The organism is Maribellus maritimus, assembly GCF_022267315.1.
Classification (GTDB): domain Bacteria; phylum Bacteroidota; class Bacteroidia; order Bacteroidales; family Prolixibacteraceae; genus Draconibacterium; species Draconibacterium maritimum.
The window spans coordinates 1-115,343 of sequence record NZ_JAIKLE010000024.1 but is presented as its reverse complement, the minus strand read 5'-3'; the positions used below and the strand labels follow the sequence as shown (position 1 = coordinate 115,343).

The window sequence follows — 115,343 nt, the reverse complement described above, 5'->3', positions numbered from 1 at the left end:
ATACAAAGACGATAAAGCATTAAGTGAGAATTGAAAAATATTCTTCTTCTTCACCTGTAGCTCCCCAAAATTCAACTGAAAGTAACTCCCCACAAGAGCCATCATATCGCTTTTTGAATAAGATTCCAAATCACTCATCGGTTCAACCTGGAGATATCCGTTATCTTCTTTAAATCTGAACTTACCGAGAGAGTCGTTTACAAACATCGAGAATTTGCGGGGAGCCTCCGTTGAAAATTCGTAAATATTCTTCTGCAAATTATTTCCCCAAATGACCTGGCTTATCTGTATCTCTTTTGCCGGCGCTATAAATATCAACTTCTCTCCATCTAATTTAAACGAACAATTCACAAAAACTTCAACTCCTGTTTTGTGGAGGTATTTTAACACTTCGATATAAAACCGTGATATATTAACTGTATATTCCTGAAAATAAATCCCCCTGCTTGCTGTCATTCTTAAATTGGAAAAAATACTCCGGGTTCCTTTTGAAATTGTCTGCGACTTAAACTGATAAGTATTCTCAAAAAAGTAGTCGGCAATTATTGCATAGTATTTACTATTCAAGGAATAATCAGGATAAAAAACCTTTTGCGAACGAACAAGATGTGGAGCCAACTTAACCAGATTTTTCATCTTGTTATACTGTTTTATCCTATTTTTAAAAACAAAAGCAGAAAAAGGATAAAACTGTGTTGTATAAAAATTATCTTCTCGTTGTAAATCATTCTCAATAATGATTACTACATTAAATCCTTCTTTTATTTTCCGTTCAATAGAAACAAAATTGTCAAACCCCGGATTAATATATGCAAAATCAAATCTAGCTGTCAAGTGGTCCATTTTTTATTCATTCTTGCGAATTAAGGAAAATTTCGGGAGTTCTAAGTTAATTTAACAACACATAACATTCTTTGTTTGCAGGAATTTGTATGTTTGTGATCCATTTTTAGGCAGATGAAATTTTTTGGGAAAATACCGCTTTTTTTTGTTGTTACATTGGCGTGGATTGTAATTATTTCGTCGTGTGCCAACCAGGGAATGCCAACCGGCGGCCCAAAGGATACTGTGCCCCCTGTTTTGTTAAGTACACAACCAAAATATAAGGCACTAAGTTTCGACGATGACGAAATTCGTTTTACTTTCAATGAATATGTGATAACCGATCAGATTTCAGAAATATTGGTCGTTTCGCCACCGCTGAAAAAAAGACCTTCAATCAGGACAAAATCGAAAACGGTAATTATTAAATTTAATGAAGACCTAAAAGACAGCACCACCTACTCGCTCGATTTTAAAAATTCGATAGTTGATAACAATGAACGAAACCCTTTAAATAATATGAGGTTTTCGTTTAGCACCGGAGATGTTTATGACTCACTTCGTGTAGCCGGAAGTGTGGTTAACAGTTTCAACATGGAGCCTGTTGAAAATGCCTTGGTTCTGCTCCACAATAATCTCCACGACTCGGCAGTATATACTGAGCTACCCGATTTTATTGCCAAAACCGATGAATATGGGGTTTTTATGATCGATAATATTCCTCCTGGAAGCTATCATTTGTTTTCATTAAATGATGCCAACTCCGATTTAAAATACAATGAAGGTGCAGAAGAAATTGCTTTTTTCGATTCGATTATCGTGCCGTCAGCCACATTTGAAGCAGAAAGGGACACACTGGTCCGCGGTGTAGATTCGTTGTTGATTACGGGCCATACTCATTTTTTGCCAGAGCCCATATATTTGAGACAATTTACCGAAGATTTGTTTGAACAGTATATTGATTCCTATACGCGATCAACCCGTTACAAATGCAACTTCGTGTTTAACGAATCTGTTGACGACACATTTAATATTCAGTTGGTAGATTCCAATGTTGAAGACTGGTATATATTGGAACCAAACTCAAAAATGGACTCGATTACTTTTTGGATTACAGATACTTTGCTGGCCCAAAAGGATACTCTTTTAATGGACGTATCCTATTTTCAGCTTGATTCGACTCAACAAGTGTATGTCCACCACGACACTCTGCAAATGAATTTCTCCGAACCGGAGAAAAAAGAAACTCCCAGAGGAAGAAGAAGGGGCAGAGATGACGAAGATGAGCAGGAAGATGCTCAGGCTGAGATTCCGCAATTTGTATGGGAAACATCGTTTGGTTCTACCGTTGAACTAAACGAAGACCTGAAATTTACTGCTCCGGAACCGTTAAAAAATTTAGATAAAAACGATTTTACGCTATATTTAACTGACGATACACTAAAAACTCCTCTAGAATATAAATTTACAAAAGATAGCGTAGCTTATCGTACATACAACATTTCAGCTAACTGGGAACCGGAAACCGGCTATACGATTGAAGTTGATTCTGCTGCAGCGGAAAATATTTATGGAATTACCAGCAAGGGAATTTCAAAAAAATTTAAAAGCCGTGAAGATGATTACTATGGTCAGATTTTGGCAAATTGCACAAACGTAGACACACCAACCATTGTTCAACTTCTGGATAATAATGAAGAGGTCCTGTCTCAAAAAAGAATAGACAAAGACCAAACAGTTACATTTGAATACCTGGAGCCTGCCAAATATATCATAAAAGTTATTCTCGATCGGAACAACAACGGCAAATGGGACACCGGTAGTTACCAGGATAAATACCAACCGGAAGAAATATATTACCTGAATAGCATTATTAAGGTTCGCTCCAACTGGGACAGTTCAATAGCACTGGATTTAACTGCAAATGAAAGTTTTGTCAAGAAGATTATAGATCACGAGCTTGAAGAACAAAAAAGAAAAGAAGCGGAAGAAAAGGCAAAAAAAGAGGCAGAAAACGAACGCAGACAACAAAACAATCTTCTTAATCAAGGCTCAGGAGGCGGACTTTTGCGTAGATAATTAGTTTCCTCATCACATTTTTTATACTTTTAAATTAAAATCACAGGTAAAAATGGCAAGCGTAAAAAATCTAAAAAAAGACATCGACTTGATTATGTCTCTGGTAATAAGCGACTGTTTTCTGGTTCTTGAAGAAAATTCAAAAGTAGATAATGAAAAAATTCTTGATATCGTTCGTGAGGTGATTGTCAAACATCGCGAATTTAAAATCAGGGTAAATCATCCGGATGGGAAAGACAATCCGAAGATGGTGAAACAGTATTACAAAAAAATTGTTGAAGATCTGTTAAGTGAAGCCGACAAAGCTCTGGAAAAACTTTCGGCAGAGGTAAAAAAAGTAGCCTGAGAATTAGATTTATGGTGATAAGCATTTTTACTTTCTCACAAGATGAAATGTTTTTTGGGCTACAATTTTTGTTTCCAGGTAAGTGGTAATCTCCCATTCCCCAAGTTTATCTTCCAAAGGTGCCCAAACACAATCGCCTAAATAAAACTCAAAGTCATTGGTTCTGATGTATTGTTCGCCGGTAAAAGGTGGTCTTACATTACCTTCATCATCGGTAAAAGGTGGATGGTCAATTTTAAAAGACAACAGTTTACCCTTCCCGTTTTTAATACGCAGAACATAGCCAAACTCGGTTCCAATTTCAGCCTCTATTTCGGTGGCAAATTTTAAAATTCTGGGGATTGATTTGCTTTCTCTGTCCCATTTTGAGTATTCACCGTAACTGAAAATTTCAACTACTGCTTTACGTTTAGCCATTGTTAAAAATAGATTAATTGTAATATTTTTACCATTTTAATTTAGAAACATTCTTAATTTTGCTTTCCTGAAATCTTAAAGTGGAGTATATCCGAAAAAATATCAAATTTATTTTTCTACTGGTTATTCCGGTATATTTTTCTATTATCCAGAATTCCATTCTGAATAAACATACTCACTTTTGTTCCAACGGAATTGTAGTTACTCACTCTCATCCGATTAATAAAGAAGATGGGAAGCCTATTAACAATCACAAACATACAAAAACAGAAATTTGTTTCTTCCACTGCTTTCATTTTGATTCGTTTACTATTCCGGAAGAAATTAGTTTTCAAAATAATGAATGTTTTAAACCTTACCGATATTTTATTTCCAACGACAAGGTAGAAAATTTCATAATCTATCTGGACTCATCGCCACGTGCACCTCCTTATCTGATTGTATAAAAATCCTCAAACAAAAATTTTAGAAATCGGAGAAACATAATCCACATAGAAATACGAATCAATCCTCCCTTAAAAGGATTCTTAAGTATTAATATGTGACCAAAACAAACCACAAATGAAAGTGATTTATGCACTTTGTGCTTTTCTGTTTATTTTGGTGAAATTCAGTGTTGCAGACGATCCTGAAAAAAAACCAAAAACAGATGCCATGCTATTTGGCGACGTAAAATCAGAAGGTGAGCACATACCTTTTGCGACGATAACCATAAAAGGAACTACGATTGGCGCTGCCGCCGACGCTACCGGGCATTTTAAAATGACAAACCTTCCTGTTGGAGAACAAACCGTGATTATTTCTGCTATCGGCTATAAAACACTTGAAAAAAGAATAAAGCTTGAGGCAAAAAAAAGTGTAACAATTCTTGCTGAATTAACTTCTGATGTTATTGGCCTGGATCAGGTTGTTGTATCGGCTGACAGAAACGAAAAAAGCAGGAGAGAATCACCAACCATTGTAAACAGTATTAATCCCAAATTATTTGAGCGGACATCAAATGTAACACTGAGCGAAGGTTTAAATTTTGCGCCCGGGTTGAGAATGGAAAATAACTGCCAGAACTGTGGATTTTCTCAAGTTAGAATGAATGGGCTGGAAGGCCCTTATTCTCAGATACTGATTAACTCGCGCCCGGTTTTTAGTGGCCTTGCAGGAGTTTACGGACTGGAACTAATCCCGGCAAATATGATCGAACGTGTTGAAGTAATTCGTGGTGGTGGTTCTGCAATGTATGGAAGTAATGCGATTGCCGGAACGATCAATCTAATTACCAAAGACCCGGTCGTAAATAACTTTTCGGTATCAGGAAACTATTCACTTACAGGAGCAGGTACCGATGGAGAGATTGCCGGCGATGCCAACCTTAACTTAAATGGTTCATTTATCAGCGATGACTATAAATCAGGAATGAGTTTATTTGGATTTACACGAAAAAGAAATCCCTACGATGCAAATGGTGATGGATTTTCGGAAATTGCTTTGATTGAAAATCTCACCCTGGGAACCCGGATTTTTCACCGTATTTCCGACCGTGGAAAACTAACTGTTGATTATTTTAAAATTAACGAGTACCGGAGAGGTGGAAATAAATTTGATCTCCCGCTGCATGAGTCAGACATTTCAGAAAGTGTAACTCATGATATTAACACTGGTGCAATTAATTTTGATTTACTTATGCGTGAGACCGACAAGTTCTCCGCATTCTTTTCTGCACAAAGCGTAAACCGCGGGTCATATTACGGAGCCAATCAGGACTTATCGGCTTACGGAGAAACAGAAGACTTTACATTTTCTTCAGGCTTACAATATAACCGGAAGATAGACTACCTGATTTTTGCATCGGCGTCACTCACTTCGGGATTGGAATATAATGGAAGTTTTCTGGAAGACAAAAAGCTGGGATATTATGCTCCCGAAGAAGATACTCACTATGGAAACACGCTCGTTGCCGACCAGAAAGTAGTTACACAGGCAGGCTTTCTGCAATCGGAATGGACGCTTCTGAAATGGGTAATTACTGCCGGAATACGTTATGACCACTACACCGTTTCTGATGTTACAAAAGAAAGCGACGACATTACTGGCGATGTTTTAAGCCCCAGAGTGAGCCTTTTGTACAATATTGCTGATAATCTCCAATTCAGGACAGGCTTTGCTAAAGGATTTAGGGCGCCGCAGATTTTTGATGAAGATTTGCACATCGAAACTTCCGGGTCGCGCAAGGTTTTACACGAAAACGCCACGGATTTAAAGCAGGAATCCTCTAACAGTTTTACGGCATCGTTTGATTATACAAATATGTTTGGCAACTGGCAGGTACAGTTTTTAGCTGAGGGATTTTTCACTCGTCTAAACGATCCGTTTTCCAACGAATACGGTACACCGGATGAAGACGGAGTAGTTGTATACACCCGCGTAAATGCGGAAGATGGAGCCACCGTGAAGGGATTTAATTTGGAATTAAATGCAACTCCTTCAGAAAAATTACAGATTCAGTCGGGATTCACCATTCAGAGGAGCTCATTTGATGAGCCTCAGGAATTCGACGAAACCCGGTTTTTCCGTTCTCCCGATAGTTACGGGTATTTAAGTTTAAATTATAACCCACTTCACGAATTTAGCCTTGCTTTTACAGGTAATTATTCAGGATCCATGCTGGTTCCCTATTTTGGCCCGCTGGCGGCGAATCCGGAAATTGGCCAGCTAAACACTTCTGATTCCTTTTTTGACGCAGGTATAAAACTTACTTATGAAATTCACTTGTCCGATGTTATGAGTCTGGAAATTATTGGAGGTGCAAAAAACATCTTCAACAGTTATCAGAAAGATTTTGATACAGGTGTTGATCGCGACCCTGCTTATATTTACGGGCCCATGTCGCCACGTACGATATATTTCGGAGTAAATATTGGAAATTTCCTGTAACAAAATATCATAAAAAAGTAAATAAAAGCTGTCTGAATTTACAGGCAGCTTTTATTTATTTGTAACAGCATAAAAGATTATTAATTTTGCAGCGTTTATAGCTTATAATCTTATCGTTTCGTTTATGGAAAATTTGAATGAATCAAAAAAACAATCTGCTAAAGAGAAGCGGAACAATATAATCGTAATCGTATTATCTGTTATTTTGGTTGTTGTTGTTGTGCTCTTTTTCTTTCAAAACAGGGAGCACAGAACCATTGTAAATGAAATTAAGACAGAAAAAGATTCGATACAAAACGAACTTACCCGTATTGCAACAAGTTACGATTCTTTAAGTACAGAAAATGATACAATTAACGAACAATTACTTGTAGCCCAAACAAAAGTGAAAGATTTGCTGCTGGAAGTAGAGCAAACCAAAAAAATCAGTTATCAGAAAATTAACGATTACCAGAAGCAGGTAACCACTTTACGAGGAATCATGCGTGATTTTGCGGCGCAGATCGATTCATTGAATACACGAAACAAAGAGTTGATGGCCGAAAACCTTGAAGTAAAGGAACAGTACAAAGAAGTAGAATCGCGGAATCAGCAATTGAACCGGGAAAAGGAACGGTTGCAACAAACCGTGCAGCGTGCAGCGATGCTGGAAGCCCGCGAATTGGTAGCTGAACCACTAAACGACAGGAGCAAGGAGACACGCTTTGCACGACGTACCGAAACAATAAGAATCTATCTTGTTCTTAGCAAAAACGCAACGGCAAAACGCGGAGATAAAAATATTTATGTCCGAATAACCCGACCCGACCAACTTTTAATGACCAAATCGTCAGACGATTTATTTCAGTTTGAAGACGTAAAAATTCCGTATTCAGTAATGCGAACAGTTGTTTATGAGGGGCAGGAGTTACCGGTTCATATTTTCTGGGACAACACAAATGAACCGGAACTGATGCCGGGTACATACAAAGTTGATCTGTTCGCCGATGGAAATGTAATTGGCGAAACTACTTTTGAAATCAGGTAGTTTTATATTTCAGCTTTTTACTCCATTTTTCAAAGTCAGGAAATGCTTTTTCAATTTTAAACTTTTTACCATGACCAGGGTAAATAAGCTTAATTTCCATGTCAAATAATTGCTGCCAGGTTTCCAGCAAAATCTGAGGCTCGTCAGCAAAAGGCGGGAAAATCTGACCATTACGCATATTTACGAATGTATCGCCCGAAATTAGGATATCATCAACTAAAACCGATTGAGAACCCGCTGAATGTCCGGGTGTAGTAAAAACCTTTCCTTCTATTCCAAAAGTGTTCAGCTTAAATTCATTTTCATTAACCCAATCAGCTACAAATGGTTTTGGAGAAGCAAAGGCAGGCATAAACTTTCTCCCCAATGCGGAAATAAACCGGGGATATTTCCCCTGTCCTTTGGGAATAGGTGTATCTCCGTTTTTTAGATGTTCAAATTCATTTTTATGAACCAGAACCTTGGCCCCCGTTAATTTTTTTAACTCAATCAGATTCCCGGTATGATCGTAATGCGTATGCGTTAAAATAATCAGCTTAATATCGGAAAATTTAAGATTATGCTGCCGGAACCATACTTTAAAGGCACTCAAATTCCCTTTCACTCCGGTGTCGACCAGAACAGAGTTTTCTCCGTTAAGAATAAGAGTGGAGTTGGAATATCCGATTCTTTTTTGAAAAATCAGAGGAGATGTCATTTCAGGGAATCATAAACCAGTTGAAGAAAATTACCAAGTTGAGATGGTTCTAACCAACGGGTGACAATTACCATTTGATTTTTTTGATCAACCACAATATAATTACCTCCAAACCCGGCAGCATAAAATATATTTTCCGGCACTCCTTCCATCTTCCGGTCTCCTTTATTCAGCCACCACATTAATCCATAGCTTTCGTTTGCTGGCGAAGGTTCAGCGACCGTTTTTATCCAATTCGCGGAAACAAGCTGTTTCCCATTCCAGTTTCCATTGTTCATAAAAAGCAACCCAAAGCGGGCATGATCAAGTGTATTAATAAATAGACCGCCCCCCGAGTGACCGCCTCCGCTAACCGATTGTATTTTTATACCGTCAAGCGTTACCCACGAATTTTCATATCCAAACCACCGCCATGCAGCACTTGCTCCGATGGGATCCATTATTTTTTCTTTTAAAACCTGCGGAAGTGGTTTTCGCCAAAGCTGCAAAAGCGAATATGCAAGTACATTTACCCGCACATCGTTATATTTAAAAAACGTTCCGGGCTCGTGCATGTCACGGTTTTTCCAGTCGTCGATGCCACCTTCTGCCGGAGGCCTGTCTGCCCAGTCGTGCATTCCAAACAACTCTCCGCTCCAATCCGACGACTGGTTTAGCAAATGCTCCCAGGTAATTTTTGAGTTGTGTTCGCCTTCAAAAGTAGAATCCCAAATATAATTTCCGACTTTATCGTTTATACTTTCAACCCAACTTTCGTCGAGTGCAACACCAAATACGGTTGACAGGTAACTTTTTGTTACACTAAAAGTCATATCAACACGCTCAATATCTCCCCACTGTGCAACAATATATCCATTTTTTAAAATTAGCCCGGCAGGTCCGCCTCGTTTTTTTGTAGGCCCTGCGATAGAATGAAAAGGTTCTTTTTTAAAACCATCCAGAATTGCTATTCGTAAATCGCGTGAACCAGAGTACTCGTTTCCCTCTGCAAACTGAACAGCTTCACCCAGTTTTGTCCCATCAATATTAAATTCGGAAGGTTGCCTTGTTTTCCAGTTTGTCCCTCTTTCGGGGAAGTAAACATTCTGCGCTCCAACACTAAAAACTACAAACAAAAAGAGATAAAAGAACAGCGTAAAATTTTTCATTGGTATAAAAGTTACTTATGCAATAAAACTATAAAAATAGAAAGACATTAAAGTATTTATATTTGGCTTTATTTAATAATTTTGATTTACAATCTGTAGTAATAAATATTTTGTTGAAAATCTTAACTTCGTTTGTATTGCGTTTACAGAAAAGTTTGAATGAAAAAATTTTTTAAATACGTATCACGGGTATTCTTTTTTCTGATATTAATGATAGCCATTTATCTTACAACTGTAATTCTGATAGGCTTTTTCACGGATTACCATCCTGATGAAATTTCAGAACTGGAAGTTTACGGAACACAGAAACAAACTGATCTCGCGGACACTACATTTACTTTTCTTTCATGGAATATTGGTTATGCCGGTTTGGGTGCAGAAATGGATTTCTTTTACGACGGAGGAAAAATGATACGACCAACTTCTGACCTGGTAGAAAAATATACACTTGGGATTCTCGATTTTTTAGAAGCAAACGATAGTATCAATTTTGTATTATTACAGGAAGTTGACCGAAATTCTTCGCGTACAGATCTTCAGGATGAACTCCGTTTGATTCAAGACTTGTTAACAAGCCATTTCTCATCATTCGGATACAATTACAAGGTCCGTTTTGTTCCCATACCGTTGGCGAATCCGTTGGCAAAAGTTGAAATGGGACAGGCGATTTTTTCTAAATACCTCCCGGTTTCATCACTGCGCTACTCATTTTATTCTGCTTATGCCTGGCCCAAGCGCCTTTTTATGCTCGACCGTTGTTTCATCGTGTCACGGTTTCAATTATCGAACGGGAAAGAACTGGTTGTTATAAATACACATAATTCGGCTTACGATAGCGGTGGAAAATTGAGAAATATTGAAATGCCACTAATTCGCAATTTAATGTTGGATGAATACCACAAAGGGAATTATGTTGTAGCTGGCGGCGACTGGAATCAAAATCCTCCAAATTATGAACCGGAGAAATTTGAAAGTAAATATGCGACCTTCAGAGAAGAAACTCTGGACCGGGAACTATTCCCTGATGACTGGAAAATTGCTTTCGATCCCCAAAAACCAACCAATAGAAAAATCAACACACCTTTTATTCCGGGGGAAACAGAGGTTACCGTCATCGATTATTTTATTCTTTCTCCAAATATCGAACTGAAAAAAATAAAAGCACTTCCTCTGAATTTTCAGTACTCCGATCATGAGCCTGTCTTTTTAACAGTAAAAATCAAAGACTAAATACATTTCCCTGAAAACAAGATAATTACCTCCAAAATATTGTCTCATATAAAAATATCTCCCTAAAAGCGACCGATAAGTCGCTTTTATTTTTTATATTTGCGACCAGGTAGTCGCTTAAAATTTAAATATGCCGTTACAAACATTTTATAATCTTATAGAAGACCGGAAAAGAGAGATTTTAAAAATAGCTTACGAAGAATTTGCTTTTAATAGTTACTTAAGCGCTTCACTCTCAACCATCATAAAAAAACTGGGAGTAGCAAAAGGGAGTTTTTACCGATACTTTGAAAACAAGTTTGATTTATACTCCTATCTCATTCAAAATGCCTACGAAATGAGAATGAACCAATTGGGAAATTTATTAAATGATAAAGACCTGAGTTTTTTTGAAATCATCCGTGAAAACTTTCGCGATAAAATCATTTTTGATTTACAAAATCCGCTGGAAAGTATGTTTCTGTATAGTGCTCTTCAGGAAAGCAACGAGGAAGAGACGGGAACAGTAGTAAAAGATATGATAAAAAGCGTACTGAAATTTGTTACGCAGCTCATTCAAAAATACCAGCAAAAAGGAGAACTCAGCGACTCTGTTTCGCCGGAGGTAGCTGCCCACTTTATTTTTCAAACGCAACTGGGAATATACGAGTACCTGGCCGCATTTAAAGGAATTGACTTTAAAGAAAGTATCAAAAACGGTCGTCTTTTTTCACTTTCTGAAAAAGAAATAATGAAAGTGGTAGATGAAATGCTAACCATAATAAAATCAGGATTAAAAGCTAAATAACAAAAAAATGATTGAAGTTAAAAATCTGGTTTACAGGTATCCTAAAAACAAGGGAGCCACTGTAAAAGACATTTCTTTCTCAATCGATAAAGGTGAAATCTTTGGGTTTCTGGGGCCCAGTGGCGCAGGGAAAAGTACAACACAAAAAATCCTGATTAAGTTGCTTACCAACTATTTGGGAGAAATTACAATTTTAGGGCACAACCACAAAAAATCAGACAGTGGTTATTTTAACCAAATTGGTGTTTGTTTTGAGTTGCCCAACCACTATTTAAAACTTACAGCGCTTGAAAACTTAAAGTACTTTGCAGAGTTTTACAGACAAAAACCTGTTGATTTTATTCCCTTACTGGAAAGAGTGGGCTTAGCAAAAGATGCCGATACAAAAGTGGAAAAATTCTCGAAAGGGATGAAAATGCGGCTCAATTTTGTGCGCTCTGTTATGCACAACCCTGATATTCTTTTTTTGGATGAACCCACATCGGGGATGGACCCGGTGAATGCCCGAAAAATAAAAGATATTATCCTGGAACAAAAACAGTTAGGCAAAACTGTTTTTATTACAACTCATAACATGCACGATGCTGATGAACTTTGTGATCGCATTGCTTTTATCGTTGAAGGAGAGCTGAAGATTATCGACTCCCCAAAAAATATAAAACAAATGGGAGGAAAAAGAGTGGTTCAGGTAGAATACGAAAACGGGATTATAGAATCGCAGGAATTTTTGATGGAAGGATTAGCCGATAATTTAGATTTTCTGGACATTTTACGAAAGAATCACATTCGTTCCATCCATTCAAAAGAAGCAAGCCTTGAGGATATTTTTATTCAGGTAACCGGGAAAAATCTGTTATCACATGAAAACATTGTTTAAAATGGTCATCTGGGATTTGAAAATCCAGGCCAGAAATCAAATTATTACAGTAGCGTTGATAATTGCCGCAGTATACACAGCCATCTTTTTTCTGCTTGGGTTACGCGGGAATGATAAGATTCTTATCGCGCTTATTTTCTCGGACCCCACTTTTATGGGATTCATCTTTACCGGCGTTTTAGTTTTATTCGAAAAAAGTTCAAACACATTACAAGCCCTCGTGGTAACTCCGGTAAAAAGCTGGCAATACTTTTATTCAAAAGCCATTTCACTGACCATAATTTCGTTGATTGTTTGCTTTGCGATGATTTTTGCCAGCCATGGTTTTCGCTTTAACTATTTCTATTTTTTGTCTGCCACTTTTTTATCATCCCTGCTTTTTATTTTTCTGGGATTTATCGGGGTTGCCAAAATCAAAACATTCAACCAGTATATTATCGTAATTCCTTTATTTATTGCACCGTTCTCACTGCCTTATCTCAATTTTTTCGGGTTGACAAACTCTCCCTGGCTATACCTATTTCCCACTCAGGCTTCATTTTTTCTTTTTGAGGGAAGTTTTTGTAAAATAACATCATTTGAAATTATATATTCTTTTGGATATATAATTCTTGCTATTGGAGTTACGCACTATTTTGCCAACCGGCTTTTTAAAAAATACATTATCAGGGGAGAATAAGCATGAAACTGCTTCTTAAAATATTACATAACGACCTAAAACTCATATTAAGAGATAAAAGCTTGTTAATCATGTTCTTTCTTCCTGTAGTTATTATATTGGTTTGCAGGGTTGGAATCGCAGAATTGTCACAATACATCCCGTTTTTAACCGATTATTATTGGCTCATTGTTGCCGGTTTTACGTCAGTAACTGCTTCTACTCCGGCTTTTTTAATCGGTTTTATTTTGCTTGATGAACGTGATGAAAACATTCATACCGTTTTAAGAATTTTGCCACTGCCTGAAAATTTTATTCTAAAAATCCGCATTATTTTTATGATGGTACTTGGCTTTGCTTTTTCTTTTTTAATTCTCGCATTTAATGGTCTGGTTTATTTCACATTCCTGAATTTGTTAACCATCTCCATTCTTTTTGCACTGATTCCTCCCGTTCTGACTTTTTCAATACTGGCCTTTGCAAAAAACAAAATTGAAGCGGCAACTATTTACAAAGCGCTGAGTGTTGTTATCTTCCTTCCGGTAGTTGCATTCTTTACTCCGGACAACTGCGAATATTTTTTTGGAGTTATTCCATTCTTCTGGACATACAAAGCCATACAAAGTGCAGAAATATTTTCCCTTTTCTCTGTAAGTTTTTTAGCAGGAATTACAACTCATACAGCACTCGCTTTTTTCCTTTATCGTTTATTTCAAAAAAAATGGTTTAGTTAATTCATCGTTTCATTCGCTCCCATAAAACAAAATATTTTTATTTGAATGATTATCTTTGTTCCTTAAATTTTTAGTTAAGTAAGAATGTTAGATAAAATCAAGGCTTTACAGGAAGAAATTAAATCTGCAGTTGTTTCAAATCCGGAGGAAGTTGATGAGCTTCGTATTCGATATATCAGTAAAAAAGGAAGCATCAACAAACTGTTTGCAGACTTTAAAAATGTTCCGGCAGAACAGAAAAAAGAAGTTGGGAAAGCCATTAACGATTTAAAAGACTTTGCGCTTGATAAGATAAACTCGCTAAAGGAATCATTTGAATCCAACAGAAGCAGTGATGTTGGGTCAGATCTAACCAGGCCAGGAGAACCAATGAAGTTGGGTACCAGGCATCCGCTAGCAATTGTCAAAAATGAGATTATAAGCATTTTTGGGAGGTTGGGTTTTACGGTAGCGGAAGGACCCGAAATTGAGGACGACTGGCATGTTTTTTCAGCGTTGAATTTCCCACCGGAACACCCGGCCCGAGATATGCAGGATACCTTTTTTATTGAAAAAGATCCCGACGTTTTATTGCGTACCCATACATCAAGTGTTCAAATTCGGGTAATGGAAAGAACACAGCCACCAATTCGGGCCATTTTCCCCGGACGGGTTTTTAGAAATGAAGCCATTTCTGCACGTTCACATTGTATCTTTCACCAAATTGAAGGTTTATATGTAGATGAAAATGTTTCTTTTGCCGACCTGAAACAGACTTTGTTATATTTTGCCAAAGAGCTGTTTGGAGAAGATACACAAATAAGGTTACGTCCATCCTATTTCCCTTTTACAGAACCCAGCGCCGAAATGGATGTAAGCTGCTCGATTTGTGGCGGCGAAGGTTGCAATGTTTGCAAATACACCGGTTGGCTCGAAATTCTGGGCTGTGGAATGGTTGACCCTAATGTTTTGGAAGCTTGTAATATCGATAGTAAAAAATATACCGGATTTGCATTTGGAATGGGCATCGAAAGAATTACGATGCTTAAATACGGAATAAAAGATATCCGCCATTTCTTTGAAAATGATGTTCGTTTTCTCAAACAATTTGAATCTGCAACTTAATTTTCAGACAATATCATATTTTGAACGGAAAACAAAAAAGACGCTGAAAATCAGCGTCTTTTTTTATATAATTTTATTACTAACTCTAATAATGCGAATACGCTGTATTAGGCGATTCGTACCATTTCTTATTTTTTACTCCACCTGATTCCGCCCATGCTTCAAACTCGGGATAAGCGTTCAAAAACAATTCCTTCTCATTCGGAATAGCAAATTCATCCGTTTCCACTTCAAGTCCCCACGGAAGATTTCTGTCAGTTAAAAAATCAGAAACAGGTACCTCAAAATTGGTCGTACCGGTTTTAGCAAAACCTCCCGTTAATATCTCCTCATCCGTATAAATAAAATAACTAACCCAAATATTATTACTGTTATTAGTGAAAGAGAAATCAATTTGCCATGAGTCATCAAGTTCGCTCAAATCTCTCATCCACGGACTTCCTCCGGCTGTCAGCTGTTCTCCGTTAACAATGATGTTTTCATTTGCAATTCGCGTATATGCTTTGCCTGAAACTTCATAAAACATTAATCCAACCTTCACCGATAATGAGCCCCCTTTATTATACAATTCAGACGAAACATAACCGGTAATTGTATTCCCCTTCTTAGACAAGCCAAGTTTAGATTTAATCATTACATCGTTAAAATCGTAGTCTCCTTCTGAAGGATACAAATCCTCAAACAGGGCAAAATAATATTTGTTGTTTTTAGGATATTCCTGCATTGCCGCAGCAGATTTTACAAGAGCGGTAGTTTCTTCAAGTTCACTCAAATTGATTGATTGCTCTGTTAAAGTATTCCAAATTGAAGGATCATTGATCTCGAGAAGTCTCATTCTGTCTTTATTTGACAAACTATCTTCATCAATTTCGCTGTCGTCTTTTAAACAAGCTGAAAAAAGAAGTGCTAATCCTAAAGTCAATAGTAAAGATTTGTAACGCATAGTAGAATAAATTTGCCACAAAGTTAAAAACATATTCTTCTTTATGTTCGAATAATATAAATATTATAAGCCTTTTACCCTGTTTTCCTCTAGAAATCCTATTTTTATTTTGTATGCAGGCAACCTTTTTTAAGCCTGCAATACCTGAGGAAAAGGACGTTCTTTTTTTTACAGAAAAATACTATTTCATTTATTAAACCGTTATTACTCCACAACAATCAGATTAACAATAAATTAACAGAAAAACAAGATTGGCCCGTTTTTTTGGTATATTGACTTAAAATGACATAATTTTGCAAAAAGATATTTGAGTCTTTTTTTAACAAGAAAGAAAATGATGGAAACAAAAGCAAATCAGAACCAGATTGTTATCAAAACAAAACCTGAGCATGAAAAGCAGAAGTTGCCAATGAATTTGATTGTATCTTTGGCGGCAGGAACAATTGCCGGAATGGCAATCATTTTTGGCCTCTTTTGGGGTGCGGAAATGTTGTTCAGCCTCTAACCTTCAAAATTGAGGAATCTTTTAAAAGAAATATTCCATTAAAAAAGCTCGCGATACGCGAGCTTTTGTTTTTTTATAAACTCGCTCTTCTTATCTAATAATCTTATCGATTGCATTTAATTCATCTCCTGTAAAGTCGAGATTTTTTAATGTAGCCACATTATCATCAATTTGTTTAACTGAACTTGCTCCTATCAAAACCGAAGTAATTCGTTTGTCCTTGAGAATCCATGCCAGAGCCATTTGAGCTAAGGATTGTCCGCGGTTTTGCGCAATTTCATTTAACATCACAATCTTATCGTGAGCAGATTCAACATCTTCTTTTTTCAGGAAAACTTCGCGCGTCGCCCTTGAACCTTCAGGAATTCCTTTCAAATATTTATCGGTAAGTAAACCCTGAGCCAAGGGAGAAAATGGAATACAACCAATTCCTTCTTCTTCCAAAACATCGAGTAAACCATCTTCAACCCAACGTTCAAACATCGAATATTTAGGCTGATGAATTAAACAAGGTGTACCCAATTCTTTTAATATTTGCGAAGCTTCTTTTGCCATGTTGGCCGGATAATTTGATATCCCAACATACAACGCTTTTCCTGAACGTACAGCCCTGTCAAGCGCCATCATGGTTTCTTCAAGTGGAGTATTTGGATCCGGACGGTGTGAATAAAAAATATCCACATATTCCAATCCCATTCTTTTCAAACTTTGCTCAAGACTTGCCAAAACATATTTTCGGGTGCCCCACTCGCCATACGGTCCCGGCCACATCAAATAACCAGCTTTTGACGAAATTATCAGCTCGTCGCGGTAAGCAGAGAAATCCTGCTTCAGGATTTTCCCAAAATTCTCTTCTGCCGATCCGGGAGGAGGGCCGTAATTATTGGCTAAATCGAAATGAGTTATTCCCAAATCAAATGCACGGTGTAAGATGGCACGGCCATTCTCAAAATTGTCGATTCCACCGAAATTGTGCCATAATCCGAGTGAGATTGCCGGAAGCTTTAAACCCCATTTCCCGCAACGCTTGTAAATCATCGTATCGTAACGATTTTCTTGTGGTAGGTACCTCATAATTTCAAATGTTATGTATAATTCTGAAGAATAAACCTTAAAATTAAAGTATTTTTTTTACCAACGGAAGTTTTCTAAACAAGAAGGCAACACAAAAAACCAATACCAGAGCCAGCGGTGCCAGCATTACAAACTTTACTATCGGAAATGTTTCCCATGATAAAAATATGGCACTTACAGAAACAATCACCGGTGTATGAAAGACAAACACACCGTATGCGCTTCCTGAAAGTTGTTTGGCCACTTTCCCCTGTCTGTTAAAATATTTCTTTGCAAGACCAAGTAATCCTAAAGTTAAGGAGAACCCAACCAATTGTTCCCAAACAGCATAACTAAAACATTGCCAGGTAAAACCGCCGGTAAATACATCAACACCTTTTTCAATTCCTCCAAAATAAATAATGGGAGGAAAAACAATTAAAATCAGTATCTGGGCAAAAATAAACCATCGTTTTCCTGATTTGAGCGAAACAGATTCGAGCCAGTTATTTTGATACGCTATAATACCCAAAACAAAAAGAACGATATATTGAACAAAAAACGGGATTTGGAAACCAGTGAAGGGCAGACTCCAGCCAACCGGAAGCCAAATCCGGATAATAAATTGGAGAAGCCCTGTAAGAAAGGCCACAAGTAAAATAACTAGTGTTCCCGGAAAATCAATAGTTATTTTTACTGAGGATATTTTTCTGAACAACAAATAAAAAGCGGTAAAAACAAGAAGAGCCTCCACAAACCACAACGGGCCAAATCCTGTGCCGCATCCGTGAAGCAAGTAATCTGCCAGAGATACATCCTCGCCTCTGATAAAGCGATTCCGAGTAAATATAGTAAGTGGTGACAATACAAAGAAAAAAACCACCAAAGGAACTCCTAATCGTATTAACCTGTCTTTGATATACTTTTTGTTTCCTTTTTTATTTAGCGATGGCAAAATAAAAAGAGCGGAAATAAAGAAAAACATTCCCATAAAAAACGACTGGTTTGTCGCGACAAACCATGTCATTGGGACTATTGCGGGAAAATCTAACTGGGTTTCGTTATAATACCAGTCTCCCGGGGCGCCATAAGTTATCGCCAAATGATGCAAGACGACCAAACTAATAAGAAAGATGCGAAGATTGTCAATGTACCATAGTCTCGGTTTTTGTTCTGTTTTCATTTTAGTTGGATTGATTTTTTAGCTTTTCCCCTACTGAAAAGGTCTGTTTTATAGTTTTTTAAAAGATATACAAAAGAGACGAAACTGTTCTTCAATTGTCACATAAAAATTCAATATTCACAAAGCAATTACAAAAAAATGTTGCAAAATATACAAATGTCCAAACCAATAATGATGATGTGGATATCATATTCGCTGCCAAAATAATAACCTTCATAAAAATGCAATCGAACACAGTAGACATTTTCGTCCATGAGACACTACTAAAAAAGGATTCAGATAAAAGAATTTATAAAGTTTCATTGGAAGAGTAAATTAGGGGTGACATCAATGGTGGCAAACCTGAAATAACCTTTACGAATATCCAGGGAGATATTATTATCAGGAGTAAATAAAAGCCTCCACGTCACTCCTTCTTCGGAGGAGAATCAAAGAAAATTATCCGATACGTTGATATATCAATTTTACATCAGAACAGTGGACACAATCAACTGATTATATAAAAAATCCGGCAAAAACTACCGGATTTTTTATATGGTTTTACTACTAAAAATTACACTTTAGGTAATTCCCATGGCGCACGGTATGTAGGAACCAGGTACGAATTCGCGTCATCGTCTCCGATAAATGTACTTTTTTCATTGTCCCAGTACAGACGTTTGCCCGTTCGATGGGCAATGTTTCCCAAATGGGCAACACGCGCAGTGTTAGCCGCAACTGTTATATTGGCATTTAAATCGCGGTTACGTTCTTTAACTCCTTCAATAAAATTAGCCATGTGCAATTCAAGTCCTTTTCCTGTCCCTTTGATCAAATCCACACGTTCAATTACATCTTTGTTTTGTTTTCTTTCGGGAATCACTTCCCAACCGCTACGATCAACCACCAAAGTGCCATTATTTCCAACAAAACCAACACCGTGATTTCTTCCAAAATATCCTCCGTCTATACCAACGCCATGATCCCACAACATGGTATGTCCGTCAAATTCATATAATGCCTGCAGGGTATCCGGTGTTTCTGCAGCATCGTCCGGGTAGGCAAATTTACCCCCCATTGCCATTATCGATTTTGGTGAAGGGTCACCCATTCCGAATAAACCATAATCAATAATATGAACTCCCCAGTCCGTCATCAATCCTCCGGCATAATCATAATACCATCTGAAATTAAAGTGAAAACGATTGGGATTGAAAGGTCTCTTTTGGGCGGGTCCCAACCAAAAATCATAATCAACCCCAGCCGGCGGCTCACTATCAGGTTTTACAGGAATATTGCCCATCCACCCCTGATAAGCCCATGTACGAACGGTACGGATTTTTCCCAGTTTACCCGAGTTGACATACTCAACTGCATCGCGCCAGTGTGGATCGCTACGTTGCCACATTCCTACCTGGACAACCGTGTTGTATTTTTCTGCCGCCCGTTCCATTATATTGATTTCCTCAATCGTATTTCCAAGCGGTTTTTCGCAATACACATCTTTGCCTGCCTGGCAAGCTTCAACCATTGGCAAACAATGCCAGTGATCGGGTGTCCCAATGATTACCACATCAATTCCGGGTTCTTCCAATAACTTTCGGTAATCGGTAAAACCTTTCGGTTTTGTTCCCTGAATCTTTTCAGTGTCGGCAATTCGTCTGTTTAATACATTCTCATCAACGTCGCAAATGGCAGCACACTCTGTGTTTTTTTGCCCCAAAAAAGCCTTTAGATCACTAAAACCCATTCCATTTGCACCGATAAGACCACATACCAGTTTTTCATTAGCCCCTGCACATGAATCCATTGCCAGCGGCATAGTAGCAGTTAATCCGACCGCAGCTGTAGCCATTGCCGAATTTTTGATAAAAGTTCTTCTGTTTGTCATTTTTAAAAAATGTTGGTTAGTTTTAAAAATTATTATATCAATTACTTATTTATCTTTCTGCATTGCATCATCAAAAGCAACATCCGATGGAGCGAAGTCTACTTTTTTAACAAAAGCGCATGCTTCGGCTGCGCCAGCTTCGCGGTTCATTCCGCTGTCTTCCCATTCAACAGAGAGAGGTCCGTTATACCCAATGTCGTTTAAGGCCCTGATGATATTTTCAAAATTTACTTTTCCTCTTCCCAGACTTCTGAAATTCCAATACCTGCGGTTATCGCCAAATTCCATATGACCGCCAAAAACTCCAACTCCCATTGGGACGTCGCTCCAGTACGCATCTTTCATATGAACATGAAAAATACGATCTGAAAATTCGTAAATGAAACGGACATAATCCACATGTTGGTATCCAAAATGACTTGGGTCGAAGTTAAATCCGAAGGCGGGGTGATTATCCAATGCTTTTAACGCAAGATGAGCTGTATGAATATCGAAGGCTATTTCCGTGGGATGCGCTTCCAATGCAAACTTAACTCCTAATTTTTGATATTCATCAAGAATTGGAATCCAACGGCTGGCAAATTCTTCATATCCCTTCTCGATCATTTCCTGTGGAACTGCCGGAAATGAATACAACAAATGCCAAATCGGACTTCCTGTAAATCCGTTAACAACATCAAGTCCAAGCATTTTAGCCACTTTTGCTGTTTTTATCATTTCCTCGGCTGCCCGTTGCCGGACACCTTCCTGATCGCCGTCGCCCCAAACATGCGGGCTTGCAATACTCTTGTGTCTTTGATCAATGGGGTCACAAACACATTGTCCGTCGAGATGGGTGGATATTGCAAATAACTTTAAATCATATTTTTCAAGCAATGCTTTTCTTTCGTCGCAGTAAGCCTGATCTGCTTTGTCCACTTCCATATGATCACCCCAGCAACAAAGCTCAAGCCCGTCGTATCCAAATTCTTTGGCTTTCTGACATATCGTCTCAATGGGTAAATCGGCCCATTGTCCTGTAAAAAGTGTAACTGGTCTAGACATTTTAATTCATTTAAATTATTCCCCAAATTTTACCCACTTAATTTCATTATCGTAACCTGCTTTCACAACAGTATCAATAAACTGCATTCCGCGGATTCCGTCTTCAACATTTGGAAAATCCAACATCTCAGCAGTTGGTTCATTTCCATCTTTTTTTGCCATAACAGTCCACGCAAAATTTCGGTAAATATTAGCAAAGGCTTCGAGGTAACCTTCCGGATGCCCACCGGGTGTTCTTGTATTATGCGTAGCAACAGCGCTATTCATGCTTGTTCCAACCCGCAAAATCTGTGTTGGTTTATCAAGCCATTTTGCGATAAGCGAATTTGGTTCATGCTGAAACCACTCCAATCCACCTTTTTCACCGTAAACCCGAATTCTAATTGCATTCTCTTCACCGGCTGCAATCTGTGTGGCCATTAGTACTCCTTTCGCGCCATTTTCAAATCGCATTAAGGCAGCGCCGTCATCGTCCAATAAACGGTTCGGGACAAATACGTTAAGCTCTGCACAAAGTTCGGTCACTTTTAAACCTGTAATATATTCTGCCAACTGGTGAGCATGTGTACCAATGTCTCCCATACATCCTGCTTTTCCCGATTTCTTAGGGTCAGTTCTCCAGGAAGCTTGTGCGTTCCCCTGTTCTTCTACTCTTGCAGAAAGCCAGCCCTGAGGATATTCAACGAATACTTTTCTTATTTCACCAAGTTCCCCGTCGGCAACCATTTGCCGCGCATGTTTCACTGCAGGGTATCCTGAATAAGTATGGGTAAGTGCCAAAGTTAAACCTGTTTCCTCAACTTTTGCCTTCAATTGTAAAGCTTCATCAAGTGTGAAAGTAATTGGCTTATCCAGAACGACATTAAACCCATTTTCCAACGCCATCATTGCAGGAGCAAAATGGACAAAATTTGGAGTAACGATGGAAACAAAATCCATACGCTCACCGTCAGGAAGCTTCGCCTCTTTTTCAAACATTTCCTGATAAGTTTCGTAAACACGGTCTTCCGGCAAATAATATAATTTTCCTGATGATTTTGAGATTTCAGGGTTAACACTAAAACAACCACAAACCAGCTCTATCTGATTGTCCATAAAAGCCGCCAAACGATGAATTGCTCCAATAAAAGCATCGGTTCCTCCACCGACCATACCCATTCTAAGTTTTCTATTCATAATATTACGTTTTTGTTGATTTAGAAATAAGTTGATAAAATTAACAACTCTTTAGGAGGAAACAAAGATGAAAATATGGATTAACTCGTTTCAATGACATATTTAACAAAATCCGGATTAAAAAAACAGCGGATTGTTCAAAAACCTACTCCTTTAAAAAAGAAAATATCTCCGGCAATCAATAATAAAGAATTAATTATTAAAGCGAGGTTTTAAACATCATTTCATTATTTTTACCTCCAATATTGAATTTTATAAAATAAACCAATAAACCATGAAAAGAAGAAATTTTATTAAAAACACCGCAGCCAGTGGAATGGCACTAACGGGGTTAACCGCGATGACGGCAGCTGCAACTACTGAGACCGTTTCATCCAATTCAGCAAAATTTAAACTAAAATATGCGCCCGGACTGGGAACATTTCGCGAAAATGCCGGTCAGGACCCGATTGACAATATAAAATTTATTGCAGACCAGGGCTTTACAGCAGTCTTTGATAACGGATTAATGGGAAGAAGCCCGGAAATGCAGGAAAAAATTGGAAACGAACTTGCACGACTTGGAATGGACCTGGGACCTTTTATTGTTTATGCCGACCACGGAAAGAAATATATGGTTACCAATGATACTGAAGTAAAAGAATTATTAAAAGCAAAAACTACGGAGGCGCTCGAAGTTCAAAAAAGAACAGGAGCAAAGACCGGGTTGATTACTCCGGGATTGTATGATGAAAGGATGGACTGGGATTACCAAACCATAAATGTTGTCGAAAACATGCGAATCTGTTGCGACATAGCAGGGAAAACCGGTTTGGAATTGGTTCTGGAACCATTAAATCATCAGGTAAACCACCCGGGATTATTTTTAACTAAAATGCCTCAGGCAAAGCTGATTTGTGTTGCAGTAAATCATCCAAGCTGTAAAATAGTTGACGATTTGTACCACCAGCAGATAACTGAAGGAAACCTTATAATGAATATCGATTTGTGCTGGGATTACATCGGAGCTTTCCATATTGGAGACAATCCGGGAAGGAAAGAACCGACCACAGGCGAAATAAATTACAAAAATATATTCAAACATATTTACGACAAAGGCTACAACGGTACGCTTTGTTGTGAACACGGGAAAAGCAAACAAGGGAAAGAAGGAGAAATGGCGCTGATTAAGGCTTATCGCCAGGTAGATTCATTTGATGCTTAATAAAACTATATAAGATTTCAGGAGGCTGTTCATTTTTGATACAGCCTTTTTTGTAGAATTAATTTTGAACTTTTTCAAACACCTTTTGTAATAATTAGTGAAAATTTGAGTATGACTTCTGTGCTCAGCGTATTTTTGAGATGTCATTCAGAATAAAAAACGCCGACATTTCACTATTTTTACTTTAAATACAATATTTAACAAACCAATGTAAACCATGAAAAGAAGAAATTTTATAAAAAACACCGCAGCCGGTGGAATGGCTTTAACCGGGCTGGCCTCAGTAGCAGGAGTTACAGCCTCAGAAACGGTCTCATCTGCTCCAGTTTCATTTAAATTAAATTATGCTCCACACCTTGGTATGTTTAAAAATAGCGCGGGAGACGACCCGATTGACCAGATTAAATTTATGGCCGATCAGGGTTTTACGGCTTTTGAGGATAATGGTATGATGGGACGGGAGCCTGCAATGCAAACAAAAATGGGCGAAACCCTTGCCAAGCTGAATATGACAATGGGTGTTTTTGTCGTCGACAAAGGAGGAAACCTCGCCAATCCTTTTGCTGCCGGGAAAAAGGAATATCTGGATATTTTCCTTGATGGTTGTAAAAGAGCAGTAGATGTTGCCAAACGTGTTAATGCCAAATGGATGACAGTTGTTCCGGGAAGTTTCGAGAGAAGGCTTCCGACTGGAATACAAGATGCCAATGTTATTGACGCTCTTCGAAGAGGAGCTGAAATTCTTGAACCTCACGGACTGGTAATGGTACTTGAACCCTTGTCGGATTCTCCCGATCTTTATTTGCAAACTTCAGATCAAACCTACATGATTTGTAAAGCAGTAAATAGTCCTTCCTGCAAAATTTTATATGATATCTACCACATGCAAAAAAATGAGGGCAATGTTATTACAAACATGGAACGTACCTGGGATGAAATTGCCTACATCCAAATCGGTGATAATCCCGGACGTAAAGAACCGACGACCGGAGAAATAAACTATAAAAATGTGTTTAAATTCATCTACGAAAAAGGATATACAGGTGTTATGGGAATGGAGCATGGCATTTCGAAACAAGGCATTGAAGGAGAAAAGCGGTTGATAGAAGCCTACAAAGAAGTGGACTCGTTTGAAGTATAAGCATAAAATATGAAACAATAAAACCCGGATTAAAAAGTCCGGGTTTTATTGTTTATTGCGATTTTTTTATCCACAATGTTAAGTCCATCGGATACATCCCTGAATTTTCGCCATATACCGAAAGCCCACCCCTGTTTTCGGTCGATTCGTCAACAAATAAACGAATAGTAACTTTCCCTGTTTCAAGTGCTGATTTTTTTGAAGTTTCATCCAGATCGGCTTTAACAAGAAAACCATACGAACCTGCTTCATCAAGTAACCACGGTCTGCTGTGGTCATCGCTTCCCCATTCCCAGCCTGGTTCCTGATTCATCCAGGAAAGAATTCCCCGATGGTCAGCAGGGTCATCCGGCAACTCAACAGTCGCGATTAACTGATCATTTGCATTTATTTTTACAATAGCACCGTGTAATTTTTCATCCGTTTGCAGGTAACTGTTTTTTCCGTATCCTGCATCAATTCCTTTTTCAGTCACTACAGTCATTCCTATTTTCTCGGCTTCACCTTCTTCTAAATATTTGCTCTGTGGATAGCGGGAAGCAAGTTCGGCTCTGAATTCTATACTTTCAACTTTGTCAACATCCAAATCTTTTGGCAGCTCAAATTCATATCCGAAATATCCGGAGCCCATCCCCCAGACTTTATTTCCGTTTTGTGGCGATAAATGTTTAATATTCCACGATGCTTCGGTAAAATCTTCCGGAGACTGCGTGACAGTAAGATATCCAGAATCATCACCTTCGACTTTAAAAGGGACAAAATTTCGCTGAAGTACATTTCCTTTTGAATCTTCTAGTGCTACAGAAAAAATTACAACTCCGGTCTTATCCGGTAGGTTTACTTTTACCGCCTGCAACTCAGTATAACTAAAAGGCTGTGCAGAAATATCTGTTTCACCTGAAGTAATGTTGTATTTTTCACCAATTTCATCCCAGCCATAAACGGAATATCTCAATTTCAGTTCACCGGGAATATCTGAAGTAACAGCACTGATTCCGACAGGAATTTCAATGTCACTCCCGCCCTTGTATGTTTGAAAAAAATCTTCTCCGACAACCACATATAAATCGGAATGGAAATCTTTCATTGTCATATCGGGGCAAAGCTCATCAAGACCAAATTTCTTTTCCGAACGGTCAAAACGATAATATCCGTTCCATTCATTAATTACGTCATGAAATTCTGTAAATAAAAATCCGGCAATTTCAGGTCGTTTCCTAAATTCGTTCATCATAATATGGTATTCCCACGTGATATCAATATCACCAGTGCTGCCACTGTACCCCCAAACGGCACCACATTCCGAATTAAACATCGGCACATTGGTTTGTTCGTTTTTCCCAATATAATTAAAAGAAGATCCCGGAAATGTACTATCTACAACCATATCGAGAAATCCGGCCCAGTGACGTGCAGGCGAATATCTGTGCCAGGTGTTAATATCGGTAATTACGTGATCCCAATTACATGGTGAATTATCTTCAATTAATCGCGTTGGATCATATTCTTTTGTTTTATGGTACCAGCTTCTCACCCATTCCTGCGTTTCGGTTGTATACGAACGCTTCCCGTCTTCATCGTTACTAAACAGCCCCCAGGTTTCGTTAAAAAGAACCCATGAAAAAATACTCGGGTGATTGTAATCGCGCTCAATTTCCTTTTCCGCAATATATTCCCAGTTTGCTTTGGCGGTGCTGTCGGGTTCTCCCCAAAAATTGGGAATATCTTCCATGATTAATAAACCCAGTTTATCGGCCCAATACAATTTCCGGGGCATCTCGGCTTTTATATGAATCCGAAGTCCGTTTAAACCAAAATTCTTTGCTCGTTGAATCTCTTCTTTCATAAATTCATCAGATGGGAAAGTATAAAAACCCTGGGGATGATAACTTTGGTCAAGGGTGAGTTTCATATAAACAGGCTTATTGTTCAAAGCCACATATTGAAAGTCCTTGCCCGGAACTTCTACCGCAGAAATTTTCCTCATTCCAAAATAAGTTGAGACTTCGTCTGTAAAACTTTCACTTGAAACGGTTGCGCTTACTTCATATAAAAATGGATTATCCAAATCCCAAAGTTTCATATTTGTTATGGGTACAATAAATTTTCCGGAATTTCTGTTCGCCGGAATTTCTGTTACAAAATCAATGTTATTATTTTTTCCTGCTAAATGAAAAGTGTATGCTGAAGCAGATCTTTCCTTAAAAAATACTTCAACCACCAGCTGACTTTTATCGATATCCGGGGTAAATTTTATGTTTTTAATGTAATTATCGGGGCGCCCTTCCAAATAAACCGTATTCCAGATTCCTTTTGCATTCCCGTAATATTGTTTTCCCGACGGGCGATTGTCGAGTTCCTCATCTTCTACCCGCACAACCATCTGATTCTCTCCTGATTTTAGAAATTCAGAAATGTTAAAATCGAAAGGAATGTAACCTCCCGAATGCTCTCCTACTTTCTGCCCGTTTACCCACAATGTGGTATTAAAATCGCAGGCCGAAAAAACAAGATAAACATTTTGCTGTTCCCAGTTTTTGTTTTCATCCAAAACAAAAGTTCTGTAATACCAACCCACATTTACATCCGGTCGCTCTACACCACTCATAGAACTGGCCCAGGAGAAAGGAACCAGAATCTCTTCATCAAAAAATTCAGCTTCACTTTGCCATTCTTCTTTTAGTCCGACATTTAATGAGTCGGATCTAAAATTCCATTTCCCGTTCAAATTTTGCCAGAGAGACCGCTCAAAACCGGGACGCGGATGTTCAGCCAAAGGGATTTGTTCTTCCTCCCTGTTGCAGGAAAATATCAAACCCGCTAAAAATAAAAATACGTAAAGCTTTAACTTCATAATCGATTAGTTGAAAATTTCTGTGCAAATAAAATTAAGCGAAATTTCGGAAAAATCAGAAAAGATATGTTCCGCATACTTGTGCTCATCTGCTTTTAACGAAGTGGTAATTGCCACCACCCTGGCGCCGGCATCCAAAGCAGCTTTTGTTCCGGAAAGACTATCTTCAAAAACAATACAGTTCTCCGGGGCCTTCTTCAATAGTTGGGTTGCTTTCAGATAAATTTCGGGATCGGGTTTGCCTTTTATTACCATTGAATCATCGACAATTACATCAAAATAACATTTTATGTTTAGACCATTCAAAACAAAATCAACATTCTCCGGTGATGCGGAAGTAGCTACTGCAACAGGAATATTATTCTTTTTTAACTCATTGAGAAATGAAACCAACCCGGGGACCGGCTTTAGCTCGGGTTTATATATCTCACGGTAAATTTTTTCTTTTTCGTTACCCAATTTTTGAATCTCGTCTTTGGTCAGTTCTTTATTAAAAAGAATGGGTAAAACCTGTTCGTTAACCCGCCCAAAAAATGTTTTTCTAAAATTCTCTTTGGAAAAAGGAACTTGATGCTTGTAACAAAATTTCTTCCAGGCCAGATAATGGAATTCGCCATTGTCAACTATAACTCCATCCATATCAAAAACAACTGCAAACATTGTAGTCTTTTTTGGGTTAGAATGGAAAATTAAGATAATAATCGCAAACAAAAAAAGCCACCTTATACAAAGTGGCTTTTGTTATATAAATCTCAATTTTTATTTGGTTTGCTGAAGCTCCAGTTCCAACATATTTGTACGAGAGCTTATTTCCAGATTTTCAAGCTTTTCACTTTCATAAGAAATATAATTAGCTGAAACATTATAATTCCCGGGAGCAATATTATCAAAACTAAAATTACCGTCGAAATCAGTGTAGGTTTTTAATTCCGTTCCCTCTATCTCAACTTCTGCACCAACAAGGTATTCACCTGTCTCTTTATCTTTTACTGTTCCTGTAAAATATACATAGTTGTTTTCCGTGGAAGCTGATTCAACTTTATTCCCATCATCAGCAAATACTGAAAGGGCCAAAAAACTGCTTAAAATAAAAACGACCAGTGACCTCATCTTCGTTTCTGAAATATGGATCAAAAGTAAGTTGAGCGAATTAGAGGATGGTTACAAAAATATTACAAAACGATTAATTTTATTTATAAAAAATCCCACCTACCAATTGCAGACGGGATCTTATTCCGATATACCTAATTCTGATGTTAAAATTCCGAATAACTCCTTTCCATTACCACAAGGCCCATCTCATCATATTTTTTCCAGGTACCTGATTTTTCGCCATCGTCGTATGCCATTTCATAGACCAGTTTTCCTTCATCATTCCATACATACCAGCTCCCGTCTTTTACTCCTTCAACGTAACTTGCCTGGGCAACCTTTGTGCCTTCCATGTTGTAGGTAAACCAAATGCCATCCATTTCATTATTTTTGTATGAACGCACCTCTTTTAACTGGCCATTTTCAAAATAAACTAAATGTTTTCCATCTTTTAATCCATCGGTAAAATGAGCTTCCATTTTTACTTTACCATTGTCAAAATGTGTAGTGTAATCGCCTGAGTAAAGCTCCGAGCCTGAATAATAAAGTCCGTTTATCTCTTTTAAATCCTGTGCTGTAACCGAAATTGTAAATAATACTCCTAAAACTGCTACCATTAGTTTCATTGTAGCCTCCTTTCTTTTTTAATATTTAACTTTGGGTTTGTTAACACAAAATTAACATTAAAATTCAAAAGTGTAATTGTTTTGTAATATTTTTTTAATGGCTTTGAAATATTTAACATTGAAAAATTGAACGGCAGATCTCGCATAAAAGAAAAAAGAGTTGCTAATTCATATGACAAACCCTGACATAAAAAAATGCCAGGGTTCCAATCATAGCGGGTAATTTGCATTACCGGGTAAAGTTTGAATATTTTCTTTAGTTACTCTCTAACAAACTAAAAGGAATATCCCAATTTAAATTGGAAAGTAGTTCCGGGGCTTAAGCGTTCAAAATATTGGTTGCCCGCGTTGTATGACTTAAATACTGATTCCTTTTTGTCACTTAGTATGTTGTCAATTTTGAAGCCAACCTGAAAGTGATCTTTTTCGCCAAAACTTTTACTTGCATTCAGATTCAAACTGTGAAAGGGAACGGTATAAATGTCAGGACGGTCAACAATACCAACATATTGAAGCGTTTGTCCCTGAACGTTGTAATATAAACCGGCCTCAAATCCATTCCAGAATCCTTGTTCTCCACCATCATATGCGAGGCCTGCATTAATTATAAAGGGTGCCTGGCCAGCCATATCACGATATTTCCCTACCGATTGTCCTGTTCTTGCATTATCAAGTCTTGACTGATATTCGGTACTGCTTAATTCAATTTGCGAATAGGTATAAGTATAGTTAAAATTAAAATTGAAATTCTTGAGCTTTTCACTTAATGGCTGCAAACTTTGCCTCAATTCAATTTCGGCACCAACAACTTCACCATCTCCTACATTACGTGGCTGGAACGAGCCAACAAGCGTAAAATATTGTACCATTTCGATGGGATTTCTAAATTTCTTATAAAAAACTCCTGCTGATACCGTTTGCCCCATCCCGTAAAACAACTCCCATCTAAAATCAAAATTATGTATGTCGGTACTGGTCAGGTTACCATCCCAATATTCTACTCCGGCTATATCATCAGCGTCCCGAAATAATCCTCCTACAAAAGTACGACCGCTCACCGGATCGTATATTTCTGCATAAGAAAGTTCTTTGAAAGACGGACGAGCTATCGTTTTTGAATAAGAAAATCTAAGATTTTGATTTTCTGAAAGACTGTAAATAAAATTCAATGCCGGGAAAAAATCCAAATCGTTAAGCACTTCTTCATTATCCAACACAATGGTTCCCAACTGGTTTTGACCAGTATAATTCTGAGTATAATTTTCTACCCTTAACCCAACTATCGCTTTTAACTTCTTTACCGGATTTAATTCTATAGAGGCATATCCGGCAGCGTTATTCACATTCGAGTTGTATTGGTTTGGATTGTTGGGAACAAAAGAAGCATCGTAAGTAACCCCCCGGGAATAATCTCCGTTATAGGGCCACAAATTATCCTGCTTGAAAAGTTCATCCGGATCACCTGTTAATGAAAGGTCCCGAACGTTAATCATATATTTGCGAATAATAAAATCTCTCTCTTTATAGGTGTAGGCACCGCCAAATTTTAGTTTGGCGTCCTCATCGTTAAACTTAAAATCCTTTGTTACATGAATAACTCCGGCATAATTAACTTCTTCCAGCTCTCTCCAAATTCGTTCGGGAAAACCAACCTCTGTTCCAATGGAATAATTTCCGTTTCGGTCCAGATATCTTGTAAATCGAATATCAGGATCCTCGATGCTTGAAAAGGTAGGAGAAAATTTCCATTCCAATTCCCAGCCTTTTTCATAAAACGAATATTTGCCATCAAGTAGCACATTGGAAAGTGCTCTTTGGCTATATTGGAGGTTGTGTTGAAAACCAGAAAATTCAGTTCCCTGATTTGATTTGGCGTAATTAAAAATACCGGCCTGCGACTCCCCATTTTGCAAATGCAATACGTAAAGTCTGTATTTTGCTCTTTTGGTCTTTAAGGCAAGTCCGGCAAGTCCGCTCAAAAGTACATTGTTAACACCATAATTTCCGGTTTGGTGTTCCCTTACCTCCATCTCCGTTACATCTGCATCACTTAAAAGTCCATATCTTCCATACTCTGCATTTTCATAAAAATCAGTATTGTTTTTATATGACGCTGAAAGTGTATATCCCAGAGTATATTTACCTATTTCGAATTGATTACCAAGAGATGCCCCAATGCTATAATCCATAAAACTCTTTTCTTTTACAGCGGCCATATTTGGATTAAAATTCTGCAGGATTTCTCTGTATCTCTGCCCATCTGCCCCCTCAGGATGACTAATAGCATCCGTAAAAAAAGGAATATTCTCGGTTGCAGGAATATCTCTTGTTCCATCATCAAAACCAAGCCAATCTGTATCTCCCCCCTCATAGGTAAGGTAATTGCCATTAAAATGAGAGCTGGAATTATAACCTGCACTCATTGAAATGTTTGCTTTTTTTGATTCGGGGAAATCTTTTATACTAATATTTATTACACCTCCTGTAAAATCAGCTGGTAATTCAGCACTAAATGATTTATTCACTACCAGGTTATCAATAATACTTGTAGGGAAAATATCCATTTGTATTGTATTTCTGTCCGGATCAAGTCCCGGGATGTCCAAGCCATTAAGCATGGTTTTTGTGTAGCGGTCTCCTAAACCACGAACAAATACATATTTACCTCCTTCAACAGAAACACCTGTTACCCTTTTCATTGATGATGCTGCATCTGAGTCACCAATTTTTTTAAGTCCTGCAGAGGAAATACCATCCAAAACAGTTACTGATTTCTTTTTCATCGTAAGCATCGCTGTCTCAGTATTCCTCAAATAACTTGCTGTTACTACGGCTTCATCAAGCTGAATAGTAGCTTCTTCCAGTTTAAGATTATCGAGGACTGTTGCTTCGTTCGACTCAACAACAACGTCGTCAATGTGCAACGTTTCGTAAGAAATAAAAGAAATTCTTAACTGATAGGTACCAGGATCAATACTCAGATTAAATTTCCCATCCAAATCAGTAATAGTTCCAAAAGTTGTACCTTCTACAAAAATGGTCACACCGGGCAAAAATTCGCCAGTCTTTCCATCAAAAACAGATCCCCGGACAAAACCTTTTTGCCCGAAAATGAGTGTAGTAAAAAATAGGGTTAATACTGTAAAAATTAATTTTAATCCCCGCATAATTTTGATTGATTTTTGAAGCTCACTAAATTAATTTACCCGATAATGTTACTGAGCTTCCTTGTAAATGATAATTAAAAACTCACAGGTGATACAAAATACCTGTGAGTTTCTTTATTTTTAATTTCTAAAACTGATAGCTGTTAAAATTCATCCAAAGCTCCAGCAACAGATGTCCATGACCAAGTTGCAAATGCTGAAACATCTGCTCCTACAGTATTTTCACCTGCAGCAACCGGAGTTACATTGGTATCAGAACCATCTAAAAAGAAATCAGTTACAGCTTTGCCTTCAGGCAAAGTAACTTCGAGGTTAGTGAAAGAACAAGTATATTCCGTAGGTACCTGATCAAATACCTGTCCGTCGATAAGGTTGAAAAAATAAATATTACTCATATCGACATTGGTATTTGCATCATTATCAACCAACAAGTTAGCATGTCTTTTTACAACCACTTCATCATCTTCATTAACACCGTAAGTTGTTGCTTTTACAGTTCCGTTTGTGAATAAATAATTTCCTGATACAGCAGCACCTTCCGGGCCATCCAACTCAAAACACATATCTCCGGGAGCAATAATTGCAAAATTATCAACTGAACCTAACCATCCCTGATCTCCGTCGAGGGCATCATCTCCGGTATTCCAAATAACGACATTTTTCACATCAACAGTACCACCAAAGAATTCAACGCCATCATCCTGGTTTGCAACAATTTCAATATTCTCAATTATTGTTCCAGAGCCTACGCCTCCTAAAGAAAGACCGTTAATTTCGTTCCCTTCTCCAATGTTTGTTCCACCATGACGGATGGAAACATATTTAATAATACCAGAGTTATCTTCAGGCTCTGTGCCTCCGTATAAACCGTTCGAATCAGAAGGTGGTATCCCTTCAATTTGTGCAGTTTCAGCATCAGCAGAAATAGGCGCTTTCCCAAGTATTAATAAACCTCCCCACAGGCCATTCATTGTACTACCAAGGTTTGGACTGGCTATTTCTCCCGGCATAATCTCATCAGCTACTGAAGTAAAAATAATAGGTGATTCTGCTGTTCCTTCTGCCATTAATTTAGCTCCACGTGTAATCATCAAAGCAGTAGCATTAGCTTCGGCCCCGGCTTCTCCTTTAACGATGACACCCGGCTCAATGGTAAGAGTAACACCTTCCAGAACGGATATACGACTTTGGAGGATGTAAACTTTCCCTGTTTCCCAAGTGGTGTTTTCCGATATATTTGAACTTACATATACCGTTGTTTGCTCTTCACTTACTGATAAAACGGCAGTTGCATTATCTGACTTTTGATTTGCATCAGTAACAGTTAAAGTAACTGATGCAGCACCCCCTGCAGCATCCGCAGTAAACGAAACCACTACAGTCCCAGAAGTGGCTCCTGCAGCAGGCTCACTTGTAATATTTGCTGATCCTCCTTGTGGAGAAGCAGATGAAGATCCGTATCCTCCTGGAATAGATATCGTGAACGAAACATCTACTGATTGCCCTGCATCAACTGTTGTAGTAGATGAAGGAGCGTTTACTGAAGGCGCATCAGGAATTGCCGGGTCATCGTCATCATCACATGAGTTAAACAAAACAGCTCCAAAAATTAGAGACATCAACAAAAGCAAATTAATCTTTTTCATAGTTTTTAATATTAAATCGTATTAAATCATTTCAATTTTGGGGAGATAAAAACTTTCACTATCTCCTCTGAAACAAGCTTTTTCGGAGGCGAAGCAATACCAATAAAATTACACCATGATTAATATTGGTTTAAGCAATTATTACATTTCATTAACAGAATTGTAATATTTTTCAAAAGGGTTATCTGACACCGTTTTTGCGGTATTAAGAGAGATGTAAAAAGGTGTTCTGCTTTTGCCGAAATAATATTTAGTTAAGGTAAACTATTGAAAATTAACAATAAATTTCCTTTGCCTACAATATAAAACTCAAGAAGCACTATAAAAAAAGTTACTTTTTTGCCAGTGAGAATAAAAACTCGATTCCGCCCTTAGATCGGTTTTTTACAGAAACTTCTCCTTTATGCAACTGAATGGCATTTTTTATAATTGATAAGCCCAAACCAGTACCGCCGGTTTCACGGGATCTGCCTCTGTCAATTCGGTAAAAACGTTCAAAAATACGTGTAAGATGTTCTTCGGGAATGCCCGGACCTGTGTCGGAATAAACAAAGTAAAAATAGCTTTCATCTTCGTGGTAGTTCCGAATTAATATTTTTATTCGTCTGCCTCCGTATTTTATCGAATTTTCAATAAAATTCTGGAAAATTGAAAACAAAAGCGATTCGTTTCCATTTATGATTATCCCTTCTTCGACTCCATTAATAAAATCAATTTTATTATCGGAAATACGACTTGCAAAATTTTCATAAACTTCATCGATAATCCTTTTTATGTCGTTTTGTTTAAATTCAAATAATTCACCGGCATCTTCAATATTATTAAGCAGTGAAACATCGTTAATAAGATTTGTTAATCTTTCTGACTGGAGATAAGCTTTTTCCAAAAAATATCTTCTTTTCTCCTCAACAACGGGCCAGTTACCAATAATAGTTTCCAGATAGCCCTTAATCGAGGCCAGCGGTGTTTTCAACTCGTGAGCAATGTTTGAAGTAAGTTGTTGTTTTAACAAACGTCTTTTTTCCAACCGTGTAATATCGGTAATCATCACCTCAAAACTTTTATCCTGAAAAACAATACTCTGCACCCCAAAATATTTTTCGTTTTTCGAAATAGTGAATTCCACGTGCGGCAAATTATCGGCTTCAAACTTTGTACCGGGCTTCAAATTATCTTTTAAAAATTTATTCAGCCGTTTAAACTCCTGAATCTTAAAAATCTCATTGGGAAGTCGCACCGATTTTCTTGCGATTGTATTTGTAAACTGGATAAAATGGCTATTTGAAAGCGTATTCTCCTTTTTCTTTGTAAAAAAAGCTATTCCTTCGTTGAGTGCATTTAAATGACCAAAAAGCTTTTCCCGTTCTGTCGAAAGTTCATCTTTGGTTCTTTTGAGTTTATTATAAATCTCAATTATCTGGCTGCTAATCATGCCAAGTTCATTGTCGGGAAACCGGATATCCTGTGTGAATAATTCATTTCTGCCTGCCTTAATTGAAAAATCTTCCAATTGTTTTATGGCTTGAGCAAGCCGGCCGGTAACCAAATATAACACGAGCCCGATTATCGCAAAAATGGTGACGATAAAGAAGATAAACGCCCTTTCAGCCTTTAGAAAGTTTTTGACTTCTACATTGTATACTACTGCTGTGCGGATAAAATAATCGGGATAACTTTTGGCGTAATAATAATATTCCTGCAAGGTAGTTGCCGACTTTCTAATATTTGACCCAAAACTCCCACGCATAGCCTTCAGGATCTCAGGTCGTTGAAGATGATTCTCCATTTCTTCGTAATCGGCAACTGAACTGTCATATAAAACAATCCCATTTTTGTCAATCACAGTAATCCTGGTTTTAAAATGCGGAATGATACTTTTTATTTCATCAATTCTACTGATTTTGTTTGCCTGTATCAGTTGGTTTTGTTCAATAAAAAGCTGTGTAATTTCTGTTATATTGTCAAGGGTATTTTCGAGCTGGGCGATGCGGTAATTTTTTTCCCTCTGGTATTGAAAAGTAAGAATTGCAATGGTAAAAAAAACAAATACAATTATAAAATAAAGGAATATTTCGCCACGAAAAGATTTTCTAATCACAATACCAGCTTAAAAGTTCTTAAACCTAACTTCGGAAGCAATATCCGTATCCCGACTTGCCTTTAATTTTTGAACCATAATCTCCAATTTTCTTGCGCAAGCGGGCAATATTAACATCCACATTTCTCTCAGTGACAATAACATCGTCCTGCCAAATTCGTTTCAAAATTTCTTCGCGGTTAATATACTGGTCTCTGTTTTTTAACAACAACGATAAAATTTCAAATTCCTTTCTTGTTAAATTAACATTTATTCCATCAATTGAAGTTGTTTTTTTCTTCAAGTCAATTTTTAAGCTATCATAGAGAATTTGATTCCCTGAATTTTGATTTGAAGTACCACGTTTTAATATTGCTTTTATTCGGGCAACAACTTCTTTAATGGAAAATGGCTTAGGGATATAATCGTCGCCACCTACATTAAATCCGGTTAAAACATCGTTCTCCTCGCCCTTCGCTGTCAGAAAAATAATCGGAACCTCCAGGTTTCTTTCTTTACGTATAACATTTGCTGTTTTAAAGCCTGATATTCCGCCCATCATTACATCCAGTAAAATTAAATCAAACTCTTCCAACGGCTTTTTTAATGCGTCTTCGCCTGAATTGGCAATCTCTATAAGAAATCCTTCGCTTTCAAGATTAAACTGCAGTATTTCACATAAATCTTTTTCGTCGTCAACAATCAGAATTTTTTGCTCGTTTTCCATGATATAATTTGTCCGGTTATCCCGTTACAAAGGTAAATTAAAAAACAAAAGATTTCCAGGTATCAAAGACCAGTTGATAATATCTCAAAACAGCCTGGTTTAGCTAACATTAAGACAATATCAAGTTAACCTTCTCTTAATCTTTGTTTAATCGGGTGTGATATTAGCTGAAGTTTATTACAATTTGATTAATAAAATATTAAAACTGAATCATATATATTTGTGCCCAAAATAAAAACTACATCTGGATGAAGACAAAATTGATAAGCTGTCTGTTCGTATTATTTTCTATCCCCTTGTTTTCGCAGGAAGATTATACTCCCTCAGGGAAAGCCTTTGCAACCATTTTTGCCAACTTTCATCAGGGGATATCCGGCACCAACGAAGCTGCCTTTGAACTGGTAAGGGGATACATTGGTTACGAATACAACTTCAGCCCGGAGTTTTATGCAAAAATAAACGTTGATGTAGGCAGCCCCAACGATCTCTCGCCATATTCAAAACTTCGCCGTTACGCCTATTTTAAAAATGCCTATTTAAGGTATAGCCAGAATAAATTACAAATTGAATTTGGATTAATAAGCCTTAAACAATTTAAGTTGCAGGAAAAAATATGGGAAAGAAGATACCTGATGAAAACCCTCGCTGATGAATACAAACTGGGATCATCCGCTGATTTGGGTGTTAATTTTCATTATAAATTCAACGATTATGTTGATGCTGATTTTACCATAATGAACGGAGAGGGCTACAACAGCGTTCAAATGGATGATGTATTTAAATATGGAGTTGGTTCAACCTTTACTTTTCCAAAAAATTTTACTTCAAGAGTATTTTATGATTTTACATATAACGAAATAAATGAATCGACTTTGCTTCTTTTTACATCGTATGATTATAAAAAAAAGTGGAATATTGCCGGTGAATTTATATTCAGAAAAAATGACGGTTGGGAAGAAAATCGCGACATTTTTGGCCTGTCAGTTTTTGGGAAATACAATATAACCAGCCAATACCAGCTTTTTGCCCGATTTGATAAAATAAGTTCAAACAGAATAAATGGAGAAACCAATCCCTGGAATCTGGCAGATGACGGGACTGCACTTGTCGCAGGAATTCAGTTCAATCCTATAAAAAATATTAAAATGGCCCTGAACTACCATGACTGGTACCCCCGGGCAGCAAATATGGAAGGCCAGGCTTTTATTTTTTTAGATCTGGAAGTTAAAATGTAAAAACCAAAAAATGAAGTATAGGATCATAAGCATATTGTTAATTTTTGTTGCTTTTACAGGCTGCCGAAAAAGCGATTACCTGGTGGAAGGAAGCCAACAGGTTTTAAGCGACGACGGAAGCGGAACAGGAACCGTGACCTGGACAAAAGACAAAGATTACATTCTTGAAGGATTTGTTTTTGTTAATGATGGGCAAACATTAACCATTGAAGCAGGAACTATAATCCGATTTAAACCCGGGCAGGGAGAAAATGCAAGTGCACTGATAATTTCCCGAGGGGGCAAAATTATTGCGAATGGTACAGCCGACGAACCCATCATATTTACATCAGAAGATGATGATTCGGAGGGCGCTGTTGAAAAGAGTGAAACCGGATTGTGGGGAGGTTTAATTATTCTCGGAAACGCTCCTGTAAATATTGAAGGCGGAGAGGCTTCTATTGAAGGAATTCCTTTTGCAGAGCCCCGCGGAATTTATGGTGGCGTAGATGAAACGGATAACTCGGGCGTTTTAAAATATGTTTCAATCCGGCACGGTGGAACAAATATTGGCGACGGGAATGAAATAAACGGATTAACACTGGGTGGCGTAGGAAGTGAAACCGAAATCGATTATGTTGAAGTTATTTCGAATGAGGATGATGGTGTTGAAATTTTTGGGGGAACGGTAAATTTGAAACATGTTGTGGTCTCAGGTTGTGGCGACGATGCTTTTGATTATGACCTGGGATGGTCAGGAAACGGGCAATTCTGGCTTGCACAGCAATCAAACTACATGGGTGACAACCTGATTGAAGCAGGGGGTGGTGTTTCTCCTGTTAATGGCTTGCCTTTTTCTTTACCCACTATTTTTAACGTTACATTAATCGGAAATGGAAATACAAGTGATGGTGCATGTGTTAACTTCAGAAACTATGCAGGCGGCACAATAGCCAATTCTGTGTTTTTAAATAAAAACCAGGGAGTTTTACTCGAAGTTACCGATTCTCAGCACGACTGTTTTTATCAGTGGCAACAAGGAAATCTGGACGTAAAAAATAATCTCTTTTATGATGTTGCTTCCTCAACCTCATCTTCTGTTTTTAAACTCACCGGAATTTATTCTTCAGAACAACAAACAGAATGGGAAAATTATTTTAATATAGCCAAAAACGGAATCTCCAATCCCCAAATCGATTGGTCAAACGGAATTTATATTCCTGAAGAAAAAATCCAGGGCGATATACTAGAAACACCGGTTTCGTGGTTTCAGATTGTGAACTTTAAAGGCGCCTTTGGTGAAAGCAACTGGATAGAAGGTTGGACTTTGCTTACAACAGAGTAAAAGCTAAGAAACCTCCAGATGCAAATTTTGTATACGATTTTGCGTCGTAACATTTAAGAATCCGGATATACATTAGTAAATCCCGGTTGACAGACAATTACTTTCAATAACAAAAGACTTACTCTTCATCATCACGCTCCCAATTCTTTAACAAGCGACATATAAATCTGCTGTGGCTCCGGAAAATCCTGCTCGTCGGATTGAGATTCATCGTCAAAACCATTGTAGTGAAACAAATGCCACTTATCGTGATAAAATTCAGCAGCGGTAAAATTTTCTACCCAATCGCCACAATTTATATATTGCAGTCGTTTACCATTCAAAACTATATGTTTTTCTATTGGAACATGAGTATGACCACAGATTACTGTTTGATATCCTTTTAGCAAGGCAAGATGTGCTACCTGCTGCTCAAACCCCGACAGATGATCATCTTTTATCCATCGTTTCTTGATTCCGTTGTAAAACTGAACTTCCTGTTTCCCAAAAAGCTTTAACAATTTATTGATTTCATTATTTACGATCGAAACAAAACCATAAACTGCCGCCCCCAATTTGGCAAGCCACTTTGTTTTATGAATAATTTTATCAAAAATATCACCATGAAAAATCCAGGTTTTTGTATCTCCTGATTCAAAAATATACTGATTTACAATTTTGAGATTTCCGATTTGAGTAGGAACCATTTTACGCAAAAACTCATCGTGGTTTCCGGAAACATAAATAATCTGAACTCCTTTTTCCATCATCTTAATTAAGTAACGGACAACCTTTAGATGGGGTTTTGGAAAATAATTCCGGCTAAAACGCCAGGAATCGATAATGTCTCCATTCAGCACCAGCAACTTTGGCTGAATTGACTTAAGGTATTTTAGCACTTTTTTGGGCTTGCTACCGTGTGTAGCCAGATGTAAATCTGAAATGACCGAAACCTCTAATTTTCTAGTTTCCAAAACAATACAACTGATTATCTTAATCAAAATTGCAAAATTGGTGTTAACTAACGATTACATAAGTGTTACGTTAAAAATAATTACATTACTGATACTGGTTCAACTACTGTCAAACATTTCCCTGGGAAAAGGGAAAACTAAAAATCATGAATTACCTGTTCAACCATTTCCCAGGAAACAATCTTAAAATTCTGACTCTTCTTTTTACGCCCGTCAAAATTAAAACCGTCCTGAACCACCAGAATTCCTTTGGGAAAATGAGGACCGAGCGGAGCCGATGTAATTTCAATTCCATCGGTTTCTTCTACTCCATCTATACTTCCTTCTGTAATCCGAAAGCTACCAAGATATTTATTGTTCGCCTGTCGTTCAAAAACAGCAAACGAATAATTACCCTGAGATGAAGCAAGCAAATAACCACCTCCGTTTCCGTTATCGAAAATAGCAAGTCCTTCAATGTCGTATTTTATATTGGTATTTTTCTCCGAACTGTTTTCAATAAATGTTCCCTCTGAACCTCCTTCGGGTTCAGCATTATATTTCCAAATTCCGGCTTCTTCCTTTCCAATGTAAAGAATTCCGGTTTTATCATCTGCAATCATCCCCTCGGTTTGGGCACCCAATAAAAAAGAACGAACCAGTTTTGCGTCAATTCTTTTATGATCATCAAACAGTTCCCACTGTTCGACCTCTCCGGCTTTGCTGTTTACAAAAACATAAAATTTGCCTGTTTTTTTACTCTTGTACATTGCCAAACCATACACTTCGTCCGCCATCTTCGAACGGATAACCTTTGAATGCAAAGTATCCAACATTCCGTTGTCATGAATTCTAAATAACGAAATCGAATGGTACGATTGGTTGCTGGCGGCTATGATGTCTACAGTATCGCCATTTATTTTAAAGCCATATCGTAAATCACAGTTGTTCATATTACCGGTAAAATAATAATGCAATTCTTCGCCATTCAGATTATAGGTTACCATTCCCCCTTTTTTATCAGTGCCAATAATTATTGATTTTTCAGGGTATTTTGAATTAACCCAAATAGCCGGATCGTCGGCTGAATCTTCATTCTTTTTTTGGGGAACCGGAAATGTTTCAACTGATGCCGATACAAGCGAAGTGATATGTTTGCCCGCTTTTCGTGACCCCTCGCTCGGACGGCCACATGAAAAAAGTACCATAATCAGGATAACGAGTTCAATAAGAGCAATAAAAAAAATAGCTTCTTTAATCTTCATTCTGAATTTCATTTATAAAATTATCAATAAACTCTTTTACATTTTAAAACACCTCGCAAACCGGGCAGTAATTTTCACGTACACTAATTATTCTACGATACTAAAAGTTCAGTTTTAGTCCGATTTTCCCCCACCAGGAATAGTATTCCTGTTTCACGAGTTTATCCGGAGCACCCATATCAAACTTCTTTGGAACATTCGTAAAATTAATTACATCAACCGATAATTGTAAATTTTCCGCGACAGAAACATTTGTCGTAAAATCAAAATGCCAGGCCTTATTGTAATATTCGTCCAAATCACTGTCGGCACCCAATTCCTGCAAAAAAGCATCATGATAATTTGCGGTTATTTTTGCATAAAAATCAGGCGTTTCGTAAAATAAGGCTATGTTAGCGGTATGCTTTGCCTGGCCGGGAAGTGTAATCTTTTCCTTCTCACCGTTGACATCAAAAAAAGCACTCAGATTATCTTCTCCAAAAATAACCAGTGCATCGCTGTAATTGGCAGGATAGCGTGTATAAATATAAGCTTCCGAAAACGTATAAGTACAATTTGCAAAAACACCAAAATCAGATAGAAAATTATCCCAAAAATACAATTTTGACTGCAATTGTAATTCAGCCCCGTAAACATGGGCATCCAGACCATTCGCCGCGATTGTGATTTTATCAAGCAATGTGCCGGTACTGGCGTCGCTTTGATGGGCAAATCGTGTAAAACAAAATACAAAATCGTCAATCTGCTTATAAAAGAGGCCACCGGAAAACAGGCCCTGTTCGCCGAAGTAAGCTTCGCCCAACAAGTCAAAATTTGTTACTCCGGGATATTTTAAATCCGGATTTCCAAAGCTAAACTCATCATTGTCTTTCTCCTCTCTATACGGTAATACATCCTTAAAATTTGGTCTGGAATAAGTTCGGGTTACCACTGCCCTGAAATTTGTATTTTTGTTCATACTGTACTTTACCAAAAACTGTGGCAGCCAGAATTCGTGTGTACGTTGATCATTTAAAATATCTAAACGTACAAATTTACTGCCGTCGGTTACCACGTTACGCCCTGCGTAATCGATATCTGTTTTTTCGAAACGCACCCCTCCAAACAACATCAGTTTACCAAAATTATGTTTGAACATTCCATAAAATGCGTAAATATTTTTGGAAGCCGTAAAGAAAGTAGAAATCTTTTCATAGAATAAAATTGATATTGTTATTCAAACGAAAATATGCCAAAGCCAATGAACGCTGGTTAAAGAAGAATTAATTAAAAATTAAAAAGTTTTAATTATATCATTACGTTACAGGCGAATAAGCTCGCGTACGGGAACAACAGTATTCCTGCAGCAAGATTTTTTGAGAATAATAGATTGAGGCAAATGTTGACAAAACCATCATTCTTCCTTCTTATCAACATCTCTCTCAAATTGTATTTTTAAATCAGATTAGCTCTGAAAATCCGCCGGACATAATCCACACATTTGCAAAAATCACCATTTACCTCAGTTCTTTATCTTAAAAAAAGTGTTAACTATTTCGTTTGCTTTTTTCTCAAGGAATTTCTGAGCTTCAACAAAAGACTTAATATTTCTATAGCATTTGACAATTCTTAACTGAGGCTCTTTGTATTCAACCTCTTTTCTGAACAAAGACAAAGCAGTATCAACACCTTTTAGTGTAGCTATCTTTTCTGTTTCAAATTCGTAGTAGTAGTTTTTGAGTACTGCAAAAACAAATTCCAATCCCGACTTATTAAAATTTATCTCATAAAATCGGGCATAAATCAGATAAATATTACTATCGGGTAATCCATAAAAATACACAGGCAAGGATGTTCGCAAATGGGTATTGTTCGATTTATACAATAATCTGCAGTTTGATTCCATTTTGTGTATATTTCGAATGAAAAGATACAATTGAAATCAATCGGAAGAAAATACAAGCGATTAAATTTTGATTAATAGTTAATTAATAATCAATAGAATACAGTTTCAAAAAGGCTGTTTTATCCGGAGAAAGTTCACTTGAATCTCAATCAATCGCCGTGAGCATTTTGTTTCACACATCGAAAAAGGCAGGTTGAATTGTTTCCTTCCTCTGTTGCAAAACAACTAACCTAAAATATAAAAGCCATTCTAAATCGAATGGCTTTTATATTCCTATTTGCTTTGTTTATTTGTTACCGTTATAAAATCCCGATATGCTTTTATCAAATTAATATAATGTAAAAGCATATTTTTGGTTTCTGTTAACGTATTAAAATACAATATTGAGTTTCTTGAATTAACGAGTTTACCTTTAATTCTTTTAATTTGTAATTTTTCATAATCTGCAAGTAAATCAACAATTTGATCTCTTTTTTTAATAAGATCAGCAATCAAATCAAATTTGTTTTCTTTTACAATATGCAACATGAAGTTCATAAACTCATCAATTTCTACAACGAGATTTTTCAATTCTTTAGACTGATTTTCTGTAAATGGCTTATGATTATTGTCAAGATGCTCAAATAAGGGCTCAACAGTAAAATTCAACGAGTGTGCAACTTCACGCTGATAGTCTACTATCTGGACGTAGAAATGACCGGAATCAACATTCCCTTCTATCTTCGACAATGTAGTTAAAACTTTATTTTTTTGTTTTTTGGATTTCCGGTTGAGCTCATCCTTTAATTCAAGTCCTTCCCTCAGACCTCCTCTTTTCTCTTTTAGAAAACTTTCAAGGCTAACAGAATAAATTTTACTTGCTGAAAGAATTGAATTTACCACCTGTTTGTTACATTTTGCTAAAACTTTTTCAACTTCGTCTTTTTCCGTAAAAACATCTTCATCTTCAACCTTAGCTTTATCCGAACGCTTTTTAAACATCAGGTGAGTGCGAACAATCATAAAAATGGCTACAGCAACAAAAACAAAAATCATAAATTTTCCACCCAGCGAAATAAATAATGCAATAAGCCCTGAGACAGAAAACGCAATAAGTGCGGTTAAAAACCAACCACCTATTACTGCAAAAACACCTGATATCCTGTAAACTGCACTTTCCCGGTCCCATGCCCTATCGGCCAAAGAAGTTCCCATCGCCACCATAAAAGTTACATAGGTGGTTGACAATGGCAATTTCAGAGATGTACCTATTGCAATTAAGATACTGGCAACCACTAGATTTACAGATGCTCTAACCTTATCAAATGCGGGTGGATCAGGTTCATTTGAAGTGTACGAGAATGGCGCAAACCGGGACCGCACAACACCCGTTAACGAATCCGGAAAAGCTTTAACCAGTTTTTTGTTAAAATTGGTGGTTCCACGTACAATAACTCTCGCGGCAAGAGATGAACCAAATCTTTCGTCACCTTCGTTTTGCCGCGACAGATCAACAGTTGTAGAAACTACAGACTTAGCTTTTCTTGATAAAATTAATGTTGTGATCATCACAAGCCCGGCTATTAATAACATGTAAGTTGGCGTGCCAACCTTCCCTGCGAGCATCTCCATTGTAAACGACTCAGGTGCTGCTGCACCTGCACCGACCCATGCTTTAAACGAGTTATAGCCAGCTAAAGGAACACCAATAAAGTTTACCAAATCATTACCGGCAAAAGCCATTGCCAAAGCAAAGGTTCCTACTAAAACAACTATTTTTAAAATTTTAATGTTAAAAATCCATTTTAGCAACTGAATAAAAGCTACCCAAAAAATAAATCCGTACAAAAGAATTAATCCTGAGTGATGGGATAACCATTCCTGAAGTGTTTCGGTTTCATTAATTTTATAATCAGCATAAGAAGAACCTTTCATTCCTTTAATCAAAATAAAATAAGTAATTGCGGTTATGGCGAGACCACCAAAGATTGCCCCAAAATACTTCATTGATTTCCGGTACTGGAAAGAAAAAACTAACCTTGCAATATATTGCACAATAGCTCCTATAGTGAATGCGATAAAAACAGATAATAAAATTCCGGTAATAATAGCCAAAGCCTTGCCCGAATTTATATAGTTAGCCAATTCTATCGCAACAGAACCACCCATGGTCTTAATTTTAACAATAGACACTGCAACAGCAGCTCCTAATAGTTCAAATACAATTGAAACCGTTGTGGAAGTAGGCATACCGAAAGTGTTGAACATGTCAAGCAGGATTACATCGGTAATCATTACTGCAAGAAAAATGATCATAATCTCGGAAAAGAAAAACATGTCAGGATGAAAGATTCCTTTACGGGCAACCTCCATCATTCCGTTTGAGAAAGTGGCCCCCACAAGAACACCCAAGCTGGCTAAAAGAAATATTACCCATTTTGGCGCGGCTTTTGAGCCTAGAGCAGAATTCAAAAAATTAACAGCATCATTACTCACACCAACAATTAAATCGGAAATTGCTAATGCAAAGAGGATAACAACAAGAATTAGGTAAAAATTTTCCATTATTTAGTTTTTATTATCGGCGGGCAAATATAGAAGCTAAGTAATAATTTAAACACCATCAAAATATTAAATTAACATTAACTAACCATGAAATTACTATTAATCAACGTGTAACAATATTTTTCTAATTTTGTATCCCTAAAAATATCAAAAATGAATAAATTCTCTTCAAGACAAGTAGCTCTGATCATTTCCTTAATTTTAACAATATTTGTTTTTATTATCGGAATTTTCACTTCTAAAACTAACTCATTTTTTTTATTTCTGGCAATCGCGTCTTCTATTTTTTTTCTCATCACTTATTTTTTGATTCAGTTTATTTTAAATAAGTTCATTTCAGATAAAATAAAGCCTATCTACAAAATTATCAATTACTTTCCCGAGAAAGGGAAAGCAGCCAAAAGAAAAAAACTTGGATTTGTTGAAATTGCAGAGGTTGAACACGATGTTGAAGAATGGGCACAAAATCAGTTGCAGGAAATCGAAAGACTTCGTGATTTGGAACGTTATCGCAAAGAATTTGTTGGAAATGTTTCGCACGAACTAAAAACTCCCATTTTCAATATCCAGGGATATATTTTAACGCTTCTTGAAGGAGGTCTGGAAGATCCGAAAATTAATAAGCTGTATTTAACACGGTCAGAAAAAAGCATTGACAGGATGGTTTCGATTGTTGAGGATTTAGAATCGATTACCAAACTTGAAACGGGCGAGTTAAAACCCCAGTATTCTGTTTTTGACATTGTAAAAACAACCGAAGAAGTATTTGAGATGGAACACATGCTTGCCAAAGAGCGAAAAATGGTTCTTGAATTTGCAAAAAAACCGGATAAGCCAATCATGGTTTCGGCAGATAAAAAAAGAATCATCGAGGTGTTGTCAAACCTCGTTACCAACGCAATAAAATATGGAAAAAGAAAAGGAAATGTAAAAGTTGGCTTTTACGATTTTGATGAAAAAATTGTTGTTGAAGTCTCGGACAATGGTATTGGAATAGACAAAAAAGACCTTCCTCGTATATTTGAACGATTTTACCGGGTCGACAAATCGAGATCCCGTGAACAGGGAGGCACTGGTCTGGGGTTGTCAATTGTAAAACATATCATTGAAGCGCACAACCAAACGATTAATGTTCAGAGTGTACTGGACGAAGGAACTACTTTTACTTTTACACTTGAAAAAGCCAAATAATAACCTAACTTTGCCGTAATTCTATTTTATTGTATTTTTAACAGCGCTTTAACAATAAGCAACTACTTTTGCAAATTTAAATAAAACAATCTCTGTTATGAGTGACAATACATTCAAAATCCTTCTCGTTGACGACGAAGTTGATATTCTAGAATTTATAAGTTACAACCTTGAAAAAGAAGGCTATAAAGTTTACACAGCTAAAAACGGTGTGGAAGCGATAAAAGTTGCAGAGAAAACAACTCCTCATTTGATTATTCTCGATGTAATGATGCCTGAAATGGATGGCATTGCAGCATGTGAAGAAATCAGAAAAATACCTGCGTTAAAAAATACTGTAATTGCATTTTTAACAGCCCGTGGTGAAGACTATTCACAAATTGCTGGATTTGAAGCAGGGGCTGACGATTACATAACCAAACCTGTGCGCCCCAAAGTATTGGTAAGCAGGGTAAAAGCGTTATTAAAAAGAACCGGAGAAACAAAAGAACAACCTGCTGCTGTGCAGGATTCAAATACAATTACAATTGGCAATTTGTTAATTGATAAGGAAAGATATCTTATTCGTATGGATGATGAAGAGATGATTCTCCCCAGAAAAGAATTTGAATTGCTCTCATTGCTTGTTTCAAAACCCGGAAAGGTATTTACCCGGGAAGAAATCTATTATTCGGTTTGGGGCGATAATGTTGTAGTCGGCGATCGCACCATAGATGTCCACATCCGTAAGTTGCGCGAGAAAATCGGTAACGACCATATTAAAACTTTAAAAGGGATAGGTTACAAATTTGTGGAATAAGCTTGCTTTACACAAAGTAAATCGAGAGATACAAAATAACAAATCCGACAGCATAACCGGCTATAACCTGCCACAAATCGTGCTTTTTCAACAACATTCTTGCGGTGCCTACTGCTCCGGCAACAAATACTACTGCCATAACGGGCAAAACAGGGTTAATTCCTGAACGAAATGAAAGTGCAAACAAGGCTCCGCTTATTCCGCCTATTGCTGCCATATGACTGCTTATTTTCCATTTAAATGAAATAACCAGCAATAAAATTATCACCAAAACTGATGCCATCAAAAATACCTTGAAAACAGGAAACGCTTTCATCCTGTTCATTATAAGGTATCCTAAATAATAAAATACCGAAGAAAATAAAAACAATACGATTCTGTCCCTCACATTATCCATCGACAAATCAAACTTAGGGTTCAACGCCATAATTGCTACTGTCAACAGCGGTAAAACACCTGTCGTAAAAATCAGAACAAGCAGGATAAATCTTTTTGCTTCCCAGGAAATCATGGAAAAATAGAAGCCCGAATTTAATAAAAGCAGAAAGCCCATCGTTGGAACCAAAACAGGATGAAAAACTACAGATAAAATTTTTGCTATTTTTTCGGTCATTCTAAAGTTCTTTTCGGAGTCGTGCGACAGGAATATCCAGTTGCTCCCGGTATTTGGCAACTGTCCGTCTGGCAATATTGTAGGATTTCTCTTTTAAAATCTGAGCCAGTTTTTCGTCTGTAAGAGGCTTACGTTTATCCTCATTTTCAATACAATCCTGTAATATCTTTTTAATTTCCCGGGTCGATACTTCTTCTCCGTCATCTTTCTGAAGTCCTTCCGAAAAAAAGTATTTCAAAGGGAAAATACCAAAATTGGTCTGAATGTATTTGCTGTTTGAAACTCTTGAGATAGTCGAGATATCTAAGCCCGTACGCTCGGCAATATCTTTCAGAATCATTGGTTTTAATTTTGTCTCCTCTCCTTCCTGAAAATATTCCTTCTGCAAATTTATAATTTCGGACATTGTTAAAAGCAAAGTGTGGTGCCTTTGCCTAATTGCATCAATAAACCATTTGGCTGAATCAACCTTCTGCTTTACAAACATCAAAGCATCTTTCTGGTTTTTGTTGTTTTTGCCTTTTTCACTCAACGAACGCAACATCCCCATATAGGTATCATTAATTTTTAACTCGGGCACATTCCTCTGATTTAACGAAAGGCTCAACTCTCCATCGGTATTTTCAAGAATAAAATCAGGAATAATGTGCTGATTTGTCCTGTTTAGCGGATTGCTATATGAACTTCCCGGCTTTGGATTCAGTTTTAAAACCTGATCTATTCCTTGTTTCAATTCCTCGTCGCTTAGCTCAAGCTTTTTTTGGATTTTATCGTAATGCTTTTTTGTAAATTCAGTAAAAAAATCTTTAACAATGGTTTTTGCCAAATCCAGCTCTTTCCCTTTTTTTCGGTTTAACTGAATCAACAAACATTCTTTTAAATCGCGCGCGCCCACACCTGCAGGATCCAGTTCATGAATTACTTTCAGAATCGCGAGCAACTCCTCCTCCGACACTTCCATGTTCATATTAAAAGCCAAATCGTCGCTAATAGCAAGCAAATCGCGTCTTAAATAACCATCATCATCAATATTCCCAATAATGTATTCTGCCAATTGCTGTTGCTCTTCAGAAAGATTAACAAGTCGTAACTGGTCGTATAAATTTTCATGAAACGTAGTGCCCACCGAAAAGGGTATGTCTACGTACTTTTCATCTTTTGAATAATTATTGGCGGAAAGTTTATATGAAGGAATTTCGTCTTCGTCATTCAAATAATCGTCAAATGAAAACTCTTCATCGTCCGCATCTTTTTCCGACTTCAACTCCTGCGCTTCACCATCGTCTTCAAATTCAGGATTATCCGACTCAAGCTCCAATACCGGATTTTCTTCCAATTCCTTTTTTATACGTTGCTCGAGTTGCATAGTAGGGATTTCCAAAAGCTTAATCACCTGAATTTGCTGGGGAGAAAGCTTCTGGAGCAGCTTTTGTTGTAATGACAGTCTTTGCTCCATATCCCAAATATTAACCCTGTAAATTTAGCATTTTTTTTTATGCTGCGATTTATAAATCACATCAGAACTCGGCATTTTTTGGCGTTCGCGGGAAAGCGATTACATCACGTATATTGCCCATGCCGGTAACAAATTGTATAAACCTTTCAAACCCAAGGCCAAAGCCACTGTGAATTACCGACCCAAACCTTCGGATATCAAGATACCACCACATTTCTTCCGCAGGTATATTCATTTCCTTCATTCGTTTTTCAAGTTTCTCGAGGCTTTCTTCCCGCTGAGAGCCGCCAATTATTTCACCAATTTGCGGGAACAAAACGTCCATGGCCCCTACGGTTTTACCATCGGCATTTTGTTTCATATAAAAGGCTTTAATTTCCTTTGGATAGTCGGTTAAAATTACCGGACATTTAAAGTGTTTTTCTACCAGGTAACGCTCGTGTTCACTTTGTAAGTCAACTCCCCAATCAACAGGGAACTGAAATTTCTTCTTTTTATAAGGCTTTGAATTTTTCAGGATTTCAATGGCCTCAGTATAGGTAATTCTAACAAAATCGTTGTTCAGAACAAACTCCAGCTTTTCGATTAAATCCATCGATCGTTGTTCCTGAGGTTTATTTTTTTCCTCTTCCTTTAAACGATTACCCAAAAACTGCAGGTCGTCCATACAATTTTCAAGTGCATATTTAATTAAAGATTTCAGAAATTCTTCTGCCAAATCCATGTTATCTTTTAAGTCGTAGAACGCCATTTCCGGTTCAATCATCCAAAATTCGGCAAGGTGGCGGGTTGTGTTTGAATTTTCCGCCCTAAATGTTGGTCCGAATGTATAAATTTCGCCCAAAGCCGTAGCACCTAGCTCACCTTCCAGCTGACCGGAAACGGTAAGGTTGGTTGGCCGTCCAAAAAAATCCTGCGAATAGTCAACACTTCCTTTATCTGTTAGTGGCGGGTTTTTCGCATCAAGAGTTGATACCCGAAACATCTGACCGGCTCCTTCAGCGTCACTGGCTGTAACGATCGGAGTGTGCAGATAATAAAATCCTTTTTCATTAAAATATTTATGAATAGCAAATGCCATCGCATGTCGAACACGAAAAACGGCTCCAAAAGTGTTTGTACGAAACCGCAGGTGTGCATTTTCGCGTAAAAATTCAAGTGAATGTTTTTTGGGTTGAATTGGGAATTTTTCGGGATCTGCTTTTCCCAGAAGCTCGATCGTTTCCGCTATTAATTCCACCTTTTGTCCACTCCCGGTTGATTCCTCCAATTTCCCCATTACGGAAAGCGACGCTCCTGTATTAATTTCACGCAGGATTTCATCATCAAAATTATTAACATCAGCTACTATTTGCAGGTTATGAATTGTAGAGCCATCGTTTAAAGCAATAAAATTTACATTTTTACTACCTCTTTTGGTTCGTACCCAACCTTTCACAAGTACTTGTTTGCTTGTTTCCCCATTTAGCAGGATGTTCTTAATTTTTTGTCTTTCCATAATCTTTAATATTCTTAAAACATGTCTTCAGAAATAATAAAGCACAAAAGTACATTTTATATGCAACATAGCTTAACGGGAAAATTAATTAATCCGTTTTTCTTGACGAATTGATAAAATAAAAGAGCCCTCTGCCAAGTAACAGAAGGCTCAACTCCCGAATTGATTAATTATACCTTCAACCAGAGAAGGAATAAAAATCCCCAGTAGAACTTTCATTCACCGGGGAATATTTTATGTACTACAGTCTGTTTATCAAATTTAAACTTTAACCTCTTTCCAGCGTTCCGGGAACAGGAACTTCGGCGTCTTTCATGTAACCAATGTCACCCATTACATACGTATCCGGACCAAGTTTCATATCTGAATTCATCATTTCGTCAAATGTAACTTCTTTTCCGGTGTAAGCCGAAACACGTCCCATGATAGCAACCATTACTGAAGTAGCAACATTTTCTGCTTCGTTAAACGGAATACTTTGACGAATACAGGTAATCAGGTTTTTATGTTCCTGTACATATGGACTAGTTTCTGATCCTTCAGCAACAAATAATTCAGCGCCGGTTGCATCAACAATTTTTGGATTATGTCCATCAGTTGTTGCAATCGCTTTTGTACCGTGGAAAATTTCGTAAACTCCGTTTGAACAGCCATTAATCTGGCGGCAGGTACTAAGAATGTGCATACCATCATCGTAAATATAATCAACAGCAAAGTTGTCGTACTGGTCTCCTGTCACCCTGCGCTGACGCGAACCAAAACCAAGTGCTTTTACCGGATGTTTACCAATGTACCAGTTGGCAACATCAATATTGTGAACATGCTGTTCTACGATATGGTCACCTGAAAGCCAGCACCAGTTAACCCAGTCGCGAATCATCCATTCCATTTCGCTCCAATCCGGATTATTATCACGATGCCATAATTTACCACCATTCCAGTAAACTTCACCTCCGGTTATTTTACCAATCGCATTATTGGTTAATTCTTTATAAAGATTGATGTATGAGTGTTCATGACGACGCTGTGTCCCTGCAACAACTACCAAACCCTGGCTCTCGGCCATCTTTGCAGCGGCCAAAACCTGACGAATCCCAACAGGATCAACAGCCACTGGTTTTTCCATAAATACGTGTTTGCGTGCTTTTACAGCAGCTTCAAACTGCTCAGGACGAAATTTTGGAGGAGTTGCTAAAATAACGATGTCAACACCTGAATCAATTACTTTTTCGTAAGCATCGAATCCAATAAAACAGTTTTCTTCAGGAACTGCGTCTCTTCCGGCATTTTTAATTTTTTCGTTACAGCTGTCAAGTCTGTCTTTAAAAACATCACCCAAAGCTGTTACTTCAACAGTTGTACCACCAGCTTCCAAAAAGTTTACGGCTGCACCTGAACCACGTCCGCCACAACCAATAACTCCTGCTTTAAGTACTTTTCCTTCCGGAACCTGATCCAGCATCGGTGGGAAATTATAATCTCTTGGAACCCAGTCGTAACTACCTCCGGCAGCTGCTGCACCACCACCAGTAGCACATGATGTAAAAGTTCCGACTCCCATTGCACCGGCTGCACCCACAGCTGCTGCTCCGGTTAAAAATTTTCTTCTTGAAAAATTATTGTTACTCATAATAAAATGTTTTAGTTGAATTTAGGATTCTAAAATTATTAATTTTTTCCGGTTTTTTCATCAAATTCGCAAACAACTCTAAAACTTATGTAATTGCAGTCGGACAACCACCAAATACTTTTTGGCATTTGAGGATCGGTTTTCAACCACGCTTCAGATTTTGTATAATCCCGGGCTGCACTCCTGACATCACCAATTTCGCTGTTAAAATATCCGCCTCTTATGACATGTTCCTCTCCTGACGCCGGTCCTCTTGGATCCAAAGCACCATCCTGTAGCTTTTCGTAAGCATCTTCTGCGTACCAATCCAAACAATACTCAGCTGCATTGCCCAGCATATTTTTCAATCCAAACGGATTTGTTTCCACTGAACCGGGTTCCTCAGTTTTAGCCTGGCTGTTACCATCAAAAACTACATAATTATTGATTACGTCACTGGTTTTACCGAAAAGGCTACCGATAAATCCTTTTTCTGCAAAATCTTTTGGCTCTCCTTCAAAGAAGAATGGAGTTTCGGTACCGCCACGGGCTGCATATTCCCACTCTGCTTCGGTTGGTAAGCGGTAAGTTTTACCGGTTACCTGAGACAACCATTTACAATAGGTTTCGGCAGAATGATAACTCATTGTTATTGCCGGTCGATCTCCTAAACCCCAATTCTGGTCGGGTTGTCCGTACGGAGGAGTTGGTCCTGAAATTGCGTCAACATCCTGTTGGGTGCGTGTTCCTTCGGTATCTGTCGATCTGCCTTCTGCAGCTGTAGCACTATAGAAAGTCAAATACTCATCCCAACTCACCTCTATTTCTGCCATAAAGAAAGGACTAATTTTAACTTCCTTTTGTGGTCCTTCATCTGCCTCACGAAGCTCTTCTCCCTCGGGACTACCAATCTTAAATGTTCCACCCGGAATCGCCTTCATATTAAATGAAAGAGTTGTTCCCGGAACAGTTTCAGTATAATCTTCGTGTGTGGTAACATTTGCAGCTTCTGCAAAAATTTCCAGATTTTCATTCCCCGTACTTCCAAACTCAACATTTTTTGCATGTAACGCATTGGGATCGTAATGTCCAACATGTAAATGGCAGTTAATACACCGTAGCTCCTCTTCGTTCTGTGAGTAATATAAATGTGCATCCTGTCCTTCCTTGGTTAATGTAAGCGGGAACAAATTTTCGTGACAATGAACACATGATTCTTTGAAGACATGCTTTTTTGCATATTCCAAAGTTGATTTTTCTTCCCAGTTAAAATCTGCGCTATCTTTAAAAACATAACCATAAGCATCTCTGGCGAAGGCTTTTACCTTTTCAGGTAAATATCCTTCTCCTTTGGGAGGAAGGTGGCAATCGACACATCCAATATGAATTCCAACGCGTGTATCATAATGAACTGATAATTTCCATGAATCAAAAACATGTGGATGAACGTGACAAACTTCACATGATTCATTTGTAGATGTTTCCTCTATAACTTTCAGAGATAACAAACTTATTATTATCCCTAACACAAATCCTATAAAAATTATCAGAAGGATTTTCTTTCGTAAATATGAACCTAATTTTTTGAGCATTTTTTAATTGGTTTAGTAACTCTGGTTTCCCGGTTATTGCAAGCCGCAAATTTAATAAATTAACACAGGCAATATTACAATTCCCATTGAATATTTAATATTTTGAAGCATAAAATTCCTTTCCAACCGGGTTAAAAAGAAACTTCACTAAAATAAAGACGACAAATATGCAAAAATCACCTACAAAAAAATGAAATGAACGCATAGAAGTTTGTAAAAATTAAACAAAACTTCTTCCGGATATAAAAAGAAAAAAGGTTGTCTTGTGATAAGACAACCCGGGAACAATTTCAAGAAAGAATTAGAGAGGTGGGAAAATATTTTCAATAATTTAATCTATTGAAGTATTTAAAAACGATTGCAAATTAGGGCTTTTAATTTTATTTTAGTTTACAATACAATTAATTGACTGTTAAAGATTTGTTAAACAACAAAAATACTTTTTAGAGAAAGTACCAGCTGAGCGAGTAAAATTCTTTGTATCTTTTCAGGATGAAACAGTTAGCCCAAAATATTGACGATCTACTTGAGTTATTTTTCCCATCGCTTTGTATAACCTGTGAAAACCGGCTGGCCAGCGGCGAAAGATTTTTATGCTTTGATTGCTGGCAGGATTTACCGGTAACAAACTTTCACCTCAACGTTGAAAACAAAGTGGCCCAGCTTTTTTGGGGAAGAGTACAAATCCATTCAGCTACTTCCTATTTTTCCTATAAGAAAGGCAGCAGATATCAAAAACTCATTCATTTTATAAAATATAAGGGAATGAAGGAACTGGGATTTGAAACAGGCCAGCGGTTCGGATTTATTTTAAAGGAGTCGGAAAACTTTTGTAATGTTGATTCTGTTGTTCCGGTTCCCTTGCACCCTAAAAAATATAAATCGCGTGGCTATAACCAAAGCGAATGGATAGCCCGGGGGATTTCAAAATCAATGGGAATTCCTGTTTCAACACAAAACTTATACAGAAAAATATTTACTTCGACACAAACAAGGAAAAACCGTTTTGAACGCTGGCGAAATGTAGAGGGTATTTTTGGAATAAAAAACCCTCAGCAATTTGAAGGGAAACAAGTTTTATTGATTGACGATGTGGTAACAACCGGTTCAACACTCGAAGCTTGTGCTTTCCAATTACTCAAAATTAAAGATGTAAAGGTTGCCATTGCCACGCTCGCTTTTGCCGATATCTGATTTTTAATTATTAGCAAGAATGGAAAACGCTGTTTTGTGATATTGCTCTATTTTTGAACCGTAACAAGCAGAGCAATGAATGTAAAAGCCAAAACCCAGGTTTATTATTTTGAACGAATTAACAAAGTTATTCATCACATAAATAATCATTTAGACGAAACCCTGGATGTTTCCAAATTAGCTGAAATAGGAAATTATTCTCCGTATCATTTCCACCGGATTATGAAAGCTTATCTTGGAGAGCCGCTTGGAGCATACATTCAGCGCCTTCGGCTGGAAACCGCAATTAGTCTTCTGTTGTATTCCAACGAACCCGTAAACAACATTGCCTACAACGTGGGGTACGAAACACCGTCGTCGTTTAACAAAGCTTTTAAAAAAAGATACGGCATTTCCCCTGTCGAGTACCGGAAAAACAATGAACTCACTTTGAAGTCGGAACATTCAAAAATAAAGTTTAACGCCATGGAAAATTTAAAAAGCTTACAACCAAAAATTAAAACGGTAAAACCCAAAACAGTCATTTATGCCCGGGCAATTGGAAATTATAACTTAAGCGCAGAAAAAGCCTGGAAAACTGTTTGTGAATTTGCCAAAATAAAAAAACTGTTTGGTTTTAAAACTGAATTTATTGGCATCAGTCATGATGATCCTAAAATTACAGAAGCAGAAAAACTCAGATACGATGCCTGCGTTGCGATTTCCAAAAACATTGCTCCGGAAGGAGAAATAGGAGTGCAGGAAATTCCGGGAGGTAAATATGCCGTATTTACTCACAAAGGTCCCTATGAAAAACTGGAAAACACCTACGCCTATATTTTTGGAAAATGGCTATCAGAAAGCGGAAAAGAATTAAGAAATGTTCACAGTTTTGAAAAATATTTAAACGCACCCGAAGATACAAAACCTGAAAAGTTACGTACCGAAATTTACATCCCAGTTCAGTAAACACTGTAAAAACAATCTTAAAATATTCAACATGAAAAAAATAGATTTCAAAAAAGAATACAAAAAATTGTTCCGTCAATCAGATAAAAAAATATCGTATATTGTTTCGCCTAAGTTAAATTACCTAACAATTGAAGGGAAAGGACATCCGGAAAAAAACACCGGATTTGAACAAAAAATCGGCGCACTTTACGGCGTTGCCTACACGTTAAAATTCATGTTTAAAAATCCGGACTTTCAGCCGCCCGAATATTTTGACTTTGTAATTCCCCCAATGGAGACCTTCTGGTATATGAATAACTGTGATGGTTTTGATGTCAATCGCCCGAATGACTGGCGCTGGACATTGTTGCTGATGCAGGCCGGTTACATAACTCCCCAACACATTGAACACGCCAAAAATGAATTGATAAAAAAGGGAAAAACAAATGATTTTACAGAAGATTTACAACTCAAAAAAATAAAAAAAGAAAAGGCTGTTCAGCTTTTACATATCGGGCCATATAACCAGGTGAGCGAAACAGTGGAAAAACTGATGAAAGAGCTGGAATCAAAAGGGCTGGAACCTTATGGAAAATATCGGGAAATTTATTTAAATGATTCCCGCAGGGTTCCGCCCGAAAAGCTAAAGACCATTTGCCGATTACCTTTCCGGGGGAGCCTTTGAAGATCATAAAAACACACTTTCCTAAAATCACTCCAACACAAAGTAAATAAACAACTTACACTTCAATAAAAAAGCCATAAGTTTACATTTATTCAGAATCGTTCAACCTCTTAGCTTTCCATTTGTTTTAAAAGTGAAATTTTAAGACAAATGGAATTTATCATTTCAAAATATACTCCGGGTAACCGCCCCGATGTTCAACTGCCTTCTTCAAAAATGTTTTCCATTTTAGGCGAGGAAGGAATTCGCGAATTGATATTCGAGCACTATGACCTCCTTGCAAAAAGTTCGATAAAAGACCTTTTCCCGCAGGATAAAGCCGGCCTTGAAAAAGCCAAAAAAAATTCATCCGATTTTTTTATTCAGGTATGTGGCGGGCCGATGTATTTTACAAAACACAGGGGAAAACCCATGCTTTACAAACGGCACCTGCCCCACAAAATTACAGCTGAAGCACGGGAAGTTTGGCTCAATTGTTATAAAACAGCACTCGAAAAACGTGATTTACCGGAAGATGTTTTACAATCATTCTGGCATTATCTGGACATTTTTTCCATTTGGATGGTAAACTCATAAAAGTAATTTTCGCTGTATTTTCTGTAATCCTGAAAACATAAACAATTAATCGCTTGTATGTGTTAAATGACTGTAAATAATGCGATTCATCAATTAAAACTTACAATAATGAAATTTACACATCTGATTTTGATTATGGTTGCTGTTATCGGTTTGAGTTCATGCAACCAAAAGCCTTCTCAGCAAAGTGAGGAGGCAAATGTAAAATATTACAGGCATCTCCAGTTTAGTGAAACTCCTTGGGACCTGGAGCAGGGGACACATCCAATTTCTGCCGACGAGGCAGAAAAAATAAACAATTACAAATTTACCTGGAATGAAAATGACCAACTGGTTTCGATTGAATACAACAGAGGCGGTGTTTTGCTCGGGTATTCCAGCCTGAGAGTTGCTAAAGTCACCTATACCTACGAAGGCAATAAACAAATAAAACATTTTTTTGACGAGAACGGGGAGCCAACCCAAAACGGCGGAGCATCCGTTTTTGAATATACTCTTGATGAAAATGGAACAAGGATTGCCATGCGTTTTTTAGATGAAAACGGAGAACCGGTGGAGAACCGAAATAATATCCATAATTATAAATGGGCAAAACTCGGTAACGGAATGATTCAGGAGTTGCGTTACAATTTAGCAGGCGAAGAGGTTATTATGAATCCGTTTTGTCCGTTCTACGAACTTCGTTTCACCTACGACAGTGAAGGCTATGTAACACGAATGGCAAATTACGAGGCCGATACCCTATACGATTGTACTGCAGAGAACTGCGGTGATGTTGGTGTTTCTTATTTTCTGTTTGAAAACAACGAAAATGGCGACTTGCTTACTTTTTCGGTTCACAACACTGTAGGGCAACTGTCAAATTTATACTGGGGCTGGGCAAAACGTAAAAATGTTGTCGACGAAAACGGATATGTTGTGGAAGTAAATATGTACGATCAGGATGACGAATATTTAGGCGGAAAAAGTGTTCCGGTAACCCAAAACGAATACAACGAACACGGAGCCCTGATTAAAAGTGTTTCGTTGAATGAAAATAAAAACATTGTAAACAACCCAAATAATGGTGTCGCCATCGTTGAATACAAATACGACGATAATGGACGAAGAATTGAAACACTTCGTTACGACAAAGACATGAATCCGGTCGAAAGCAACAGCTAATCATTTCTTACCCAAAAAATTATGATTCAACTGAAATTTATTTCAAAGATTTTCCTGCTTTTGTTAACGCTGAGTATGTTTTCATGCTCCGGCAACCAACAAAAAAAGACAGGTGAACAGACAAACCTTCAGGCTGCTCCCGAAGCAAAAGTCGAAATAAATCCGGAAGCAAAAAAGTTGCTTGATCAACTTGTTGAAATGGGGGATTATGCAAACAGTCGTGATATTCCTTCGTTAATAAATCCTTCTTCGGTTTATGAGGAATTGGATAGTAATATTCTGATTGTAGATATTCGCCTACCTGAGATTTTTGTAAACGGACACATAAAAAACGCTGTAAATGTTGAATTTGAGAATCTGCAGGAGTATTTCAAAAAGAATATTGATCCTTCAGCGTTTGATAAAATTGTTTTGGTTTGTTATGCCGGTCAGGGTTCAAGTTATGCAACATCGCTTTTAAGGCTTGCGGGGTATAACAACGTTTATGCTATGCGCTGGGGAATGAGTGGCTGGAACAAAGACTTTGCAGAAGGTTCCTGGCTTGATGCAATTTCTTCTGAATATGAAGATAAACTGGAAACTGCAACAAACGAAAAAGCACAAACAGGCGATTTCCCGAAATTGAATACGGGAAAAACAACGGGTGAGGAAATACTGCATTCCAGACTGGATTCTTTGTTTGCACAAGGATTATCCATCGCGCTTGCTCATGCTGATGAACTATTTGAACAGCCCGAAAATTACTATACTATAAATTACGATCGACGCGACAAATATGAGTCGGGGCATGTCCCGGGAGCAATCCGTTACAAACCGGGCGGGACACTTGGAATTGTCGATGAAATGCAAACCATCCCCACAGATAAGCAAGTAGTGATTTACTGTAATACCGGACACAACTCCGGATTTGCAACAGCCTACCTTCGTTTGTTTGGGTTCGATGCCAAAACATTAACTTACGGAAACAATGCATTTATGCACGACAAAATGGTAAACGAAGAAAGTACACTTTCGTGGCTGCCGTTTACTGAGGCTGATATTGAAAATTATCCTTATGTAGAAGAATAAATACTCAGGATTAATCATACAAAAATACCGGATTGAAAATAAGTTTAATCCGGTATTTTTGATATCGTTTATCTTTTTGAAAGCTTTATCTGGTTCCTTTCCAAACAAAGTATCTATGGCGTTTAGGAAGTCTTTGAAAAAATCCGGCCAACAATACGTAATAATAATCCCTGCGGTAAAACAGAACCAAGCAGATAATAAAATTTTGTTGCCCCCCCCGGGACAACAAACTTCTTCCCGTTAAGCATGTTTCTCACTGCCGTTTGAGCAACTTCTTCGGGAGTCAAGGTTGTTATACGTGTTAATGCCGACAGTTTCCGAATATTTTTCTTCGTATGCTCTGACGTCACTCCGCTTGGATGAACAGATGTAAGCAAAACACTGGTGTTTTTCAGTTCGCGGTTGAGTGCACGGGTTAAAAACAAAATATATGTTTTTGTAGCAGCATAAACACTCTTGTTTGGCAAGGCAACAAACGACGCAAAACTACTGATATTCAAAATATGCGCGCGTTCGATCTTTTTCATTTCAGGGAGAAACAACAAAGTCAGTAATGTTGTACTTCTAATATTTAGCAGGAGCATTTTATCCACAAGCTCCGGAGCACTATTTTCAAACTCTCCCTCAAAACCAACTCCGGCATTATTCACCAGATTATTGATTATTATTTCATTTTCCTGTGAAAAATCAAAAACCTTTTGCGGCGAAGCAGTCTGAGTTAAATCAATACCCAGTGATTTTACGTCAACAGCAAAATGCGCTTTTATTTCAGCTATTGTCTCATCAAGTTTGCTATCGGGGAGTGAGACCAAAAACAAATTAAACCCTTTTTTTGCGCATTCCGTGGCAATTGCCCTGCCAATTCCGGAACTGGCACCTGTAATTAATGTATAATATTTCGGCTGTTCTTCACTCATACAAACCCGTTTTTAACCAAGCAATTGTTTTTAACATTCCTTCTCTAAGGGGCGTAATCTGGTAATCCAGTTCGCGAATTGCCTTTTTACTGTTTAAAGGCCGGTGTTGCAAATAACGTTTCACCCAGGGTGGAGTAATCAGTGGCGGTTTCCCAAAGGTTTCAGCCATAAAAAGCTCAAACTTTGAAATACCGAGCATAAACGAAAACGGGATATGAAACATCACCCTTTTTTTTCCTGTCAATTCAGAAAGTATTTTGAAAAAATCGTTGTAAGAAACATTCTCTCCTCCCAAAATATATTTCTTGCCGGGAATTCCTTTTTTCATTGCCTGAATATGACCTCTTATCACGTCTTCAACAAATACATAACTTCCCAACTGGAACCCATCGCCCGGAATAAAACGCCAACTTCCTTCTATATATTTTTTTATCATGATAGTAACGGAATTGCTTTTATTCAGAAACCCCGGACCATACAAACGCGGTGGATTCACAACGACCACATCAAGACCTTTTTTAAAATATTCCACACATAAATTTTCGGCTTGTCGTTTTGTTGTTTCATAGTCGGTCAGATAGGTATCCGGCAACGGTGCGGTCTCGTCCACTTCTTCCATTTCTTTTGATGGTGGAAGTGTAGCCGCACTGGAAGTAAAAACAACCTTTTTAATATTATTTCTGAACGCCGCCTCCAAAACGTTTTTTGTTCCCGTATAATTGGTTTTGTAAGCGAGGGTCTTGTCCTTCGACCAGAGATTGGCATAAGCAGCCAAATGATAGACTACATCGCAGCCTGTTATTGCTTTTTCTAAAACGTCTGTTGAAAACAAATCGCCTTTGAAAACAGTGACTCTTTTTTCAGGAATATTCAGCTTTTCAGGCGAACGGGCCAGAATATGCACTTCATTCTCATTTCTCAGAAGTTCCTCAAGCAATCGGTTTCCTATAAATCCGGTGGCCCCGGTGATAAAACATTTCACATTTAATCGAATTACGGTTGATATATTTTTAGTTTGAAATTTAAATCCTGAATTTTATCTCGAAGGGATATCAATTGTTTCCGATTTTACAAACCTGAGATTAGGATTAAGCCGGATTGAAAAATAGTCGGAAAAAACACTCAACGAGATATGCATAAAAACAGGAATTAACAGCGTCCCTTTAGTCAACGTAAAGTAGCAGGCAATCGTTCCAAACACCAAAGCTCCAATGGCCTGGTCTTTTCCGTTCACCATATGAATTGCAGAATAAATCACAACATTAATTGCAATAGCCGGCCAGAATCCAAAATCATTAAAACATGCATTTAAAAAAATTCCCCGGAACAGAAATTCATAACCAACTAAATACAATGTCCAGCCCAGAGCATTAAAAACAAACATCGAAATTGTCCATTCTTTCCATTTGATTTGAAGCGAATTTCTTTCGGGTTTGACTTTTTGCGTTAAAAACAAAATTGAACCAATTATCCCGGACAATAGCAGAATTGTACTAATGTTCGACCGTAGCAATGACAAGCTGAATCCATATTTATCCATGGAATGATCAACAAAAAAATAATACAGAATTCCGGGTAGTAATCCCAGAAAAACAAAACCTGTAAGTTTTTGCATAAAAAAACGATAAAGTTCCTTTTGCGACTGATTTTTATATCTTCTCTCCGCAAAACGGACAAAAAAAACGGAGTGTGCTGTATAGTAGTACAAATAAAAAAACAGAATAACTCCCACAATAAGAATTGATATTCTGGTTTCAGAGGAACTTAATTGAAAATTCATGGCGTAGCTTTAAATTTACCTGACAAGTTACAAAAATTGTAAGGTATTTCAACCCATGAAATTTAAGAATTCATTATGAAATCACTGCTTTAAAAAAATTTGTTTATAAACAACAACAAGCAGCATCTTAAAACAAGAGATGTTATTTATTGCTTTTATCTATCCAGTCGATAATAAAATGCCAACGAGATAACATTGTTAAACTGATTGTTCAGCCAATAATAATTTGTAGCGTCCTCACCCGGCAATCCGCGGATAGGCAACACTGAATAAGCGATGCGTAAATCCAGCTTTAGGCGATCAAGCATATCAAACTGAAAACCCACAAAAGGTTGTAAATCGAAGTCATTGAATGCATTTTGGTCTTCCCGCACAAACTCACCGTATTCATCAAATTCTTTGGCGTGAACAAGGTATCCTGCTGAAATGCCTCCCACTACAGCGCTTTTATCGCTGGCCCTAAACCCGACAAAGACGGGAATATCGATATAGCCCAGACGCATGATATATTTATCCGGGTCTTCATCTTTGGGTTTTATTCTGTTGCGGGCCCCTTTTTGCGAATATTTTATTTCCAATCCGGCAAAAACAGCAGGAGCAATATCAGTTTGAACAAAAGCTCCGGCCAGAATGCCCGGTTTATGATATCCTTTGTATGAATCTCCTTCAACCTGAGTTGCGTTGTATCCAGCCAGAATTCCTCCCTGAAAACGTTGCGCCAAAGCTAGATTTACGATTAAAATAAAAAGTGCCGGTAATAAAAGTCTTCTTGTCATTTCATTTCCATTTTTCAAGTTCTGATTTCAAAATCTCCACTCCTTTGCCCGCTTTTTCCTGAATATAAGTTACATTTTTGGAAAACAACTGCGGTCGGCCCGGATCAATAACAAATATAGGAATTTCCGGTTTAGCATAATTTACCAGCCCGGCTGCAGGATAAACCACCAGCGATGTACCGATAACAACCAGAATATCGGCGCATTGAACCACTGAAAGAGCATCAGTTAATGCGGGAACTGCCTCGCCAAACCAAACAATGTGAGGCCGGAGTTGACTTCCCTTTTCGCATGTATCGCCTGGTTTTAATTCCCATTTATCAAGCGTATAAACCAAATCAGGATCGATAGTGCTGCGCGCTTTCCGAAGTTCACCGTGTAAATGCAAAACTTTTGTACTTCCGGCCTGTTCATGCAAATCATCTACATTCTGAGTGACAACCTCAACATCAAATTCATTTTCCAAATCAGCAATTCCGATGTGCCCGCCATTGGGTTTTGCCTCCCAAAGTTGTTTCCGGCGCTCATTATAAAACCGTAATACCAATTCCGGTGTTCGCAACCAGGCTTCAGGACTTGCCACTTCCGTTACGTCGTATTGTTCCCACAAACCACCCATATCGCGAAAAGTTTTTAATCCGCTTTCCTGACTCATGCCGGCTCCCGAAAGTACAACCAGTTTCTTTTTCATAAAGGAAAAATTGGTTTTGAATCAAAAAAATATTCAGCTTATTTTAATCGAATCAGAATACCGATAGTAATTATTCAACAGATACCTTAACATCTTTAAACATGAACAAATTATCACTAACCCTTAACTCCCTGCCGCTTATAGTAGTTACATTTTTAAGGATAACTTCTTTCGTTTTCACGTAAGGAAACTTCTCCACATAAGAATCATCAATCATATCCGGGTTAAAGTTTGCAAAAACCGCCGGCCCCTGATAATCCTCCGGATGATTCGAATCATCAATTCGAAGGTTTTCAATAACAATTTTTTCCGGCATGTAACAGGTGTAACCAAAATCATGCTGCCCGGAATAGGAGCCGCTGATTAAACTTGCAATAGTCGGTTTTCCGTTTGCAGGGATAAAAACACAATTACGAATAATAAATTCTCCCCGCCAGGTACTGCCGTAATCTGAGCGCAGGTTGATAAGCCGGCTTCCACGTATAGTAGAGTTCTCCACTGTAAAAGTTCCGCTACCAATGGCATTAATTCCCATGTGTCCAAGAGTGGAGTTCCGTACCGTAGCATTGGCAACACCCATGTGAGCATCGAATCGCGAAAAAACACAACTATCCAATACAATATTTTTGCAATAGTTGGATCCCATAATTCCCCAGTAAGTTCGGTCATTAATATCGTTTGTTTGATTGCAGTTCACAAACGAAATATTGAGAGCGCGGCCGAGAGAAATATCATAAGTCCCCATGGAAACAGGAACGCCAGCCGAACCAATAGTCCGGTAAGTTTTATGGCCTGTAAGCGTTGTGTTTCGAACGGTTACATAGGCACAGTCGCCAACATTGATAAATCCGCCATAAGGTGCGCCATGATCTTTTTCGCCCGTGACATGGTGTTCCAGCCCATCCACAAGCACATTGGATCGTCTGATACCTATTCCCCGACTATAATACGTATATTTCGATTCTGCCTGATTGGCAATGGTTGTAAACTTCCCGCCGGTAATTGTAAGCGTATTCTCTTCAATTGGAAGTGCCTTAATCGCTGTTATTTCATCAAAATCCCAAATAATTGGAGCATCCATATCTACATTGCCATTTCGGTCAACGATAAAAATATCGGTCTGTGGAGCCCCGTTGTTTTGATTTGGCCCAAAACGGATGTAGCGCCTTACTTTCGAATTGGTAGCTGTGAGCAAACAAGTTCCGGGTAAAGTAACATCTATTTTCTCCTGGTTTCTTTTTAAAGACGATATACCTTCCGGAGTAAACGTTTGTTTATCGGAATTAACCAGAAAAACCTGTGCATTTCTATTTTCCACATCGGTATCATCAATAATAAAAGAAGCCGTATTAAAATCCGTATCCGTTCGAATGACTGCAGTACGAGCCTTTCCACTAATATAATATGAGGCGTTTTCGTCAGCTTTCACTAAAAGCCTGTTCTGATTGGCATAAGCATGAGTAGCAGCGATAGCATCAATATCATCGGTTTTACTGTCGCCTTTTGCACCAAAATCGCTGTAACGTACCACTCCATTTTTCTTAAACCTTTTTGCATTCTGGGGAGAAACGTTGATATATAACTTCCCGGGGTCATCTGTTCTGACGCTAATTTTACCCTTCTCTGAAGTTATAATCACATCATCCGGCAGATTTTGTGTCTGACCATTAGTCAGATTAATACCGACCAACAAGAAGAAAAAAAAGATTATGTATTTCATTACTTAGTATTTTGGTACTGAATAATTTCCTCTAAATCAATAAAATTATCAGCGATTGGTTTTAGCTTATAAAGATTATTATAAAAAGAGAATTTTCATACTCAAAACAAAAAAATTGTCTTATTAGCAATAAAACACGAAAAATTATTTTCTTCCTAAATATTGTTTCGACCAGTATCTTTTTCTGAAATCTTGTCCTGAATTCTCTACATTTGTAGCCGTGATAGATCATGCGACCATAGAACGTATTTTAGATGCTGCTGAAATCAGTGATGTTGTCTCCGATTTTGTGACGCTCCGCAAAAGAGGAGTTAACATGCTTGGTTTATGTCCGTTTCACAATGAGAAGACACCCTCGTTTACGGTTTCTCCGGCTAAAGGAATTTTTAAATGTTTTGGTTGTGGTAAGGGAGGGAACTCTGTGAATTTTATCATGGAACATGAAAACCTCACTTACCCTGAGGCTTTAAAATGGCTGGCAAAAAAATACAATATAGAAGTTACAGAAGAAGAGGAAACCGAAGAACAGAAACAGCTCAAAGACGAACGCGAAAGTTTGATGATTGTTTCCTCTTTTGCACAAAAATTCTTCACACGTTATTTATGGAATGAAAACGAAGGCAGAACCATCGGATTAAGTTATTTCCGCGAACGTAGTTTTCGCGACGATGTGCTTAAAAAATTTGAAGTAGGTTTTGCCCCTGACGGAAAAACCCCGTTTACAGAGGCTGCGCAAAAACAGGGCTATAAAATCGATTTTCTTGAAAAAACAGGACTCACCATTGTCCGCGACGACTGGCAGCGCGATCGTTTCGCAGGCAGAGTCATATTTCCTATACATAATCTCGCCGGACGTGTGATTGCTTTTGGAGGAAGAATTCTGAAGGAAGATAAAAAAACAGCAAAATATCTCAATTCTCCTGAATCAGAAATTTACCACAAAAGCAAAGTTTTATACGGAATATATCAGGCAAAACGTTCGATCACCAAAAATGAAAAGTGTTACCTGGTGGAAGGTTACACCGATGTACTTTCGATGCACCAGGCCGGAATTGAAAATGTAGTGGCCTCTTCGGGAACTGCGCTAACTCCCGACCAAATCAGATTGATGAAGCGCTTTTCGCCCAATATCACCATAATTTACGATGGCGATGAGGCAGGAATAAAAGCTTCGTTACGCGGGATCGACCTCGTACTGGAGGAAGGTATGAATGTTAAGGTGTTGCTTCTCCCCGATGGTGAAGACCCTGATTCATTTGCTAAAAAAATGGGAGCCAGTGGATTTACAAATTATATCCGGGAAAACGAAACCGATTTTATCCAGTTCAAAACACGTCTTCTGCTCAAAACAACCGAAAACGACCCGGTGGCAAAAGCACGGTTAATAACAGATGTTATTCGTTCGATATCAGTAATTCCTGACTCCATAACCCGCTCGGTTTATATCAAAGAATGCAGCAAACTACTGAGTGTAAACGAAGAAGTTCTGTACACCGAAGTCAGAAAACAAAAAAGCAAACAAACGGATGATTTCCGCAAAAAGGAACTTCGCGAAAAAACGAGAAAACCAGATCCAAAACCGGAACCGCAGCCCATACAGAAAACCTCTGATTTTTTAGTGGAAGAGCTCGAATTCCTGCGTTTTCTTTTGAAACATTGTGGTTCACCACTTTTTGAAATTGAGGGAGAAAATCCAAATGAAACAGAAATTGTGACGGTTGGTGAATTTATGATCGAAGAACTTGAAAACGACGATCTTGTTTCACAACAGCAGCTGTTCCAGACCATTTTTAATGAGGTAAAAGAAAACCTGGCCAACGAAAAATTTGATCCGTGGAAATACTTTATTTATCATCCCAACGGAGACGTAAGTAAACTTGCCACTGACCTGCTTTCTGAAAAGTTTATTGAAAGTAAACGGTGGACAAAAGCCGGTGCTTACACCGAAAAAGAGGAAGACATTCTGGATATACTTATCCCCAGAATTGTGCATGAATACAAGTTGCGCAAAATCGGAATTATGCTGGAAGCGATAGAAAAAGAAATTGATGTAGCAGCGAAAGAAAATGACTTTGACAGAATTATAGAAGAACAATCAAAATACATGAACCTGAAACGGGTGGAAAAACATTTGTCGGACCAACTGGGCAACCGAACCATCATATAAACCAAAAATTTATGCGAACATATCTTATCGAAGACCGGGAGAAAATAAACGAGACTATAAAAGCATGTAAAACATGCTACCTGGCCATGGCAGAAGAAAATGCACCTTATGTTTTACCAATGAATTTTGCATTAAACGGCGATTGGGTGATTTTACATTCAGCACAAACCGGAAGAATGTGGGAGACACTGAAAAAAAACCCGAAAGTATGCATCAACTGGACGCTGGGAGAAGAACTTGCCTGGCAAGATGTACAAGTGGGATGTAGCTACCGTGTAAAATCGGAATCGGTTCTGGTAGAAGGTGAAGCTGAATTTGTGGATGACTATGATGAAAAGTACGCGTTGCTAAAAATGTTAATGGCGCAATACAGCGACCGCGAATTTAAGTTTAATGCACCGGCGGTAAAAAATGTGGGGCTTATAAAAGTTAAGATTGAAAAATTATCAGCAAAAGAATTCGGGGCAAAAGCAATTACCCCGTGGAATAGTTAATTTTCTTTCTTTCTATTTTGTCGAATTTGCAGTAGTACCTGAATGTCTAATTTGTCTTTAACTCTTTGAGGAAAGCTCAATAACATATTATTCTATCATAAAATTGTTTTGGCCTGTATTTGGACGTTCGCCTGTTGATGCAAAAAATTGCATTCCCTGCACCATCTCAAAAAAAATAAGCCGTTCATGAGGAGTGCGCGTCGTTGCTTCATCTTGTCTTTTTGAGTTCGACTCTTCCTTTGTTTCAAATTTTATTGCGAAATCAGTTCCCATAATTCAAATACGAAGAATATAAAATAACAATTCTCTGTTATTGAAAGAAAACAAAAAAAGGTTAAAGGCTTTTAAATTTTATCTTTGCTAAAAAATTTTATTTATGATTTTTGTAACCGGAGGAACAGGTTTGGTGGGCTCGCATTTACTTTATGAATTGGTAAGTGCCGGACAAAAAGTAAAAGCTCTAAAGCGGGAAACCAGCAATTTGAAACAGGTTAAAAAAACTTTTTCAAACTATTCTGAAAAATCCGAAGAACTATTTAGCCAAATCGAGTGGGTTGATGGTGATATTCTGGACTATTTTGCACTGGAAAAAATCCTCGAAGGAGTTACAGAAATCTACCACTGCGCCGCGATTGTTTCTTTTCGCTCAGGGGAGCGCAAAAATATGATTTCGAATAATGTGGAAGGAACAGCCAACCTGGTAAATGCGGCTATTGAAAATGGAGTAAAAAGAATCTGCCATGTGAGTTCCATTGCCGGTCTTGGACGTTTGCAAAATGGTGATTTGGTTACTGAAGAAACCAACTGGATTCCTTCGAAAAAAGTTTCAGGATATTCCGAAAGTAAATTTTTCTCGGAAAATGAAATCTGGCGGGGGATGGAAGAAGGGCTGGATGCTGTAATTTTAAACCCTTCCATTATATTAGGTCCGGCAAAATGGGATGCAGGAAGCGCCAAGCTTTTCAAAACCGTTTGGGACGGGATGCCATTCTACACACGCGGCGTTACAGGATTTGTAGATGTAAAAGATGTGATTCAGGCAATGCTCCAACTTATGCATCCTGAAAATTTTGAAAACTGCAAAAATCAAAGGTACATTCTTAATGCCGACAATATTAGTTACCGTGAATTTTTCTCGCAAATTGCCGATGTGCTGGAAAAGCCACGACCAAAATACTTTACTTCCAACAGTCTTTTGGGAGTGGTTTGGAGAGCTGCTACTTTTTGGGGCTGGCTTACACGCAAACCTTCGATGATAACCCGTGAATCGGTTTCCAACTCCAACGATGTAAACAAATTCGACGGTACAAAAATTACTAAAAAGATCGATTTCCAATACACACCAATTGCTGAATCCATAAAACAGACAGCCTCTTTTCTGAAAAAAGATTTTTCTCCCGGAAACTAAGCATGAAAAACAAGCAACGGCGTTTTAGTGTGAAATACCATTTCGCGTGCAAAACTCGGATTAAACAACCTCGAAATCATATTTCGTTTGTGTGTCGTCAGTGATAAAATATCAACTTTTTCTTCATCAATTACTTTTTGCAGTGCCCCCAAAACATCATTCCCCATAAGCAGTTTACACTCAAAGTCCTTCTTTTCATACTTTTTCTGAAGAATATCTTTCATTCCTTCCAATCGCGCCAAATCCCATCCATTCCCTTTAGGCTGACCTACATGAGCACAAAGCAGTTTTACATCAAAAGGTTTGAGTAATTCCAACAACTTGTCAACCACCACAAAATCTTTTTCATCAAAATTGGTAGCATACAAAACTTTTGAAAAATCTTTCAATTCTTTTGTTTTTGAGTATTCGGGAACAACCAAAACCGGAACACGCGCATTGTAGATAACATAAACAGCCACACTGCCTACTGTTTCTGCAACATCAGAGGTTCCGCCACGTCCCATCACAATCAATTGTGACTGATGTTTTTCTGCATATGCAAGAATATCTTCATCCGGATAACCCGACTTAATGATAAATTCCGAAGCAACCTCATTCCACTTTTCCTTTCCAAGCGATTTTGAGAGTTTGCCAATAAATTGCTCAAATTGTTTATTGGCATCTTTTTCCGCATATTCCATTTTCACCAACAGAGTAGGATCATAGGCGTACACATCACTAAACGGAATGGAATGAATCAGGGGATTGATATAACAGTGCAGAAACACGATTTTAATTCCCAGATGACTGGCAATATTATAAGCCATTTTACCGGCTTTTTCAGAATTGAGAGAAAAATCAATGGGAACCAAAACGTGCCTTTCCTTTTTATCCTGCACCGGTTCAGGTGAAGTAGCTTTTGTTCCAAGCAAATTATCCAGAACAGGCATAGCTTTCGGCACATCTTTTTCCAACACTTTTACACTTGTTGAATACGAAATTGTGCCTCCCACCCAATTCAGATTTTCAAGAACACAGTCTATTTTTTTTGCCTCCAACCGCGTTTTTAAAATATGCGCTTTGGAATACGGCAACACCACAATTGTAACCAGTTTTTCTTCCATGACTTTTGGCTTTAAGTTGAACTGTTGTTTTCATTTATTTATTCGATTGAAGAAAAAAGAAGTTACATTAAACAGGCCGTTTTTATAAAAAAGGCGATCTGTCAACCGACAGACCGCCTTAGAGCGTATTACTAATACTACCCTCGAAATTAAATCCCGAAAGCTTCTTTAATAGCATCAACAAAATCAAGCTTTTCCCATGTAAAAAGCTCTACTTCCAGTTCAACTTTCCCGTTATAGGGCGACTCAAACGTTTTTTTCACCACTGTGGGAACCCTCCCCATATGACCATAGGCCGCTGTTTCCGAATAAATCGGGTTACGCAACTTAAGTCTTTCTTCAATTGCGGCAGGCCGAAGATCGAAAATTGTTTTCACTTTTTCAGCAATTTCACCGTCAGAAAGTGAAATATTTTTTCTCCCGTAAGTATTTACATAAACTCCTACAGGTTGAGCAACACCAATTGCATAGGCCAATTGTACCAGAATTTCATCGGCAACTCCGGCAGCCACTAAATTTTTTGCAATATGACGCGATGCATACGCCGCTGAGCGGTCAACTTTTGACGGGTCTTTACCGGAAAAAGCACCACCGCCGTGAGCTCCCCGCCCACCATACGTATCAACTATAATTTTTCGTCCGGTTAAACCGGTATCTCCATGCGGACCACCTATTACAAATTTTCCGGTTGGATTGACATGATAAATAATATCGTCGCCAAACAAGGCCTGAACACGTTCGGGTAACTTGGCTTTTACACGGGGAATCAAAATGTTAATTACATCTTCCCTGATTTTTGCCAGCATTGGTTCATCTGTGTCAAACTCATCGTGTTGAGTTGAAACTACAATCGTATGAACTTTTACCGGTTCGTTATCGTCAGTGTATTCAATGGTTACCTGCGATTTTGAATCCGGTCGGAGATAAGTCATCTCTTTTTCTTCTCTGCGAATAACCGCCAGTTCCTGCAAAATCAAGTGCGACAGTTCCAACGGAAGCGGCATGTAATTATCGGTATCCTTGCAGGCATAACCAAACATCATCCCCTGATCGCCTGCTCCCTGGTCTTTTCTATCCTCTTTGTCAACTCCCCGGTTGATGTCGGGGCTTTGTTCGTGAATAGCCACCAGAACACCGCAGGAATCACCTTCAAAACGATACTCTCCTTTAGTATAACCAATTTTGTTAATTACTCCGCGTGCAACTTCCTGCACATCGACATAAGTTTGCGATTTTACCTCGCCCGCAACCACAACCTGTCCGGTGGTTACCAATGTTTCAACAGCTACCTTCGAATCCGGGTCGAATGATAAAAACTGATCCAACATTGCGTCTGAAATCTGGTCGGAAACCTTGTCAGGATGACCTTCTGAAACCGACTCACTTGTAAATAAATAACTCATAAATCCCTAGTTTTTTTACTGAACATATCAGCTTTGTTAAACAATTTACTATTTGGGCTCCGGGATGTGTTGATTGAAAAATTGAAAAAAAGCACGATTGCTTTAGCATTTTTTTCAGTGGTTGCAATCAATCTCAAATCTTTCCACGTAGCGTTAGCAAAAATACGACAGTTATTTTTAATAAAAAAGTTATTTAGAATCTTTTTAAATGACATTCTTTTAAAATCCAAACAAACAAAATGCAACTACCTAAAAACAAACAGAATAACTTCATATAGCAAGGAATTATATTTTTTACATTCCAAATAAACAATGCTTAAAAACAACCCTTCCTTTCATTTTGCGATCCTGATATTAATTACATTTGATTGATTAATCTTTTAAACCACGCGCTCAATGAATGCAAAAATAAATCTTTTTGTTCTGGTTCTTTCAGTACTAACTTTCTTTAGCTGCCAGGAAGAATCAGAGCCCAAACCTCTTCCTGATCCAAGTTATCCAACTACCTACAAACCGTTATCACAGTCTGAATGGGCCGAAAGAAATGATGATTTCCAAAAAATAAATATTTATGGGGGTTTGATTTTGAATGAATATGGATTCGCGGAAGGTGAGATTCCATTAATAAATGTTGATTCAATTACAAAAGACTTAGTAACAAATAAAATTGATACTTTGGTATCCATGTACCATGAGTTTTTAGGAATCCCTGAAGAAATGACCTTTGACTATGAGAATCAAATTCAGATTCTTGCCACCAATTCTATTCCCAGAGCCACCAAAGTTGGAATACGCTCTTTTTATGAAGGCATGGAAAATGCAAAAGAAAAAGGATACTTTGAAGACTACATGAGAGATATTAGATACAAATTCTATTTAACAGAAAATCAATTTGATGAAAAAATTCTTGATGGAGTTGAAATATCTTTCGATTTCAACATTAATAAAAGTTCAATAAAAATTCAGGGAAACTGGCTCTCAAAAATAGTCGTTCCGAAAGACAAAATTTATAGCGAAGGTGACGCGTTGGGTATTGCATACAGAGAAATTTTGAAACAAACCGGAAGAAATATTTGGGAATCAAAAGAAAATTATAGCTCTTATTCTTTGTTGTTAAAAATAAAAAATAACAATCAATTCGAAATCAGAGATTGTTGGATTGTTTATACCGTTGAAATACCTTATGCGGGGTATACTATTGCGGTGTATATTGATACTCAAACCGGAGAGGTAGTAAAATATTTCGATAGGTTATAAAATTACCCCATCAAAATAAAATCTTCGCCTTCAATATAATTTCTTTTTTTCAGAAATTCCTTGATTTGCTGACCTGCGCCGGGATTTGTAACCAATGAAACAACAAACATTCTCCGGGAGTTGGGAATTTCTTCAAAGTGCAAAACTTTTTTCACAGAAGTTTTTGATTTTACAACATCAATAAAACCTTCTATACTCAACCCTTCTTTTTCCAAAAGTTTTGCCCGTTGCCTTGTTTTTCGTCCCGCTCCCCACACCCAAATTACAGGATGAAAAGGATTATTTTTTTCTGACCACTTTTTGAAATATCTTGCCTTGACTTTGAAAAAAGCATCTGTTGAATATCGTTCATCAGTGCGAGTCAAACGAGTGGTATAGTCATGCCACTCCAGCAGTGGCTCTTCTATTTTTGCCATTTTAATTCCCGTCTCCAGGTAACGAAGTTGCATTTCATAATCTTCCGGGAAATCACCGTGAATACATCCACCATACTTTTCAAAAATTTCTCTTCGAAACATGATTGTCGGGTTGACAACCGGAATCTCCACAAAACGGTTTAACTCAATTTGTACAGGAGAACAAAACGAATTTACCCACCTGACAAAACGTTTAAACCCCACCGTGTTTTTATTGTGTGGAAAATATCTTACGGTTGAGCCAACCAGCCCAATATCAGGATTTTCTCTCAAAAATTGCAGTTGCTTTTCCAATCGATTTGGGGAAGAAACGTCATCGGCATCCATTCGGGCAACAACGCTGCCACGAGAATTTTGAAGTCCGCAATTCATGGCATTTGCAACTCCGGGCTTGGATTCTTTCAAAAGCCTGATTCGTTTATCTTCTGATGCAAATTTTCGGGCAATTTGTATGCTTCCATCGGTTGAAAGATTATCAACCAGCAGCAGTTCAAAATCAAGATATCTTTGGTTAAGGATACTTTCAATGGCCCTTTTCAATGTATTTTCAGCATTAAAAAACGGAAGTACAACCGAAATTTCATGATTCATAACAATGCGTTAATACTGGCGGAACAATCAATACCTCTGCAAACCATATTGCAGAAGACTTAATTCTGATTTTGCGTTAACTGATGAAATACGTTTTCCAGATTCTGCTGCTTTTCCTGCAGCGTCAGCAATACTAATTTATTCTCAACAGCAAATTGAAAAAGAAGCGGGCGGATATCCTGTTCGCCATCCGATTCAATTATCCAAAAATTTTCTTCAGCCTGCAGGTTTTTAACTCCCCGAACAGCAGCCAGCTTCGCTTCATCGGCTTTTTTATTAAACTCAGCAAGAACAACCTGCCCCTGCCCCATGTTACCGCTTTTAATTTCAGCGATGCTGCCATTTGCTACAATCCTTCCTTTATTTATAATGATAACGCGGTTGCAGACCGCTTCTACCTCCTGCATAATATGCGAAGAGAGAATAACCGTTTTTTCTTTGCTGATATCACGAATCAATCCCCGGATTTCTTCCAGCTGATTAGGATCCAAGCCGGTTGTAGGTTCATCAAGAATTAAAACGGAAGGATTATGAATCAATGCCTGCGCCAATCCTACACGCTGGCGATATCCTTTTGAAAGTGCCCGTATTTTTTTGTGTTGTTCTTCTCCTAATCCGGTTAGTTCTATCATCTCGTCCACTCGCTTTTTTTTGTTGGAAATTCGGTAAAAACCGGCAGTAATTTCTAAAAACTCCTTAATATAAAGCTCAGTATAAAGCGGGTTGTTTTCAGGAAGATAACCAATATTTCGTCTGATCTCCATATTTTGTGGTGTAACCCTCTGCCCACTCACAAAAACTTCACCGGAGTCAGCAGGTAAATAACCGTTTACAATTTTCATCAGAGTCGACTTTCCTGCGCCATTTGGCCCCAGAAAACCAACAAGTTCTCCCTGTTTAACCGAGATACTGACATTATCGAGCGCTTTTTGCTTTCCAAATAATTTTGTTATGTTGCTCGTTTCTACTGTCATACATTTATAAATGAAAACAAAAATAGTTGATTCTTTTTATTTTGAAAGCATTAGTTTAAATTTGCAGTTCAGCAAAACAGATTTTGTAGATGAAAGATCGTAATTTCAATTATATAAAGGATTTAACCCGCTACGAGAGACAAAAAACATGGGAAGTAAATATCGGAGGTGTTCCTGTAGGTGGAAATAATCCTATCCGAATTCAAACGATGACCGATACCGATACATCGGACACCGAAGCGATCGTTGAGCAAATTATCCGCTTAATCAAAGCAGGAGCAGATTATGTGCGTGTAACGGTTAAAAGTATAGCCGACGCAGGAAACCTGAAAAACATAAAAAACAAACTTGCAGAAAGAGGATATAAAACTCCACTAATTGCGGATATCCATTTTAATCCGCGACTGGCCGAGATTGCGGCTAAAAGCATCTCGAAAGTAAGGATTAACCCTGGAAATTTTTATGATAAACGTGCTCAGTTCATCAATAAAATTTATTCCGACGAAGAATATAAACAGGAACTTCATAAAATTGAAGATCAGTTTATCCCGTTTTTAAAAATCCTTAAGGAAAACAATACCGCTTTAAGAATTGGAACAAACCATGGTTCACTATCTGACAGGGTAATGAGCCGTTTTGGAGATACTCCTTCCGGAATGGTTGAGTCTGTTATGGAGTTTCTACGTATCTGTAAAAAGGTAGATTTTAACGATGTAGTTATCTCCATCAAGTCGAGCAACACCCGTGTAATGGTGTATACTGTACGTTTGTTAAATTACAAAATGCGACTGGAAGACTTAAAATACCCATTGCATCTTGGAGTTACTGAAGCCGGAGAAGGCGAAGACGGCCGAATAAAATCGGCAGTCGGAATTGGAGCTTTACTTGCAGACGGGATTGGTGACACCGTGCGTGTATCTTTAACCGAAAGACCGGTGAGGGAAATTCCCGTGGCTTTAAAACTCGTCAATCATGTAAGAAGCTACGAAAATCATGAAGCGATAACTGCTCCTTTAATTGCTCAGCCAAATCCGTTTGAATACGAAAGACGATCAACCCGCCCTGTATTAAATATGGGAGGAGAAGAACTGCCGGTGGTTGTTGCCGACTTAGGAGATCGCAGTTTACAGGAAATGATTCCGATAAGGGGAAAATTGATTCCTGATTATTTTCTTTCCGGAAATAAAATTCTGGATATTCACGGGGAAGAATACCCGATTATTACGCTCGAAGAATATCTTTTTGAAAGTACTCGCTGGGGAAGAATGAAGTTTATCCGTACCAATAAAATGGAATTCGACCGTTTTATGGACAGACATCCCGAAATTATTACCAAACTGAAACAAACCAGAAAAACTGTACTTATACTGGAAAGCTTTAATAAAAACCCGATGGCAGAATTAAGGGCTTTCTTTATGAGTCTGGAAACACATATATGGAAGGTTCCGGTAATTCTGTACCGAAGGTACAACGAAGAAACCCTGGAAGACCTTCAAATAAAGGCTTCTGTTGATTTTGGCGGACTCTTCCTGGATGGGTATGGTGATGGTATCTGTATATCAAATGATAGTGATATTATTACTTTTACCGAATTGAAAGACCTTAGTTTTGGCATTCTGCAGGCAAGCAGAATGAGAACAACAAAAACAGAATTTATTTCCTGCCCGGGATGCGGCCGCACATTATTTAATTTGCACGAAACTACATTAAAAATAAAAGCACATTTTAAACATCTTGATCACCTCAAGATTGGAATTATGGGTTGTGTTGTAAACGGCCCCGGTGAAATGGGCGATTCCGATTATGGCTTTGTAGGTGCCGGAAACAACCGGGTGAATCTTTATAAAGGATTAAAACCCATAAAAAGAAATATTCCATATGAAGATGCTGTAGAGGAACTGGAATTATTGATTCGCGAAAACGGTGACTGGCAGGATCCGGAAGATTAATCGAAATTTTTTAAGTCTTCCAATTTATTATTTAACAGTTGTCTTAATTCTTCTACGCCTTCAATTTCTTCGGAAGGAGTATATCTGATTTCGTGAGATGACCCGTTTTTTGTGATAATAATAAATTCATCGCAGCCATCGGCACAAACGTTGCACTCATCATATTCAAGCTCAAGAAAATCGTTATAATCAAAAGAAGAAGAAATTTCCTTCCATTCATCAGAAGTTATTGCGTCCGTTTTATTAACTGTTCCTTTATTTTCGCCACAGGGAATATTTTTATAATAGTCTGTTTTCACTGAGGAAACAATTATTTTCTCTTCCCCTACGCACCAGCCACAAACGTTGCCAAACTCAATTGTAATACTGCCGTGTTCCCCAAACTCATCATCTGACTTGGAGCAGAAAATAAATAACAAAGGAATCAGCATTATCAAGAAGTAATTTTTACTGTATTTCATTAAACGTATTTCTTTTTGTTCTGAAAAGATAAAATAAAATCACTTTGGGTTGCGTGGCTCCCGGTTTTTATCCTCACGCCGATTTTATATTTTTGTCGTTAAACGAAAAAGAAAACCAATGGTAAAAACGTACTGGAAACCTGGAACCATAATTTATCCCCTTCCCGCAGTGATGGTAAGTTGCGGCGAAAAAGAAGAAGAATACAATATTATTACCATTGCCTGGACCGGCACCATTAACAGCGATCCGCCCATGTGCAGCATCTCAGTCCGGCCGGGCAGGCATTCATACGAAATAATTAAACGAACGGGAGAATTTGTTATTAACCTCACTACCGAAAAGCTTGCCAGGGCAACAGACTGGTGCGGCTGTCGTTCAGGTCGAAAGTACAACAAATGGAAAGAAATGAATCTCACTCCTGCCCCTGCCAAATTGGTTAAGGCACCAATTGTTGAAGAATCTCCCGTGAATATTGAATGCAAAGTGAAAAACATTGTGGAGCTTGGTACGCACCACATGTTTATTGCCGAAGTTGTAAGTGTTTCTGTTGATGATGCTTTTCTGAATGACAAAAATGCATTTAGTTTCTCAAAAGCAAAACCATTGGTATACAGCCACGGGCATTATTTTGGACTTGGAAAAAAAATTGGAAAATTTGGATGGTCGGTTGAGAAAAAGAAGAAGAAAAAAAAGTGAAATTGTCGGCGACATGCAAATTGAACAATATCCCGTTATTTTTGTAATGAAAGGAATATTATTAAGGCCTTGAAAATTTAATTATTGTTGAAAAATCAAAGCAAATTATGAGTCAGGAAAACAATACAATACAAAACAATCCCCTTCTGGAAACATTTAACACTCCGCACGAAACAGCGCCATTTGGAAAAATAAAGGATGAACATTTTTTACCTGCTTTTCAAAGTTCAATAAAAAAAGGAGAAGCTGAAATAAAAGCCATTTTTGAAACGGAAGAACTACCTTCTTTTGAAAATACTGTTGCAGCTCTTGATAGCGCAGGACGTTTATTAAGTCGGACTGCCGGCGTATTTTTTAATCTTTTAAATGCAGAAACCAGCGACGAACTCCAAAAAATTGCAGAAGAAGTTTCCCCTCTCTTAACCAAATTTCAAAATGACATTACACTCAATCCCGAGCTTTTTGAGCGTATTAAATCGGTTTACGAACAAAAAGAAAACCTGAATTTAACGGTTGAAGAGGAAACCTTACTTGAAAACACCTATCAAAACTTTGTTCGGAGCGGCGCGAATCTTTCTGAAGAACAAAAGGAAAAGTTCCGTAAAATCAGCACTGAATTATCGGTTCTTTCGCTTAAGTTTCACCAAAACGTACTTAAAGAAACCAATAAATACGAACTACACATTACAGACGACACCAAGCTGACAGGTCTTCCGGAAAGTGCACTGGAGGCAGCGGCCGAAAAAGCAAAAGAGAAGGAGAAAGAAGGCTGGATTTTTGATATTACTGCGCCCAGCTACCTCCCATTCATGAAATATGCGGATAACCGCGGGTTACGAAAAGAAATGTTTTTGGCTTACATGTCAAAATCGTTTAAAGGCGATGAACTAGACAATCAGGAAAATGTAAAAAAAATGGTTCACCTGCGTCTGGAAATGGCTCAGCTTTTGGGATATAAAAATTATGCCGATTATGTATTGGAACGCCGGATGGCAACGAATGCCGAAGGAGTATACAAACTTCTGGAAGATTTGTATACTGCCTCCTTTAAAGTGGCTAAGAATGAGAAGCAAGAAGTAGAAGAATATGCGAGAGTCATTGGTTTTGAAGAAGAAATCATGCCCTGGGACTGGACCTATTACAGCGAAAAATTAAAAGTTAAAAAATTCGATTTGGATGATGAAAAACTAAAACCCTATTTCGAACTCAACCGGGTGATCGACGGAGTTTTTGGATTGGCAACCGAACTGTATGGAATAACTTTTAAACCAAATAATGAAATTCCGGTGTACCACGATGAAGTAATCCCTTATGAAGTTTACGATGCCAACGGAGAGTTTCTTTCGGTGTTATATGCTGATTTTCATCCGCGTAAAGGGAAACAGGGCGGTGCCTGGATGAACGATTTTAAAGGACAATGGAAAGAAGGCGAACAGGATTCACGGCCACACATCGTAATTGTAATGAACTTTACACGCCCAACAGAAACGAAGCCGGCGTTGCTAACTTTCAGAGAAGTGGAAACCTTTTTGCACGAGTTTGGCCATGCACTTCACGGAATATTAACAAAATGTACTTATTCAGGACTATCGGGCACAAATGTTTTCCGCGACTTTGTAGAACTTCCTTCACAAATCATGGAGAATTGGGCAGTTGAAAAAGATTTTCTTGATCGTTTTGCCGTTCATTACAAAACCGGTGATAAAATTCCCGAAAAACTGGTGGAAAAGATTAAAGCCTCTCAAAACTTTCTGGCAGGTTATCTTTCTGTTCGGCAATTAAGTTTTGGCTATCTCGATATGGCATGGCATACACAGGTAGAACCTTTTGATGGGAATGTTAAAGATTTCGAAGAAGAGGCCTGGAAGAAAACACAGATTTTCCCTTCTATTGAAGGTACTTGTATGAGCACGCAGTTTGGGCATTTGTTTGCCGGAGGATACGCCGCCGGATATTACGGCTACAAATGGGCCGAAGTGCTGGATGCTGATGCCTTTAGTGTTTTTAAAGAAAATGGATTATTTAATAAAGAAGTAGCGGCTTCTTTCCGTAAAAATATTTTAGAAAAAGGCGGCACTGAACATCCAATGACCCTGTATAAAAAATTCCGGGGGAAAGAACCAACTGTAAATGCATTACTGGAACGAAGCGGCATGAAATAATCTACAACCACGCTATTGCAGAACGTTGATGAACCAAAGAAACAGCTTTAAATTTTACGATACGATTTGAGATAAAAGGTATCTCATAGCTAAGACTAATGCTTTTATTTCGCAAGAAACAAAACCAAATCAAAATGAATTACACTGACATCAATAGGAAACTCTGGGATAAAAGAACTGAAACCCATTTTAACTCTGATTTTTATGATGTTAAGTCCTTTATTGCAGGCAAAGATTCTTTAAATCCGATAGAAATAGAGCTGCTTGGGAATCTGAAGGAAAAGAAAGTTTTGCACCTGCAATGTCATTTTGGGATGGATACTATTTCACTTTCAAGACGCGGAGCTTTTTCCACTGGAGTGGATTTTTCTGAAAAAGCAATTGAGAAAGCGAAACAACTCAATAAGCTTACAGGAACAAAAGCCAGATTTTTTCAGAGTGATGTGTATAAACTTCCTGAAATTCTGGATGATAAATTTGATGTTGTCTTCACTTCCTACGGTGTGGTTGGCTGGCTGCCCGATATGAAACAATGGGCAGAAGTTATTCACCATTTTCTAAAACCCGGAGGAGAATTTATAATGGCAGAGTTTCACCCCGTGGTTTGGATGTTTAGTTACGATTTCAAACAGATTGAATTTAACTACATGGATTCAAATCCGATTATAGAAGAATTGGAAGGAACCTACACTGATGGAGGTGCTGAGATCAAAGAAAAATCGATGTGTTGGAATCATGGCTTAAGCACGGTTATTGATGCACTTATAAAAACAGGCATGAAACTTAAAGATTTTAAAGAATACAACCATTCACCTTACAATTGTTTTGAAAACACAGTTAAAACCGGGGACAGAAAATTTAAAATAAAAGGTCTGGAAGACAAAATACCAATGGTTTATTCAGTAAAAGCCCAAAAAGAATAAGAAGGTTCAATCAAAAAGTTTTATACCACTTTTTAAAGTTTTCGGTATATATTTTATTTATAACCTCTTTGGGAAGTTTGAGCCCCTGAAAATCACCTTCGATTAAAGAACTACTCATTGTTTTGTCGGTCACCAAAAACTCCCAGTCGTGCAACCAGGTTTGATGCAGTTCTTTCTGAAACGCTTCTTTTTCCTGTCCGCTATCAATTACATCGGTTCCATACATTAATCTGTCCTGATAATCCACAAAAAATTTCCTCACCTTCTCGCGGTCGTCTCTGGTTTGGTAGAAAACCTGGCCCAATCTCGCCGCCATATCAACCGAAGCGTTAGGGAAACGATCAAGAAACTCAGCAAGCGCATCCACACTCCATTCCAAACTGGCCAGATGACAACCGATAAAAACCAAATCCGGATTTTTCTCCAGCATTCTGTCGCGGGCGGCCATTTGTTCTTCATATGAAGGGAACTCAGGATGCAAATACATATGATACTCGGGGTGACGTGAAAAATAGCTGCTATCGTTTTTTGTGGTCATTTCATCAGCTGGCAACCAGCAATTTTTGGGTTCACCCAAATGCCCTACAAGCGGAATATTATTTTTAGCCAGATATTCAAAAATCAGATCAAATTTCGGGTCGTCAATCATAATAAGCACGCTGTCTTTATCGCGGTATTCCATGCCAATATTTTTCCACACTTTTACCGAATTGGCGCCATCTGCAACACATTGCTCTATCCAGGAAATGGTATTATCAACCCACGCAGGATCATCCCAGCCATCCAAACAAAAGGTTGCTGAATATGCAAACTCATCCGGTTTTTCCTCTCCAAGCTCTTTTAACCACTGATGGGCAGTTACAACCCGTTCACATCCACCGGAATAAGTATTTATCGCAAACAATTTAAAATTATCATTCGCAGCCTGTTCCAGCGAACTGTTATTGTTTGTATAAACATGATAATGTGCATCAATTTTTTCAACTTCGGGAAAATCTTCAACCGTGTAATACTTGTTCTCGCATGCAAAAAACACAATTGTAATTAATAGAAGAGAGTAACTTTTTCTTTTCATTTTTTATGATTGATTTGCTGGTGTTGAAGTTATGAAATTTTATTCATCAATAGACTTCTACTGCGGAATAAATACTATACTTCAGATAATTTTCCTTTCTTTTGCCCGGAAAAATCGAAAACAAACCAAATGATAGAAATTCTAAGAAACCGCAGAAGTATAAGAAATTACAGCACTAAAAAAGTTGAATCAGAAAAAATTCTGATTCTGAAAGAGGCAATATTGCGCTCTCCTTCTTCTAAAAATATTAATCCATGGGAATTTATTTTTGTTGACGACCCCGATAAAATCAAAAAGTTAAAAGGATGTAAACCACACGGAGTTACTCCACTGGCAACAGCACCTCTTGCAGTTGTTGTTTGTGCAGATGAAACCAAAAATGATGTTTGGATTGAAGACTGCTCCATCGCATCCATTTTGCTTCAATTAACGGGCCAGTCGCTTGGATTGGGAAGTTGTTGGATTCAAATTCGCAACCGGATGTATACAAACGAAATTTCTTCTGAAGAATACATAAGAAGGATGACAAATCTTCCTGAGAATTTTAAAGTATTGAGCATTGTAACTCTTGGTTATCCTGCAAAAATCAGGGAGGGAAAATCGTTTGAAGAATTACAGTTTGAAAAAATCAGAAATAATAATTTCTGAATCTATTTATATTCAATTCAACTCGTACCATTGCGTTTTTGTAACATACATTCCTGCATCCATCCCCGGATAAAAGGCATAACTTACCAGTGCGTTGGAATAAGTAATTGACTTTTCAGTCACATACTCGTATAGATTTCGATAGTTTGCCAGCGCAAATTCTGCCGAATACCCTGCAACAATAATGTGATAAAAAGCTTCAAGGCTATTATTGGGAGCATAATCCAATCCTTCTTCTATTGTTTTGAAATCATCGGGGGATAAAAGAACTTTAATTTTGTAATAATAATTTACCGTTGTCCCGTTTTCCATCATTCAAATTATTCCATCTGATGGTAAAAGTACAAAATAGTGCTTTGTAAAAGCTATCTCAAGTTCTGGAAAACATTGTTATAACAACTGATTTCCTTTTCAGTTTTAGACTGATCGACAATCGGAAGAAAAATACCACCAAACTCCTTTCCTGTTAGGCTCTATATGGAAGAGTCTAAAAGAAATCGTTAAAATCGGTCGGCGAATTTGCATCTTCCTCTTCATCGCAATCAAGATCAATTGTAAAATTAAGAGGCTTTTTAAATTCCTGTTCTTCTGTAATTCCCAGGGTAGGATCGGCTAAAACTTTTTTGTAAAAATACCCCCAGATTGGAAGTGCCATATTTGCTCCCTGTCCGCTTCCAAGAGAACGGAAATGAATACTTCGCAGATCGGCCCCTGTCCAGACACCTCCGGCCAATTTTGGAGTTACTCCAATAAACCAGCCATCGGAGTGGTTCTGTGTTGTCCCTGTTTTACCGGCAATCGGCACAGCGAAATCGCCATATTCCTTCGTCACTCTATCACGCCAAAGATTTGAAAATCGTAACCGAACACCTGTCCCATCATTTATTACACTCTGCATCAGATTCAACATCAGATAAGCAGTTTGTTCATCAATGGCCTCATGTTTTTCAGGTTGAAATGTTGCAATTACATTTCCGTGTTTATCTTCAATACGCGTAACAAAATAGGGTTTTATAAAAACACCCAGGTTTGCATAGGTAGTAAAAGCTCCCACCATTTCGTAAAGCGTAATATCAGAAGTTCCGAGGAACATAGAAGGAACCGGGTCAACCGGACTGTAAACGCCAAGTCGTTTCATAACTTCAACCACAGCCTGTGGACTAAACTGTTTTAACACCCACGCCGAAATGCGGTTTTTCGAATTTGCCAGCCCCCATTTCAATGTAACCAACTGTCCATCCTTCTCTTCATCCACGTCAGAGTCTTTGGGTTCATAAATGGTACCATCGGGCATTTGAAACTGTTGACTAACATAAGGAACCTTTGTACAAGGTGTTAAGCCGTTTTGCATGGCAAGAGTGTATAAAAACGGTTTTACAGTAGAACCCACCTGGCGTTTTCCGTCTTTTACCATGTCATACATAAAATACTTGTAATTTGGCCCGCCCACATAAGCTCGTACAGCTCCTGTTTCCGTATCGGTAGCCATAAACGAAGAACGGAAATAGCGCAAATAATATTTTATTGAATCCAAAGGAGTCATTACCGTATCTCTCTCTCCCTGCCATGAAAAAACGGTCATTTCAACCGGCTTTTTGAAATTCTCCTTTATCTCTTTGAAATTCATTCCCTGCAAACGAAGAACCCGGTAACGTTCGCTTTGCCTGATACTTCTGTCAAGTAAATCTTCAGTCTCCTCGGCCGTCATATTATTTGCGAAAGGCGGATTATTCAGGTCTTGCATGCTCCCGTCAAACAGCGGTTGAAGATCATAACGAAGGTGTTGCTCAATGGCTTCAACAGCATACTTCTGCATCCTTGAATCGATGGTTGCATAAATTTTCAACCCGTCGTTATATAGGTCATAGTTTTCGCCATTGGGCTTTACATTTTTGTTGCACCAGCCAAAAAGCGGGTTGTTTTCCCATTCATCCACATCTTCGATAAATTTCTGCTCCTGCCATGATGCGTAATTCTCGCGTACAGGTTTCTTGGCCGTCATCGTTAAACGCAAATATTCCCTGAAATAGGGTGCTGCTCCACTTTTATAATCTACTTTGTGATAATCCAAATCGAGCGGAAGTTGTTTTACAGAATCCCTTACTTCTTTAGAAATATATCCGTATTTAAACATTTGATTCAGGACGACATTTCTTCTTTGTAAAACCAATTCAGGCCTCCTTACCGGATTATAAAGCGATGAATTTTTTGCCATCCCAACCAACATCGCAGACTGATGCAGTTGCAACGAATCGGGCTGAACACTAAAATATACCTGAGCTGCGGTTTTTATCCCAACCGCATTGTTTAAATAGTCGTATTTGTTCAGATACATTAAAATAATCTCCTCTTTTGTATAACTGCGCTCAAGTTTAACAGCAATTACCCATTCCTTAAATTTACGAAGCGCCAGTTGCAGGCCATTTTCCATTGCATCGCGGGGAAATAACATTTTTGCCAGCTGCTGACTCAATGTACTTCCACCTCCCGAACTGGTATTGCGTGTAACAATTCCTTTTACAACACGCACCAAGCCCCGTAAATCAATCCCGGAGTGATTGTAAAAACGAACATCTTCTGTAGCGATTAAAGCATCAATCAAATCTTCAGGCAGATTCTCATAATCCACATAGGTACGATTTTCCCTGATAAAATACTTGTCAAGTACTTTCCCGTCTGTCGAATAAATTTCTGAAGCCAAATTGTTTTGCGGGTTCTCAAGCTCTTCAAAACTGGGCATAAAACCCAACTTCCCTTTTGCAATCATAAAAAACAAAAGAAAAACTCCAAGTATTCCCAAGCCTGTAACCGACCAGAATGCAATAATATATTTTGTATATTTTTTTTTCTTTTCTGACATAAAATTTACAATTAAATTCGCACAACAAATATATATGATTCTGCCTACGCAGCAATTGTTTAAACGAACAGATTAACAGCATTATTTTGACTTCTGAAAAATAAAATCATCATTATCAATAATATAGAATTAAAAAAAATTAAGCTATTAAATTTTGAACTTAGCGTTTGATTTTCTTTAATTTGCAGAAATTTTTTGAAAGGAAGAGTTAAGCATATGCACAAAAACCTTGTAATTGTTGAGTCGCCAGCCAAAGCAAAAACCATAGAAAAATTTCTGGGGGATGGATATTTTGTGACCTCGAGCATGGGACACGTAAGAGATTTGGAAAAGAAAGATTTTGGGATTGACATTGAAAAAAAATATCATCCAAAATATATTATCACCCCTGATAAAAAGAAAGTTGTTACAGAACTTCGAAAGTTGTCGAAAGATGCTGAAATGGTATGGTTAGCTTCCGATGAAGACCGCGAAGGGGAAGCAATCGCCTGGCATCTGAAAGAGGTTTTAAAACTAAAACCAGAGAACACAAAGCGAATTGTTTTTCACGAGATTACAAAAGATGCGATTTTGAATGCAGTTGAAAATCCGCGCTCAATCGATGAAAATCTTGTAAATGCGCAGCAAGCACGTCGTGTGCTTGATCGGATTGTTGGTTTTGAAGTCTCACCCGTTTTATGGAAAAAAGTTAAACCATCGTTATCAGCAGGAAGGGTGCAGTCGGTTGCCGTTCGTTTAATTGTAGAACGGGAGAGAGAGATCATCAATTTTAAAAGTGAATCGTCCTTCCGTGTAAATGGCTACTTTCTGGTGGAAGACAAAGAGGGGAAACAAACCGAATTAAAAGCAGAACTTTCTAAACGATTTGATAATAAGAAAGAAGCATTTGCTTTCCTTGAAAAATGTAAGAATGCTGACTTTTCGGTTGCTGATGTAGTAAAACGACCAGGAAAAAGATCTCCGGCAAAACCATTTACAACATCAACCCTGCAGCAGGAAGCCAGCCGAAAGCTCAGCTTCTCTGTTTCACAAACTATGGCTGTAGCTCAGCGCTTATACGAAAGTGGAAAGATTACATATATGCGTACCGATTCGGTAAACCTGTCGGGACTTGCCATCAATACTTCAAAACAAAAAATACAGGAGTTACACGGTGACAAGTACGTAAAAATCAGAAATTACAAAACAAAAACAAAAGGGGCACAGGAAGCACACGAAGCCATCCGTCCGACTTATATGGATAATGAAACTGTTGACGGTTCGGGCCAGGAAAAACGTTTGTATGATTTGATTTGGAAACGAACAATTGCTTCGCAAATGGCAGATGCAGAACTGGAGAAAACAACAGTTACCATTTCAATATCGAATACCAGTGAAAAATTTGTTGCCACAGGTGAAGTTTTAATTTTTGACGGATTTCTTAGAGTTTATATTGAATCGACAGATGACGACAATGGAAGCAATGGAAGTGGCGATGTAATTATACCTCCTGTAAAAATAAATGATTTACTGGAGATGTCTTCAGCCATTGCCACGCAACGCTTTTCGCAGAGACCTCCTCGTTTCACGGAAGCTTCTCTGGTAAAACGACTGGAAGAACTTGGCATTGGGCGTCCTTCTACTTATGCGCCAACCATCACAACCATTCAGAACAGAAATTACGTAGTTAAAGAAGATCGACCTGGAATAGAACGCAACTATGACGTTTTAACACTGAGGAATCAAAATATTTCCGAAAAAACAAAAACAGAGATAACAGGTGCTGAGAAATCAAAACTTTTTCCAACTGATGTTGGAATGGTGGTAAACGACTTCCTTATTGACAACTTCCAGCAAATAATGGATTACAATTTCACCGCAAAAGTGGAAAAAGAATTTGATGACATTGCGGAAGGAAAAAAGATTTGGAACGAGATGATTGATGCCTTCTATCAGCCATTTCATGAAAATGTTGAAGATGCGTTAAAAAACTCTGAGCGATCCAAAGGAGAACGTATATTGGGAATTGACCCAAAAACAGAAAAAGAAGTTTCTGTGAAAATTGGCCGTTTTGGCCCGGTTGCCCAATTGGGGCAGGCATCAACTGACGGAGAAGGTGAAAAACCGCAATTTGCCAGTTTACGAGCCGGACAACACCTTGAAACAATAACTTTGGAAGAAGCACTGGATTTATTTAAGCTCCCGCGCGAATTGGGAGAATATGAAGATAAAAAGGTGACTGTTGCCATCGGTCGTTTCGGACCGTATGTACGGCACGACAATAAATTTGTATCCCTCGGAAAAGAGGATGATCCTTTTTCAGTTAAACTTGACAGAGCCATCGAGCTGATAGAAGCTAAACGAGAAAAGGACAGAAAAGCAGTAATTAAAGTATTTGAACAGGAACCGGATTTAAGAGTTTTGAATGGAAGATGGGGACCATATATTTCGTTCAAAAAGAAAAATTATAAAATTCCGAAAAAAACAAATGCAGAGGAATTAACACTGGAAGATTGTATGAATATTATCAACAATGCTCCGGAGCCAAAATCCAAACGTGGTCGAAAAAAATAAAAAACAGAGCAAATAAACACATTTGCTTTTTTGCCTGACTTATGGATGTACGACAATATTTTGAACCGATTGATTTTTCGAAGTATTCCGACAAATTCAAAGAAAAATGGAAATACTCTTTGGGGCAAACCATCGAAAAATCAACCAACAAAATAACTCCAGCCAATATTCATAAAATTGAAGTAGTTGTGTTTAGCGTCCCCTTTTACAATGGAACATGGAAAAGCGGCAAAACAAATCCAACAGAAAAAATAAGAGAAGAGTTATACCGGCTTTCAACCATTGACAGGAAGCTAAGTATTGTCGATTTCGGCCAACTAAAAAAAACAAAAAGTCAAAAAGGAGCTTTTCTTGCAGTACGTGATATTATAGAATATTTTACTGAATTAAACATCGTTACTTTGTTAATTGGTGGCAGCCAGGACTTAACAGTTGGCATTTGTGAAGCATTTAAGAGTGAAACCTTTTTTTCTCTCACATCTGTTGATTCGGTACTTGATGTAAAGAAAGGCAGGGAAACCTTTTCATCCACCAACTTTTTGACCAGGGTTTTTCAAAAAAATCCGCAAATTTTTCAGTTTAATCTCGTCGGATACCAAACACACCTGGTTCCCAGAGAACTTTTTTCCAAAACCAAAGGGCTTGTTACGCATGTAAGGCTTGGACTTTTACACGAAGATTCCATAAATGCCGAACCTGTTTTTCGCAATACGGATGTTCTTTCGTTTGATAGCAATGCATTGAAATATTCTGAAATTAACGGAAGTCAGGTTAAAAACCCCAATGGATTATATAGCGAAGAGGCTTGCCAGTTGGCAAAGTATGCAGGTTTGAGTAATAAATTGAAAGTTTTTGGTATTTTTGAAACCGATTGGGATAAAGATAATAACGGGATATCTTTTAAACTTTCAGCACAGATTATCTGGTATTTTTTGGAAGGATTTCTTAACAGAGTACAAAAAGAAAAGGAATTACCTGAAAATCTGCAAATGTATAAAGTAGAAGTAAAAGAGATTGACGAGCCAATTGTATTTTACAAATGTACAGAAACGGCGCGGTGGTGGTTTGAGATTCAATCTATAAAAGGAAATAAATATTTAATTGCCTGTTCAAAGAAAGAATATGATGAAGCATCGGGTGATGAAATACCAGAGAATTGGTTAAAGTTTGTTCAAAAAATAGATGAATTGTCAAAATAATACCAAATTGTTAACGTTCTTTGCATACCAAATGGTAAAAGTTTGTTACAGAAAACAATTTTTTATTTCTTTAAACCGGTTTGAAAAAGAAACGTAAGATGCAGTTAAAACGGATGAAAAAAATAATTTCTTTTTTATTTTTAGTATTTGTGTTAAATTTAGCGTCTTATAGTCAGCAAGATCCGCAATACACCAATTATATGTACTATAAATTGGGGGTTAATCCGGGTTACGCCGGAGCAGAGAATGCAATAAGTGGACTTTTGTTAAACCGATATCAGTGGGAGGGCTTTAAAGGTGCTCCAAAAACACTGGTTTTTAGTATGGACGCAGCAATAAAGCCATTTGGTTCGGAAGGTGGAATAGGTTTAAATATTGTGAGCGATCAGATTGGGAATGAAGAAAACACATCGGTAAACTTTAGTTACGCTTACAAAACGACGGTTAATTTTGGTGAATTGGGAATAGGACTATCAATGGGATTAATGACAAAAGGATATAACGGAGATTGGAAAGGGGGCGATAATAAAGACCTTACATCTGAAATTTATACTGATCCAAGTTCTGACCCTGCTATTCCGCAGGGAGAAGTAAGCCAAATGGCTCTGGACGTGGGATTTGGACTTTACCTTTCATCCAATAGTTATTTTTTAGGGATATCTGCAACTCACCTAAATCAGGCGGAAATTGAGTTTTCAGATCAAGCAACTACCTTCCTTGCAAGGCATTATTATTTGATGGGAGGATACAATATTAAATTAGCTGACCCGTTATTTGAATTGCAACCCACTGCTTTGTTAAAAACCGACCTGGCCGGGTGGCAGTTCGATGTAACAGGCAGAATTGTTTATGATGAAAAATTTTGGGGCGGGATTTCTTACCGTTTAAACGACGCGGTTTCGTTGTTAATGGGTTTGGAAATGCTGAACGGACTAAAAGTGGGATATTCTTTCGATTTAGTTACCTCAGTGATAGGGAGTTATGGTTTTGCATCACACGAATTTTTTGTGACGTATTCTATTGACTTGGAGAAAAACCGAAACCAAAAATATAAGAGTATAAGATTTTTATAGAAAAAGCCATATTTTTATTGTGCTATGAAAAAACTTCTTTATTTCGGAATTGTACTTTTGAGCATTTTGACATTTACAAGTTGTAACCAATCCGGAGGGAATGGTGAATTGGTGGGAGTACAAGACAGGGGCAAGTGGAGTGAATCTCAACCTTATGGCATGGTGTATGTCAGAAGGGGAAGTTTCAATATCGGGCCAAGCGACCAGGATCCAAGTAAGTCAATGCTCCCAACTAAAACGGTATCTCAAGAAGCATTTTGGATGGATGATACCGAAATTACAAATTCTGAATACAGGCAATTTACCAATTGGGTGAAAGATTCAATTGCAAGAAGAATGTTAGGTGATCAGTATCCCGAGTTCTTAATCACAGAAGACAGGGAAGGGAATCCCATAGACCCCCCGAGAATAAACTGGAGAGAAAGAATTGATTGGGAAGACCCCGATATGCAAATGGCAATGCAAGACCTATATATACCTGAAAATGAAAGATTTTTTGGAAAGAAGGAGATCGATACAAGAAAATTGCTTTATGAGTACTGGTGGATCGATATTCAACAAGCAGCCAAACGCTCCAATAGCTACAATTTTGAAAATCAGCGCTATGAGGGAAATGTTTATAATGCTGAAGGAGAACTGATTCCAATTGAAAACCGCTCTTCTTTTATTATGCAGGATGAGGCATACATTTATCCGGATACATTGTGTTGGATAAGAGATTTTACATATTCGTTTAATGAACCATGGGCTACCAGGTATTTCTGGCATCCGGGATTTGCTGAATACCCTGTTGTAGGCGTGACCTGGGAACAGGCTCGTGCATTTTGCAGTTGGAGAACAAAAATTCAAACCACATATTTAAACTCAAGAGGAGAGCCAGAACTGCAGGCATACCGTTTGCCTTCAGAAGTTGAATGGGAATATGCTGCAAGAGGAGGAAAAACATATTCTATGTATCCTTGGGGCGGATACTACGCAAGGGATGAAGAAGGTGTATTTCTGGCCAATTTTAAGCCGCTTCGTGGAAATTATGTTGAAGATGGTGGAATTGGGGCAATGAAAGTCGGCAGTTACGAACCGAATGAATACGGCCTTTATGATATGTCAGGAAATGTAGCCGAATGGACAGAAACAGCATACGATGAAGCCGGATACCAATATTTCAGTGATATAAATCCTTCTTTTACATATAATGCTAGACCAGACGACCCTCCTGTTATGAAAAGAAAAGTAATTCGGGGAGGATCATGGAAAGATATTGCACATTATATTCAAGTATCAACTAGAAGTTATGAATATCAGGATACGACGAAATCTTTTATAGGATTCCGATGTGTGCGTTCTACTTTCGGAGACGAATTCAACTAAAAAGAATATTAACCTATATCTAAAGATATGAACCTGGGAGAAATTTTTAAGACTAAGCGTTGGAAAACATTCATGGGATACGTTTACGGATGGGGCGCATCTGTAGTAATGCTTGGAGCACTTTTTAAACTCCAGCACTGGAATCATTCGGGACTTTTTCTAACTATCGGTTTGATAACGGAAGCATTTATATTCTTTTTATCTGCCTTCGAACCACCTTTGGAAATGCCTGAATGGAGTAAGGTTTATCCTGAATTAAGAGAGGATTATGAAATTATGGATATGGACGAAATAAGTCCAAGAAATAAGAAAGGTATTGATGAATTGTTTTCAAGCTCAGAGCTTACTCCTGAGTTGTTGGACAAAGTGGGAAAAGGTTTAAATGAGTTAAGTAATACAGCAAGAGGAATCAGCGATATTTCAGCAGCTACTCTGGCAACTGACTTATACGTCAAAAACATCGGTTCAGCGTCTGAATCAATGGGTACATTTGCGGAAATTAACAACAAAGCCAACGAGACCATAAACAGATCAGTAGGAAATCTTGCTGAATCATATATTAATACGGCAAAACAGTTGTCAGAATCAGGGAAAAGTGCAATATCGACGATGCAACAAACCGGTGAGCAGTTCTCATCTCAACTTGCCGAAGCAGGAAAAAACCTGGCAAACTCATTTGAAATGGCCTCAAGCTCGATAACCAGTGGTTTAAATACCATCGGAGAAGGTTCAAAACAGTATTCCGGCAATCTCCAGAAACTAAATCAAAATATTAATGAACTAAACAAAAATTTTGAGGCGCAGTTAACCGACACGAAATCTCAAATGGTTGCGAGCCAAAAGTTCAATAACGATCTAACTCAAATGAATGAGATTCTGGCATCTTCTGTTGATGAATTGAAGAAATATAAAGATAACGCAGAGCAATTGAATAAAAACCTGGAGGCCTTAAATACAATTTATGGCAACATGCTGGGAGCAATGAGTTATAAAAAATAATTTGAAGATTCAGTTATGGGTGCAAAAAATTGTCCGGAAACCCCGAGGCAAAAAATGATAAACATGATGTACATTGTCCTAACGGCAATGTTGGCATTAAATGTAGCCGCAGAAGTATTGGAGGCATTTAAGGTTGTGGATTCAAGCTTAATGCAAACAATGAAAGCTGTGGACATGCAAAATGCACAGGTTTATTCGTCTTTTGAACAAGCATTTATCGAAAACCCAACAAAAACAGAGGAGTGGAAAAATAAGGCGGATATCATTCGTGACGATACAAAATCGTTAATTTCATACATTTCTCAACTCAAAGAGGAATTGGTAAAGTCTTCTGGAAGTGAACCGGTTAACGAAGAAAATCCATACTCCTCTGATGGTTTTTATCTTTACACAGAAAATGGAGACACGTTACAGCTAAAAAATGAGCAGGATCTGAATGTTCCTTCAGAAATGATGATAACCCAAAAAAAGGGTGAGGAATTAAAAATTGAAATCGAAAATTTTAGAGAAACGTTGGTTGGAATGCTTTCGGAAGATGATGTAGAATTGAGAGAAACAATTCTTCAGGAACTGGAAACCTCAGATCCTCCTGTCGATCTGGCCGAGGGAGGAGAAAGCAAATCATGGGAATCTGAACATTTTGAAGATAAACCAATTGTTGCCGTTTTAACTTTGCTTTCCAAAATTCAAATCGATGTAAAAAACTCTGAAGCCAACCTCATCAAGTACCTTTATGCGCAAATTGATGCAGGTTCATTCAAATTTAACAAACTGGCGGCTCAGGTTATTCCAACTTCTAGCGTAGTTTTGCAAGGAGATGAATATGTGGCAGAAGTTTTTCTGGCCGCAGAAGATACAACTCAGCAACCCGAAATATTCATTAATGGCAGACAAATGCCAGTGATTGACGGAAAAGCAACCTACACCGCAAGTGCAAATCAAGTTGGTGAATTTAGCTGGGGTGGATTAATAAAATACAAAACACCTGCGGGCATAATTCAAAATTACCGTTTTGAACAGGACTACCAGGTTACTGCTCCGAGTGTTACAATGTCAGCTACAAAAATGAACGTATTTTATCGCGGACTTGAAAACCCATTTGATGTAGGTGGCGGTGGAATACCAAAAGAAAACCTTGAGGTTTCGATGACCAACGGGAAGGTTACTAAAAAAGGCGAAGCTTATGTTATCGAACCAACAGATTTAGACGAACAGGGGCGTCGCACAAAAGTTTCGGTATATGCAAATATAGGGGGAACAAGAAGGCTGGTCGGAACTTCAGATTGGAGAGTAAAACCAGTGCCGGACCCGGTTGCACAAATTGCTGGCCGTTCAAGTGGGGATATCCGTAAAGAAGAATTGGTAATTCAACAGGGAGTTTTAGCCGTCTTGGAAGACTTTGATTTCGATTTTGAATATACGGTTACCGAGTTTACTGTTGAAACAACAGGGGCAGGTGGATACACCAATAGATATCCTGCAACTTCAAATCGTTTTACACAGGAACAATTAAATGAATTCAAAAGGTTAAACCCACAAAGTTGGGTTCATATTACAAATATTAAGGCAGTTGGAGAAAATGGTGAATCAAGGGATCTCAATTCAATTTCCTTTAAAATTATTTAAGCTATGAAAAAGTTAGTTGTTTATATAGGAATACTAGTGTTTACATTTGCTTTGGCCGAGAAACAATCTAACGCACAAATTGTAAACGGTGCATACAAACGTACCGATGTTTTCCAAAAAAAACCAATGCCACTGCCAAGTGCTCGCGAAGCCGATATTTTTTGGTCAAAAAAAGTGTGGCGTATCATCGATTTGCGTGAAAAGATGAATCTGCCGTTGTACTATCCAACCACAGAAATGGGCGGTAAGGTGAATTTGATTACGCTCCTTCTCGAAGGAATTAAAAACGGACAAATTACACCGTACGACGCGAGACAAGATGATGACTTCAAAATACCTATGACCTACGAACAGGTGGAGGAATCATTTGGTGCAGAAGCTTCTACAATTGAAAGACGAAATTTTGACACCGGAGAAATGGAGAAAGTCACTATTGAAGGTGAAATACGTCCAAATGAAATAAAACAGTACATGGTTAAAGAAGAATGGTACTTTGATAAACAAAGCTCTACTCTAAATGTACGTATCGTTGGACTTTGCCCGATCCGCGAATACGTTCGTGAAAATGATGCCTCAGGAGAAGTGCAGCGCCAGCAAATTTTTTGGGTATATTACCCCGAAGTTAGAGATTTACTCGCAAGCAATTTGGTTTTGAATCCAAATAATGATGCAAGCCAAATGTCTTTCGATGATCTTTTTATAAAAAGATACTTCAATAGCTATATTACCAAGGAATCAAACGTTTATAATAACCGTGGAATCAATGACTATTTAACCGGGAAGGAAGCAATGCTTGAATCAAAAAGAATTGAAAATGAGATTTTCAATTTTGAGCAGGATCTTTGGGAATATTAGAAAATATAAAACATTCTGAAAGCCTTATGTTTTCATAAGGCTTTTTTATTCGCAAAAGCGTATAATTAAACATGCTGTTTTGCGTTAACTAATATAAAATTATAAGGGTAAAAAATCGGATGAAAAAAGCAATTCTATATATAATTCCAATTTTAGGAATGCTTTTCCATTCATGTCAAAAACCCAACCTCTATCTTCCCGGAGAAGAAAAAGTCAGCGGTGAATGGTTTGAACCCAGTCCCTTTGGAATGGCTTATATACAACGCGACAAATTCAGGATGGGACCTTCGGACGATGAAATTATGCCCATTGGAACTCCAACACGCGTAGTATCCCAGGAAGCTTTCTGGATGGATGACACCGAAATTACCAATAACGAATACCGCCAATTTGTATTTTGGGTGAGGGATTCAATAGCCAGAAGATTGCTGGGAGATGCTGATCCAGATTTCCTTATCTCTGAAGATTTTTATGGGGTTCCGCTTGAGAATCCAATACTTAACTGGGATGAAGAGATAGACTGGAAAGATCCAGACTACCAGATGGCAATGGAAGAGCTTTATATTCCTGAAGAGGAGCGTTTTGCGTACAAAAAAGAAATTGACTCCAGAAAACTTATTTATGAATATTACTGGGTAGATTACAAACAAGCTGCAAAACGAAAAAATAACTACGATTTTAAAAATCAGAGATATAACGGCGCTGTAATGCAACCAAATGGTGAGATGGTCCCGATTGAAAACCGAAGTAGCTTTTTGATGCATGAAATTGTTCCGATTTATCCTGACACTTTATGTTGGGTAAGAGATTTTGCCTATACATACAACGAACCGTTTACAATGAAGTATTTTTCACATGTGGGTTTCGACGATTACCCCGTGGTTGGAGTTACATGGAAACAAGCCAGAGCTTTTTGCCAATGGCGAACCAATTTAAAAACGGTATACAATTCGCGTTTTAAAGAAACACCCGCCCACGACTACAGACTTCCTACCGAAAGTGAATGGGAAATGGCAGCCCGGGGAGGATTGCTAAATACGATGTATCCCTGGGGAAGTTACTATACACGGAATCAAAAAGGTTGTTTTGTTGCCAATTTTAAACCGTTGCGGGGAAACTATGTCGCAGACAGTCCCACCACAACAACAGCAATGAAAGTGGGAGAATTTGATCCCAATCCGTTCGGACTATATGATATGGCAGGAAATGTAGCAGAGTGGACGAGTACAGCCTTTTATGAAGGAGCTTATGATGTTGTGAGTGACTTAAATCCGGACTTACAATATGACGCAAAACCGGACGATCCGCCTATAATGAAACGAAAAGTTATCAGAGGTGGCTCATGGAAAGACATGGCTTATTTTATTCGAACATCAACACGAACTTATGAATACCAGGATACAGCAAAATCATATATCGGTTTCCGGTGTGTCCGTACCTCATTTAGAAACGACCTTCAGAACCGCTAAGGAAGCCTGGCTAAATTTTAATAAGCCATCAATACAATCCGAATTCTCTCAATTTGTTTTTAAAAAAATCATTGTCTCGCTTTAGCCAATCGGAAATTTCATCCAGACTCATTTTTGGATTTAAACGCCCGTGTTCTGCTCCACCCAAATCATATTCATAGTGAATAGAAATCGGAGCTTCAATATTACTGGAGTTGTAAAGTTCAAGATAGTCGTCAAAATCAACCATGCCCTCACCCAGAGGAACGTTAACAAGTTCCCATTTCTCCTTTTCGGTTTTTTTCCAAATAAAATCCTTAATATCGGTCGTTTTTATCCAGGGAGCCAGGAGTTTCATCCCAAGTGACCAGGAAGTACCGCCCTCTACAATTGCATGGCGAATGTCGTACTGAACACCAATATATTGCGGATCTCTGTTTTTCAACAGGTGATACAAATCCCAAACCGGTCCACCAACTCTTGTTCCCGAATGATTCTGATAACCACCATGCACTCCAAATCTTTGATTTAGTTTCTCCAGTTTTTCGAAGGTAAATTTATATATTTCCAAATTTTCCGGAATTGATTTATCCGAATCGTAATCCAAATACCCCAAACGGTAATATTTAATACCGAGATTTGCCATCGTTTGTAAAATGTCGGTTGTCAAAGGATCGTCCGGGTTATTTATACCTGTTACAATCATTTTTGAATCTACACCGTTTTTTCGCAATGCAGCAATAGCTTTTGGCAAATCGACTTTCACATTTTTCGGCAAAACCTGTCCTCCCGGTCTGACAGTCAAATCAGCCCCGTCAAAACCATTTTCAGCAACTACTTCAGCCATTTTATAATAATCAAGAAATTGAAGACATTTGCTAAAAACATGAACTGGCCTTTTTCTCTTTTCTAAAAATAAATTTGACGAAAATGCATTATTTTTCAACGACATTCCAATCACCCCCGCTGCTGTTGTTCTGATAAAATTTCTTCTTGATTCCATATTGAACGATACGATCCTATTCCTAAACTATTTATACTTTATTGCGGAATAAGTTAATAAAATTCAAAGGAATTACATCAAAAAAAGACACTGCATTTTGTCACAAGAACTGTGCAAATCATCACCATTTTCTCTTCCCGGTAAAATGATTAGAAACTGTAGTTGATACCGCCAAAAAAAGTTGTTCCTGGCATAGTATAATATCGGTTCACCTGGTAAGTCTGGTCCAGTAGATTCTCGCCACTTACGTATAGCTTCAAACCTTTTGTAAAGTTATAAATTGCCTTAGCTTTTAGCAGTGTGTAGCTCTCTTTATTTACAACCGAAAGCGGGTCATTATCTAGATTACTGACTTGCTGAATACTTGCCATTAACTGAAATGCATCAGGACTATAATGCATACTAAAATAAAACTGATGTTCCGGTGTGGCATAAACCGGATTTTCCATATTTATATAACTGTACGTTGTGCTTAAAACTAAATTTTCAAGTACTTCAGCATTCATTGCAACCTCTATTCCTTGATTCGAAATTTCACCTGAATTCATATATTTTGGTGTGCCATTTACCGGTACCGAAGTAATCAAATTGTCGCCGTTAACTGCAAAAAAAGTCAACTCAGCACTAACTTTTTTATTCAAAAATGTTTTTAAAATACCAGTTTCGTAATTTAGAATAGACTCGGGTTTTAAATCAGGATTTTGTGGTCCCCACATAAATAATTCTTTAAGTGTAGGACTTCTGAATCCTTTTGAAATGTTTCCCTTCCACGACATTGTTTCGTCGAATTTATATGCGAATCCAACTGAAGGAATCCACTCACCTCCGTAAATACTATTATTCTGAAATCTTAAGCCGGCATTTAATGTTAATTTGTTCCAAAAGCTTTGCTGGATAAAACCATATAACCCCAACTCATTAAGTGTAGTGTCGGCAAACACAATACCTGCCCCACTCATTGCCTTTGTATTTTCCGCCATTCCACCATAATTTATATAGTCAACACCAAGCGTAATATTATTTCCTTCAAAAAGACGTAACGATTCAAAAAACTTCAGTCCAAAATTATGGTCTTTTGAATGAAAACCGTCTGTAATATCATGTTCTCCAAAATTGTAAAAAAGTTTAAGCGATCCCGATAGTTTTTCAAATTCATTCTGAACAGCAAAAGCCCAGTACCCCCGGGTAATGTCTATTGTTTCGCCAAAAACAGCGTTTAATGTATCAGGGCCAGGATCAGCAGCATCAAAGTTAGCAAGGCTAAAATCTGTAGATACATTGAGATGTTCATTAACTTTATACGCTAACTTCGTATACCCGTTGGTAATATTAAAATCAGAGTGTTCCCGATGCCCATCGGTTTGATCGTGGTTGACGGAAACAAATGCATTAAATTTCTGCTTTTTGACCCCCAGAGCCCCCATGTACTTAAGTGTATTATATGAACCATATGAAACTCGTGCATTTCCATGAATCCCTTCTTTGTTTTGTTTTTTGGTGATAATATTAATCACTCCGCCCATGGCATTGGAACCATATAAAATGGACGCAGGCCCGCGGATTACTTCCACTCTTTCCACATCGGAAGAAACATATGAATCGGGAAGAGGGTGTCCCATAATTCCCATGAATTGGGGATGTCCGTCGATTAACATTAACACACCGGTAGTTGGGTTTCCGCCAATGCCACGAATCGAAATCTGTCCGGCAGAACCAGTTGCGACCCCAAAACCGGTTATTCCTCTTTCGGTAACAAAAAGACCTGGAACTTTCCCATTTAATACAGGAAGAAGAGCAGACTCATCGGTATCTTCAATTTGCGCCCGATTTACAACTGAAACAGCCATTGGTATGCTACTGCGGTTTACTTTCACAGGAGTTCCGGTCACCACAATCTCGTCAATTTGAATTGTATCTTTTGTTATCGAAAGTTGGGCGTACGATTTTAAACTAAATAAAAATGTTACGGTCAGAACAAGGTGAAGAATGGCTTTTGTTTTCATTTTTACGTATTACTATTTTATAATTTCGTGTTACTATATGGGTAAAAAAATTATTGCGCTTTACTCATTACTAATTTTCCGTGCTGAATTCCTTTGATACTTATCAGCTTTTCAGAAACCTCAGTCAGCTTATGAGAAGGCCCTTTTACGGCAATGATTTCAAGGTAGTTTTGCTCGTTTAAATAGAATCCCTGAGAAGACAGTATCACATCTCTATATTTATATTGAATTTCGGAAGATCTTTTGAGTATATCATTTTTCTGATGACTAAAAACAAGTGTTATTGCTCCGGCTACTATGTTATCACATTTCCATTTTTCTTCCACCAAATTTTTCTCGATTAGGTGTCTTATGGCCTGCGAGCGATTGGCAAACCGGTTATCAGAAACATAACTGTCCAATGCTTCCAGTAACTCTTCATCTAATGAAACTCCAAATCTTTTTACCGACATAGTGTTATTAAACTTCAAATTCGTGTTACGAAAATATATTAAATCGAAATGAAATCAAACAGATTTAAAAAATAAACACGAACTTTTAAAACACTATAGAAAGAATTTAATTGTGTATAAAATTCAAACAATAAAAAGGGATACTTCATTTAGTCAGATTAAAATATAGCAGCAACAATAAAGACAATATATTTAGGTGAACTTTGTACGGAAAACGAACATCTGCAAAGTGGAATTACAGTCATTACCGACGCTCCAAACGACAACCGCGTAAAAGAGAATATTTTCCGCCCACTGATCTTCCGGCCGTTGCATTAGGAAATTGTATTATGACAATAATGGGAATAAAAGCACGGGACAACAATATCGACCTGAAAGGAACCACTGTTGATGTTACAAAAATTATGGCTTCCGAACCGCATCGTGTTGCAGAGATAATTGTTGACTTTTACTTCCCAAAGAAAAATTATTCCGCTGAAGAAAAACGAATTGTAGAAAGTGTGGCAGGAACTAGTCCTGTTCCTTTGAGCTTACATCCCGATTTAAAACAAACAATCAAATTTAACTGGTAAATAAATAGCTCTTTTCTTAGAATTTTTGTTTTGAAGGAGCTATATTTCAATAGCTAAAAACAAAAAAGAGCGAACTAAATGTCCGCTCTCCTCTTATAATTAAAACTGAATTATTTTTCAAGTTCTTTCCAAACCATTGCGCTCGCCCCAACAATAGCAGCGTCGCCGGGTTTTAGTTCTGATGGCAGAATTTTAACTTTGTCTTTGTACATCGGGAGCAAGTATTTCTCCATGCTCACCTTTGTCGGTTTAAAAATTAAATCCCCTGCAGCAGTTGGGCCACCAAAAAGGAATATCGCTTCCGGGCTTAAATAATGTACGGTATCAGAAAAACCTAACCCAAGCCACTCGCCTGTTTTTTCAAATACTTCCAATGCAATTTTATCGCCTTTTATTGCTGCGTCATAAATCATTTTCGAATCAAGTTCTTTGTAAGATTTATCGGCAAGCAAGCTATCATCAGCATTGTATTTAAGTAACAACTCGAAAGCAGTTCTTTTCATTCCTGATGCCGAGCAATACGCTTCCAAATGCCCTAAAGCGCCACATCCGCACGGTCGACCACCGGGGACTAACGTTGTATGTCCGCATTCTCCTGCAAACCCATCATGGCCATAAACTACCTCACCATTTACAACAATTCCGCTTCCTACACCTGTTCCCAACGTGTACATCACGAAATTCTTCATGCCTTTTGCTCCTCCATAAATCATCTCTCCAACAGCGGCAGCATTTGCGTCGTTTGTCAATACAATTGCTCCCAAAGCAGGGAAATGAGCACGGAGAGATTTTACAATATTTACTATTCCTTTGAAAGAAAGATTTGCTGCATGTTCAATTGCTCCACTGTAATAATTGCCACTTGGTGCACCAATTCCAATCCCTAAAATTTCAATTTCAGAATTAATGATTTTTAATTTTTCTACCAGGCTGTTAATAGCTATGGAAAGGTCAGAAATATATCGTTTGAAATCTCCATGATCTGGAGTTGCAATATTATCTTTAACCATAACATTTCCACCCTGATCTACAATACCAATTGCAGTATTCGTCCCGCCAATATCTATTCCAATTGAAACTTTTTTCATTCGATTCAGAGTTTTTGCTTAATCAACTTTGATGTCGGTGTTTACATTTTTACTACCAACCAAAGCGTAGAACAAGAGATAAGCAAGACCGAGTAGAGGAACCCAGTATGAAGGCTGGAAGCCAAAACTGTCGGCAATGGCATTTTGTACCAACGGAAGTAGTCCGCCACCTACAACGAGTGTCATAAAAATACCTGAAGCAGCTGCAACATATTTACCTAATCCTTCTACAGCAAGGTTGAAAATACCTCCCCACATAATTGAGGTACATAAACCTACCAGTACAAGAAACATGGCATTGATCGGAACTTCAGCAAATCCAAACGATAATGAACTTCCTGCTGCTTTAAATACAGGCATATTAACCATAGTTGATGATGGGAATAAAATGGCAGCAAGAACCAAAACCAAACCAACAAATGAAGCAACAGTTAACATCATTTTACTCGACACTTTGCTTCCTATTGATGCACCAACCAAGCGGCCGGCCAACATTAACAACCAATAAGTTCCGGCAACAGAACCTGCAATGCCTGCACCTATTCCAACCGATGGATCAGTTAACCAAAGCATCATAGTTCCGGGTACGCCTACTTCAACACCTACATATACAAAAATACCGATGGCACCAAAAATAAAATGACGGAATTGTAATGCACCTGACATCAAATTTTTTATGGGTTCTGAAGCGAACTCAATGCTTGGTTCCGGAATTCTAACTGCTAACAAAACAAAGAATACAAGAGCAAAGACTCCCAAAGCGATATACATTACCGGGAACACATCAGTAATACGTGCACTGACTGCCTCACCAATTAAAATACCTACAAAAGCAGGTGTAAAAGTAGCCATAACTGAGTTAAAAGAACCTCCAACCTGAATCAACTGGTTTCCTTTGTTTCCACCGCCACCTAAAGTATTCAACATTGGATTTACAACAGTATTTAAAAGTGTCATTGAAAAACCTGCTACAAATGCACCGATCAAATATACCGTAAATGCAGAAGTTTCACTTGCATGCCCGGACAAATATTGAATTCCAACGCCAATAAAGCCAACCGCAATGGCAATTAAGGCAGTTTTTTTGTAACCAATTCGCTGCAGGAGAAGACCTCCGGGAATTCCCATTACTGCGTAAGCAATAAAATTCGCCGCGTTTCCCAACATACCTTGAAAATTAGATGCGCCAAACTGGCTTTTCAGTACAACCCCCATTGGTGCTGCCAAGTTTGTAACAAATGCGATCATCCCGAATAACAGGATCATCATAATAATGGGTAATACATAATTTTTGTCTTGAGAACTCATTAGTTTATTCTTTAAGTTGATAATAATTATTTGAGATTTTTTCGAATCCCTCTATCGAATCGCGTAAAAATAGAATTAATCATTGTTTCCACCAACAATAAAAACATAAAAGAGAGATGTTATTTAACCAAATTAGGCTAATATTTAATTTGTAAATTTGTAGATTCAGAAAAATGAGAAAAATTGGAAACATATTACAGAAAATGCTAAGTTGGATTTTGCTGCTACCTGTGTATCTATATAAATATGGAATTTCGCCTTTAACACCAGCTTCATGCCGTCACGTTCCAACATGTTCTGAATACGCAGTGCAGGCCCTGAAAATCCATGGCCCGTTTAAAGGATTTATTTTAGCAACAAAACGTATCTCAAAATGCCATCCATGGGGAACGCACGGCTACGATCCGGTGCCGCCAAAAGAAAAAATTAAGGTTAAAAAAATGAAAGTCAAATAATAAAGGAATCTGGATGTTAGAACTAAATTTGTATTTTGTTGTTTACAATTCAACAAAATTTTGAATTAGAAAAAAATGAAGAAACTAATCTTAATATTTACAACCGCAGTACTTCTATTTTCGTGTAGTTCAAGTAAGAAAAAAAGTAACGAAGCTGAAGGTAAAAATGTAATTACAGTTAGTATTTTACCTGAAAAAACTTTTGTTAAAAGAATTGCCGGCGACGATTTTGAGGTCAACGTGCTAATACCTCCAGGTGCCAGTCCTGCTGCATATACACTGCTTCCTTCGCAATTGAAAGAAATCGCAAATTCAGCCATTTGGTTTAGGATGGGTTACATCGGATTTGAATATTCGTGGAAAGACAAAATAGAGCAAGCCAACAAAAATATGAAGGTAGTCGATCTTTCGGAAGGATTGGATCTGATAGCTGACGAAACCGAACAACACGGTGACCATGTGCATATGAACGGTGTAGATCCGCACATTTGGCTGTCACCTGCTCTGGTAAAAAAAATGGCTGAACGAATTGCTAATGAACTGACCATATTGAATCCTGAAAAAGGACCTGAATACAAGGTTAACTATTTAAAATTTGTAAAGGAAATTGACCAGCTCAACATCAAAATAAAAAACTCACTAAAAGACTATCAGGGCAAAAAGATAATTGTTTTTCACCCAAGTCTTACTTATTATGCGAGAGATTACGGACTGGAGCAGTATTCTCTGGAATCCGGAGGAAAAGAGCCAACACCGCAACATATGAAAGAAGTGGTTGATTTGGCAAAAAAAGAAAACATAAAGGTAATTTATATCCAAAGTGAGTTTGATCGCGAGCATGCGCGTGTTTTTGCCGAAGAAATTGGCGGTGAAATAATTCAGATAAGCCCACTTGACCCGGCCTGGTCTGATAATTTGATGGAAATTACCCAAATCCTTGTTGACAATTTTTGATGGAACCACTTATAAAAATAGAAAACCTGACGGTTGGTTATGATAACACACCTGTTCTTGAGAATGTAAATCTTGATATATTTGAGAAAGATTTTATAGGTGTTATCGGCCCAAACGGTGGAGGAAAAACAACACTTCTGAAAGCTGTTTTGGGATTGTTAAAACCATCAGGGGGAAAAATTACATTCCGAAAAGATATTGCAGGAAAGAAAAAACCCATTGGATATTTACCACAGGTTCGACACATCGACAGAAAATTCCCTATTACTGTATTTGATGTCGTTCGTTCGGGTTTCTTAATGAAACAAAAGGAACTTTCGTCTTCAGATCTGAAACAGAAAATAAACCGGTTGCTCGATGAAACAGGCATTTCAAACATTCGGCACAAAGCTATCGGAGAGCTTTCCGGTGGACAAATGCAACGTGTTTTTTTGTGTCGGGCACTAATAAGCGAACCTAAAATTCTTATTCTTGATGAACCCGACACATTTGTTGACAACCGTTTCGAAGGTGAATTATATAATCGTTTAATTCAGTTGAATAAAGAAATTGCTATCATTCTGGTTTCGCACGATTTAGGAACTATTTCAAGTTATGTAAAAACCATTGCGTGTGTAAACGGCGCTTTACATTATCACTTAAGCAATAACATCACACAAGAGCAACTTGACGGATACAACTGCCCCATTCAAATTATTTCGCATGGCGATATTCCACACACCATTTTAAAACACCACCATTAAAAATGAATTCTGTAATTGAATTATTTAACTACGATTTTTTTCAAAAAGCTTTTTTAGCCGCAGTTTTTGCCAGCATTTCATGTGGGGTAATCGGCAGCTATATTGTTTCCCGTCGTATTGTTTTTATCAGTGGAGGAATAACACATGCTTCGTTTGGGGGAATCGGTCTTGCATTTTTGGTAGGATTTAATCCTTTGCTTGGCGCAGTACTTTTTGCTGTTCTTGCAGCATTAGGAATTCAGTTTTTTACCAAAGTAGCCGAAATCAGAGAAGATTCATCAATTGCTATTTGGTGGTCGCTGGGAATGGCATTGGGTATTATTTTTATTTTCCTGACTCCCGGTTATACACCTAACCCTATGAGTTATCTTTTTGGAAATATTCTTACGGTAACAATTTCAGAATTATGGTGGATGTTTATTCTGAATGTGATAATCATTGCTTTTTTTACGTTGCTTTTCAGCAAAATACTTTTTGTTGCTTTCGACGAGGAATTTGCACGTGCCGCCGGGTTGCCGGTTACTTTATTTAACTATATTACCATAACACTTATTGCCCTTACTGTAGTGTTGAATATTCGCGTGGTGGGAATTATCCTTATTTTATCACTTTTAACGATACCGCAGGCAACGGCAAATTTATTTACAAATAACTTTAAAAAACTACTTATTCTTTCGTCGGTTTTTGCATTTACCGGAACTATTTCCGGTTTGTTTATTTCCTATTTCCTGAATATTCCTTCCGGTGCAGCCATAATTTTTACACTTGTTATTATTTTTGGACTATTGCGGTTGTTTAAATTTCTCCGCAAATGATTGGCCGTGCAAAAAAGGAAAAATTTTACAGTTGCAGTAAATGTGGCTTTGAATTTTCAAATTTAGATGTCCCCCGAAGTTGCAGCAATTGCTTTGCCTGCACGGGTTGTGAAATTTATATTTGCCCGTCTTGTAAAAAAGAAGTTGTTATAAAGCCAATGAAAAAAATGGGCCCGGACAAGCCATCTCCATAACAAACCAAAAAATTATTTAAAAAGATTATGAATATTTAAAAACACATTCAAAGAGACAATATTTCTTGTTTCAAATTAAAAGAAAATGTATTTTCGGAGTGTGTTTAAAACACGTCAATTCGGGATTATTCCTTAAAACTGTCTTTCCTGGAAGAAAGGCAGTTTTTGTTTTAAGCAAGCGAATCGCGAAAATATTTTACGGTACCTACTTTTAATTCCATTGTCGCTTCTTCATCGCAAACAACAATCCCGCCCGGATGCATTTGTAATGCCGATAATGTCCACATATGATTTATACCCTCTTCAACCACTTTTTGCAGCGCCCTGGCTTTTTTATAACCGTTTACCACAATCAAAACTTCTTTGGCATCCATAACAGTTTGAACCCCCACGGTAAGTGCTTGCTTGGGAACTTTTATAATGTCATTGTCAAAAAAACGTGAATTGGCAACAACAGTATCATAGTTTAAATCGACCCGTCTTGTTCGCGATGTCAACGGAGACCCGGGAATATTAAAAGCAAGGTGTCCGTCAGCTCCCATACCCCCAAGAAATAAATGGATACCTCCAACTTCTTTTATTTTCTCCTCGTAATCAGAACATTCCTTTAACACGTCTTTAGCATTTCCGTTTAAAATATGAATGTTCTTTCTTTCTATATCAATATGATTAAAGAAATTTTCGAACATAAAAGTATGGTAACTTTCAGCATGCTCCTCTGGCAAGCCAACATACTCATCCATATTAAATGTAATTACATGGGCAAATGAAACGATTCCGGCTTTATTTAACTGAATTAATTCTTGGTATGTACCCACAGGTGTAGAGCCGGTTGGAAGACCCAACACAAAAGGTCTTTTTTCGTTGGGTTGATACTCGTTTATTCTTTTTGCAATATAGTCAGCAGTCCACTTGCTTAACTCCTCATAATTTTTTTGAATAATTAATTTCATTTCGGTTTACTGATTTTAAAAAATTCCTTCCATTGATTTTTCCAGAGAAAATGCTTCTTCAAGAAACTGCTCAACATTTAATTCATGCAAATATATCATCCCGTGTGTCGCTCTTAACAATGCCGAGTCATTTTGATAAAAAAAGTTTTTTCCCAATAAAAACTGAATCTGCTTGTGTTGCTCCACCCAAACACGTTGTGCGACATCGCTAAATTTTCCATCGAGTTGGTAACTTGGAAACGATGCGTTTACCTGCGTAACGTAACACTCTGAAAACGATTTATCAAGTGTAGCTAAAGCATTTAAAGAAACAGGCACAAGAACCTCTACATCCCACGGATTATATTTAAACCAAACATTACGGTAGCCAATAATCCTCAAATTACTTAAATCTTCTTCCTTGTTCCATTCTTCAACTGCCCTTGCAATTGCCTGTAATACCTTGTAATGCGTATCTGGTCCACTTCCCTGCGGATCCATTGTTAAACTTATTACGGTTGGCTTGTATTTCCTGAATTCTTCAAGAATAGGTAAAACATCGCGCTCCTTATCGGGTTGACTCGAAGATCCGCCTCCCTGGTAAAACCCAAGTCGCCAGTGGTGAACATTTTTTACCGATATTCCGTAGTGTGCCCACACCAATTCCTCTTCAAGCTCCCGAATCATCCCCTTTAATTTCTGTATTTCAGAAGGATTTTTTCCACCGTCGTAAGTACTCTCAAGCGACTCAATAATTTCTTCTATTACCTGTTTCAGGCCTTTCTCATCTTTTATATCCCAGATTGAAACCAATGCACGAACCGCACGGTGACAAACCCCACGTCTTTTTTCATCACTATTCTGTGCTGCAATATTATCCAGGTAGTGGTAAATATCCTTGTCCCATTTAAATTTGTAACCTGCATCAAAAAAATCGGGGAAATTGATCATTTCTATTTTACCCTGATTTATTAAATCACGTGTATCAACAAGCAAATCTTTCAGAAAATGATTGGTTACCGCATTAAAGCCGGAAGTAGCCACTGCAAAATGCATCTCGTTGCTGGCATCACGCGATTGACGATTTGTTACTGGCATAATTCCCAGCATAATATCGTCGTGGTGCGGGCCGGTGTGATAATACACCTGGTTGACTTCTTTATGCATTCCACGTTTGAGCTTGACTAAAATAGAGTCAATAACACTCTGAACAGTATTCTCATTCAAATCCGGAATCCGGCGGCAATATTTGTCGGCTTGTAAGTCTTCAAGGGTCAATTTACCTCCAAACTTGTTTATCTTCCTGCAAAGGTCGATAACAGCACGTTCCGTCTTTTTATGCGTCCATGGGCCACAGTTATAAAAACATTCAATGCTATCTTCCAGTTTTACAGTAGCACTTTCAGTAAGATAAAAACGGCTGTTTTTTAATTTCTGCAGAGAAGATGCCGGATAATTTACTACTGGCTCCCGTTCCAAAGAATCTTTTATTGTATCGGCAATAGCCTCTCCTGCCGCATAAATTATTGCTTTATTTTCAGGATTAAACCGGAGTGTGCCTAAGCCGATGGTAATCACCAAACGTTTACGCGAAACCTCTATTCCGCCCAAATCGGCTGCAGTTATCGCCTGCGTTTCAAAATTGGTTTCTTTTAAACGCGTAGATGAAAAATGATCGGAGCCGCGGGTATTAAATGCAATATTCCCATCTGGCCCGATTCCGCCAAGAAAAAATCCGATCCCACCTTTTTCCCTTATTTGGTTTTCGTAATTAGTGCACCAGTTGTCTATTTTAAAAATCGATTCCTGCTGCAACTGTTCCATTTGCGTTTTTGCCTCCCTGTATCGCAAGGTTAAGTCAATGCTATAATCCGAAAAAATTTCGCTAAAATGTTTGTTTTGAGCCAATTCAATCTCATCGGAATTTATTAACAGTGCTTTTTTTCTATCAAGGCCAAACCCTTCAATGTAATACTTCTCGGCATAGTTACACAAACTGTTGTGCTGCTTCGAGCTTATGGGGTAAAACTCACCCATTTGAACAAACTGCAAGTCTTTCAAAACAGGTTTTTTAGTTGCTCCCAACCCATATTTTACAAGTGCATCCTGTGTTTTTTTATTTTCCCAATTTTCAAGAATTAGTTTTGTATAATTCAAAAAGTGCTGGGCAGTCTTCCCTGTTGGTAAACTCACAACTCCATCCGGATTTTCACTCACCCACTCCAAAAAACTCATGGCAGAAAGTAACCCTAGTTTTGGAAAACTATCAACCGGGATATATGGAATCCGTGTTGTAATTTTTTCCAATCCTGCCTCTTTAAAAAATGCCTCTTCAACTTTTGAAAAATTTAATTCCATCGTTTTATTTATTTTGAAAAAGATATTTTCTCCAATGCATAAGCAGCAGCTCCCATTGTTCCTGCTTTTGCGCCTAACTCCGAAAACTTTATTTCAGTGTCGTTGCTTATATCGCGGTTGCTAAACGTTTGAATTGCCTGTTGGATGGGAGCCAGAATAAACTGACTGGCTTCGGCAACTTTGCCGCTAACAATAATGAGTTCGGGATTAAATATCTGAATCAGGTATACCATTCCTCTTCCAAGCCAATAACCCACGTCGGTAAAAAGCGAAATAGCAAACTGATCACCTGAATTAGCCGCCTGAATTACATTTGATATTTCTATTTTGTCGGTTTCTCCATTTACAAGTTCCAATATTAAAGATGAATTTCCGTCTTTAATTCCTTGTTTAGCCATCCGCGCAATTGCAGTTGCCGAGGCGATGGTTTCCAAACACCCTTTTTTCCCGCAACTACAGAGCTCTCCGTTATCTACAATTGGAAGATGTCCAAATTCTCCGGAAAAACCCGATTTGCCATTGTATAACTTACCATTTACAATTATTCCCAAACCCAATCCCCAGTCAGCCTGAAGCATCAAAACATTCTTTTTATTTTTAGCCAGGCCAAAATACTGTTCAGCAAAAGTCCTTAATTTTGAATCGTGGTTAAAATATACCGGAATGCCAAAAATTTTGTGTAACTCTTCATACAAATCCGGGACATGTGGAAAATAGGTCTTGTTCACTCCCTTTTTCTCATTTATCAGCCCAGGCAATTCTATGCCAGCCACCAGTATTTTATCCCTTAAAATGTTACTTTCAATTACTACTTTTTCCAGCGCTTTATTTACTTCATTAAAAATGCCGATGTCAGAATGAACTTTAATCGGGAAATAATGCGGACCACTTACCTCCTCGTTGCTGGCATTAAAAATGGAGATTATGGTTCGTTTAATATTTATAGTAATTCCAACTACATAAAAACCATCTTCAACAAGACCATAAATATTGGGCCGCCGGCCACCACTCGAATCTCCACGACCAAGATCTTTTACCAAACCATCTTCGATTAACTCAATGAGCAAACTGTTAATCTTTGGTGTGCTCAGTTTTACAATCTTAGAGAGTTCTGAGTTGGATAAAGAGCCATCGAAATAAATAGCTCTTAAGATCTGTTTCTTGTGGCTGATCTTTTTCAATTCAACCGCCTGACTTTGTCCTCCGGTATTTTTAAATAGGTGTTCCATACAATTTCGTTTGCGAAGATCAGAATAAAATTTTTATTACGAAAGAATCTTTTTAAAAAAATTAAAAAGATTGCAGTCTTTTTGTTAAATTTAGCGATTCGTTTACAATTCATAAATTTTTAATACCTGATATATTTCAAACTTGAACAAAATAGCAGATATTTACTCATTCATTCAACGATTAAAGAATTGAAACTATGTGCACTAAAAAGCAAATTATACTTTGGATCTTCATATTTTTTACTGGAATTGTTTCCGGACAATCGAGAAAAATAATAAACATTCCTGATATCGCTGGCTATCAGACTTTAAAGTGCGATTTTCATATACACACCATCTTTTCTGACGGCACAGTATGGCCAACAGTGAGAATAGAGGAAGCGTGGGAAGAAGGCCTTGATGCAATTGCTATCTCCGATCACATTGAATACAGGCCTCATTCCAAAGATGTGGTTGCAGATCATAATCGCTCGTTTGAAATTGCGGAACCGCTGGCTCAACAAAAAAATGTTGTTTTAATTCGCGCAGCAGAGATAACACGCAGTATGCCGCCGGGACATTTAAATGCATTATTTATCCGAAACGCCAATTTACTTGAACGGGACGATGTTATGGATGCAATAAAAGAAGCACGCGAACAAGGCTCATTTATTTTCTGGAATCATCCCGGCTGGAAAGCTCAACAGCCAGACTCAACCGTTTGGTGGGAAGAACATACTGAATTACTCGACAATGGCTTACTACATGGCATCGAAGTTTATAACAGCAATGAATATTACCCCGAAGCGTTGGAGTGGGCAAATGAAAAGAGCCTTACCATGCTCGGCAACTCAGATGTTCATGACCCTATCGGAATGTCATATGATTTATCCACCGGGCGCAGACCCATGACACTTGTATTTGCAAAAAGCAAGACCACAGGAGGTATTAAGGAAGCATTATTTAGCCAAAGAACCGCAGTGTATTTCGACGAGACAGTGATAGGTAAATCAGAAATTCTGGAACCATTATTTTTTGCTTCACTTGCATTTAAAGACAACCCTTTAAAAATTCAGAATGGCGCAAGCAGACGAATTGAAATAACAAATAAATCAGATATTGATTATGAACTGGAGCTGGTACAACCAGGGGTGGGGTTTGATGCGCCTGAAAATGTGACCTTAAAAGCAGGTCAAATCACTCCTTTAACAATCACTGGAAATTCGGACGAAATTTCACAGGTTAAAACATTAAAAGTATATTACGGGATTAAAAATATGCTGGTTAATCCGGAGGAAAATCTAATCGTTACTTTTTCGTTTCGGAATTTATAAACGAGAAATTAAAAAATGCAGGCCAGACAACAAAATACTCCTGATAAACTAAAAGAATATACGTTAAAAGGGAATGAAGAGATCTCGCCAGGCGTCCATTTGATTTCTTTTGACCGTGATGTTGATTTTACTCCTGGACAAGTAGTAAAAATTGGAATCGAAATAAAAACACCACCGCGCATTTACAGTATTTGCAGTGGAAATCATGAAAACGAGATAAAGATTCTTTTTAATATAAAAGACGATGGCTTTCTGACGCCAAAACTTGCTGCATACATTCCCGGTGATAAGATTTTGGTTTCAAAACCTTACGGAAGTTTTCTGGGGTCAAAAGCCCCTGCCTGGTGTATTGCTACCGGCACAGGGGTCGCACCGTTTTACAGTATGTTTCAATCGGGTTTGTTTGAAAATAAAAAGCTCATTCACGGGGTAAGTTACCTGAATCAATTTTATTTTGAAGATGAGTTAGATTGGGCGCTTGGAAAAAACTATGTCCGCTGCTGTTCACGCGAATCCTCTTGCGATGTTTACCCCGGAAGAGTCACTGCCTATCTGGCCGAACAAAGTCATTTCCCAAATCAAAAATACTACATCTGCGGAAAAGCAATCATGGTCGTCGAAATTCGCGATTTATTGATCGAGAAGGGAGTTCCCTTTGAAAATATAGTTGCCGAAATATATTTTTGAGCCAATTAATAATCCCATATTTGTAACTAATATTTCGTTAGTTTTACTAATTCATGAAATCAAACTACATAACAATACGAAAATGAAAAAATCAATTTTTATACTCATTGTTTTCTTTTTGGCCTCTTCGGTGAGTGTTATTCATGCACAAAACTTAAAAGAAATTCTCGACAAACATTTTAAAGCCATAGGTCAGGAAAAACTTACCAAAGTGGAAACATATTTGGTAAAAGCAAAAGTCAACCAGATGGGAATGGAAATTCCAATGGAAATGAAAATGAAAAGACCCGATAAATTCAGGATGGAAATGGATATGGCGGGGCAAAAAATGATTCAGGCTTTCGACGGGAAAAAAGGCTGGATTGTCGCCCCATGGGTTAGCAGTGAACCACAGGAATTAAGCGGAGCAGAACTCGAACAAGCAATGGCTCAGGCTGACATCGACGGAGAACTATATAACTATGAGAAAAAAGGCCACAAGCTTGAGTTGGCAGGTAAAGAGAATATTGATGGCACAGACGTGTATAACCTGAAACTGACCGATAAAAACGGGAATATAAAAAACTATTATATCGATACTGATAAATATTTACTCAGCCAGGTAAAAGCAAGAGCCATTTCAATGGGACAAGAAGTGAATGTAACCCAGAAAATGGTGGAATATAAAGATTTTGATGGTATAAAAATGGCTACCAGGATCATCTCAACAACTCCAATGGGTGACGCCGAAATTATAATGGAAGATATAAAATTTAATCCTGATATTGCTGACAGCGTTTTTGAAAAACCAGCCAACTAATCCAGGAATAATTAAGATTAAAAACGAGGCTGTCCCAAAAGTCTGATTATGTATTTGAAGAGTTGAGTATTTGAAAAATTTCTCAGATACCTACCCGAATACAAAATCCTTTTTGGACAG

General features: G+C 37.9%; 101 protein-coding genes (1 of these 101 running past the window's edge). 49 read left to right on the top strand and 52 right to left on the bottom strand.

The window, feature by feature from the left end; translation table 11 throughout:
• On the bottom strand, window positions 1–834 hold the 5' portion of the coding sequence (locus K5G00_RS19845; protein ID WP_238767978.1) for a hypothetical protein. It extends 264 nt beyond the left edge of the window; 834 of the gene's 1,098 nt are visible here — the first part of the coding sequence; it begins with the start codon at window positions 832–834; the stop codon falls past the left edge of the window.
• A gap of 123 nt (window positions 835–957) precedes the next feature.
• Here K5G00_RS19845 and K5G00_RS19840 point away from each other — a divergent pair, with 123 nt between their 5' ends.
• On the top strand, window positions 958–2,901 hold the full coding sequence (locus tag K5G00_RS19840) for an Ig-like domain-containing protein (RefSeq protein ID WP_238767977.1): 1,944 nt from the start codon (window positions 958–960) through the stop codon (window positions 2,899–2,901).
• Window positions 2,902–2,953: 52 nt separating this feature from the next.
• Window positions 2,954–3,247 carry a hypothetical protein gene (locus tag K5G00_RS19835; RefSeq protein ID WP_238767976.1) on the top strand — a complete coding sequence of 98 codons (294 nt, stop codon included), beginning with the start codon at window positions 2,954–2,956 and terminating at the stop codon, window positions 3,245–3,247.
• A gap of 27 nt (window positions 3,248–3,274) precedes the next feature.
• Here K5G00_RS19835 and K5G00_RS19830 read toward each other — a convergent pair whose 3' ends face one another.
• Entirely contained in the window at window positions 3,275–3,664 is a 390-nt protein-coding gene (locus K5G00_RS19830; RefSeq protein WP_238767975.1) for a DUF3859 domain-containing protein, read from the bottom strand.
• Between the two features lie 80 nt (window positions 3,665–3,744).
• Here K5G00_RS19830 and K5G00_RS19825 point away from each other — a divergent pair, with 80 nt between their 5' ends.
• From K5G00_RS19825 to K5G00_RS19815, 3 genes are all read left to right on the top strand, one after another.
• Entirely contained in the window at window positions 3,745–4,110 is a 366-nt protein-coding gene (locus tag K5G00_RS19825; RefSeq protein ID WP_238767974.1) for a hypothetical protein, read from the top strand.
• A 115-nt stretch (window positions 4,111–4,225) separates the two neighbouring features.
• Window positions 4,226–6,592: a TonB-dependent receptor gene (locus K5G00_RS19820; RefSeq protein WP_238767973.1), complete on the top strand. Its 2,367-nt coding sequence runs from the start codon at window positions 4,226–4,228 to the stop codon at window positions 6,590–6,592.
• A 124-nt stretch (window positions 6,593–6,716) separates the two neighbouring features.
• A complete protein-coding gene (locus tag K5G00_RS19815) occupies window positions 6,717–7,619 on the top strand; it encodes a coiled-coil domain-containing protein (RefSeq protein WP_238767972.1) in 903 nt (300 codons plus the stop codon).
• On the opposite strand, the gene K5G00_RS19810 is transcribed toward K5G00_RS19815, so the two are convergent.
• Both K5G00_RS19810 and K5G00_RS19805 read right to left on the bottom strand, forming a co-directional pair.
• On the bottom strand, window positions 7,612–8,316 hold the full coding sequence (locus K5G00_RS19810) for an MBL fold metallo-hydrolase (RefSeq protein WP_238767971.1): 705 nt from the start codon (window positions 8,314–8,316) through the stop codon (window positions 7,612–7,614). The two genes, K5G00_RS19815 and K5G00_RS19810, sit on opposite strands and share 8 nt — an antisense overlap.
• Window positions 8,313–9,464, bottom strand: a complete 1,152-nt coding sequence (locus tag K5G00_RS19805) for a serine hydrolase domain-containing protein (protein WP_238767970.1) — start codon at window positions 9,462–9,464, stop codon at window positions 8,313–8,315. The genes K5G00_RS19810 and K5G00_RS19805 overlap by 4 nt, the downstream gene beginning before the upstream one ends.
• A gap of 159 nt (window positions 9,465–9,623) precedes the next feature.
• Here K5G00_RS19805 and K5G00_RS19800 point away from each other — a divergent pair, with 159 nt between their 5' ends.
• From K5G00_RS19800 to pheS, 6 genes are all read left to right on the top strand, one after another.
• Window positions 9,624–10,694 (top strand): endonuclease/exonuclease/phosphatase family protein, encoded by a 1,071-nt coding sequence (locus tag K5G00_RS19800; protein WP_238767969.1) that lies wholly within the window; start codon window positions 9,624–9,626, stop codon window positions 10,692–10,694.
• Between the two features lie 130 nt (window positions 10,695–10,824).
• Window positions 10,825–11,481, top strand: coding sequence for a TetR/AcrR family transcriptional regulator (locus K5G00_RS19795; RefSeq protein ID WP_238767968.1), 657 nt, complete (start codon window positions 10,825–10,827; stop codon window positions 11,479–11,481).
• Window positions 11,482–11,488: 7 nt separating this feature from the next.
• Window positions 11,489–12,358, top strand: coding sequence for an ABC transporter ATP-binding protein (locus K5G00_RS19790; protein ID WP_238767967.1), 870 nt, complete (start codon window positions 11,489–11,491; stop codon window positions 12,356–12,358).
• Window positions 12,342–13,037 carry a fluoroquinolone export ABC transporter permease subunit gene (locus K5G00_RS19785; protein WP_238767966.1) on the top strand — a complete coding sequence of 232 codons (696 nt, stop codon included), beginning with the start codon at window positions 12,342–12,344 and terminating at the stop codon, window positions 13,035–13,037. The genes K5G00_RS19790 and K5G00_RS19785 overlap by 17 nt, the downstream gene beginning before the upstream one ends.
• 71 nt (window positions 13,038–13,108) lie before the next feature.
• On the top strand, window positions 13,109–13,750 hold the full coding sequence (locus tag K5G00_RS19780; RefSeq protein ID WP_238767965.1) for a hypothetical protein: 642 nt from the start codon (window positions 13,109–13,111) through the stop codon (window positions 13,748–13,750).
• A gap of 84 nt (window positions 13,751–13,834) precedes the next feature.
• Entirely contained in the window at window positions 13,835–14,854 is a 1,020-nt protein-coding gene (gene pheS, locus K5G00_RS19775; RefSeq protein ID WP_238767964.1) for a phenylalanine--tRNA ligase subunit alpha, read from the top strand.
• 85 nt (window positions 14,855–14,939) lie between these two features.
• On the opposite strand, the gene K5G00_RS19770 is transcribed toward pheS, so the two are convergent.
• The gene (locus K5G00_RS19770; RefSeq protein ID WP_238767963.1) at window positions 14,940–15,797 is read right to left on the bottom strand and encodes an LruC domain-containing protein; all 858 of its coding nucleotides are present in this window, start codon (window positions 15,795–15,797) and stop codon (window positions 14,940–14,942) included.
• A 334-nt stretch (window positions 15,798–16,131) separates the two neighbouring features.
• Between K5G00_RS19770 and K5G00_RS19765 the strand changes: the two genes are divergently transcribed.
• Entirely contained in the window at window positions 16,132–16,302 is a 171-nt protein-coding gene (locus tag K5G00_RS19765; RefSeq protein ID WP_238767962.1) for a hypothetical protein, read from the top strand.
• A 90-nt stretch (window positions 16,303–16,392) separates the two neighbouring features.
• On the opposite strand, the gene mgrA is transcribed toward K5G00_RS19765, so the two are convergent.
• The 5 genes from mgrA to K5G00_RS19740 all read right to left on the bottom strand — a co-directional run bounded on the left by mgrA (window position 16,393) and on the right by K5G00_RS19740 (window position 22,628).
• Window positions 16,393–17,376 (bottom strand): L-glyceraldehyde 3-phosphate reductase, encoded by a 984-nt coding sequence (mgrA, locus tag K5G00_RS19760; protein ID WP_238767961.1) that lies wholly within the window; start codon window positions 17,374–17,376, stop codon window positions 16,393–16,395.
• A gap of 43 nt (window positions 17,377–17,419) precedes the next feature.
• Complete coding sequence (locus K5G00_RS19755) at window positions 17,420–18,538, bottom strand: acyltransferase family protein (RefSeq protein WP_238767960.1); 1,119 nt, start codon at window positions 18,536–18,538, stop codon at window positions 17,420–17,422.
• 553 nt (window positions 18,539–19,091) lie between these two features.
• On the bottom strand, window positions 19,092–20,408 hold the full coding sequence (locus tag K5G00_RS19750) for a Gfo/Idh/MocA family oxidoreductase (RefSeq protein WP_238767959.1): 1,317 nt from the start codon (window positions 20,406–20,408) through the stop codon (window positions 19,092–19,094).
• Window positions 20,409–20,453: 45 nt separating this feature from the next.
• Window positions 20,454–21,452 carry a sugar phosphate isomerase/epimerase family protein gene (locus tag K5G00_RS19745; protein WP_238767958.1) on the bottom strand — a complete coding sequence of 333 codons (999 nt, stop codon included), beginning with the start codon at window positions 21,450–21,452 and terminating at the stop codon, window positions 20,454–20,456.
• A 15-nt stretch (window positions 21,453–21,467) separates the two neighbouring features.
• A complete protein-coding gene (locus K5G00_RS19740) occupies window positions 21,468–22,628 on the bottom strand; it encodes a Gfo/Idh/MocA family protein (RefSeq protein ID WP_238767957.1) in 1,161 nt (386 codons plus the stop codon).
• 274 nt (window positions 22,629–22,902) lie between these two features.
• On the opposite strand from K5G00_RS19740, the gene K5G00_RS19735 reads away from it, so the two are divergent.
• Window positions 22,903–23,832, top strand: a complete 930-nt coding sequence (locus tag K5G00_RS19735; protein ID WP_238767956.1) for a hydroxypyruvate isomerase family protein — start codon at window positions 22,903–22,905, stop codon at window positions 23,830–23,832.
• 217 nt (window positions 23,833–24,049) lie between these two features.
• Window positions 24,050–24,973 (top strand): hydroxypyruvate isomerase family protein, encoded by a 924-nt coding sequence (locus tag K5G00_RS19730; RefSeq protein WP_238767955.1) that lies wholly within the window; start codon window positions 24,050–24,052, stop codon window positions 24,971–24,973.
• Between the two features lie 52 nt (window positions 24,974–25,025).
• Here the strand turns inward: K5G00_RS19730 and K5G00_RS19725 are convergent, their stop codons facing one another.
• The 8 genes from K5G00_RS19725 to K5G00_RS19690 form a co-directional block, all read right to left on the bottom strand.
• On the bottom strand, window positions 25,026–27,827 hold the full coding sequence (locus K5G00_RS19725) for a glycoside hydrolase family 2 protein (protein ID WP_238767954.1): 2,802 nt from the start codon (window positions 27,825–27,827) through the stop codon (window positions 25,026–25,028).
• A 6-nt stretch (window positions 27,828–27,833) separates the two neighbouring features.
• A complete protein-coding gene (locus K5G00_RS19720) occupies window positions 27,834–28,487 on the bottom strand; it encodes an HAD family hydrolase (protein ID WP_238767953.1) in 654 nt (217 codons plus the stop codon).
• A 99-nt stretch (window positions 28,488–28,586) separates the two neighbouring features.
• Entirely contained in the window at window positions 28,587–28,937 is a 351-nt protein-coding gene (locus K5G00_RS19715) for a carboxypeptidase-like regulatory domain-containing protein (RefSeq protein WP_238767952.1), read from the bottom strand.
• A gap of 146 nt (window positions 28,938–29,083) precedes the next feature.
• Complete coding sequence (locus tag K5G00_RS19710; RefSeq protein WP_238767951.1) at window positions 29,084–29,545, bottom strand: toxin-antitoxin system YwqK family antitoxin; 462 nt, start codon at window positions 29,543–29,545, stop codon at window positions 29,084–29,086.
• A gap of 275 nt (window positions 29,546–29,820) precedes the next feature.
• Window positions 29,821–32,712, bottom strand: a complete 2,892-nt coding sequence (locus K5G00_RS19705) for a TonB-dependent receptor (protein WP_238767950.1) — start codon at window positions 32,710–32,712, stop codon at window positions 29,821–29,823.
• 143 nt (window positions 32,713–32,855) lie between these two features.
• Entirely contained in the window at window positions 32,856–34,358 is a 1,503-nt protein-coding gene (locus K5G00_RS19700) for a hypothetical protein (RefSeq protein WP_238767949.1), read from the bottom strand.
• 331 nt (window positions 34,359–34,689) lie between these two features.
• Window positions 34,690–36,456: a sensor histidine kinase gene (locus K5G00_RS30080; protein ID WP_238767948.1), complete on the bottom strand. Its 1,767-nt coding sequence runs from the start codon at window positions 36,454–36,456 to the stop codon at window positions 34,690–34,692.
• Between the two features lie 25 nt (window positions 36,457–36,481).
• Window positions 36,482–37,162 (bottom strand): response regulator transcription factor, encoded by a 681-nt coding sequence (locus K5G00_RS19690; RefSeq protein WP_238767947.1) that lies wholly within the window; start codon window positions 37,160–37,162, stop codon window positions 36,482–36,484.
• Window positions 37,163–37,410: 248 nt separating this feature from the next.
• Here K5G00_RS19690 and K5G00_RS19685 point away from each other — a divergent pair, with 248 nt between their 5' ends.
• The gene (locus K5G00_RS19685; RefSeq protein WP_238767946.1) at window positions 37,411–38,397 is read left to right on the top strand and encodes a porin; all 987 of its coding nucleotides are present in this window, start codon (window positions 37,411–37,413) and stop codon (window positions 38,395–38,397) included.
• Window positions 38,398–38,407: 10 nt separating this feature from the next.
• Window positions 38,408–39,721, top strand: coding sequence for a hypothetical protein (locus K5G00_RS19680; protein ID WP_238767945.1), 1,314 nt, complete (start codon window positions 38,408–38,410; stop codon window positions 39,719–39,721).
• Between the two features lie 131 nt (window positions 39,722–39,852).
• Here K5G00_RS19680 and K5G00_RS19675 read toward each other — a convergent pair whose 3' ends face one another.
• The 6 genes from K5G00_RS19675 to K5G00_RS19650 all read right to left on the bottom strand — a co-directional run bounded on the left by K5G00_RS19675 (window position 39,853) and on the right by K5G00_RS19650 (window position 46,643).
• On the bottom strand, window positions 39,853–40,701 hold the full coding sequence (locus K5G00_RS19675; RefSeq protein WP_238767944.1) for a UDP-2,3-diacylglucosamine diphosphatase: 849 nt from the start codon (window positions 40,699–40,701) through the stop codon (window positions 39,853–39,855).
• Between the two features lie 110 nt (window positions 40,702–40,811).
• Complete coding sequence (locus K5G00_RS19670) at window positions 40,812–41,918, bottom strand: phytase (protein WP_238767943.1); 1,107 nt, start codon at window positions 41,916–41,918, stop codon at window positions 40,812–40,814.
• Between the two features lie 100 nt (window positions 41,919–42,018).
• A complete protein-coding gene (locus tag K5G00_RS19665; RefSeq protein ID WP_317235559.1) occupies window positions 42,019–43,104 on the bottom strand; it encodes a TonB-dependent receptor domain-containing protein in 1,086 nt (361 codons plus the stop codon).
• Between the two features lie 315 nt (window positions 43,105–43,419).
• Window positions 43,420–43,803, bottom strand: a complete 384-nt coding sequence (locus K5G00_RS19660) for a hypothetical protein (RefSeq protein ID WP_238767941.1) — start codon at window positions 43,801–43,803, stop codon at window positions 43,420–43,422.
• Window positions 43,804–44,076: 273 nt separating this feature from the next.
• The gene (locus tag K5G00_RS19655; RefSeq protein ID WP_238767940.1) at window positions 44,077–46,347 is read right to left on the bottom strand and encodes an inorganic phosphate transporter; all 2,271 of its coding nucleotides are present in this window, start codon (window positions 46,345–46,347) and stop codon (window positions 44,077–44,079) included.
• Between the two features lie 77 nt (window positions 46,348–46,424).
• Window positions 46,425–46,643, bottom strand: coding sequence for a hypothetical protein (locus K5G00_RS19650; protein ID WP_238767939.1), 219 nt, complete (start codon window positions 46,641–46,643; stop codon window positions 46,425–46,427).
• Between the two features lie 10 nt (window positions 46,644–46,653).
• On the opposite strand from K5G00_RS19650, the gene K5G00_RS19645 reads away from it, so the two are divergent.
• Both K5G00_RS19645 and K5G00_RS19640 read left to right on the top strand, forming a co-directional pair.
• Window positions 46,654–47,538, top strand: coding sequence for a sensor histidine kinase (locus tag K5G00_RS19645; RefSeq protein WP_238767938.1), 885 nt, complete (start codon window positions 46,654–46,656; stop codon window positions 47,536–47,538).
• Between the two features lie 97 nt (window positions 47,539–47,635).
• Window positions 47,636–48,337, top strand: coding sequence for a response regulator transcription factor (locus K5G00_RS19640; protein WP_238767937.1), 702 nt, complete (start codon window positions 47,636–47,638; stop codon window positions 48,335–48,337).
• 7 nt (window positions 48,338–48,344) lie between these two features.
• Here K5G00_RS19640 and K5G00_RS19635 read toward each other — a convergent pair whose 3' ends face one another.
• The 5 genes from K5G00_RS19635 to K5G00_RS19615 all read right to left on the bottom strand — a co-directional run bounded on the left by K5G00_RS19635 (window position 48,345) and on the right by K5G00_RS19615 (window position 55,105).
• Window positions 48,345–48,950: a hypothetical protein gene (locus K5G00_RS19635; protein WP_238767936.1), complete on the bottom strand. Its 606-nt coding sequence runs from the start codon at window positions 48,948–48,950 to the stop codon at window positions 48,345–48,347.
• 1 nt (window position 48,951) lies between these two features.
• A complete protein-coding gene (gene rpoN, locus K5G00_RS19630) occupies window positions 48,952–50,406 on the bottom strand; it encodes an RNA polymerase factor sigma-54 (RefSeq protein ID WP_238767935.1) in 1,455 nt (484 codons plus the stop codon).
• A 61-nt stretch (window positions 50,407–50,467) separates the two neighbouring features.
• A complete protein-coding gene (gene asnS, locus K5G00_RS19625) occupies window positions 50,468–51,904 on the bottom strand; it encodes an asparagine--tRNA ligase (protein ID WP_238767934.1) in 1,437 nt (478 codons plus the stop codon).
• Window positions 51,905–52,172: 268 nt separating this feature from the next.
• Window positions 52,173–53,534 carry a Gfo/Idh/MocA family protein gene (locus tag K5G00_RS19620; RefSeq protein ID WP_238767933.1) on the bottom strand — a complete coding sequence of 454 codons (1,362 nt, stop codon included), beginning with the start codon at window positions 53,532–53,534 and terminating at the stop codon, window positions 52,173–52,175.
• 38 nt (window positions 53,535–53,572) lie between these two features.
• Entirely contained in the window at window positions 53,573–55,105 is a 1,533-nt protein-coding gene (locus K5G00_RS19615; RefSeq protein WP_238767932.1) for an SUMF1/EgtB/PvdO family nonheme iron enzyme, read from the bottom strand.
• A 492-nt stretch (window positions 55,106–55,597) separates the two neighbouring features.
• Between K5G00_RS19615 and K5G00_RS19610 the strand changes: the two genes are divergently transcribed.
• From K5G00_RS19610 to K5G00_RS19585, 6 genes are all read left to right on the top strand, one after another.
• The gene (locus tag K5G00_RS19610) at window positions 55,598–56,299 is read left to right on the top strand and encodes a ComF family protein (protein ID WP_238767931.1); all 702 of its coding nucleotides are present in this window, start codon (window positions 55,598–55,600) and stop codon (window positions 56,297–56,299) included.
• A gap of 75 nt (window positions 56,300–56,374) precedes the next feature.
• Complete coding sequence (locus K5G00_RS19605) at window positions 56,375–57,247, top strand: AraC family transcriptional regulator (RefSeq protein WP_238767930.1); 873 nt, start codon at window positions 56,375–56,377, stop codon at window positions 57,245–57,247.
• A gap of 31 nt (window positions 57,248–57,278) precedes the next feature.
• Entirely contained in the window at window positions 57,279–57,914 is a 636-nt protein-coding gene (locus K5G00_RS19600; protein WP_238767929.1) for a GyrI-like domain-containing protein, read from the top strand.
• A 150-nt stretch (window positions 57,915–58,064) separates the two neighbouring features.
• Window positions 58,065–58,490: a globin domain-containing protein gene (locus K5G00_RS19595; RefSeq protein WP_238767928.1), complete on the top strand. Its 426-nt coding sequence runs from the start codon at window positions 58,065–58,067 to the stop codon at window positions 58,488–58,490.
• A gap of 108 nt (window positions 58,491–58,598) precedes the next feature.
• Entirely contained in the window at window positions 58,599–59,654 is a 1,056-nt protein-coding gene (locus tag K5G00_RS19590; protein ID WP_238767927.1) for a hypothetical protein, read from the top strand.
• 21 nt (window positions 59,655–59,675) lie between these two features.
• A complete protein-coding gene (locus K5G00_RS19585) occupies window positions 59,676–60,722 on the top strand; it encodes a rhodanese-like domain-containing protein (RefSeq protein WP_238767925.1) in 1,047 nt (348 codons plus the stop codon).
• A 122-nt stretch (window positions 60,723–60,844) separates the two neighbouring features.
• Here K5G00_RS19585 and K5G00_RS19580 read toward each other — a convergent pair whose 3' ends face one another.
• The 6 genes from K5G00_RS19580 to K5G00_RS19555 all read right to left on the bottom strand — a co-directional run bounded on the left by K5G00_RS19580 (window position 60,845) and on the right by K5G00_RS19555 (window position 66,606).
• Window positions 60,845–61,639, bottom strand: a complete 795-nt coding sequence (locus K5G00_RS19580; protein ID WP_158865250.1) for an SDR family NAD(P)-dependent oxidoreductase — start codon at window positions 61,637–61,639, stop codon at window positions 60,845–60,847.
• Window positions 61,632–62,621 carry an NAD-dependent epimerase/dehydratase family protein gene (locus tag K5G00_RS19575; protein ID WP_238767923.1) on the bottom strand — a complete coding sequence of 330 codons (990 nt, stop codon included), beginning with the start codon at window positions 62,619–62,621 and terminating at the stop codon, window positions 61,632–61,634. Before K5G00_RS19575 ends, K5G00_RS19580 begins: the two co-directional genes overlap by 8 nt.
• A gap of 54 nt (window positions 62,622–62,675) precedes the next feature.
• Window positions 62,676–63,419, bottom strand: a complete 744-nt coding sequence (locus tag K5G00_RS19570) for a CPBP family intramembrane glutamic endopeptidase (protein WP_238767922.1) — start codon at window positions 63,417–63,419, stop codon at window positions 62,676–62,678.
• Window positions 63,420–63,574: 155 nt separating this feature from the next.
• On the bottom strand, window positions 63,575–64,195 hold the full coding sequence (locus tag K5G00_RS19565) for a porin family protein (protein ID WP_238767921.1): 621 nt from the start codon (window positions 64,193–64,195) through the stop codon (window positions 63,575–63,577).
• 1 nt (window position 64,196) lies between these two features.
• Complete coding sequence (locus K5G00_RS19560) at window positions 64,197–64,886, bottom strand: SIR2 family NAD-dependent protein deacylase (RefSeq protein ID WP_238767919.1); 690 nt, start codon at window positions 64,884–64,886, stop codon at window positions 64,197–64,199.
• Window positions 64,887–64,956: 70 nt separating this feature from the next.
• The gene (locus K5G00_RS19555) at window positions 64,957–66,606 is read right to left on the bottom strand and encodes a hypothetical protein (protein ID WP_238767917.1); all 1,650 of its coding nucleotides are present in this window, start codon (window positions 66,604–66,606) and stop codon (window positions 64,957–64,959) included.
• 220 nt (window positions 66,607–66,826) lie between these two features.
• On the opposite strand from K5G00_RS19555, the gene dnaG reads away from it, so the two are divergent.
• Window positions 66,827–68,773 (top strand): DNA primase, encoded by a 1,947-nt coding sequence (gene dnaG, locus K5G00_RS19550; protein ID WP_238767915.1) that lies wholly within the window; start codon window positions 66,827–66,829, stop codon window positions 68,771–68,773.
• A gap of 11 nt (window positions 68,774–68,784) precedes the next feature.
• Complete coding sequence (locus tag K5G00_RS19545; RefSeq protein WP_238767914.1) at window positions 68,785–69,267, top strand: pyridoxamine 5'-phosphate oxidase family protein; 483 nt, start codon at window positions 68,785–68,787, stop codon at window positions 69,265–69,267.
• A gap of 87 nt (window positions 69,268–69,354) precedes the next feature.
• Here the strand turns inward: K5G00_RS19545 and K5G00_RS19540 are convergent, their stop codons facing one another.
• On the bottom strand, window positions 69,355–69,540 hold the full coding sequence (locus K5G00_RS19540; protein WP_238767912.1) for a hypothetical protein: 186 nt from the start codon (window positions 69,538–69,540) through the stop codon (window positions 69,355–69,357).
• Window positions 69,541–69,643: 103 nt separating this feature from the next.
• On the opposite strand from K5G00_RS19540, the gene K5G00_RS19535 reads away from it, so the two are divergent.
• Window positions 69,644–70,675: an NAD-dependent epimerase/dehydratase family protein gene (locus K5G00_RS19535; RefSeq protein ID WP_238767911.1), complete on the top strand. Its 1,032-nt coding sequence runs from the start codon at window positions 69,644–69,646 to the stop codon at window positions 70,673–70,675.
• Here the strand turns inward: K5G00_RS19535 and K5G00_RS19530 are convergent.
• Window positions 70,672–71,781: a universal stress protein gene (locus tag K5G00_RS19530; RefSeq protein ID WP_238767909.1), complete on the bottom strand. Its 1,110-nt coding sequence runs from the start codon at window positions 71,779–71,781 to the stop codon at window positions 70,672–70,674. The genes K5G00_RS19535 and K5G00_RS19530 overlap by 4 nt on opposite strands.
• Before the next feature lie 149 nt (window positions 71,782–71,930).
• The gene (metK, locus tag K5G00_RS19525) at window positions 71,931–73,184 is read right to left on the bottom strand and encodes a methionine adenosyltransferase (RefSeq protein ID WP_238767907.1); all 1,254 of its coding nucleotides are present in this window, start codon (window positions 73,182–73,184) and stop codon (window positions 71,931–71,933) included.
• 396 nt (window positions 73,185–73,580) lie between these two features.
• On the opposite strand from metK, the gene K5G00_RS19520 reads away from it, so the two are divergent.
• Window positions 73,581–74,441: a hypothetical protein gene (locus tag K5G00_RS19520; RefSeq protein ID WP_238767905.1), complete on the top strand. Its 861-nt coding sequence runs from the start codon at window positions 73,581–73,583 to the stop codon at window positions 74,439–74,441.
• A gap of 2 nt (window positions 74,442–74,443) precedes the next feature.
• On the opposite strand, the gene K5G00_RS19515 is transcribed toward K5G00_RS19520, so the two are convergent.
• Window positions 74,444–75,448 (bottom strand): glycosyltransferase family 2 protein, encoded by a 1,005-nt coding sequence (locus tag K5G00_RS19515; protein ID WP_238767903.1) that lies wholly within the window; start codon window positions 75,446–75,448, stop codon window positions 74,444–74,446.
• A gap of 59 nt (window positions 75,449–75,507) precedes the next feature.
• Entirely contained in the window at window positions 75,508–76,422 is a 915-nt protein-coding gene (gene gldA / locus K5G00_RS19510; protein ID WP_238767902.1) for a gliding motility-associated ABC transporter ATP-binding subunit GldA, read from the bottom strand.
• An 89-nt stretch (window positions 76,423–76,511) separates the two neighbouring features.
• On the opposite strand from gldA, the gene ispG reads away from it, so the two are divergent.
• Entirely contained in the window at window positions 76,512–78,371 is a 1,860-nt protein-coding gene (gene ispG, locus K5G00_RS19505) for a (E)-4-hydroxy-3-methylbut-2-enyl-diphosphate synthase (protein ID WP_238767900.1), read from the top strand.
• On the opposite strand, the gene K5G00_RS19500 is transcribed toward ispG, so the two are convergent.
• Window positions 78,368–78,832, bottom strand: coding sequence for a hypothetical protein (locus tag K5G00_RS19500; RefSeq protein WP_238767898.1), 465 nt, complete (start codon window positions 78,830–78,832; stop codon window positions 78,368–78,370). The genes ispG and K5G00_RS19500 overlap by 4 nt on opposite strands.
• Window positions 78,833–78,950: 118 nt before the next feature.
• Between K5G00_RS19500 and K5G00_RS19495 the strand changes: the two genes are divergently transcribed.
• The 3 genes from K5G00_RS19495 to K5G00_RS19485 all read left to right on the top strand — a co-directional run bounded on the left by K5G00_RS19495 (window position 78,951) and on the right by K5G00_RS19485 (window position 82,614).
• The gene (locus K5G00_RS19495; protein WP_238767897.1) at window positions 78,951–79,529 is read left to right on the top strand and encodes a flavin reductase family protein; all 579 of its coding nucleotides are present in this window, start codon (window positions 78,951–78,953) and stop codon (window positions 79,527–79,529) included.
• 107 nt (window positions 79,530–79,636) lie between these two features.
• Window positions 79,637–81,691 (top strand): M3 family metallopeptidase, encoded by a 2,055-nt coding sequence (locus K5G00_RS19490; RefSeq protein WP_238767895.1) that lies wholly within the window; start codon window positions 79,637–79,639, stop codon window positions 81,689–81,691.
• Between the two features lie 134 nt (window positions 81,692–81,825).
• Window positions 81,826–82,614: a class I SAM-dependent methyltransferase gene (locus tag K5G00_RS19485; protein ID WP_238767893.1), complete on the top strand. Its 789-nt coding sequence runs from the start codon at window positions 81,826–81,828 to the stop codon at window positions 82,612–82,614.
• Between the two features lie 10 nt (window positions 82,615–82,624).
• On the opposite strand, the gene K5G00_RS19480 is transcribed toward K5G00_RS19485, so the two are convergent.
• Complete coding sequence (locus tag K5G00_RS19480) at window positions 82,625–83,689, bottom strand: amidohydrolase family protein (protein WP_238767891.1); 1,065 nt, start codon at window positions 83,687–83,689, stop codon at window positions 82,625–82,627.
• Window positions 83,690–83,818: 129 nt separating this feature from the next.
• On the opposite strand from K5G00_RS19480, the gene K5G00_RS19475 reads away from it, so the two are divergent.
• Window positions 83,819–84,337, top strand: coding sequence for a nitroreductase family protein (locus K5G00_RS19475; protein ID WP_238767889.1), 519 nt, complete (start codon window positions 83,819–83,821; stop codon window positions 84,335–84,337).
• A gap of 12 nt (window positions 84,338–84,349) precedes the next feature.
• On the opposite strand, the gene K5G00_RS19470 is transcribed toward K5G00_RS19475, so the two are convergent.
• Together K5G00_RS19470 and K5G00_RS19465 are read right to left on the bottom strand one after the other, a co-directional pair.
• Entirely contained in the window at window positions 84,350–84,652 is a 303-nt protein-coding gene (locus K5G00_RS19470; protein WP_238767888.1) for a hypothetical protein, read from the bottom strand.
• A gap of 172 nt (window positions 84,653–84,824) precedes the next feature.
• Entirely contained in the window at window positions 84,825–87,197 is a 2,373-nt protein-coding gene (locus tag K5G00_RS19465) for a transglycosylase domain-containing protein (RefSeq protein WP_238767886.1), read from the bottom strand.
• 216 nt (window positions 87,198–87,413) lie between these two features.
• On the opposite strand from K5G00_RS19465, the gene topA reads away from it, so the two are divergent.
• From topA to porK (K5G00_RS19425), 8 genes are all read left to right on the top strand, one after another.
• Window positions 87,414–89,750 (top strand): type I DNA topoisomerase, encoded by a 2,337-nt coding sequence (gene topA / locus K5G00_RS19460; RefSeq protein WP_238767885.1) that lies wholly within the window; start codon window positions 87,414–87,416, stop codon window positions 89,748–89,750.
• A gap of 41 nt (window positions 89,751–89,791) precedes the next feature.
• The gene (locus K5G00_RS19455) at window positions 89,792–90,949 is read left to right on the top strand and encodes an arginase family protein (RefSeq protein ID WP_238767883.1); all 1,158 of its coding nucleotides are present in this window, start codon (window positions 89,792–89,794) and stop codon (window positions 90,947–90,949) included.
• Window positions 90,950–91,062: 113 nt separating this feature from the next.
• The gene (locus K5G00_RS19450; protein WP_238767881.1) at window positions 91,063–92,022 is read left to right on the top strand and encodes a PorP/SprF family type IX secretion system membrane protein; all 960 of its coding nucleotides are present in this window, start codon (window positions 91,063–91,065) and stop codon (window positions 92,020–92,022) included.
• Between the two features lie 24 nt (window positions 92,023–92,046).
• Window positions 92,047–93,390 carry a T9SS ring complex lipoprotein PorK/GldK gene (gene porK / locus K5G00_RS19445; RefSeq protein WP_238767879.1) on the top strand — a complete coding sequence of 448 codons (1,344 nt, stop codon included), beginning with the start codon at window positions 92,047–92,049 and terminating at the stop codon, window positions 93,388–93,390.
• 72 nt (window positions 93,391–93,462) lie between these two features.
• Window positions 93,463–94,389 (top strand): type IX secretion system motor protein PorL/GldL, encoded by a 927-nt coding sequence (gene porL, locus K5G00_RS19440; protein ID WP_238767878.1) that lies wholly within the window; start codon window positions 93,463–93,465, stop codon window positions 94,387–94,389.
• A 15-nt stretch (window positions 94,390–94,404) separates the two neighbouring features.
• Window positions 94,405–96,015: a type IX secretion system motor protein PorM/GldM gene (porM, locus tag K5G00_RS19435; protein ID WP_262921404.1), complete on the top strand. Its 1,611-nt coding sequence runs from the start codon at window positions 94,405–94,407 to the stop codon at window positions 96,013–96,015.
• Between the two features lie 3 nt (window positions 96,016–96,018).
• Complete coding sequence (gene porN, locus K5G00_RS19430) at window positions 96,019–96,870, top strand: type IX secretion system ring subunit PorN/GldN (RefSeq protein ID WP_238767875.1); 852 nt, start codon at window positions 96,019–96,021, stop codon at window positions 96,868–96,870.
• A 119-nt stretch (window positions 96,871–96,989) separates the two neighbouring features.
• On the top strand, window positions 96,990–98,339 hold the full coding sequence (gene porK, locus K5G00_RS19425; RefSeq protein ID WP_238767873.1) for a T9SS ring complex lipoprotein PorK/GldK: 1,350 nt from the start codon (window positions 96,990–96,992) through the stop codon (window positions 98,337–98,339).
• Window positions 98,340–98,367: 28 nt separating this feature from the next.
• Here the strand turns inward: porK (K5G00_RS19425) and K5G00_RS19420 are convergent, their stop codons facing one another.
• From K5G00_RS19420 to nikR, 3 genes are all read right to left on the bottom strand, one after another.
• Complete coding sequence (locus tag K5G00_RS19420) at window positions 98,368–99,321, bottom strand: sugar phosphate isomerase/epimerase family protein (RefSeq protein ID WP_238767871.1); 954 nt, start codon at window positions 99,319–99,321, stop codon at window positions 98,368–98,370.
• A 149-nt stretch (window positions 99,322–99,470) separates the two neighbouring features.
• Window positions 99,471–101,324, bottom strand: coding sequence for a TonB-dependent receptor (locus K5G00_RS19415; protein ID WP_238767870.1), 1,854 nt, complete (start codon window positions 101,322–101,324; stop codon window positions 99,471–99,473).
• A gap of 50 nt (window positions 101,325–101,374) precedes the next feature.
• On the bottom strand, window positions 101,375–101,776 hold the full coding sequence (gene nikR / locus K5G00_RS19410; protein WP_238767868.1) for a nickel-responsive transcriptional regulator NikR: 402 nt from the start codon (window positions 101,774–101,776) through the stop codon (window positions 101,375–101,377).
• A gap of 203 nt (window positions 101,777–101,979) precedes the next feature.
• Here nikR and K5G00_RS19405 point away from each other — a divergent pair, with 203 nt between their 5' ends.
• The gene (locus K5G00_RS19405) at window positions 101,980–102,348 is read left to right on the top strand and encodes an OsmC family protein (RefSeq protein ID WP_238767866.1); all 369 of its coding nucleotides are present in this window, start codon (window positions 101,980–101,982) and stop codon (window positions 102,346–102,348) included.
• Window positions 102,349–102,458: 110 nt separating this feature from the next.
• On the opposite strand, the gene K5G00_RS19400 is transcribed toward K5G00_RS19405, so the two are convergent.
• Together K5G00_RS19400 and K5G00_RS19395 are read right to left on the bottom strand one after the other, a co-directional pair.
• A complete protein-coding gene (locus K5G00_RS19400; RefSeq protein ID WP_238767864.1) occupies window positions 102,459–103,436 on the bottom strand; it encodes an ROK family protein in 978 nt (325 codons plus the stop codon).
• Between the two features lie 18 nt (window positions 103,437–103,454).
• A complete protein-coding gene (locus tag K5G00_RS19395) occupies window positions 103,455–104,744 on the bottom strand; it encodes an MFS transporter (protein WP_158865328.1) in 1,290 nt (429 codons plus the stop codon).
• 173 nt (window positions 104,745–104,917) lie between these two features.
• Between K5G00_RS19395 and yidD the strand changes: the two genes are divergently transcribed.
• The 4 genes from yidD to K5G00_RS19375 all read left to right on the top strand — a co-directional run bounded on the left by yidD (window position 104,918) and on the right by K5G00_RS19375 (window position 107,711).
• Window positions 104,918–105,199: a membrane protein insertion efficiency factor YidD gene (gene yidD, locus K5G00_RS19390; RefSeq protein ID WP_262921403.1), complete on the top strand. Its 282-nt coding sequence runs from the start codon at window positions 104,918–104,920 to the stop codon at window positions 105,197–105,199.
• Window positions 105,200–105,274: 75 nt separating this feature from the next.
• Window positions 105,275–106,153, top strand: coding sequence for a metal ABC transporter solute-binding protein, Zn/Mn family (locus tag K5G00_RS19385; RefSeq protein ID WP_238767863.1), 879 nt, complete (start codon window positions 105,275–105,277; stop codon window positions 106,151–106,153).
• Window positions 106,153–106,896 (top strand): metal ABC transporter ATP-binding protein, encoded by a 744-nt coding sequence (locus K5G00_RS19380; RefSeq protein WP_238767862.1) that lies wholly within the window; start codon window positions 106,153–106,155, stop codon window positions 106,894–106,896. Before K5G00_RS19385 ends, K5G00_RS19380 begins: the two co-directional genes overlap by 1 nt.
• Before the next feature lie 2 nt (window positions 106,897–106,898).
• The gene (locus tag K5G00_RS19375) at window positions 106,899–107,711 is read left to right on the top strand and encodes a metal ABC transporter permease (RefSeq protein WP_238767860.1); all 813 of its coding nucleotides are present in this window, start codon (window positions 106,899–106,901) and stop codon (window positions 107,709–107,711) included.
• A gap of 364 nt (window positions 107,712–108,075) precedes the next feature.
• Here the strand turns inward: K5G00_RS19375 and nagB are convergent, their stop codons facing one another.
• The 3 genes from nagB to K5G00_RS19360 are packed head-to-tail and all read right to left on the bottom strand — an operon-like array spanning window position 108,076 to window position 112,424.
• Complete coding sequence (nagB, locus tag K5G00_RS19370; RefSeq protein WP_238767859.1) at window positions 108,076–108,858, bottom strand: glucosamine-6-phosphate deaminase; 783 nt, start codon at window positions 108,856–108,858, stop codon at window positions 108,076–108,078.
• Window positions 108,859–108,873: 15 nt separating this feature from the next.
• Window positions 108,874–111,195, bottom strand: a complete 2,322-nt coding sequence (locus K5G00_RS19365) for a glucosamine-6-phosphate isomerase (RefSeq protein WP_238767858.1) — start codon at window positions 111,193–111,195, stop codon at window positions 108,874–108,876.
• Window positions 111,196–111,203: 8 nt separating this feature from the next.
• Complete coding sequence (locus tag K5G00_RS19360; RefSeq protein WP_238767857.1) at window positions 111,204–112,424, bottom strand: ROK family transcriptional regulator; 1,221 nt, start codon at window positions 112,422–112,424, stop codon at window positions 111,204–111,206.
• 197 nt (window positions 112,425–112,621) lie between these two features.
• Between K5G00_RS19360 and K5G00_RS19355 the strand changes: the two genes are divergently transcribed.
• From K5G00_RS19355 to K5G00_RS19345, 3 genes are all read left to right on the top strand, one after another.
• Window positions 112,622–113,737 carry an Sb-PDE family phosphodiesterase gene (locus tag K5G00_RS19355; RefSeq protein WP_238767855.1) on the top strand — a complete coding sequence of 372 codons (1,116 nt, stop codon included), beginning with the start codon at window positions 112,622–112,624 and terminating at the stop codon, window positions 113,735–113,737.
• 15 nt (window positions 113,738–113,752) lie between these two features.
• On the top strand, window positions 113,753–114,424 hold the full coding sequence (locus K5G00_RS19350) for a ferredoxin--NADP reductase (RefSeq protein WP_238767853.1): 672 nt from the start codon (window positions 113,753–113,755) through the stop codon (window positions 114,422–114,424).
• A gap of 82 nt (window positions 114,425–114,506) precedes the next feature.
• Window positions 114,507–115,223 carry a LolA family protein gene (locus K5G00_RS19345; RefSeq protein ID WP_238767852.1) on the top strand — a complete coding sequence of 239 codons (717 nt, stop codon included), beginning with the start codon at window positions 114,507–114,509 and terminating at the stop codon, window positions 115,221–115,223.
• Window positions 115,224–115,343: the final 120 nt, after the last annotated feature.

Bases quoted from the DNA above. Each gene is read 5' to 3' on its own strand.
- K5G00_RS19840 (WP_238767977.1), top strand. From the start codon at position 958: ATGAAATTTTTTGGGAAAATACCGCTTTTTTTTGTTGTTACATTGGCG.
- K5G00_RS19835 (WP_238767976.1), top strand. From the start codon at position 2,954: ATGGCAAGCGTAAAAAATCTAAAAAAAGACATCGACTTGATTATGTCT.
- K5G00_RS19830 (WP_238767975.1), bottom strand. From the start codon at position 3,664: ATGGCTAAACGTAAAGCAGTAGTTGAAATTTTCAGTTACGGTGAATAC.
- K5G00_RS19820 (WP_238767973.1), top strand. From the start codon at position 4,226: ATGAAAGTGATTTATGCACTTTGTGCTTTTCTGTTTATTTTGGTGAAA.
- K5G00_RS19815 (WP_238767972.1), top strand. From the start codon at position 6,717: ATGGAAAATTTGAATGAATCAAAAAAACAATCTGCTAAAGAGAAGCGG.
- K5G00_RS19810 (WP_238767971.1), bottom strand. From the start codon at position 8,316: ATGACATCTCCTCTGATTTTTCAAAAAAGAATCGGATATTCCAACTCC.
- K5G00_RS19805 (WP_238767970.1), bottom strand. From the start codon at position 9,464: ATGAAAAATTTTACGCTGTTCTTTTATCTCTTTTTGTTTGTAGTTTTT.
- K5G00_RS19800 (WP_238767969.1), top strand. From the start codon at position 9,624: ATGAAAAAATTTTTTAAATACGTATCACGGGTATTCTTTTTTCTGATA.
- K5G00_RS19795 (WP_238767968.1), top strand. From the start codon at position 10,825: ATGCCGTTACAAACATTTTATAATCTTATAGAAGACCGGAAAAGAGAG.
- K5G00_RS19790 (WP_238767967.1), top strand. From the start codon at position 11,489: ATGATTGAAGTTAAAAATCTGGTTTACAGGTATCCTAAAAACAAGGGA.
- K5G00_RS19785 (WP_238767966.1), top strand. From the start codon at position 12,342: ATGAAAACATTGTTTAAAATGGTCATCTGGGATTTGAAAATCCAGGCC.
- K5G00_RS19780 (WP_238767965.1), top strand. From the start codon at position 13,109: ATGTTCTTTCTTCCTGTAGTTATTATATTGGTTTGCAGGGTTGGAATC.
- pheS (WP_238767964.1), top strand. From the start codon at position 13,835: ATGTTAGATAAAATCAAGGCTTTACAGGAAGAAATTAAATCTGCAGTT.
- K5G00_RS19770 (WP_238767963.1), bottom strand. From the start codon at position 15,797: ATGCGTTACAAATCTTTACTATTGACTTTAGGATTAGCACTTCTTTTT.
- K5G00_RS19765 (WP_238767962.1), top strand. From the start codon at position 16,132: ATGATGGAAACAAAAGCAAATCAGAACCAGATTGTTATCAAAACAAAA.
- mgrA (WP_238767961.1), bottom strand. From the start codon at position 17,376: ATGAGGTACCTACCACAAGAAAATCGTTACGATACGATGATTTACAAG.
- K5G00_RS19755 (WP_238767960.1), bottom strand. From the start codon at position 18,538: ATGAAAACAGAACAAAAACCGAGACTATGGTACATTGACAATCTTCGC.
- K5G00_RS19750 (WP_238767959.1), bottom strand. From the start codon at position 20,408: ATGACAAACAGAAGAACTTTTATCAAAAATTCGGCAATGGCTACAGCT.
- K5G00_RS19745 (WP_238767958.1), bottom strand. From the start codon at position 21,452: ATGTCTAGACCAGTTACACTTTTTACAGGACAATGGGCCGATTTACCC.
- K5G00_RS19740 (WP_238767957.1), bottom strand. From the start codon at position 22,628: ATGAATAGAAAACTTAGAATGGGTATGGTCGGTGGAGGAACCGATGCT.
- K5G00_RS19735 (WP_238767956.1), top strand. From the start codon at position 22,903: ATGAAAAGAAGAAATTTTATTAAAAACACCGCAGCCAGTGGAATGGCA.
- K5G00_RS19730 (WP_238767955.1), top strand. From the start codon at position 24,050: ATGAAAAGAAGAAATTTTATAAAAAACACCGCAGCCGGTGGAATGGCT.
- K5G00_RS19725 (WP_238767954.1), bottom strand. From the start codon at position 27,827: ATGAAGTTAAAGCTTTACGTATTTTTATTTTTAGCGGGTTTGATATTT.
- K5G00_RS19720 (WP_238767953.1), bottom strand. From the start codon at position 28,487: ATGTTTGCAGTTGTTTTTGATATGGATGGAGTTATAGTTGACAATGGC.
- K5G00_RS19715 (WP_238767952.1), bottom strand. From the start codon at position 28,937: ATGAGGTCACTGGTCGTTTTTATTTTAAGCAGTTTTTTGGCCCTTTCA.
- K5G00_RS19710 (WP_238767951.1), bottom strand. From the start codon at position 29,545: ATGAAACTAATGGTAGCAGTTTTAGGAGTATTATTTACAATTTCGGTT.
- K5G00_RS19705 (WP_238767950.1), bottom strand. From the start codon at position 32,712: ATGCGGGGATTAAAATTAATTTTTACAGTATTAACCCTATTTTTTACT.
- K5G00_RS19700 (WP_238767949.1), bottom strand. From the start codon at position 34,358: ATGAAAAAGATTAATTTGCTTTTGTTGATGTCTCTAATTTTTGGAGCT.
- K5G00_RS19690 (WP_238767947.1), bottom strand. From the start codon at position 37,162: ATGGAAAACGAGCAAAAAATTCTGATTGTTGACGACGAAAAAGATTTA.
- K5G00_RS19685 (WP_238767946.1), top strand. From the start codon at position 37,411: ATGAAGACAAAATTGATAAGCTGTCTGTTCGTATTATTTTCTATCCCC.
- K5G00_RS19680 (WP_238767945.1), top strand. From the start codon at position 38,408: ATGAAGTATAGGATCATAAGCATATTGTTAATTTTTGTTGCTTTTACA.
- K5G00_RS19670 (WP_238767943.1), bottom strand. From the start codon at position 41,918: ATGAAGATTAAAGAAGCTATTTTTTTTATTGCTCTTATTGAACTCGTT.
- K5G00_RS19660 (WP_238767941.1), bottom strand. From the start codon at position 43,803: ATGGAATCAAACTGCAGATTATTGTATAAATCGAACAATACCCATTTG.
- K5G00_RS19655 (WP_238767940.1), bottom strand. From the start codon at position 46,347: ATGGAAAATTTTTACCTAATTCTTGTTGTTATCCTCTTTGCATTAGCA.
- K5G00_RS19650 (WP_238767939.1), bottom strand. From the start codon at position 46,643: ATGAGAAAAAAAATAGAAGACGCGATTGCCAGAAATAAAAAAAATGAG.
- K5G00_RS19640 (WP_238767937.1), top strand. From the start codon at position 47,636: ATGAGTGACAATACATTCAAAATCCTTCTCGTTGACGACGAAGTTGAT.
- K5G00_RS19635 (WP_238767936.1), bottom strand. From the start codon at position 48,950: ATGACCGAAAAAATAGCAAAAATTTTATCTGTAGTTTTTCATCCTGTT.
- rpoN (WP_238767935.1), bottom strand. From the start codon at position 50,406: ATGGAGCAAAGACTGTCATTACAACAAAAGCTGCTCCAGAAGCTTTCT.
- asnS (WP_238767934.1), bottom strand. From the start codon at position 51,904: ATGGAAAGACAAAAAATTAAGAACATCCTGCTAAATGGGGAAACAAGC.
- K5G00_RS19620 (WP_238767933.1), bottom strand. From the start codon at position 53,534: ATGAGTAACAATAATTTTTCAAGAAGAAAATTTTTAACCGGAGCAGCA.
- K5G00_RS19615 (WP_238767932.1), bottom strand. From the start codon at position 55,105: ATGCTCAAAAAATTAGGTTCATATTTACGAAAGAAAATCCTTCTGATA.
- K5G00_RS19610 (WP_238767931.1), top strand. From the start codon at position 55,598: ATGAAACAGTTAGCCCAAAATATTGACGATCTACTTGAGTTATTTTTC.
- K5G00_RS19605 (WP_238767930.1), top strand. From the start codon at position 56,375: ATGAATGTAAAAGCCAAAACCCAGGTTTATTATTTTGAACGAATTAAC.
- K5G00_RS19600 (WP_238767929.1), top strand. From the start codon at position 57,279: ATGAAAAAAATAGATTTCAAAAAAGAATACAAAAAATTGTTCCGTCAA.
- K5G00_RS19595 (WP_238767928.1), top strand. From the start codon at position 58,065: ATGGAATTTATCATTTCAAAATATACTCCGGGTAACCGCCCCGATGTT.
- K5G00_RS19590 (WP_238767927.1), top strand. From the start codon at position 58,599: ATGAAATTTACACATCTGATTTTGATTATGGTTGCTGTTATCGGTTTG.
- K5G00_RS19585 (WP_238767925.1), top strand. From the start codon at position 59,676: ATGATTCAACTGAAATTTATTTCAAAGATTTTCCTGCTTTTGTTAACG.
- K5G00_RS19580 (WP_158865250.1), bottom strand. From the start codon at position 61,639: ATGAGTGAAGAACAGCCGAAATATTATACATTAATTACAGGTGCCAGT.
- K5G00_RS19570 (WP_238767922.1), bottom strand. From the start codon at position 63,419: ATGAATTTTCAATTAAGTTCCTCTGAAACCAGAATATCAATTCTTATT.
- K5G00_RS19565 (WP_238767921.1), bottom strand. From the start codon at position 64,195: ATGACAAGAAGACTTTTATTACCGGCACTTTTTATTTTAATCGTAAAT.
- K5G00_RS19560 (WP_238767919.1), bottom strand. From the start codon at position 64,886: ATGAAAAAGAAACTGGTTGTACTTTCGGGAGCCGGCATGAGTCAGGAA.
- K5G00_RS19555 (WP_238767917.1), bottom strand. From the start codon at position 66,606: ATGAAATACATAATCTTTTTTTTCTTCTTGTTGGTCGGTATTAATCTG.
- K5G00_RS19545 (WP_238767914.1), top strand. From the start codon at position 68,785: ATGCGAACATATCTTATCGAAGACCGGGAGAAAATAAACGAGACTATA.
- K5G00_RS19540 (WP_238767912.1), bottom strand. From the start codon at position 69,540: ATGGGAACTGATTTCGCAATAAAATTTGAAACAAAGGAAGAGTCGAAC.
- K5G00_RS19535 (WP_238767911.1), top strand. From the start codon at position 69,644: ATGATTTTTGTAACCGGAGGAACAGGTTTGGTGGGCTCGCATTTACTT.
- K5G00_RS19530 (WP_238767909.1), bottom strand. From the start codon at position 71,781: ATGGAAGAAAAACTGGTTACAATTGTGGTGTTGCCGTATTCCAAAGCG.
- metK (WP_238767907.1), bottom strand. From the start codon at position 73,184: ATGAGTTATTTATTTACAAGTGAGTCGGTTTCAGAAGGTCATCCTGAC.
- K5G00_RS19520 (WP_238767905.1), top strand. From the start codon at position 73,581: ATGAATGCAAAAATAAATCTTTTTGTTCTGGTTCTTTCAGTACTAACT.
- K5G00_RS19515 (WP_238767903.1), bottom strand. From the start codon at position 75,448: ATGAATCATGAAATTTCGGTTGTACTTCCGTTTTTTAATGCTGAAAAT.
- gldA (WP_238767902.1), bottom strand. From the start codon at position 76,422: ATGACAGTAGAAACGAGCAACATAACAAAATTATTTGGAAAGCAAAAA.
- ispG (WP_238767900.1), top strand. From the start codon at position 76,512: ATGAAAGATCGTAATTTCAATTATATAAAGGATTTAACCCGCTACGAG.
- K5G00_RS19500 (WP_238767898.1), bottom strand. From the start codon at position 78,832: ATGAAATACAGTAAAAATTACTTCTTGATAATGCTGATTCCTTTGTTA.
- K5G00_RS19495 (WP_238767897.1), top strand. From the start codon at position 78,951: ATGGTAAAAACGTACTGGAAACCTGGAACCATAATTTATCCCCTTCCC.
- K5G00_RS19490 (WP_238767895.1), top strand. From the start codon at position 79,637: ATGAGTCAGGAAAACAATACAATACAAAACAATCCCCTTCTGGAAACA.
- K5G00_RS19485 (WP_238767893.1), top strand. From the start codon at position 81,826: ATGAATTACACTGACATCAATAGGAAACTCTGGGATAAAAGAACTGAA.
- K5G00_RS19480 (WP_238767891.1), bottom strand. From the start codon at position 83,689: ATGAAAAGAAAAAGTTACTCTCTTCTATTAATTACAATTGTGTTTTTT.
- K5G00_RS19475 (WP_238767889.1), top strand. From the start codon at position 83,819: ATGATAGAAATTCTAAGAAACCGCAGAAGTATAAGAAATTACAGCACT.
- K5G00_RS19470 (WP_238767888.1), bottom strand. From the start codon at position 84,652: ATGATGGAAAACGGGACAACGGTAAATTATTATTACAAAATTAAAGTT.
- K5G00_RS19465 (WP_238767886.1), bottom strand. From the start codon at position 87,197: ATGTCAGAAAAGAAAAAAAAATATACAAAATATATTATTGCATTCTGG.
- topA (WP_238767885.1), top strand. From the start codon at position 87,414: ATGCACAAAAACCTTGTAATTGTTGAGTCGCCAGCCAAAGCAAAAACC.
- K5G00_RS19455 (WP_238767883.1), top strand. From the start codon at position 89,792: ATGGATGTACGACAATATTTTGAACCGATTGATTTTTCGAAGTATTCC.
- K5G00_RS19450 (WP_238767881.1), top strand. From the start codon at position 91,063: ATGAAAAAAATAATTTCTTTTTTATTTTTAGTATTTGTGTTAAATTTA.
- porK (WP_238767879.1), top strand. From the start codon at position 92,047: ATGAAAAAACTTCTTTATTTCGGAATTGTACTTTTGAGCATTTTGACA.
- porL (WP_238767878.1), top strand. From the start codon at position 93,463: ATGGGATACGTTTACGGATGGGGCGCATCTGTAGTAATGCTTGGAGCA.
- porM (WP_262921404.1), top strand. From the start codon at position 94,405: ATGGGTGCAAAAAATTGTCCGGAAACCCCGAGGCAAAAAATGATAAAC.
- porN (WP_238767875.1), top strand. From the start codon at position 96,019: ATGAAAAAGTTAGTTGTTTATATAGGAATACTAGTGTTTACATTTGCT.
- porK (WP_238767873.1), top strand. From the start codon at position 96,990: ATGAAAAAAGCAATTCTATATATAATTCCAATTTTAGGAATGCTTTTC.
- K5G00_RS19420 (WP_238767871.1), bottom strand. From the start codon at position 99,321: ATGGAATCAAGAAGAAATTTTATCAGAACAACAGCAGCGGGGGTGATT.
- K5G00_RS19415 (WP_238767870.1), bottom strand. From the start codon at position 101,324: ATGAAAACAAAAGCCATTCTTCACCTTGTTCTGACCGTAACATTTTTA.
- nikR (WP_238767868.1), bottom strand. From the start codon at position 101,776: ATGTCGGTAAAAAGATTTGGAGTTTCATTAGATGAAGAGTTACTGGAA.
- K5G00_RS19400 (WP_238767864.1), bottom strand. From the start codon at position 103,436: ATGAAAAAAGTTTCAATTGGAATAGATATTGGCGGGACGAATACTGCA.
- K5G00_RS19395 (WP_158865328.1), bottom strand. From the start codon at position 104,744: ATGAGTTCTCAAGACAAAAATTATGTATTACCCATTATTATGATGATC.
- yidD (WP_262921403.1), top strand. From the start codon at position 104,918: ATGAGAAAAATTGGAAACATATTACAGAAAATGCTAAGTTGGATTTTG.
- K5G00_RS19385 (WP_238767863.1), top strand. From the start codon at position 105,275: ATGAAGAAACTAATCTTAATATTTACAACCGCAGTACTTCTATTTTCG.
- K5G00_RS19380 (WP_238767862.1), top strand. From the start codon at position 106,153: ATGGAACCACTTATAAAAATAGAAAACCTGACGGTTGGTTATGATAAC.
- K5G00_RS19375 (WP_238767860.1), top strand. From the start codon at position 106,899: ATGAATTCTGTAATTGAATTATTTAACTACGATTTTTTTCAAAAAGCT.
- nagB (WP_238767859.1), bottom strand. From the start codon at position 108,858: ATGAAATTAATTATTCAAAAAAATTATGAGGAGTTAAGCAAGTGGACT.
- K5G00_RS19365 (WP_238767858.1), bottom strand. From the start codon at position 111,195: ATGGAATTAAATTTTTCAAAAGTTGAAGAGGCATTTTTTAAAGAGGCA.
- K5G00_RS19360 (WP_238767857.1), bottom strand. From the start codon at position 112,424: ATGGAACACCTATTTAAAAATACCGGAGGACAAAGTCAGGCGGTTGAA.
- K5G00_RS19355 (WP_238767855.1), top strand. From the start codon at position 112,622: ATGTGCACTAAAAAGCAAATTATACTTTGGATCTTCATATTTTTTACT.
- K5G00_RS19350 (WP_238767853.1), top strand. From the start codon at position 113,753: ATGCAGGCCAGACAACAAAATACTCCTGATAAACTAAAAGAATATACG.
- K5G00_RS19345 (WP_238767852.1), top strand. From the start codon at position 114,507: ATGAAAAAATCAATTTTTATACTCATTGTTTTCTTTTTGGCCTCTTCG.